At 61.9% G+C, this 114,349-nt stretch carries 98 protein-coding genes and 3 pseudogenes (1 of these 101 running past the window's edge); 32 read left to right on the top strand and 69 right to left on the bottom strand.

Annotated elements, in window-relative coordinates:
• Positions 1 to 84, top strand: partial view of an agmatinase gene (gene speB, locus ACXAED_RS21560; protein ID WP_475053444.1) — the 3' portion only. The gene continues 882 nt to the left of window position 1, outside the view; 84 of the gene's 966 nt are visible here — the last part of the coding sequence; its start codon lies off the left edge, out of view; it ends in the stop codon at positions 82 to 84.
• A 126-nt stretch (positions 85 to 210) separates the two neighbouring features.
• Here speB and ACXAED_RS21555 read toward each other — a convergent pair whose 3' ends face one another.
• The 5 genes from ACXAED_RS21555 to ACXAED_RS21535 all read right to left on the bottom strand — a co-directional run bounded on the left by ACXAED_RS21555 (position 211) and on the right by ACXAED_RS21535 (position 7,748).
• Positions 211 to 882: a TetR/AcrR family transcriptional regulator gene (locus ACXAED_RS21555; RefSeq protein WP_475053443.1), complete on the bottom strand. Its 672-nt coding sequence runs from the start codon at positions 880 to 882 to the stop codon at positions 211 to 213.
• Between the two features lies 1 nt (position 883).
• The gene (locus ACXAED_RS21550) at positions 884 to 2,446 is read right to left on the bottom strand and encodes a trimethylamine methyltransferase family protein (protein ID WP_475053442.1); all 1,563 of its coding nucleotides are present in this window, start codon (positions 2,444 to 2,446) and stop codon (positions 884 to 886) included.
• Between the two features lie 4 nt (positions 2,447 to 2,450).
• Positions 2,451 to 4,856: a GcvT family protein gene (locus tag ACXAED_RS21545; RefSeq protein ID WP_475053439.1), complete on the bottom strand. Its 2,406-nt coding sequence runs from the start codon at positions 4,854 to 4,856 to the stop codon at positions 2,451 to 2,453.
• Positions 4,857 to 5,000: 144 nt separating this feature from the next.
• Complete coding sequence (locus tag ACXAED_RS21540; RefSeq protein WP_475053438.1) at positions 5,001 to 7,052, bottom strand: 2Fe-2S iron-sulfur cluster-binding protein; 2,052 nt, start codon at positions 7,050 to 7,052, stop codon at positions 5,001 to 5,003.
• A gap of 75 nt (positions 7,053 to 7,127) precedes the next feature.
• On the bottom strand, positions 7,128 to 7,748 hold the full coding sequence (locus ACXAED_RS21535) for a glutathione S-transferase family protein (protein WP_475053435.1): 621 nt from the start codon (positions 7,746 to 7,748) through the stop codon (positions 7,128 to 7,130).
• Positions 7,749 to 7,892: 144 nt separating this feature from the next.
• Between ACXAED_RS21535 and ACXAED_RS21530 the strand changes: the two genes are divergently transcribed.
• From ACXAED_RS21530 to ACXAED_RS21500, 7 genes are all read left to right on the top strand, one after another.
• Complete coding sequence (locus ACXAED_RS21530) at positions 7,893 to 8,780, top strand: LysR family transcriptional regulator (RefSeq protein ID WP_475053432.1); 888 nt, start codon at positions 7,893 to 7,895, stop codon at positions 8,778 to 8,780.
• Between the two features lie 326 nt (positions 8,781 to 9,106).
• Positions 9,107 to 10,243, top strand: a complete 1,137-nt coding sequence (locus ACXAED_RS21525) for an ABC transporter substrate-binding protein (protein WP_475053430.1) — start codon at positions 9,107 to 9,109, stop codon at positions 10,241 to 10,243.
• 72 nt (positions 10,244 to 10,315) lie between these two features.
• Positions 10,316 to 11,236, top strand: coding sequence for a branched-chain amino acid ABC transporter permease (locus ACXAED_RS21520; protein WP_475053428.1), 921 nt, complete (start codon positions 10,316 to 10,318; stop codon positions 11,234 to 11,236).
• Positions 11,233 to 12,222 (top strand): branched-chain amino acid ABC transporter permease, encoded by a 990-nt coding sequence (locus tag ACXAED_RS21515; protein ID WP_475053425.1) that lies wholly within the window; start codon positions 11,233 to 11,235, stop codon positions 12,220 to 12,222. Before ACXAED_RS21520 ends, ACXAED_RS21515 begins: the two co-directional genes overlap by 4 nt.
• Positions 12,215 to 12,970: an ABC transporter ATP-binding protein gene (locus ACXAED_RS21510; RefSeq protein WP_475053424.1), complete on the top strand. Its 756-nt coding sequence runs from the start codon at positions 12,215 to 12,217 to the stop codon at positions 12,968 to 12,970. Before ACXAED_RS21515 ends, ACXAED_RS21510 begins: the two co-directional genes overlap by 8 nt.
• Entirely contained in the window at positions 12,967 to 13,656 is a 690-nt protein-coding gene (locus ACXAED_RS21505) for an ABC transporter ATP-binding protein (RefSeq protein WP_475053421.1), read from the top strand. Before ACXAED_RS21510 ends, ACXAED_RS21505 begins: the two co-directional genes overlap by 4 nt.
• Before the next feature lie 213 nt (positions 13,657 to 13,869).
• Entirely contained in the window at positions 13,870 to 15,969 is a 2,100-nt protein-coding gene (locus ACXAED_RS21500; protein ID WP_475053418.1) for a TonB-dependent siderophore receptor, read from the top strand.
• An 82-nt stretch (positions 15,970 to 16,051) separates the two neighbouring features.
• Here ACXAED_RS21500 and ACXAED_RS21495 read toward each other — a convergent pair whose 3' ends face one another.
• The 13 genes from ACXAED_RS21495 to ACXAED_RS21435 all read right to left on the bottom strand — a co-directional run bounded on the left by ACXAED_RS21495 (position 16,052) and on the right by ACXAED_RS21435 (position 28,668).
• Positions 16,052 to 16,894, bottom strand: a complete 843-nt coding sequence (locus ACXAED_RS21495; RefSeq protein WP_475053416.1) for an energy transducer TonB — start codon at positions 16,892 to 16,894, stop codon at positions 16,052 to 16,054.
• Positions 16,891 to 17,274 (bottom strand): ExbD/TolR family protein, encoded by a 384-nt coding sequence (locus ACXAED_RS21490; RefSeq protein WP_475053414.1) that lies wholly within the window; start codon positions 17,272 to 17,274, stop codon positions 16,891 to 16,893. The genes ACXAED_RS21495 and ACXAED_RS21490 overlap by 4 nt, the downstream gene beginning before the upstream one ends.
• A gap of 10 nt (positions 17,275 to 17,284) precedes the next feature.
• On the bottom strand, positions 17,285 to 17,662 hold the full coding sequence (locus tag ACXAED_RS21485; protein WP_475053411.1) for an ExbD/TolR family protein: 378 nt from the start codon (positions 17,660 to 17,662) through the stop codon (positions 17,285 to 17,287).
• A 4-nt stretch (positions 17,663 to 17,666) separates the two neighbouring features.
• Positions 17,667 to 18,635: a MotA/TolQ/ExbB proton channel family protein gene (locus ACXAED_RS21480; RefSeq protein ID WP_475053409.1), complete on the bottom strand. Its 969-nt coding sequence runs from the start codon at positions 18,633 to 18,635 to the stop codon at positions 17,667 to 17,669.
• Positions 18,632 to 19,684 (bottom strand): siderophore-interacting protein, encoded by a 1,053-nt coding sequence (locus ACXAED_RS21475; protein ID WP_475053407.1) that lies wholly within the window; start codon positions 19,682 to 19,684, stop codon positions 18,632 to 18,634. Before ACXAED_RS21475 ends, ACXAED_RS21480 begins: the two co-directional genes overlap by 4 nt.
• An 11-nt stretch (positions 19,685 to 19,695) precedes the next feature.
• The gene (locus ACXAED_RS21470; protein ID WP_475053404.1) at positions 19,696 to 20,478 is read right to left on the bottom strand and encodes an ABC transporter ATP-binding protein; all 783 of its coding nucleotides are present in this window, start codon (positions 20,476 to 20,478) and stop codon (positions 19,696 to 19,698) included.
• Positions 20,478 to 21,494: a FecCD family ABC transporter permease gene (locus ACXAED_RS21465; protein WP_475053401.1), complete on the bottom strand. Its 1,017-nt coding sequence runs from the start codon at positions 21,492 to 21,494 to the stop codon at positions 20,478 to 20,480. The genes ACXAED_RS21470 and ACXAED_RS21465 overlap by 1 nt, the downstream gene beginning before the upstream one ends.
• Positions 21,491 to 22,522: a FecCD family ABC transporter permease gene (locus tag ACXAED_RS21460; RefSeq protein ID WP_475053398.1), complete on the bottom strand. Its 1,032-nt coding sequence runs from the start codon at positions 22,520 to 22,522 to the stop codon at positions 21,491 to 21,493. Before ACXAED_RS21460 ends, ACXAED_RS21465 begins: the two co-directional genes overlap by 4 nt.
• A 1-nt stretch (position 22,523) precedes the next feature.
• Positions 22,524 to 23,546: an ABC transporter substrate-binding protein gene (locus ACXAED_RS21455; protein WP_475053396.1), complete on the bottom strand. Its 1,023-nt coding sequence runs from the start codon at positions 23,544 to 23,546 to the stop codon at positions 22,524 to 22,526.
• A 203-nt stretch (positions 23,547 to 23,749) separates the two neighbouring features.
• Positions 23,750 to 25,108: a dihydrolipoyl dehydrogenase gene (lpdA, locus tag ACXAED_RS21450; RefSeq protein ID WP_475053394.1), complete on the bottom strand. Its 1,359-nt coding sequence runs from the start codon at positions 25,106 to 25,108 to the stop codon at positions 23,750 to 23,752.
• Complete coding sequence (locus ACXAED_RS21445; RefSeq protein WP_475053393.1) at positions 25,109 to 26,413, bottom strand: dihydrolipoamide acetyltransferase family protein; 1,305 nt, start codon at positions 26,411 to 26,413, stop codon at positions 25,109 to 25,111. It abuts the gene before it with no gap.
• 4 nt (positions 26,414 to 26,417) lie between these two features.
• Complete coding sequence (locus ACXAED_RS21440; protein ID WP_475053391.1) at positions 26,418 to 27,431, bottom strand: alpha-ketoacid dehydrogenase subunit beta; 1,014 nt, start codon at positions 27,429 to 27,431, stop codon at positions 26,418 to 26,420.
• A gap of 1 nt (position 27,432) precedes the next feature.
• Positions 27,433 to 28,668, bottom strand: coding sequence for a thiamine pyrophosphate-dependent enzyme (locus tag ACXAED_RS21435; RefSeq protein ID WP_475053389.1), 1,236 nt, complete (start codon positions 28,666 to 28,668; stop codon positions 27,433 to 27,435).
• A gap of 161 nt (positions 28,669 to 28,829) precedes the next feature.
• Here ACXAED_RS21435 and ACXAED_RS21430 point away from each other — a divergent pair, with 161 nt between their 5' ends.
• Positions 28,830 to 29,294 (top strand): Lrp/AsnC family transcriptional regulator, encoded by a 465-nt coding sequence (locus tag ACXAED_RS21430; protein WP_475053386.1) that lies wholly within the window; start codon positions 28,830 to 28,832, stop codon positions 29,292 to 29,294.
• 22 nt (positions 29,295 to 29,316) lie between these two features.
• Here the strand turns inward: ACXAED_RS21430 and ACXAED_RS21425 are convergent, their stop codons facing one another.
• The 8 genes from ACXAED_RS21425 to cofG all read right to left on the bottom strand — a co-directional run bounded on the left by ACXAED_RS21425 (position 29,317) and on the right by cofG (position 36,671).
• Positions 29,317 to 29,949, bottom strand: coding sequence for a TetR family transcriptional regulator C-terminal domain-containing protein (locus tag ACXAED_RS21425; protein ID WP_475053383.1), 633 nt, complete (start codon positions 29,947 to 29,949; stop codon positions 29,317 to 29,319).
• 226 nt (positions 29,950 to 30,175) lie between these two features.
• A complete protein-coding gene (locus ACXAED_RS21420; protein ID WP_421055019.1) occupies positions 30,176 to 31,177 on the bottom strand; it encodes a TIGR03842 family LLM class F420-dependent oxidoreductase in 1,002 nt (333 codons plus the stop codon).
• 24 nt (positions 31,178 to 31,201) lie between these two features.
• Positions 31,202 to 31,870, bottom strand: a complete 669-nt coding sequence (gene npdG, locus ACXAED_RS21415; protein ID WP_141889125.1) for an NADPH-dependent F420 reductase — start codon at positions 31,868 to 31,870, stop codon at positions 31,202 to 31,204.
• Positions 31,867 to 32,640, bottom strand: a complete 774-nt coding sequence (cofE, locus tag ACXAED_RS21410) for a coenzyme F420-0:L-glutamate ligase (protein WP_475053381.1) — start codon at positions 32,638 to 32,640, stop codon at positions 31,867 to 31,869. Before cofE ends, npdG begins: the two co-directional genes overlap by 4 nt.
• Positions 32,637 to 33,296, bottom strand: a complete 660-nt coding sequence (gene cofC / locus ACXAED_RS21405) for a 2-phospho-L-lactate guanylyltransferase (RefSeq protein WP_475053380.1) — start codon at positions 33,294 to 33,296, stop codon at positions 32,637 to 32,639. The genes cofE and cofC overlap by 4 nt, the downstream gene beginning before the upstream one ends.
• Positions 33,293 to 34,261, bottom strand: a complete 969-nt coding sequence (cofD, locus tag ACXAED_RS21400; protein WP_475053377.1) for a 2-phospho-L-lactate transferase — start codon at positions 34,259 to 34,261, stop codon at positions 33,293 to 33,295. Before cofD ends, cofC begins: the two co-directional genes overlap by 4 nt.
• Positions 34,258 to 35,532, bottom strand: a complete 1,275-nt coding sequence (gene cofH, locus ACXAED_RS21395) for a 5-amino-6-(D-ribitylamino)uracil--L-tyrosine 4-hydroxyphenyl transferase CofH (RefSeq protein ID WP_475053374.1) — start codon at positions 35,530 to 35,532, stop codon at positions 34,258 to 34,260. Before cofH ends, cofD begins: the two co-directional genes overlap by 4 nt.
• Entirely contained in the window at positions 35,529 to 36,671 is a 1,143-nt protein-coding gene (gene cofG / locus ACXAED_RS21390; RefSeq protein ID WP_475053371.1) for a 7,8-didemethyl-8-hydroxy-5-deazariboflavin synthase CofG, read from the bottom strand. Before cofG ends, cofH begins: the two co-directional genes overlap by 4 nt.
• A gap of 240 nt (positions 36,672 to 36,911) precedes the next feature.
• Here cofG and ACXAED_RS21385 point away from each other — a divergent pair, with 240 nt between their 5' ends.
• From ACXAED_RS21385 to ACXAED_RS21355, 7 genes are all read left to right on the top strand, one after another.
• On the top strand, positions 36,912 to 38,483 hold the full coding sequence (locus tag ACXAED_RS21385) for a Re/Si-specific NAD(P)(+) transhydrogenase subunit alpha (protein WP_475053369.1): 1,572 nt from the start codon (positions 36,912 to 36,914) through the stop codon (positions 38,481 to 38,483).
• A 13-nt stretch (positions 38,484 to 38,496) separates the two neighbouring features.
• Complete coding sequence (locus ACXAED_RS21380; RefSeq protein ID WP_475053367.1) at positions 38,497 to 39,936, top strand: NAD(P)(+) transhydrogenase (Re/Si-specific) subunit beta; 1,440 nt, start codon at positions 38,497 to 38,499, stop codon at positions 39,934 to 39,936.
• A gap of 25 nt (positions 39,937 to 39,961) precedes the next feature.
• Positions 39,962 to 41,281 (top strand): omega-aminotransferase AptA, encoded by a 1,320-nt coding sequence (aptA, locus tag ACXAED_RS21375; protein WP_475053364.1) that lies wholly within the window; start codon positions 39,962 to 39,964, stop codon positions 41,279 to 41,281.
• A 60-nt stretch (positions 41,282 to 41,341) separates the two neighbouring features.
• Entirely contained in the window at positions 41,342 to 42,592 is a 1,251-nt protein-coding gene (locus tag ACXAED_RS21370) for a Zn-dependent hydrolase (protein WP_475053361.1), read from the top strand.
• Positions 42,593 to 42,597: 5 nt separating this feature from the next.
• Entirely contained in the window at positions 42,598 to 44,058 is a 1,461-nt protein-coding gene (gene hydA / locus ACXAED_RS21365; RefSeq protein ID WP_475053358.1) for a dihydropyrimidinase, read from the top strand.
• 95 nt (positions 44,059 to 44,153) lie between these two features.
• Positions 44,154 to 45,644 (top strand): NCS1 family nucleobase:cation symporter-1, encoded by a 1,491-nt coding sequence (locus ACXAED_RS21360; protein WP_475053355.1) that lies wholly within the window; start codon positions 44,154 to 44,156, stop codon positions 45,642 to 45,644.
• A gap of 58 nt (positions 45,645 to 45,702) precedes the next feature.
• Positions 45,703 to 45,996, top strand: a complete 294-nt coding sequence (locus ACXAED_RS21355; RefSeq protein WP_475053352.1) for a DUF1330 domain-containing protein — start codon at positions 45,703 to 45,705, stop codon at positions 45,994 to 45,996.
• Positions 45,997 to 46,106: 110 nt separating this feature from the next.
• Here ACXAED_RS21355 and ACXAED_RS21350 read toward each other — a convergent pair whose 3' ends face one another.
• The 11 genes from ACXAED_RS21350 to ACXAED_RS21300 all read right to left on the bottom strand — a co-directional run bounded on the left by ACXAED_RS21350 (position 46,107) and on the right by ACXAED_RS21300 (position 55,125).
• Positions 46,107 to 47,219: an alpha-hydroxy acid oxidase gene (locus ACXAED_RS21350; protein WP_475053350.1), complete on the bottom strand. Its 1,113-nt coding sequence runs from the start codon at positions 47,217 to 47,219 to the stop codon at positions 46,107 to 46,109.
• Entirely contained in the window at positions 47,219 to 47,773 is a 555-nt protein-coding gene (comE, locus tag ACXAED_RS21345; protein WP_475053347.1) for a sulfopyruvate decarboxylase subunit beta, read from the bottom strand. Before comE ends, ACXAED_RS21350 begins: the two co-directional genes overlap by 1 nt.
• A complete protein-coding gene (gene comD, locus ACXAED_RS21340; RefSeq protein WP_475053345.1) occupies positions 47,770 to 48,276 on the bottom strand; it encodes a sulfopyruvate decarboxylase subunit alpha in 507 nt (168 codons plus the stop codon). The genes comE and comD overlap by 4 nt, the downstream gene beginning before the upstream one ends.
• 37 nt (positions 48,277 to 48,313) lie before the next feature.
• Complete coding sequence (locus ACXAED_RS21335; RefSeq protein WP_475053731.1) at positions 48,314 to 48,667, bottom strand: universal stress protein; 354 nt, start codon at positions 48,665 to 48,667, stop codon at positions 48,314 to 48,316.
• 87 nt (positions 48,668 to 48,754) lie between these two features.
• Entirely contained in the window at positions 48,755 to 49,735 is a 981-nt protein-coding gene (locus ACXAED_RS21330; protein WP_475053343.1) for an alcohol dehydrogenase catalytic domain-containing protein, read from the bottom strand.
• The gene (locus tag ACXAED_RS21325; protein WP_475053340.1) at positions 49,732 to 50,493 is read right to left on the bottom strand and encodes an SDR family NAD(P)-dependent oxidoreductase; all 762 of its coding nucleotides are present in this window, start codon (positions 50,491 to 50,493) and stop codon (positions 49,732 to 49,734) included. The genes ACXAED_RS21330 and ACXAED_RS21325 overlap by 4 nt, the downstream gene beginning before the upstream one ends.
• The gene (gene hisD, locus ACXAED_RS21320) at positions 50,486 to 51,793 is read right to left on the bottom strand and encodes a histidinol dehydrogenase (RefSeq protein ID WP_475053337.1); all 1,308 of its coding nucleotides are present in this window, start codon (positions 51,791 to 51,793) and stop codon (positions 50,486 to 50,488) included. Before hisD ends, ACXAED_RS21325 begins: the two co-directional genes overlap by 8 nt.
• Before the next feature lie 12 nt (positions 51,794 to 51,805).
• The gene (locus tag ACXAED_RS21315; protein ID WP_475053335.1) at positions 51,806 to 53,134 is read right to left on the bottom strand and encodes a TRAP transporter large permease; all 1,329 of its coding nucleotides are present in this window, start codon (positions 53,132 to 53,134) and stop codon (positions 51,806 to 51,808) included.
• A gap of 11 nt (positions 53,135 to 53,145) precedes the next feature.
• A complete protein-coding gene (locus tag ACXAED_RS21310) occupies positions 53,146 to 53,658 on the bottom strand; it encodes a TRAP transporter small permease (RefSeq protein WP_475053333.1) in 513 nt (170 codons plus the stop codon).
• Between the two features lie 112 nt (positions 53,659 to 53,770).
• The gene (locus ACXAED_RS21305; protein ID WP_475053331.1) at positions 53,771 to 54,916 is read right to left on the bottom strand and encodes a TRAP transporter substrate-binding protein; all 1,146 of its coding nucleotides are present in this window, start codon (positions 54,914 to 54,916) and stop codon (positions 53,771 to 53,773) included.
• Between the two features lie 23 nt (positions 54,917 to 54,939).
• Positions 54,940 to 55,125 (bottom strand): hypothetical protein, encoded by a 186-nt coding sequence (locus ACXAED_RS21300; RefSeq protein WP_475053329.1) that lies wholly within the window; start codon positions 55,123 to 55,125, stop codon positions 54,940 to 54,942.
• Positions 55,126 to 55,255: 130 nt separating this feature from the next.
• On the opposite strand from ACXAED_RS21300, the gene ACXAED_RS21295 reads away from it, so the two are divergent.
• A complete protein-coding gene (locus ACXAED_RS21295) occupies positions 55,256 to 56,284 on the top strand; it encodes a LacI family DNA-binding transcriptional regulator (RefSeq protein ID WP_475053328.1) in 1,029 nt (342 codons plus the stop codon).
• Positions 56,285 to 56,406: 122 nt separating this feature from the next.
• Here the strand turns inward: ACXAED_RS21295 and ACXAED_RS21290 are convergent, their stop codons facing one another.
• Entirely contained in the window at positions 56,407 to 58,815 is a 2,409-nt protein-coding gene (locus ACXAED_RS21290) for a YbcC family protein (RefSeq protein ID WP_475053326.1), read from the bottom strand.
• A 13-nt stretch (positions 58,816 to 58,828) separates the two neighbouring features.
• Positions 58,829 to 60,378, bottom strand: a pseudogene (locus ACXAED_RS21285) (proton-conducting transporter transmembrane domain-containing protein).
• 115 nt (positions 60,379 to 60,493) lie between these two features.
• On the opposite strand from ACXAED_RS21285, the gene ACXAED_RS21280 reads away from it, so the two are divergent.
• From ACXAED_RS21280 to ACXAED_RS21270, 3 genes and pseudogenes are all read left to right on the top strand, one after another.
• Complete coding sequence (locus tag ACXAED_RS21280; protein WP_475053324.1) at positions 60,494 to 61,384, top strand: LysR family transcriptional regulator; 891 nt, start codon at positions 60,494 to 60,496, stop codon at positions 61,382 to 61,384.
• 261 nt (positions 61,385 to 61,645) lie between these two features.
• A complete protein-coding gene (locus ACXAED_RS21275) occupies positions 61,646 to 64,438 on the top strand; it encodes a bifunctional aconitate hydratase 2/2-methylisocitrate dehydratase (protein WP_475053323.1) in 2,793 nt (930 codons plus the stop codon).
• 375 nt (positions 64,439 to 64,813) lie between these two features.
• Positions 64,814 to 65,607, top strand: a pseudogene (locus ACXAED_RS21270) (IS5 family transposase).
• Between the two features lie 73 nt (positions 65,608 to 65,680).
• On the opposite strand, the gene ACXAED_RS21265 reads toward ACXAED_RS21270, so the two are convergent.
• The 3 genes from ACXAED_RS21265 to ACXAED_RS21255 form a co-directional block, all read right to left on the bottom strand.
• Positions 65,681 to 66,004, bottom strand: a complete 324-nt coding sequence (locus ACXAED_RS21265; RefSeq protein WP_475053321.1) for an H-NS histone family protein — start codon at positions 66,002 to 66,004, stop codon at positions 65,681 to 65,683.
• Between the two features lie 183 nt (positions 66,005 to 66,187).
• A complete protein-coding gene (locus tag ACXAED_RS21260; protein ID WP_475053320.1) occupies positions 66,188 to 67,120 on the bottom strand; it encodes a nucleotidyl transferase AbiEii/AbiGii toxin family protein in 933 nt (310 codons plus the stop codon).
• 4 nt (positions 67,121 to 67,124) lie between these two features.
• On the bottom strand, positions 67,125 to 67,721 hold the full coding sequence (locus tag ACXAED_RS21255; RefSeq protein ID WP_475053318.1) for a DUF6088 family protein: 597 nt from the start codon (positions 67,719 to 67,721) through the stop codon (positions 67,125 to 67,127).
• 408 nt (positions 67,722 to 68,129) lie between these two features.
• Between ACXAED_RS21255 and ACXAED_RS21250 the strand changes: the two genes are divergently transcribed.
• Positions 68,130 to 68,492, top strand: a complete 363-nt coding sequence (locus tag ACXAED_RS21250) for a DUF2958 domain-containing protein (RefSeq protein WP_475053317.1) — start codon at positions 68,130 to 68,132, stop codon at positions 68,490 to 68,492.
• A gap of 189 nt (positions 68,493 to 68,681) precedes the next feature.
• On the top strand, positions 68,682 to 69,557 hold the full coding sequence (locus ACXAED_RS21245) for a hypothetical protein (RefSeq protein ID WP_475053315.1): 876 nt from the start codon (positions 68,682 to 68,684) through the stop codon (positions 69,555 to 69,557).
• Positions 69,558 to 69,786: 229 nt separating this feature from the next.
• Here the strand turns inward: ACXAED_RS21245 and ACXAED_RS21240 are convergent, their stop codons facing one another.
• The 18 genes from ACXAED_RS21240 to ACXAED_RS21155 all read right to left on the bottom strand — a co-directional run bounded on the left by ACXAED_RS21240 (position 69,787) and on the right by ACXAED_RS21155 (position 95,676).
• Positions 69,787 to 70,230 (bottom strand): lysozyme family protein, encoded by a 444-nt coding sequence (locus tag ACXAED_RS21240; RefSeq protein ID WP_475053313.1) that lies wholly within the window; start codon positions 70,228 to 70,230, stop codon positions 69,787 to 69,789.
• Between the two features lie 1,366 nt (positions 70,231 to 71,596).
• Positions 71,597 to 72,637: an IS110 family RNA-guided transposase gene (locus ACXAED_RS21235; protein WP_475053311.1), complete on the bottom strand. Its 1,041-nt coding sequence runs from the start codon at positions 72,635 to 72,637 to the stop codon at positions 71,597 to 71,599.
• A gap of 212 nt (positions 72,638 to 72,849) precedes the next feature.
• Entirely contained in the window at positions 72,850 to 74,919 is a 2,070-nt protein-coding gene (locus tag ACXAED_RS21230) for a UvrD-helicase domain-containing protein (RefSeq protein WP_475053309.1), read from the bottom strand.
• Entirely contained in the window at positions 74,901 to 76,937 is a 2,037-nt protein-coding gene (locus tag ACXAED_RS21225; RefSeq protein ID WP_475053308.1) for an ATP-dependent nuclease, read from the bottom strand. The genes ACXAED_RS21230 and ACXAED_RS21225 overlap by 19 nt, the downstream gene beginning before the upstream one ends.
• Positions 76,938 to 77,469: 532 nt before the next feature.
• Positions 77,470 to 77,931: a hypothetical protein gene (locus tag ACXAED_RS21220; RefSeq protein ID WP_475053306.1), complete on the bottom strand. Its 462-nt coding sequence runs from the start codon at positions 77,929 to 77,931 to the stop codon at positions 77,470 to 77,472.
• 376 nt (positions 77,932 to 78,307) lie between these two features.
• Positions 78,308 to 81,409, bottom strand: a complete 3,102-nt coding sequence (locus tag ACXAED_RS21215) for an Eco57I restriction-modification methylase domain-containing protein (protein ID WP_475053304.1) — start codon at positions 81,407 to 81,409, stop codon at positions 78,308 to 78,310.
• A 485-nt stretch (positions 81,410 to 81,894) separates the two neighbouring features.
• Positions 81,895 to 83,040, bottom strand: a complete 1,146-nt coding sequence (locus ACXAED_RS21210; RefSeq protein WP_475053301.1) for a tyrosine-type recombinase/integrase — start codon at positions 83,038 to 83,040, stop codon at positions 81,895 to 81,897.
• Positions 83,037 to 84,311 carry a tyrosine-type recombinase/integrase gene (locus ACXAED_RS21205; RefSeq protein WP_475053299.1) on the bottom strand — a complete coding sequence of 425 codons (1,275 nt, stop codon included), beginning with the start codon at positions 84,309 to 84,311 and terminating at the stop codon, positions 83,037 to 83,039. Before ACXAED_RS21205 ends, ACXAED_RS21210 begins: the two co-directional genes overlap by 4 nt.
• A gap of 432 nt (positions 84,312 to 84,743) precedes the next feature.
• Positions 84,744 to 85,235, bottom strand: coding sequence for a hypothetical protein (locus tag ACXAED_RS21200; protein ID WP_475053296.1), 492 nt, complete (start codon positions 85,233 to 85,235; stop codon positions 84,744 to 84,746).
• Positions 85,232 to 88,216 (bottom strand): MobF family relaxase, encoded by a 2,985-nt coding sequence (gene mobF, locus ACXAED_RS21195; RefSeq protein ID WP_475053293.1) that lies wholly within the window; start codon positions 88,214 to 88,216, stop codon positions 85,232 to 85,234. Before mobF ends, ACXAED_RS21200 begins: the two co-directional genes overlap by 4 nt.
• Before the next feature lies 1 nt (position 88,217).
• On the bottom strand, positions 88,218 to 90,566 hold the full coding sequence (locus tag ACXAED_RS21190) for a type IV secretion system DNA-binding domain-containing protein (RefSeq protein WP_475053290.1): 2,349 nt from the start codon (positions 90,564 to 90,566) through the stop codon (positions 88,218 to 88,220).
• 162 nt (positions 90,567 to 90,728) lie between these two features.
• Positions 90,729 to 90,911 carry a hypothetical protein gene (locus ACXAED_RS21185; RefSeq protein WP_475053289.1) on the bottom strand — a complete coding sequence of 61 codons (183 nt, stop codon included), beginning with the start codon at positions 90,909 to 90,911 and terminating at the stop codon, positions 90,729 to 90,731.
• Between the two features lie 426 nt (positions 90,912 to 91,337).
• Positions 91,338 to 91,718 carry a hypothetical protein gene (locus ACXAED_RS21180; protein WP_475053286.1) on the bottom strand — a complete coding sequence of 127 codons (381 nt, stop codon included), beginning with the start codon at positions 91,716 to 91,718 and terminating at the stop codon, positions 91,338 to 91,340.
• A 411-nt stretch (positions 91,719 to 92,129) separates the two neighbouring features.
• A complete protein-coding gene (locus tag ACXAED_RS21175) occupies positions 92,130 to 93,116 on the bottom strand; it encodes a calcium/sodium antiporter (protein ID WP_475053284.1) in 987 nt (328 codons plus the stop codon).
• Positions 93,117 to 93,227: 111 nt separating this feature from the next.
• Positions 93,228 to 93,401, bottom strand: coding sequence for a hypothetical protein (locus ACXAED_RS21170; RefSeq protein ID WP_475053282.1), 174 nt, complete (start codon positions 93,399 to 93,401; stop codon positions 93,228 to 93,230).
• A gap of 40 nt (positions 93,402 to 93,441) precedes the next feature.
• Positions 93,442 to 93,687 (bottom strand): hypothetical protein, encoded by a 246-nt coding sequence (locus tag ACXAED_RS21165; RefSeq protein WP_475053281.1) that lies wholly within the window; start codon positions 93,685 to 93,687, stop codon positions 93,442 to 93,444.
• Positions 93,688 to 94,070: 383 nt separating this feature from the next.
• The gene (locus ACXAED_RS21160; protein WP_475053279.1) at positions 94,071 to 94,307 is read right to left on the bottom strand and encodes an exopolysaccharide biosynthesis protein; all 237 of its coding nucleotides are present in this window, start codon (positions 94,305 to 94,307) and stop codon (positions 94,071 to 94,073) included.
• Positions 94,308 to 94,395: 88 nt separating this feature from the next.
• Positions 94,396 to 95,676: a hemolysin family protein gene (locus tag ACXAED_RS21155; protein WP_475053278.1), complete on the bottom strand. Its 1,281-nt coding sequence runs from the start codon at positions 95,674 to 95,676 to the stop codon at positions 94,396 to 94,398.
• A gap of 1,675 nt (positions 95,677 to 97,351) precedes the next feature.
• Here ACXAED_RS21155 and ACXAED_RS21150 point away from each other — a divergent pair.
• From ACXAED_RS21150 to ACXAED_RS21130, 5 genes are all read left to right on the top strand, one after another.
• A complete protein-coding gene (locus ACXAED_RS21150; RefSeq protein ID WP_475053277.1) occupies positions 97,352 to 98,773 on the top strand; it encodes a trypsin-like peptidase domain-containing protein in 1,422 nt (473 codons plus the stop codon).
• Positions 98,774 to 99,437: 664 nt separating this feature from the next.
• A complete protein-coding gene (locus tag ACXAED_RS21145; protein WP_475053275.1) occupies positions 99,438 to 99,686 on the top strand; it encodes an EF-hand domain-containing protein in 249 nt (82 codons plus the stop codon).
• Between the two features lie 23 nt (positions 99,687 to 99,709).
• A complete protein-coding gene (locus ACXAED_RS21140) occupies positions 99,710 to 100,072 on the top strand; it encodes a hypothetical protein (protein ID WP_475053273.1) in 363 nt (120 codons plus the stop codon).
• Positions 100,073 to 100,136: 64 nt separating this feature from the next.
• Positions 100,137 to 100,571 carry a CBS domain-containing protein gene (locus tag ACXAED_RS21135; RefSeq protein ID WP_475053272.1) on the top strand — a complete coding sequence of 145 codons (435 nt, stop codon included), beginning with the start codon at positions 100,137 to 100,139 and terminating at the stop codon, positions 100,569 to 100,571.
• Positions 100,572 to 100,656: 85 nt separating this feature from the next.
• On the top strand, positions 100,657 to 100,794 hold the full coding sequence (locus ACXAED_RS21130; RefSeq protein WP_475053269.1) for a hypothetical protein: 138 nt from the start codon (positions 100,657 to 100,659) through the stop codon (positions 100,792 to 100,794).
• An 80-nt stretch (positions 100,795 to 100,874) separates the two neighbouring features.
• On the opposite strand, the pseudogene ACXAED_RS21125 reads toward ACXAED_RS21130, so the two are convergent.
• Positions 100,875 to 100,995, bottom strand: a pseudogene (locus ACXAED_RS21125) (integrase); the annotation flags it as partial.
• Between the two features lie 148 nt (positions 100,996 to 101,143).
• Entirely contained in the window at positions 101,144 to 101,926 is a 783-nt protein-coding gene (locus ACXAED_RS21120) for a TerC family protein (RefSeq protein ID WP_475053267.1), read from the bottom strand.
• A gap of 95 nt (positions 101,927 to 102,021) precedes the next feature.
• Between ACXAED_RS21120 and ACXAED_RS21115 the strand changes: the two genes are divergently transcribed.
• The gene (locus ACXAED_RS21115; RefSeq protein ID WP_475053266.1) at positions 102,022 to 102,954 is read left to right on the top strand and encodes a zinc transporter ZntB; all 933 of its coding nucleotides are present in this window, start codon (positions 102,022 to 102,024) and stop codon (positions 102,952 to 102,954) included.
• Positions 102,955 to 103,081: 127 nt separating this feature from the next.
• Here the strand turns inward: ACXAED_RS21115 and ACXAED_RS21110 are convergent, their stop codons facing one another.
• The 4 genes from ACXAED_RS21110 to secD all read right to left on the bottom strand — a co-directional run bounded on the left by ACXAED_RS21110 (position 103,082) and on the right by secD (position 108,688).
• Positions 103,082 to 103,330, bottom strand: coding sequence for an EF-hand domain-containing protein (locus tag ACXAED_RS21110; RefSeq protein ID WP_475053265.1), 249 nt, complete (start codon positions 103,328 to 103,330; stop codon positions 103,082 to 103,084).
• A gap of 159 nt (positions 103,331 to 103,489) precedes the next feature.
• Positions 103,490 to 104,131, bottom strand: a complete 642-nt coding sequence (locus tag ACXAED_RS21105; protein WP_475053264.1) for an exopolysaccharide biosynthesis protein — start codon at positions 104,129 to 104,131, stop codon at positions 103,490 to 103,492.
• A 132-nt stretch (positions 104,132 to 104,263) separates the two neighbouring features.
• Positions 104,264 to 106,051 carry an SLC13 family permease gene (locus ACXAED_RS21100; RefSeq protein ID WP_475053263.1) on the bottom strand — a complete coding sequence of 596 codons (1,788 nt, stop codon included), beginning with the start codon at positions 106,049 to 106,051 and terminating at the stop codon, positions 104,264 to 104,266.
• Between the two features lie 93 nt (positions 106,052 to 106,144).
• Positions 106,145 to 108,688, bottom strand: coding sequence for a protein translocase subunit SecD (secD, locus tag ACXAED_RS21095; RefSeq protein ID WP_475053261.1), 2,544 nt, complete (start codon positions 108,686 to 108,688; stop codon positions 106,145 to 106,147).
• A gap of 313 nt (positions 108,689 to 109,001) precedes the next feature.
• Here secD and ACXAED_RS21090 point away from each other — a divergent pair, with 313 nt between their 5' ends.
• A complete protein-coding gene (locus ACXAED_RS21090) occupies positions 109,002 to 109,772 on the top strand; it encodes a bestrophin-like domain (RefSeq protein ID WP_475053259.1) in 771 nt (256 codons plus the stop codon).
• A 273-nt stretch (positions 109,773 to 110,045) separates the two neighbouring features.
• Here the strand turns inward: ACXAED_RS21090 and ACXAED_RS21085 are convergent, their stop codons facing one another.
• Positions 110,046 to 110,249, bottom strand: coding sequence for a hypothetical protein (locus tag ACXAED_RS21085; RefSeq protein WP_475053258.1), 204 nt, complete (start codon positions 110,247 to 110,249; stop codon positions 110,046 to 110,048).
• A 206-nt stretch (positions 110,250 to 110,455) separates the two neighbouring features.
• Here ACXAED_RS21085 and ACXAED_RS21080 point away from each other — a divergent pair, with 206 nt between their 5' ends.
• The 3 genes from ACXAED_RS21080 to ACXAED_RS21070 all read left to right on the top strand — a co-directional run bounded on the left by ACXAED_RS21080 (position 110,456) and on the right by ACXAED_RS21070 (position 112,851).
• The gene (locus ACXAED_RS21080) at positions 110,456 to 111,391 is read left to right on the top strand and encodes a LysR family transcriptional regulator (protein WP_475053256.1); all 936 of its coding nucleotides are present in this window, start codon (positions 110,456 to 110,458) and stop codon (positions 111,389 to 111,391) included.
• Positions 111,392 to 111,522: 131 nt separating this feature from the next.
• A complete protein-coding gene (locus tag ACXAED_RS21075; protein WP_475053255.1) occupies positions 111,523 to 112,347 on the top strand; it encodes a DUF481 domain-containing protein in 825 nt (274 codons plus the stop codon).
• Between the two features lie 81 nt (positions 112,348 to 112,428).
• Entirely contained in the window at positions 112,429 to 112,851 is a 423-nt protein-coding gene (locus tag ACXAED_RS21070; protein WP_475053254.1) for a hypothetical protein, read from the top strand.
• Positions 112,852 to 113,112: 261 nt separating this feature from the next.
• Here the strand turns inward: ACXAED_RS21070 and ACXAED_RS21065 are convergent, their stop codons facing one another.
• Both ACXAED_RS21065 and ACXAED_RS21060 read right to left on the bottom strand, forming a co-directional pair.
• Entirely contained in the window at positions 113,113 to 113,466 is a 354-nt protein-coding gene (locus ACXAED_RS21065) for a TFIIB-type zinc ribbon-containing protein (RefSeq protein WP_475053252.1), read from the bottom strand.
• Between the two features lie 6 nt (positions 113,467 to 113,472).
• Complete coding sequence (locus ACXAED_RS21060; protein WP_475053251.1) at positions 113,473 to 114,207, bottom strand: Bax inhibitor-1/YccA family protein; 735 nt, start codon at positions 114,205 to 114,207, stop codon at positions 113,473 to 113,475.
• Positions 114,208 to 114,349: the final 142 nt, after the last annotated feature.

Genomic DNA, 114,349 nt, shown 5'->3' with positions numbered 1-114,349 from the left:
TATGACCCGTCCGAGAGCACGCAAATCCTGGCCGCACAGCTGTTGCTGAACTTCATCGGCTTCATCTTCCACAATCAGCAATGAGCATGTTCCCATTGCCCCGGGAACTGCAGGGCGGCAGCAGGCTCGCAGCCGTTTTGCCTGTTTCATCTTTCCAAAAAAACTCCGGGGAGCGCGAGGGGCCGGCCCCTCGCTCCCGCCGCTGCCGCGTCAGCGGTCCATCTTGCCTTCCGCAAACGCCCGCGCTGCCGCCACGGCTTCGGGATCAGGCGCCACCCCGGTGAACCCCAGCAGGTAGCCTTCCAGCCGCGCGGTGCGGGCCTGCATCGGCTCGCGAACCTCCAGCGCGTGGTAGCCGCATTGCATGAAATAGAGGATCCGGGCGCGGGCGTCGGCCTCATAAGGGCTATAGCCGTGGCGCTCGAACATGGCGGTCACCGCCTTGAGCCGCAGCGCATCCGCCGCGTCGATGCGGTTGCGGACCTTGCCGTCGCGACGCGACCATTCGCGGACCGCAAAATCCAGGGACGCGTCGAACAGGTCCGGATCGACGAAACAGCGGAAGAAATTGCAGACCGCCCAGGTGATATTGTCAGCTGGCAATTTGCAATGGGTCAGGATGGGCGCGGTGTTGCGGGCCTCCCAATCGTCCAGCAGCGCCTCCAGCAGGTGTTTGCGGCTCTTGAAGTACCAGTAGAAGCTGGAGCGCGAGACCCCCAGCCGCTCGCCGATGGCCAGCACCTTGACCCCGGCCACGCCTTCGCTGACCAGCAGGTCGCGGGCCACGTTCAGCCAGTCTTCCGGCGTCACCTTCACATGGCCGCTGAGCGGCTCCTTGTCCGGGTTGTCCCGGTGCAGCACCGGGGCCGCGCGTTTGCCCATGTCAGCTCTCCGGCGGGGCGCCGCCTTCGGCGGTGCGTTTGGCGATGAAGCTCTTGAGGGCGTCAACGCGGGTTTCATCGGTTTGAGGCCGGGTATCACGGGCCAGGATGTCCTTCCAGACCCGGGTGGCCCGCTGATTGGCGTCCAGGCTGCCGCGTTCGGTCCAGGTGCCGAAATTGGCGTAGTCATGCACCACCGGCTCATAGAACTCGGTGCTGTAGCGGTCCATGGTCTGGGGGGCGGCAAAGAAATGCCCCTGCGGCTCCACCTGCGACAGCGCGCTGGCGTAGCCGATCTCATCCGCCCCCGCCTGGGCGCCCGCGCAGAGTTCGGCAATCATGTTGAGGACCTCGGCGTCGGTGATCAGTTTTTCATAGGACACGGTCAGCCCGCCCTCCAGCCAGCCGGCCGAGTGGATGATCACCGTGGCGCCGGCCATCAGGCAGCCCCAGAGGCCCATCTGGTTTTCATTGGCTGCCTGCACGTCGTTGCAGTTCGAGGCCGACCCGGCCGCCGACCGCCAGGGCAGGCCGAGGAAGCGTGCCAGCTGGCCCGCCGCCAGCGAGGCCTGGAAATGCGCAGGGGTGCCAAAGGCCGGCGCGCCGGATTTCATGTCCACGTTGGAGGTGAAGGTGCCATAACACACCGGCGCGCCGGGGTTTGTCAGCTGAGTCAGCGTCAGCGCCGCCAGCACCTCCGCGTGGCTGAGGGTAATGGATCCAGCGACGGTGATCGGCGCCATTGCCCCCATCAGGGTGAACGGCGTGATGATCGAAACCTGGCCGTGACGGGCAAAGTCGATCAGCCCCTGCGCCATCGGAATGTCCAGCGTGCGCGGGCTGTTGGTGTTGATGATGGTGTAGCAGCGCGGCTCATACCGGAATTCGGCGTCCGACAGGCCGCGGAAATCGCGGATCATCTCGAAACAGTCCATCACCTGCGGCGTGCCGCGGGAATAGATGAAGGGGAACTTGTCCGTCAGCGTCATCTGCGCCTCGGTGGTGAAGTAGTGGCGCAGGTGCACGGGCACGTCCTGCGGCTCCACTTGGGGCGAGATCATGTGGAAGACGTCGAAGTGATGGGTGAGCTTGAGGTATTCCAGATAGTCCCGGGCGGAGCCGGGACGGCGGCCGCGTTCAAGATCGGTGGCATTGGGCGCGCCAGCGCCGGCCTGAAACACCAGGCTGCCGAGCTCCAGCGTGATGTCGCGCTCACGGCTTCCTGCCCGGCAGGTGATCGAGCGAGGGGCTGTGGCCAGCGCCGCCTCCACCATGTCGCGGCCGATAAAGACCATTTCGCTGTCTTCATCGACGCGGGCGCCGCCCCTGGCGTAGATCCGGCGGGCCTCGGGCAGCAGTACCTTTATGCCCAGTTCTTCCAGCATTTTCAGCGCGGTTTCATGCATGTCCGCGATCTGATGCGCCAGGAAGACCTCCATCAGCGGGAAGGGGTTCTTGAGCTGGCGGTAGTTCACCTGGCGCTGCGGGGCCGGGGCGGCCTCCGCCCCGCGGCTTCGGCCCCGGCGGCGGCGTCCGCGGGCGGCGCTGTCGTTTTCGATGGTCATCGTGTCAGCCTCTCATCGCTTTGCCGGAGGGGTCGTAGGGGGAGGGCGCAATCACGCGGGCGGCGCGTTCCTGGCCGACGATATGGACGGCCAGTCCGGTGCCCTCTGCGGCGGCGTCGCGGTCCACCATTGCCATGGCGAGCGATTTGCCCAAGGTATGGCCATAGCCGCCGGAGGTGACAAAGCCGACGCGGGTTTCGCCCTGCCAGACCGGCTCAAAGCCGCTGGCGTCGGCATCCGTGGCGTCCACTTCCAAGGCCACAACAACCTGCGCCGGGCCGCCTGCCGCGCGTTCCTTCAGTGCGGCCTCGCGGCCGATGAAGTCCTTGTCCCAGCCGATCCAGCGGTCCATGCCGGTCTGCGCCGCGGTGTAGCCTTGGGTGAATTCGGCGCTCCAGATGCCGAAGCTTTTCTCCAGCCGCAGGCTGAGCAGCGCGTTGAAACCGTATTCGCGGATGCCAAGGTCTGCGCCTGCCTCCAGAAGGGTCTCGCGCAGGGTGATGTGCTCGGCGGCGGAGCAGTGGAGCTCATAGCCCAGTTCACCGGCGACCGAGAGGCGGCCCACCTTGAGGCGCAGCATCCCGATGTCGAAGGTGCCGCAGCCCATGAAGGGGAGGTCCGCGAGGGGGCCGTCTGTCAGCTTTTCCAGCACCTTGCGGCTGTTCGGGCCGGAGAGGCTGAAGCCGGTGATGGCGTCGCTCACGTCGCGCACCGCGACGCCGTCGCCCATGTGGTCCTGGAACCAGCGCATGTGCCATTCGCGCAGGTAATAGCTGCCCATGATCCACCAAGTGCCGTCCCCCCAGTTGAACACGGTCAGGTCGCCCTTGAGTCGGCCTTCGGGCGATAGCATCGGCGCCAGTTTGGCGCGGCCCGGGGCGGGGAGTTTCGAGGCCATGACGCGGTTGAGCCAGGCCTCGGCGCCATCGCCTGAGACCTCGAACCGGGAGAAGGCGGAAATGTCCAGGAGGCCCACGGACTCGCGCACCGCCTTGCATTCGTCTGCGACGATCTCAAAGGCGTTGGAGCGTTTCAGGGTCGGGGTTTCGGTGAAGTCTTCCGACGGGGCAAAATAGAGCGGGATTTCAAGCCCGTAGCTTGCGCCCCAGCGGCAGCCCGCGCGGGTCATGTCCGAGTAGGCGGGGGCCTTCTTCAGCGGGCGGCCTGCGGGCAGCTGCTCGTTCGGGTAGGTCATCACAAAGCGGCGGGTGTAGAACTGGCCGGTGGTTTCCTTGATGAAGCGCTTGTTCTGGGCGTAGTCGCCGAAGCGCGCCACATCCATGCCAAAGACATCCGCCTCCGGCTCGCCGTGGATCATCCACTCGGCCAGCGATTTGCCGACGCCGCCGCCCTGCAGGAAGCCCGCCATCACGCCGCAGGCGCACCAGTAGCCGGGCTTGCCGCGCACCGGGCCGACCAGCGGGTTTCCGTCGGGGGCAAAGGTGAAGGCGCCGTTGACCCAGGTTTTCACACCGGTGGTTTGCAGCGCCGGGTAGCGTTCGAAGCCCAGCGTCAGTTCGCGTTCGATCCGGTCGGGGTCTTCCTGCTGCAGCTCGAACCCGTATTCCCAGGGCGCGCCGTCCATCATCCAGTGCTCGTGGTCGATCTCGTAGATGCCCAGCAGGATGCCCTTCTGGTCCTGGCGCATATAGGTGAAGCCTTCCAGGTCCACGGTCATCGGCACCTCGAAGTCGAGCTGTTCCAGCTCCGGGATGGTGTCGGAGATCAGGTAATGGTGGTTGAGCGGCGAGACCGGCAGTTCGATGCCCGCCATACGGCCCACCTGCTTGGCCCAGAGGCCTGCGGCGTTGACCACATGTTCGGCGTGGATGGTGCCCTTTTCGGTCACCACCTGCCAGCCGTCCGCGACCTGATGCAGTTCCAGCACGCGGTTGTGCTCGATGACTTCCGCGCCGCGTTTCTTGGCCGCCCCGGCGTATGCGTGCACGCTGCCGGTGGTGTCGACATAGCCCTCGCGGTCGGCCCACATGCCGCCAATGATGCCCTCGGTGGACATGATCGGACACAGCTCGCCGGCCTCCTGCGGGGTGATCAGGCGGCAGTCGTCGATGCCGATGGACTGGAAGGTGCGGTAGGCCGATTGCAGCCATTCCCAGCGGTCCGGTGTGCCGGCCAGCGTCATGCCGCCGGTCATGTGCATGCCGACGGACTGGCCGGATTCCTGTTCGATCTCGGACAGGAGGTCGATGGTATAGGCCTGAAGCGAGGCGATGTTCGGGTCGGCGTTCAGCGCGTGAAAGCCGCCCGCGGCGTGCCAGCTGGAGCCGGCGGTCAGCACCGAACGCTCGATCAGGCAGACGTCGGTCCAGCCGAACTTGGCCAGGTGATAGAGGACGGAGGCGCCGACAACGCCGCCCCCGATGACAACGGCGCGATAGTGCGACTTCATGGCTTTGCTCCCTGTCTGACACCGCCGGGCCAGCGGGGAGCGTCCCCGAATCCGCCCTTTGGACAATTCTGTCCAATTCATCGGCGATCCTGGACACTCTTGTCCAGAGAAATCTTGCACGGCGGTTTCAGGCGCGGGGGAGGGTCAGAGATCCAATTCGATCGTGTCCGTTGCCGGAACCGCGCAGCAGATCAGGGCGTCGCCGTCCTCGGGCGCGGCAGCGGGCGGGGTGCGGTAGGCGAGTTTGCCCGCCAGAAGCCGGGTGGCGCAGCTGCCGCAATTGCCCTCTCGGCAGCTGAACTCCGGCGTCAGCCCGTGGCTTTCGGCCAGCTCCAGAAGCGTACCGTCCGCCGGGGTCCAGGGCTGTTCAAAGCCTGATTTCCTGAAGCGGACGATGGCGGAGTCCACTTCGGGAACAGCGTCCCGGAGGTTTGGGGCGTCTGTGGCGCGCGTCAGCGCGGACGGCCCGAAAGCCTCGGCATGGATGTCTGCATCCTGGACCCCAAGATCCAGCAGGCCGTTGTAGGCCGCCTGCATGAAACCGCCCGGGCCGCAGAGGTAGACATCGGCGCCTGTCTTCGGCAGCACGTGCTGCAGGACCCCGGCGCTGAGCCGTCCGCCATGATCGAAGTCCCGGCCCGCCGTTTCCTTCGCGGCTGGCGCGCTGATCAGCGAGACATAGCGGATCTGTCCGCCGGCGGCTTGCTCCAGATTGCGGAACTCGCGGGCAAAGGCGCGTTCCTGAGTGGTGCGTGCCGCGTGCAGGATGGTCAGGGAACGCATATGGCGGGTGCGGACCCCCTCGCGCAGCGCGTGGCGTGCCATGGCGATCATCGGGGTGACGCCCACGCCGCCGGCGATCAGAACCGCAGGGCGGTCCGCTGTGGTGTCCAGGAAGAACCCGCCGCGCGGCGCCTTGGCCTCGATCACCGCGCCGGTTTGCAGGTGGGCGTGCAAGTGGCGGGACACGGTGCCGGCCTCCTCGCGCTTGACCGAGATGCGGTAGTGGCCCTCGCCGGGGGCGGAGGACACGGTGTAGGTCCGCACCAGCGGCGTCTCCGCGCCGGGCGGTGTGATACGGATGGTCAGGAACTGGCCGGCCTCGGAGGGCAGCAACGGGCCGCCGTCCTCCGGCTCCAGATAAAAGGAGCGGATCACGGTGCTTTCCATCTCTGTCCTTGCCACCCGGTAGCGGCGCCAGGTGCTGCGCTGCTGTTCCAGCTTGGCGCGGGCCTCTGCCTCTGCCCAGGTATCGGTCATCAGCGTATTGGGCGAAAAGGCACCGCGTTCGGCGCGCAGGGGCAGGATGCCTTCCAGCCAGGTGCCCTTGTGCAGGGTAAACCGCCAGCCGCGCTCAGCACCGTGGAAGGCGGTAACCTCAGGATGCGTTTCGTCCAGCAACTCTACGGTGCCGGTCAGCAGAAGCAGGCTGCCGGTGGTGAAGTCCGGGAAAACCAGGCCCGCGCGCGGGTTCAGCAGGAAATTCCCCAGCGTGTTGAAGTGGTTGTTGCCCGGGAAGTCGGGGATCGTCAGGCGGTTGCCGTCGATCCGGACAAAGCCGGGCCGCCCGCCGCGGTGCGAGACATCGACGCCTTCGCGTTCCGGGCGGCTGGCGGCGGGGATGTGGCTGGCGACAAAGAACATGTCGGCATCTGCGATCAGCGCGGTGTGGCTGCTGTCGAAATCTGTGAAGTGCTGCGGATGTGCGGGGGAGTGCTGTTCGACGGCTTCCAGCCCGCGCAGCTGGATGTACTGCGGGCAATTGCCGAAGGACTGGTCGACGCGCAGGGTCAAGCCTTCGGGGCCGGCCGCGGACACCCGCCCGTTGACCCGGTTGCGGCGGCGGCTGTGCAGCTCGATTCCAAGCATGCCAAGCGCGGCGCCCTCGCGGATCGCGGCCTGCACCGGATCGCGGGTGTCCGGCTGCAGCGCGATATCCAGGTGCTGGGGGTCCGGGGAGGCGGCAAAACCGGGCGGGCCGCTCAGCAGGCTCGCCCAGGGCCAGCCTTCGCTGTCCACGGCGCCAACCGCCAGAAACGGCAGCTGGGCATAGAACAGCCGGTGCTGGTCCGGCATGAAGCTGCGTATCACCCGGCGGCCGAAGGTCTCCATCATCTCGCGCTTGCCGGTGCGGGCCTGCATTTCCTGTTCGCCTTCGTGGAAGGGGGAGGGGGTATTTGCATCGAGGGGTGTCATGGAAACCTCCTGTTTTGCGAGAGGGTTGCGCGGCGGCCCCTGAACGGGCCGCCGCGCGCTGAGGTTAGGGCGCGATCAGGCTGCCAGGCCAACCTTGGTGGCGGGCATCGGCTTGAAACCTTTCAGCCCTTCGATGTTGGCCAGCAGGCCGCGCACGTTGGGGTAGGGCTCCAGCGAGATGCCGCCTTCGGGCGCGTGGGCAACATAGGAATAGACCGCCACGTCGGCGATTGTGGGGGTGTCGCCGACCAGGAAGCTGCGGCCCGCCATATGGGCGTCGATCTTGCCCAGCACGCGGGCCGCCACGGTGGCGCAGAACTCTGCATCCAGCGGGGCGTTGAAGACGTTGATCAGCCGCGCTGCTGCCGGGCCAAATGCGATTTCACCCGCGGCCAGGGTCAGGAACTTCTGCACCTCTGCCTCTTTCACTGGATCGGCGGGCAGCCAGGCCGGGGCAAATTTGCGGGCGAGGTAGACCAGGATGGCGTTGGAATCGCTGATGACGGTGTCGCCGTCCTCGATCACCGGCACCTGGCCTGCGGGGTTCAGCGCCAGGAAGGGCGGCTGTTTGTGCTCGCCCGCGGCCAGGTCGACGGTGACTGCCTCATGGGCGATCCCGGCGAGGCTGGCGAACAGCTCCACCCGGTGGGAGTGGCCGGAGAGGGGGAAGCCGTGGATGCGGATAGAATGGGGCATGTCTGGGGTCCTTTTGCTTGGCATCTGCCGTGGGTTTTTGAAGACACCCGGAAGATACGCCGCCTAAGGTTTGGCGATAATATTCCTTGTTGTGGAATAATTATGTACGTTGCATTCATAAAGAGGGCGACGGGAGCACCCCCGATGGACAAGCTGGACTGTATGCGGACCTTTGCCGCGGTGGCGGCGCAGAGCTCCTTTACCGGCGGGGCCCGGCAGATGGGGATCAGCACCAAGCTGGCCAGCAAATACGTCGCCCGGCTGGAGGAGCAGCTGGGCGCGCAGCTCTTGAACCGGACCACCCGCAAGGTGACGCTGACCGACACCGGGCGGGCCTATCTGGAGCGCTGCCTGCCGCTGCTCGATCAGTTCGACGAGCTGGAGGACGTGGTGCAGCTGCGCCAGCAGGAGCTGGCAGGCTCTATCCGCATCACCGCGCCCACCGGCTTAGGCAGCCGTGAGCTGGTGGAGGCCTTGCAGCCGTTCCAGCAGGCGCACCCAAAGGTGGCGGTGGAGCTGGTGCTGTCCGACCGCCACTTGCCGATGCTGGAGGAGGGGGTGGATCTGGCGGTGCGCTTTGGCGCGTTGAAGGATTCGGGGCTGGTGGCGCGCAAGCTTTGCACCATGCGGCGGGTGGTGGTGGCGTCGCCGGAATACCTGGAGGCCCACGGAGAGCCGGCCGAGCCGGAGGCGCTGGCCACCCACAATTGCCTGCTGCTCACGACCGGGCCGCAGCCGGAGGCCTGGGCGTTCGGGCGGGGCAGCGGGGCGAGAACCATCACCGTCGGCGGCAGCTTTCGGGCCAACTCGCCGCGGGCCGTGGCGCATATGGCAGTCAATGGCCTGGGCATTGCCCGCTGCCCCCACTACACCGCGCTGCCGTTCCTTCTGGACGGCAGGCTGCAAGTGCTTTTCGAACAACAGGAAACCGATCCGGTCACGCTCTATGCCGTGTATCCGCCCAGCCGCCATCTGACCGCACGGATCCGCGCCTTGATCAACCATCTGGCGGGCTGTTTCGGACCCGGTTGACCGGTGGGTCCGGCACCGCATTTGCAGCTTTGTCTCATCTTTCTAAAAATACTCCGGGGAGCGCGAGGGGCTGGCCCCTCGCATCTGCCGCTGCCGCATCTGAACGGTTCGCAGGTAAATAGGGCAACAATATTGCCATATTTATTTTATGCTTGAAATAATAATCCAAGACTGCGTAGGCTCACCTTTAGGGCTGGCGCAAGATCAGCCGGGGAGATGCGGGCTTTCGCCGGGCTTGGCTTCTGCTGCCGCCGCGGTAAAGTCGCAAGCATTTGATCAAGAACCCTGGTTTTGGGCCGGGGCACATTCTGGGAGGATTGAACGATATGAAAACAATTCGGATGCTGGCGATGGCGGCTGCAATTCCGGCGCTGGCAACGGCCGCGCACGCGGAGACAAAGATCGGCATGATCACCACCCTGTCCGGCGGCGGTGCCGGGTTGGGCGTGGATGTGCGCGACGGGTTCATGCTGGCGATCGAACAGGACGGCCGCGAGGGCGTCGAGGTGGTGATCGAGGACGATCAGCGCAAGCCCGACGTGGCGGTGCAGATTGCCGACCGGATGATCCAGTCCGAGAAGGTGGACATCATGACCGGCATCATCTGGTCCAACCTGGCGATGGCGGTGGTGCCTGCTGCAACCGCGCAGAACGTTTTCTACCTGTCGCCGAACGCAGGCCCCTCGGCCCTGGCGGGCAAGCGCTGCCACCCCAATTACTTCAACGTTGCCTGGCAGAACGACAACCTGCACGAGGCCGCGGGCGCCTATGCCAACGAGGCGGGGCTGAAGAACAGCTTTATCCTGGCGCCGAATTACCCGGCGGGCAAGGACGCGCTGACCGGCTACAAGCGAATGTACGAGGGCGAGCTGGCCGGTGAGATCTACACCAAGCTGGGGCAGACCGACTATGCCGCCGAGATCGCGCAGATCCGTGCCTCCGGCGCCGACTCTGTCTATTTCTTCCTGCCCGGCGGCATGGGGATTTCCTTCCTCAAGCAGTACGCAGGCAGCGGTGTTGATCTGCCGGTGGTCGGCCCGGCGTTCTCGTTCGATCAGGGCATCCTGCAGGCGGTGGGTGATGCTGCGCTGGGGGTGAAGAACACCTCGCAGTGGAACAAGGATATCGACAATGAGGCCAACGCTGAATTTGTCGCGTCCTTCCAGGAGAAGTACGGCCGCCTGCCGTCGCTCTATGCCAGCCAGGGGTTCGATACCGCCAACCTGATCCTGAGTGCGCTGGACAAGGCGGAAGTGTCTGACCAGGACGCTTTCCGCGCGGCGCTGAAAGCGGCGGAGTTCGCATCGGTCCGCGGCGACTTCAAGTTTGGCGACAACCACCACCCGATCCAGGACATCTATGTCCGTGAAGTGATCAAGGAAGGCGATGTCTATACCAACAAGATCATCGCCACCGGCCTGAAAGACCACGCCGACGCTTATGGCGGCGAGTGCAAGATGTAAACTAAGCGCTTGAGCGGAGACGCCTTTCGCGGCGTCTCCGCAAGCGGTCAAGCTTCCCCTTCGGAAAATCAAATGACGTATATTCTAGTTCTGGAGCAGATCCTGAATGGGCTCCAGCTCGGGGTGATGCTGTTTCTGATGGCAGCCGGGCTGACGCTGGTGTTCGGGGTGATGGGGCTGATCAACCTCGCCCACGGCTCGCTATATATGGTGGGTGCCTTTGCCGCCGCCGCAGTGGCGGGCTGGACCGGCTCGTTTCTGCTGGCGCTGACCGCGAGCCTCGCCGCCGCGGCCGCCGCCGGGGCGCTGATGGAGCTGGTGGTGATCCGGCGCCTGTACCGGCGCGACCATCTGGATCAGGTGCTGGCGACCTTTGCGCTGATCCTGATTTTCTCTGAGGGCACCCGCTGGCTGTTCGGCTCCTTTCCGTTGTTCCTGGATGTGCCGGCCTATCTGTCGGGGCCTGTCAGCCTGCCGGGAGGCATTGAATATCCGCTCTACCGGCTGACCATCATCCTGATCGGATTGGGCATTGCCGCCGGGCTGTTCCTGCTGATCGCCCGCACCCGCATCGGTATCCAGATCCGCGCAGGTGAGGCGGACCGGGAGATGATTGCCGCCCTCGGCGTCGATATTTCCAAGCTCTACACGCTGGTTTTTGCCCTTGGCGCGGCGCTGGCCGGGCTGGCGGGCGCGCTGGTGGGCGCGATCCAGTCGGTGCAGGTCGGCATGGGTGAGCCGGTGTTGATCCTGGCCTTTGTGGTGATTGTGATCGGCGGCATCGGCTCCATCAAGGGGGCATTGGCCGGGGCGCTGCTGGTGGGGATGACCGACACCTTGGGCGGCGTGTTCCTGCCGCAGCTGTTCGGCCTGTTCCTGGATCCGGCCAGCGCGGCCTCTGCCGGGGCGTCGCTGGCGTCGATGCTGATCTATATCCTGATGGCGGCAATCCTGCTGGTGCGCCCCTCGGGTCTGTACGGGGGGAGCGCATGATGCTGACGCGTGAGAGCCTGCTAAATTGGGCAATGATTGCGGCGCTGCTGATCGTGCCGCTAGCGGCGTGGTCGCTGGATGAGCCCTTTATCATCACCTTGGCGACCAAGGCTGCGATCCTGGCGCTGGCAGGGGTGGGGCTGAACATTGCCCTCGGCCTTGGCGGGCTGATCAGCCTGGGCCATGCGGCGTTTTTCGGGATCGGCGGCTATGCCATGGGCATCCTTGCGGCCCATGCCCAGAATTATGAGCCGCTGTTTGAATGGCCGTTCCTGTTCGAGGGCAGCAACCAGATGCCGCTGATCTGGCTGGTGGCAGTGGTCTTCAGCGCGCTGGCCGCGTTGGTGATCGGGGCGCTGTCCCTGCGCACCTCGGGTGTCTATTTCATCATGATCACCCTCGCCTTCGGCCAGATGCTCTATTACTTCGCGATCAGCTGGAGCGCCTATGGCGGCGAGGACGGGCTGTCGATCTGGGTGCGGAATGATTTTCCGGGCCTCAACACGCTGGACCCGATCCAGTTCTTTGCCATTGCCTATGTGATCCTCTGCCTGGCGCTGGTGTTTGCAGCGCGGTTGGCGCGCTCACCCTTTGGTCTGGCGCTGGCGGCGGCGCGGCAGAACGAGGACCGGGTGCAGGCGGTGGGTCTTACGCCCTTTACCCTGCGGCTGACCGCATTCGTGATTTCCGGTGCCATCACCGGTCTGGCAGGCGCCTTGTTTGCCGATCTGAACCGGTTCGTCAGCCCCACCATGCTCAGCTGGCACACCAGCGGCGAGATCATGATTTTTGTGATCCTGGGCGGTGTCGGGCGGCTGTATGGGCCGGTGGCCGGTGCCGCGCTTTACATCATACTGGAGCATCTGCTGGGCGGGATCAGCGATTACTGGCAGATCTTCCTGGGCGTGCTGCTGCTGCTGATCGTGCTGTTTGCCCGCGGCGGGCTGATCGGGGCGCTGGCAGGACGGGAGAAGGCGCATGGCTGATGCGGTTTTGAGAACCAAGGGCCTGAGCAAGAGTTTCGGCGCGCTGCAGGCGAGCAAAGATGTCTCGCTGGACCTGCGGCCCGGTGAAATCCACGCGCTGATCGGGCCGAACGGGGCGGGCAAATCCACCCTGATCAAGCAGATCGCGGGCAATATCGCGCCGGACAGCGGCAAGGTGGAGCTGCTGGGCCGGGATGTCACTGCGCTGGACACCGTGGCGCGGGCGCGGATGGGGCTGGGGCGGACGTTCCAGATCTCGGCGCTGGCGATGGATTACACCGTGTTGCAGAACGCGGTGCTGGGGGCGCTGGGGGGGCGTGGCCGGCCGTTCCATTTCTTCCGCAACGTGATGAAGGACCCGGAGCTGCTGGAGCAGGCGCGCGACGCGCTGGAACGGGTGGGGCTGACACAGGACGCCAGCCGCCGCACCGCCGACCTGTCGCACGGCCAGCGCCGCCAGCTGGAGGTGGCGGTGGCGCTGACCTTGAAGCCGAGGCTGTTCCTGATGGATGAGCCGATGGCTGGCCTGGGTGCTGCCGGGTCCAGGGCGCTGACTGGCTTCCTGGATGGCTTGCGGCAGGAGGCGCCGATCCTCTTGGTGGAGCATGACATGGACGCGGTCTTTGCCCTGGCGGACCGGATCAGCGTGCTTGTCTATGGTCAGATAATCGCCACCGGCACCGCCGACGACATCCGCGCCAATGCCGAGGTGCGCCGCGCCTATCTGGGAGAGGAGGACGCCGCATGAGCCTGCTGACCTTACACGGCGTCGAGGCCTCATACGGCCCGGCGCAGGCCTTGTTCGGCGTCGATCTGGAGATCGGCGAGGGCGAGGTGGTGGCGCTGATGGGCCGCAACGGGATGGGCAAATCCACCACCATCAAGACCATCTGCGGCATGCTGGGAACCTCCAAGGGGGAGCTGCGGTTTGACGGCCATGACCTGCGCCAGCTGCCGTCCTACAAGATCGCGCGGCTGGGCGTCGGGCTGGTGCCCGAGGGGCGGCGCTGCTTTGCGCCGCTCACGGTGGAGGAGAACCTGATTGCCGCCGCCCGGCCCGGGCCCTGGGACATGAAGAAGGTCGCAGAGCTGTTCCCGCGGCTGGAGGAGCGGCGCAGCCAGACTGCGGGGTCGCTGTCGGGCGGCGAGCAGCAGATGCTGACCATCGGCCGCGCACTGATGACCAATCCGCGGCTGTTGATCCTGGATGAGGCAACCGAAGGCTTGGCGCCGGTGGTGCGGCAGGAGATCTGGGCCGCGATCGGCCGTCTCAAGCGCGAGGCGGGGCTGGCCATTCTTGTGGTGGACAAGTCGCTGAAGGAGCTGTCGGCCATCGCCGACCGCGCGGTGATCCTCAACAAGGGCAGCAACGCCTGGGGCGGCGGCATCAGTGAGTTGCCGCCAGAGGTGGCAGACCGGTACCTGGGAGTGTGACCCTATACCCGGCCAAACGCGCCGCAGGGGCGCAAAAGGTGATGCATTTTTGCAAGTTTTGAGAACGACGGGCTGCCGTTTCCGGCAGCCCGCGGGCGTTTCGCCCGGCGGGGGCTGATTGGCCCTTGACCCTTCGCGGGAACCTTACTAGCCCGCAGTCACCCAGCAATACGTCAGGCAGAAATTTCAACCGCAAAATAGCGGAGATGGGACATGATTCTGCGACGTACTGCTGCGTCAGCTTGCGCCCTGCTGGCAGCCATGCCGGCATTGGCCGAAGTTGTCGAGCTTGAACAAATCAACGTAAACCAGCAAAGCGGCGAGGGCTTCTTCGGCGAAAGTGTTTCGCTGGAGACCGGCACCATTGCCAAGACTGGCGACCCGATTGCGGAGACGCCGCGGTCGGTGACGGTTGTGACCGCCCAGGAGATCGCCGCGCGCGGCGCCCGGAATGTGGAGGAGGCACTGCAATATTCCGCAGGCATCGTCGGCGGCCAGTGGGGGCTGGACAACCGCGCCGACTGGTATCTGGTGCGCGGCTTCAGGGCCAGCACGCTGCATGACGGGCTGCCTGCCCGCTATGGCTTCTATAATGACACCAAGCCTGAGCCCTTCCTGCTGAACAGCGTCGAAGTGCTGAAAGGGCCGGCCTCCGGCCTTTACGGCAGCGGCTCGGTTGGCGGGGTGGTGAACACCGCCTCGAAAACTGCGGCGCAGGAGTCCGAGAGCCTGCTGCAACTGCAGGCGGGGTCGCATGACCGCAAGCAGGTTGCAGCGGATGTGAGCGGTGATCTGAACGCAAGCGGCACCCTGCGCTATCGCTTCGTCGGCGTGCTGCGGGACTCCGAAACCCAGGTCGATCATTCGCAGGACGATGTGCTGGCGCTGGCACCGTCCATCACCTGGCGGCCGAATGAGGATACCGAGCTGACGGTGCTGGCCAACTACCAGGATAACGAGGGCAGCCCGCTGATCCAGTTCGCCTCGATCTATGGCACGCTGCTGCCCGCGACGGGGTTCGGCAATGGCGATTTCCTTCCCAGCAGCGTCTTTGTCGGCGAGCCGGGGTTTGACCGGTTCGACAGCGAGCAGCGCGCCATCACCGCGATGTTCAAGCACCGCTTCAACCCGGTCTGGAGCCTCAACGCCAACGCGCGCTATCTGGAAGCCGAGGCCCTGTACCAACACGCCTGGTGGGCTTTCGACAACACCGGCACGGGCCGGTACAATCCAGACGGCACCATCAACCGCACGTTCTACCGCGCGGAAAACAAGCTGAAGACCTGGGCTATCGATGCCTATGCCACCGCGGAATATGCGTTTGGCGGCTTTGACATGCGGACCTTTGCCGGGGTGAGCTACACCCGCGGGCATTATGACAGCGATACCGGTTACGGCGCCCAGGTCGGCCCCATCGACCCGTTCAACCCCGATTATGCCGGCTACCCGTCGATCACTGTCGCTGACACGCCCGGCACTTCGATCACTGAGGCGGGTGCCTATGTGCAGCATCGCGCCACCTATGACGATCGGCTCTTCATCGATCTTGGCCTGAGGTATGGCGACATCGAAACCGGGGCGAGCAATGGCAGCTTTGGTGCGACGAGCATTGCCGCCAAGGACAGCGAGTGGACCGGCAATGCCGCGGTAATGTACCGGTTTGGCAATGGTGTGGCTCCCTACATCAGCTATGCCGAGAGCTTCCGCCAGGATGCGATCGGCACCGATGTGAATGGCACTCCGTTTGAGCCGACCCGGGGTGAGCAGGTTGAAATTGGTGTGAAATACCAGCCGCTGGGCACCGATACGCTGCTGACGGCGGCGGTGTTCGACCTGACCAAGTCTAACCTGACGGTGGCCGATCCGGGCAATCCGGGCTTCCAGATGCAAACGGGGGAAGCCTCCGCCAAGGGGCTGGAGCTGGAGGCATACCACCGGTTCGGCGACCTGACGGTCGACGCCGCCTATACCTATCTCGACACCGAGGATGCCGAGGGCGACTACATTGCCCAGGTGCCCAAGAACGCGGCGTCGCTGTGGCTGAATTACGAGCCGCAGGACGGCAGGCTGCAGGGTTGGACGTTCGGCGCCGGGGTCCGCTACAACGGCGAGGCCTGGGGCGGGGCCAGTACCTATCTGACGCCGTCCTACACGCTGTATGATGCCGCGGTGTCTTATGGGCAGGACAACTGGCTGGTCTCGCTGAACGTGCGCAACCTGAGCGACGAGCGCTATGTCACCACCTGTTCGGGCGGCGCCTGCTACTTTGGCGACGGACGTAATGTGGCGTTGACGCTCACCACGAAGTTCTGAGCCGTTCTGCAGCGGTTCAGGAACAGGAAAAGGCCCGCGCAGTCAGCGCGGGCCTTTTTGCGGGCCGGACCCGCATCCGGGCCTATTTGGAGAAGCTCATTGGCAGGGTGAAGGTGAGCTGGCTGAGACCGAGTTTCTTGGGGGCGGAGGGGAATTTTCCGGCCCGGGCGACCGCCTGCAGCGCCGCCTGGTCAAATACGGCGCTGCCGGAGGATTTTGCAATCCGATAGTTGAGCAGCTGCCCGGTGCGGGAGACGGTGATCCGCACAACCGCCCGTCCGCTGCCACTGGCGCCGGAGGGGAAGCGTTTGCGGTGCTCGATGCGGCTGCGGATTTTGGCTCCCCAGACCGCTTGCAGCTTGGCCTGCTGCCCGGTCTGGGCGGTGGCCGCGGCAGAGCTGCCCGTCTGCCCGGCCTGTGCGCCGCCGCCAGACCCGGCGGCGCGCTGCCCGGCCCGGCTGGCCGTGGTCTGCTCGGCCTTGCGTGCCTGCTGCGGTTCGCGCGCGCGCTTGGGCCTTGGGCGCGGCTGGAGCTCAGGTCTTTCTACGGTTTCCGGCTTTTCTTCCGGCGGCGGCGGGGGCGGCGTGGTGTCTACCTCCAGCGTTTCGGCAGGGGCAGGGCGGGCCAGCGCAATTTGCGCTGCCGCTCGCGGCGCCTGGGCCAGTTCGAACCGCGGCACCGCGGGGGCCGCAGGGATGGTGAGGGGTTGGGGCAGGGGTGTCTCCAGCTGTGGCACGGTTTGTGGCGGGCGCTGCCAGGCTTCCACCATTTCGGCAATGGTGGCATCAGCGGCCTGGACCGAGACCAGCGCATCGCCGCCCGCACCGCTCGACTGGGCGCCGGAGCCGGGCGCCGTGGCAAACAGCGCGACATGGATCAGCGTGGCGATCCCGGCAAATACGGTGAGTTCGGCGGTGCGTTTCATTGCGGGCGCACCACAAGTTCGGCCCGGCTGAGCCCGGCGGCTGTCAGCTGCCGCAGGATCCGCGCCAGCGCCGCGGCCTCCAGCCGGGCGTCGGCCCGCAGCTGCACCACGGGGCTGCCCGTACTGGCGGCGGCCAGCCGGGCGATTGCGGCCTCGCCAACGGCGCCGTCAAAGTGCATTTGGCCTTCCGCATCGATGTACAGCACGGCCTGCGCCTTGGCCTCGGTGTCCAGCGCGGCCTCGGGCGGGGTAACCTCGAAGGGCTCGGGCTGGGCCAGGCGGGAGGTCATCAGGAAGAAGATCAGCAGCAGAAACACCACGTTTATCATGGGTACGATGGATTCGGCCCGCGGGCGGCGGGGGGGATCGGTCAGGTCCATGCGCGTCTCCTCATTCCACCAACACGAAATTGGTGAAGCCCGCCTGCCGCAGCAGCGCGGTCACATCAGTGATGCGCTGCAGATCGGCCTTGTCCCGTCCGCGCAGCACCAGCATGTCGCCGGGCGTCTGCATCAGCGGCGCCAGCGCCTGGGCCAGGTTGCTGTCGGCCACCGGCACGCCGTTGATGTCGAGGTTGTTCGGCCCGATGCCGATCAGCCGCGGCGGGCCGGTGTAAGGGCCGCCCTGGCCGGCCAGCGGCAGGTCCAGCACCGCATCCATGCCAAAGCGCGAGGCCAGCATGAAGAACACCAAGAGCAGGAACACTACGTCGATCATCGGCGTCAGGCTCGGCTTGCGCCGGGGTTTCGAGGGTGGAGCCAGCAGCATCGCGTCACTCGGCCGCCAGTTTCAGTTCAGCAGGAGCCGCCGCCACGAACAGCCGGGTGGCGCTGTCTTCGATGTCGCGGCGGATGCGGGTGATCACCGCCTCGAACCAGGTGAGCGCGGCGGAGGCCGGGATCGCCACAGCCATGCCTGCGGCAGTGGTCAGCAGCGCCTCCCAGATGCCGCCCGCCAGCAGCGCCGGATCGGCGCGCGAGCCTGCCGCCTGCAGCGCCTGAAAGGCGGCGATCATGCCCAGAACCGTGCCCAGCAGGCCCAGCAACGGCGCGATGGTGGCAATCAGCTCCAGCGCGCCGAGGCCGGTGGCGGCGCTGCCAAGGTGCAGCTTGGCCACCCGGGCAGCCTCTTCGCGGGCGCGGTCCTCGGGCAGGGTGGACAGGGCGGTCAGGGCCGTGGCCACCACCTTGGAGCGGATTCCGATACGGCCTTTAACAATTGCCAGCGCGGCGCCGGAGTCGCCGCGTTCATAGGCCTCTACCGCGCGGCCTGCCTTGCCGCGCGACCAGGCACCGATCAGCGCCAGGCGCCAGATTTTCCACAGGATCAGCGCCAGGGTGATCACCGACAGCGCCGCAATCGCCCAGATTGACGGACCGCCGTCGCGCAGGAAATCCAACGCCTTGGCAGAGGCTTCGCGGGCGGTTTGCGCCAGTTCCTGCTGCCGGGTGAGCGGTTCAGAGGTCGGCAGCGGCTCAGCCGCGGGCGCAGCTTCGGCGGGTTCTGATAGGGCTGTAGCAGCGCCGGTCGGGGTCGCAGGTGCGGCGTCGGGGCTGGGCGCTGCTGACTCTGGAGCTTCAAGTTCGGGTACCGCAGGGGCTTCCGGCTGCGCTGGGGCCGGGGCCTCGGCGGCAATCTGCGGTACCGGTGCGGCGGTCGGGTCCTGTGCGGCAGCCGGGGCTGCAAGCAGCGGGGCGGTCAGAAACACTGCGGCAAGGGCCGCCTGGGCGCGTTTGGTCATGATTGGCTCCAATAAGCGGCGATATAGCTTGTTCCGGGGGCGGGTTTGTTCTGCTGGAGGGCCGCGCGCAGGCGCTGCACTTCGGCCTTTTCGCACGCAAACCACAGGTAGTGGCCGGGCGCGTGTTTGCGCGCGGCCAGCGCGCGGTCCGCCAGGCTATGCCCGCCATCGCGGCGCAGCCAGGTCAGCGCAACACCCGTGGGCGCGGTCACCGGATAGCCGCAGTCCTTGCCTTCGGTGCTGAGCAGAACGGCTTCGCCCTTGGTGTCCCGCGGCAGGTTCTCGAGGATGCGGGCTGCGGCGGGCAGAGCGGTTTCGTCGGCATATAGCAGGATTTTCGAGGTTGCCGGAATGCCGCCGCCGCCAGGCCCGGCGATGGCCAGCCGGTCCCCCGGGGCCGCTTGGCGCGCCCAGTCGGTGGCGCGGCCGCCGTCGTGCAGGAAGATATCGAATTCCATCAGCCCGGCCTCATGGCAGATCCGGCGGGTGGTGTAGACCGGGCGGTGCAGCGCTGTCTCCCCTTTCGGCCAGACGGTCGCACCGGTCTCCGAGAGCCGGGGCCATTCCGGCGCGGTACAGCCTGCGGGCGGAAGCAGCAGGCGGAAGTGGATGGCATCGTCCTGGAAACCGGCGAGATCCGGGGATTTGACCTGCACCCGCAGGAAGGCGCGGCCGACCGGGGTGACCGACTGGACCATGGTGAAATGGACGTTGGGCGGCAGGGCGCCAGCGGTGGTGGCGTCCGGCCAGCGGAGGGCGTCGGAGGTGCCAGGCTGGATTTCGTCCAGATGCGCGGCGATGCCGTCCTTCAGCATGTGCAGCCGGTCCGGCATGGCCGCCGAGACACTGATTGCGGTGCTGCCGTTCCGGGCGGCAAAGCGGTAGTGGCCGAAGCCTGCGATCTCCACCGTGACGGCGGCGGCGCCGTCCTCGATCACCGGCAGCTCATGTTCCTGCGCCATGGCAATGACGGCCTGGCGGACGGCCGCAAATGGCAGCTCAGGCAGTTCGGCGTTCGCCTGCAGCGGGAAGACGGGGTTGATGGTCATCGCGGCCTCGTTCATTCGGGAATGACATGCGGGGTGCCATGGACCGGATCGGCGATGATCCGGCAGGGCAGCGCAAAGACTGAGCGCAGGACCGCTTCGGTGACCACCTCGGACGGAGTGCCCTGGCAAAACACCCGCCCGTCCTTGAGCGCGATCATGTGGCTGGCAAAGCGGGCAGCCAGATTGATGTCATGCAGCACCATGGCCACGGTGCGCCCGGTTTCGCGGTTGAGCTGCTGCACCAGCTTCAACAGTTCAATCTGATGCGGCAGGTCCAGGTAGGTTGTCGGCTCGTCCAGCAGCAGAATGCCGGTTTCCTGCGCCAGCGCCATGGCGATCCAGGCCCGCTGGCGCTGCCCGCCTGACAGCGCCTCCAGCGGCTTGTTAGCATTGCCGGTCATATTGGTGAGGTCCAGCGCCCGGGCAACCGCCTCTGCGTCCTGCTGCGACCATTGCCGCAGCGCCGACTGGTAGGGGGTGCGGCCGCGGGCCACCAGGTCGTGCACGGTCAGCCCATCGGGTGCGGAGGGGGTTTGCGGCAGGATCGCAAGGCGTTGCGCGACAGAGCGGCTGCCCTGCCGGTGGATCGCCTTGCCGTCCAGCACGGCCTGGCCGCTGCCAGCCGGCTGCAGCCGGGCCAGGGTTCGCAGCAGGGTGGATTTGCCGCAGGCATTGGGGCCGACAATTGCGGTCAGTTCGCCATCGGGAATGGCGGCCGTGAGGCTGTCCAGAACGGGCGTGCCGGCATAACCGGCCGAGAGATCCTCGGCCCGCAGGCGGGCGGTTTTGGGCATCAGAGGGTTCCTTTCCGGAAGTGCGCCAGCAGCAGCCACAGCAGTACGGGGGCGCCAATGAGTGCGGTAAACGCGCCGGCGGGCAGCTGCACCCCCGGCACCAGGCGGGCGGCGGTGTCGGCCAGCAGGGTAATCAGAGCGCCGGCCGCGGCGGCGGCCAGCAGCGCGGGCTTGCCGCCGGGGATCAGGCGGCGGGCAATCGGGCCGGCCGCAAAGGCGACAAAGGGTAGGGGACCAGCGGCGGTCACAGCAAGCGCGGTCAGGAGGATTCCGGCAGCGGTCACCGCCAGCCGCAGGCGGGAGACAGGCAGACCCAGACCGGTTGCGATGCCGTCATCCATTGCCAGCCGGGCCAGCGGGAAATGCAGCCACCACAGCACAGGCGCCAGCAGCGCCAGCCCGGCCCAGACTCTCGCAGCGTCCTCCCAGCTGCGGCTGTGCAGCGAACCGGTAAGCCAGCTGAGCAGGTCGGCGGCGGTTTGCGGGTCGATGCGGCTGATCAGCAGATCGGCGGCTGCAGTCAGTGCCAGGCTGGCGCCGATGCCGGTCAGGATCAGGCGGCCCGGCACCAGCCCGTCCTTCCATGCCAGCAGGATCACCAGCGCCGCGGCCAGTGTTGCCCCGGCGAGGGCGCCCGGCAGCATCATGCCGCCGGTCAGGATCACCGCCGCCAGCGCGCCGCAGCTTGCGCCGGCGTTGAAGCCGATCACATCCGGCGAGGCGAGCGGGTTGCGCATCATCGTCTGGAACATGGCTCCGGCCAGGCCGAATGCGGCGCCGGCGCCAAGCGATGCGGCGATGCGGGGCAGCCTGTGATCCAGCAGGATCATCTGCTCGATGTTGGTGCCCTGGCCGAGCAGCAACGAGGCCATCTGGCTGCTGCTAATAGGGTAGCTGCCGGTCTGTACTGCCAGCAGGGCGGCGGCCAGCAGCAACGCTAGAAGGCAGAGCCCGGCCAGCAGCGACCGGCGTGATATCTGTACCGACAACGAAGCAATGCGGAGTGTCCAGGTCATAGGCTGCGCACTCCGTTTCGGCGGACCATCCAGATCAGCACCGGCCCGCCGATCAGCGCGGTCATCACCCCTGCCTGCATGTTGCCGCCGAACAGCGGCAGACGCCCGGTCAGATCGGCCGCAACCAGCAGCAGCGGCCCGAACACCGCGGAGAAGGCCAGCGTCCAGCGCATGTCCGGCCCCGCGGCCCAGCGGGCCAGATGGGGCACGATCAGCCCGGCAAAGGCGATCGGTCCGGCCATCGCCACAGTGGCGCCGCACAGAAGCACAATGGCAGTCCCGGCCGTGGCCCGTGCGAGCCCGGTGCGCACACCCAGACCGCGGGCAGTGTCCTCGCCCAGCAGCAGCGCGTTCAGCCCGGCGGCCGCTACAGCGGCAAGCCCTGCGCCCAGGGTCAGGAAGGGCAGCAGCATATAGAGGGTGGACGGCAGAATGCCGTCAAACCCGCCCAGAACCCAGAACCGGTAAACATCCAGGGTTTGCGAGCTGACCAGCAGCAGCGACCGGGTGAGAGCGAGGATCAGGGCGCTGAGAGCCGCGCCCGCCAGCACCAGCCGCAACGGATTGGAACGGCTGCCGCCGCCGAGCAGGAACACCAGCACTGAGGCCGCCAGCGCGCCGCCAAGCGCCACCCAGACAAAGGCCGCCGGATCGGTGATGCCGAAGCCCAGGATACAGATCACCACGCCGAGCGCGGCACCGCCGTTGATGCCCAGCAGGCCCGGATCGGCGAGGGGGTTGCGGGTCATGCCCTGGATCAGCGCGCCGGACAAGCCGAGCGCCGCGCCTGCAAGCAGCGCTCCGGCCAGCCGCGGCAGGCGCATTTCGCGGATCACGATTTGGCTGGCATCGTTCGGATCAAAAGCTGTCAGTGCCCGCCAGACTATGTCCCAGCTGGCGGGCCGGAAGCCAAAGCGCAGCGCGGCGGCTGACAGAACCGCCAGCCCAAGCAGGGACCCGCCGAGCCGCAGGCCGCGCAGGCTGGCGGCGGGGCGGATCGGGGAAACGTCGATTGATGAAACGGACATGTCAGAAGCCCTCCGGCAGCAGACCGGCCTCGGCCATACTGGACACGGGTGTGGACGGGTCGCCATCCAGTGCAGCCTCCAGCAGCGGCACCAGCTGGTCGAGCGCCGCGTCCAGGCTCAAGGGGCTGGAGTGAGACAGCGCCGAAGACAGCAACCGCCCGGCATAGATCTCCCGCCCCTCGCGGTAGGCGCGCAGGGTGTGGCGCAGCGGCAGGCGCTTGAGCCGCGCAGCGGAGCCGCCGGCGTCGATCCAGATCAGGGCATCCGTGTCGATGGGAGAGAGATCCTCATCGGGGAGCAGGGCATAGTAGCCGTTCGCAGGGGCAAACGGGTTGGCCACCTCCGGCACGGTGAACCCCAGGGCGGCCAGGAACTGACCGCGGATGTCATTTGCGGAATAGGCGCCGGTGCGGGTGGCCGAGACCATGACGGCGCTTGCGCCCTGCCACTCGGGGTGCGCCACGCGGATGGCGGCAAAACGGCCCTCGATCCGGGAGATGATCCGGTCGGCCTTGACAGCGTTTCCGGTTGCCGTGCCCAGGGTTCGCAGCATGACCTGCCAGGGCGAGCCGTAGCTGCCGTGGGCGGCCTTCGGCGGGATGGTGGGCGCGATCTGCGACAGCAGCGCATATTCGCGCTCGGTCATGCCGGACCATTGGCCGGTGATCAGGTCCGGCTCCAGTGCGGCAATCTGCTCGATGTCGATCTGCCCCTGCAGCACGATGGGTTCGGCATCGCCCAGGGCTTCCTGCGCCCAAGGCCAGACACCGTAGGGGTGGTCGCCGAACCACTTGCGCAGCGCATGGGGCTTTTCCCCCAGCGCCAGCAGGAAATCATGGCCGATGTAGCTGAGCGAAACGATGCGCTGCGGCTTGGCCGGCACAACCGTGGTGCCATAGCGGTGTTCGATAACCGCCGGGAACGGTTCTGCCGCACTGGCTGGGGGGGCGAAGACTGTTGCGGCCAGCAGCAGGTAAACACCCAGCCGGGCGCACGCATTTGGAAAAAACAGAGCCAGCTTCACAATTCACTCCAGCCTGCGGCGCGTGCACGAGCGGCGCCGGGATGTTGATCCGTTGATGGCTGGACTGTGTGCCGCGCAAATGGCGCGGAGTGTCTCGCTGAAAGGCGCCCGTCAGGGTGCGCCCGGACGCTTAAATAACCTTAGTTCTTTTGTCAAGTTATGTGGCCGCCCGAGCCGCATTAGAAACGGGCGGCCTGCTGGTCTCAGATGTGCAGCGCGTGACCCAGCGCGCGCAGGCAGGCTTCCTGCAGTCCCTCCGACTGGGTCGGGTGGGCGTGGATGGTCGCCGCGATGTCCTCAAGGCAGGCGCCCATCTCGATGGCGAGCGAAAACGCCGCCGACAGTTCGGAGACACCGGCCCCCACCGCCTGCAGCCCCAGCACCGCCTGATCCGCATCGCGCCAGACAACGCGGATAAAGCCGTCCTCGCGTTCGGTCGTCATGGCGCGGCCATTGGCGGCAAAGGGGAACTCCGTGCTGCTGCTGCCCTCGATCTCGCCGGGCAGGGCACCGCAGGTGACAATCTCGGGATCGGTAAAGCAGACCGCCGGAATCGCGCGCTTATCCCATTCGACCGCGTGGCCCGCGACGTGTTCCGCCACCATCTCGCCCTGCGCCATGGCGCGGTGCGCCAGCATCGGTTCGCCGGTGATGTCGCCGATGGCGTAGATGCCGCGCATCGAGGTCTGGCAGGTCTTGTCGATCCGGATGTAGGGGCCGTTCAGGGTCAGCGCCAATTCGTCAACGCCGATGCCTTCGGTCCGCGGGCGGCGGCCGACGGTGACCAAGACTTTCTCTGCCTGGATCTCGCCCTGGCTGGTGGTCAGAACGCCATCTGCGTAAGCCTCGGCCCTGGCGCCGGTCATCACTTCAATGCCCAGCTTTTCCAGTCGCTTGGCAACCGGCCGGGTGAGGGCCTGGTCATACAGCGGCAGGATGCGGTCTTCGGCCTCGACCACGGTGACCTTGGTGCCCAGCTTGGCAAAGGCCGTGCCCAGCTCCAGCCCGATATAGCCCGCGCCGACCACGGCAAGGGTTTCCGGCACCTGTTGCAGCGCCAGCGCCTCGGTCGAGGACAGGATATCGCCGCCGAAGGGCAGGGAGGGCAGCTCGACCGGGGCGGAGCCGGAGGCGATCACGATGCGTTCGGCGCGGATCTGGGTGGTCTCGTCACCGCGTTTGACCGCCACGGTCTTGCCGTCGAGGAACCGCGCGCGGCCCTCGACCACACGCACGCCCGCCTTGCGCATCAGGCCGCTGACGCCGCCGGTCAACCGCTTTACGATGCCGTCCTTCCAGGCGACCGTCTGGCGCAGGTCGATTTCCGGCTTGCCCGCGGTGATGCCAAGCGGACCTTCGGCCGCGTGGGACATCTTGTGGAACTCATCCGCGGCGTGGATCAGCGCCTTGGAAGGGATACAGCCCACGTTCAGGCAGGTGCCGCCGGGATTGGCCTCGTCCACCACGATGGTGTCGACCCCCAGCTGGCCTGCACGGATGGCGCAGACATAGCCGCCGGGGCCCGCGCCGATGATCAGCAATTTGCACTTCAGATCAGTCATTCAGCCCTCGACAAACAGCATGGCTGGGGTTTCCAGCAGGGATTTCAGTTTCTGGACAAAGACCGCCGCGTCCCAGCCGTCGATCACCCGGTGATCGAAGGAGCAGGAGATGTTCATCATCTTGCGCGGCCGGAATTGCTGGCCGTCCCAGACCGGGCGGATCTGCATCTTATTGACGCCTACAATCGCCACCTCCGGGTGGTTGATGATCGGCGTGGTGGCAATGGCGCCAAGCGGCCCCAGCGAGGTGATGGTGATGGTGCCGCCGGTCAGCTCCTCGCGCTTGATCGAGCCATCGCGGGCGGCGTCGGCCAGTCGGGCCAACTCGCCTGCGTTGTCCCACAGGCTGTTGGCCTCGGCGTGGTGCAGCACCGGCACGTTCAGCCCTTGCGGGGTTTGCGTGGCGACCCCGATATGGACGCCGCCGTGGCGGTAGATCACGCCTTCCTCGTCATCGTAACGTGCGTTCAGCCCGGGCTGTTCGCGCACCGCCTCGACGATGGCGCGCATCAGGAAGGGCAGGAGGGTCAGCTTGGGGCGGCTGCCCTCATGCTTCTTGTTGAGCGCGGCACGCAAGTCCTCCAGCGCGCCCATCTCCACCTCTTCGACGATGGTGATATGCGGGATGTGGCGTTTGGACAGGGCCATCTTCTCGGCGATCTTGCGGCGCATGCCGATGACGCGCTGTTCCTCGACGCCGGTGTTGCGGCCGCGGGTGACGCTGCCCTGACGGATGCCGCCGGATTCGATCCAGCTGTCCAGATCCTCGTGGCTGATGCGCCCGCCGGGACCGGTGCCCGGCACATGGCGGAGGTCGACGCCTTCGGAGCGCGCTCGCGCCCGCACGGACGGCGCGGCCAGCGGTTTGCTGCCTTCGGGCCGCGGCAGGCGGTGGCCGGGTTTCTTGGCGGCCGGAGCGGGTGCTGGTGCGGGAGCCGGTTGCGGCGCTTCCTCCGCCTCCGCGCCCGCATCACCGGCCGCGTCTTTACCCGGCGCAGGCTGCGGTGCCGTGGCTGCGGGTTTGGTTGTCTCTTGGGCCGTGCCGGGGGCTTCGTTGCCCTCGCCCTCGACCTCGATCCGGACCAGCACGGAGCCGATCGCCATCATCTGGCCGATCTCGCCGCCCAGCTCCAGCACTTTGCCGGACACGGCTGAGGGCACCTCGACTGCGGCCTTGTCAGTCATTACCGCCGCCAGAATATCATCCTCGCGCACGATATCGCCGGGCTTGACGTGCCATTCGGTCAGTTCGGCCTCGGCGATGCCTTCCCCCACATCGGGAAGACGCATGGCAAACACACCCATGTGCTCAGCCCTCCATCACTTTTTTCAATGCCTCGCCGACACGGGCGGGGCCGGGGAAATACTCCCATTCCTGCGCATGCGGATAGGGCGTGTCCCAGCCGGTGACGCGGATGATCGGCGCCTCCAGGTGGTAGAAGCAGTTCTCCTGCACCAGGCTCATCAGTTCGGCACCGAAGCCGGAAGTGCGCGTCGCCTCATGCACGATCACGCAGCGGCCGGTCTTTTCCACCGAAGCCTGGATTGTCTCGAGATCCAGCGGCAGCAGCGTGCGCAGGTCGATCACCTCGGCGTCGACGCCGGTCGCCTCAGCCGCGGCCTCGGCCACATAGACCATGGTGCCATAGGCCAGAACGGTGACATCCGCGCCCTCGCGGGTGATGCTGGCCTTGCCCAGCGGCACGATCTCCGCGCCCTCCGGAACCTCGCCCTTGGGGTGGTTTTTCCAGCTGGTGACCGGGCGGTCGTGGTAGCCGTCGAAGGGGCCGTTATAAAGCCGCTTGGGCTCCAGGAAGATCACCGGATCCGGGTCCTCGATGGCGGCCAGCAGCAGCCCCTTGGCGTCGCGCGGGTTGGAGGGCACCACCACCTTCAACCCGGACACATGCGTGAACAGCGCCTCCGGGCTCTGGCTGTGGGTCTGGCCGCCGAAGATGCCGCCGCCGGTGGGCATGCGGATCACCAGCGGGCAGGTGAAGTCGGCGTTGGAGCGGTGCCGCAGCCGCGCTGCTTCCGAGACGATCTGGTCATAGGCCGGGTAGACGTAATCGGCGAACTGGATCTCGATCACCGGCTTCAGCCCGTAAGCCGCCATACCGATGGCGGTGCCGGCGATGCCGGATTCATTGATCGGCGCGTCAAAGCAGCGGGACTTGCCGTACTTCTCCTGCAATCCCGCGGTGCAGCGGAAGACCCCGCCGAAAAATCCCACATCCTCGCCGAAGACGACGACGCGGTCATCTGCCGCCATTGCGATATCATGGGCCTCGCGGATGGCCTCGATCATGGTCATGCTGGCCATCTCAGTACCCCGCCTCCTGGCGCTGCCGGATCAGATGCGGCGGCATCGTTTCATAAACGCCTTCAAACATGTCGCGCGGGCTGGGGGTTTTGCCGCCGCCCAATGTGCCGATCGCCTCGGCCTGCTTTTGGGTGGCGATGACCTCATCCAGAATTTCTGCTTCGGCCTGTTTGTGGCGCGCGTCGCTCCATTCGCCGATGGTGATGAGATGCTTCTTAAGCCGCTCGATCGGGTCGCCCAGGGGCCAGGCGGCGGCCTCGCTCTTGGAACGGTAGGCGGAGGGGTCGTCACTGGTGGAATGGCCACCCGCGCGGTAGGTGACGTGTTCGATCAAGGTCGGACCATGTCCCAGACGCGCCCGTTCGCAGGCCCATTTCGCCACCGCGTGCACGGCAAGGTAATCGTTGCCGTCCACCCGAATCGAGGCGATGCCAAAGCCGTGGCCGCGCGCCGCAAAGGTGCCGACTTCGCCGCGGGCGATGCCCTGGAAGGTGGAGATGGCCCACTGGTTGTTGACGATATTCAAGACCACCGGCGCGTCATAGGTCGAGGCAAAGACCATGGCGGAGTGAAAATCGCTCTCCGCCGTGGAGCCGTCGCCGATCCAGCCCGTGGCGATCTTGGTGTCGCCCGAAATCGCCGACGCCATCGCCCAGCCGACCGACTGCACGAACTGGGTGCCGAGGTTGCCGGAAATCGAGAAGAACCCGTGTTCCTTGGAGGAATACATGATCGGCAGCTGACGCCCGTGCAGCGGGTCGTCGGCGTTGGAATAGATCTGGTTCATCATGGTCAGCATCGGATAGCCGCCCGCGATCAGCAGCCCGGCCTGACGGTAGGTTGGAAAGTTCATGTCGCCCGGCCGCAGCGCGCGGGAAAAGGCGCAGGACACTGCCTCCTCGCCCAAGTGCTGCATGTAGAAACTGGTCTTGCCCTGGCGCTGCGCATTCAGCATCCGCGCGTCAAACGTGCGTAGGGTCAGCATGTGCCGCAGGCCCTCGCGCAGCTCCTCCGGGCTGAGCTCGCCAGCCCAGTCGCCCACCGCCTCGCCTTCCTTGTTCAGCACCCGGACGATGGAAAACGCCATGTCGCGGATTGAATCCGGATCCACATCAACCGGCGGGCGTTTGACGGCCCCGGCGCGCGGGATCTCGAAGTCCGAGAAATCAGGCGTGTCGCCCGGACGGCAGCCCGGTTCCGGCACGTTCAGCGATAGCGGCGGAAAATCATCACTCATGCAGTACCTCTTTGTTCTGAGCGCCTTCGGGCGCGCGCGGAAAAACGCGCGCGGCGCAACGCCTGTCTCCCCAGCTTAGCAAAACCGCATGGTTGAAAAATAACGAATATGGGGGTAGTGGTGCGAAAATCAGAGGAAATACACTCGGAAACGCAAAATTTATGGTGGTTTTCGCTACAGATTCGGTTGATCGGGAGATACTTCGCGTGCTGCGTGACGACGGGCGGATTCCCTTGGTGCAGCTGGCGGCTCGAGTTGGTCTTTCCCAGACGCCCTGCAAACGGCGCCTGCAGCGGCTGGAGGAAAGCGGCCTGATTTCCGGCTACAACGCCCGTATCGACCGCAAGGTCGCGGGGTTTGGCATCACTGCCTTTGTCTCGGTGGAGCTGGAACGCCAGGACGCGGACGAGATCGCCAGCTTCCAGAAGAAGATTGCACGGTTCGAGGAAGTGGTGACCGGAACGCTGATGACCGGCGCGCAGGATTTCCTGCTGGAAATCGTGGTCGAAAGCCTGGAGGAATTCGAGGCCTTCCTGCAAACCAAGCTGCTGCGCATTTCAGGAATCCGGGTGGTGCGGTCCCGCTTTGCGCTGCGCAAATTCATCGACCGGGCGCGGATCCCGTGACCGCCGGGGCGGCCAGCGGCCGTCAGTCCGCCTCGACCGCCAGCAGCTTCTGGTACATTTCCAGCAGGAACACCTCAGCCTCGGCATAGCGGTCCTGTGCCTTGGCGGGCGCGATTTCCTCAATCTGCACGTCGAAATCGGCGTAATGCTGGGTAGTGGCCCAGATCGAATACAGCAGATGATGCGGATCGACGGTCGCAATCCGGCCGTCGCGCATCCAGTCCTCCAGCACCGTGATCTTGGTGTTGTAGAGCTCTTTCAGCGGGCCGAAGATCTCGCTGCGCGACTGCGGCAGGCCGCTCAGGACCTCGTTGGCGAAGAACTTGCTTTCCTTGGGGAAATTCCGCGAGATTTCCAGCTTACGGCGGATGTACTGGCAGATTTCGTCAATCGGGTCGCCATGCGGGCTCAGCATGTTCAGGGGCGCCATCCACAGCTGCAGGGTGCGGGCCAGCAGCTCCTGCCGGATCGCATCCTTGCTTTCGAAGTAATAGAGCAGGTTGGGCGTGGTCAGCCCTGCGTTCTTGGCAATCAGGTTGATCGACGCGCCGGAGGATCCGTGCTGGGCAAAGACCTCAAGCGCGGATGCCAGGATCTGTTCGGTCTTCTTCCGCTGAATCCGGGTCTTCGGCTTTTCAGCTGCCATGCGCGCCATGTAAATTCCGCCACTTATAACAATGTCTATCTGGCGTCCTATTGGCACAAGTCAAAGCCTGTTGCCAGCGGTCGCGCGCAGTTGGCCGGTTCAAATCAATGTGCTGGTGCGGCAGAACCGCGCCGGGAGCAAAAGGAGCGGGCAGCAAGAGCCGCCCGCCAATAGGTACCGTCCGCGGGGAGATTTGTCCGGACGGTGCCGTTTCCGGGCCGGGGCCCGGTGCAGTTCAGCGGAACGCCGGGATGATCTTCTCGGCGTAGTCGGCGATGATCTTCTCTTCGTCGCCGCTGTCGAGGTAGATGTTGAACTGGGTGGTGCCGGCCGCTTCGAGATCGCGGATCTTGGCGATATGCTCGTCCGGGGTGCCCAGCACGCAGAAGCTCTTGACGATGTCTTCGGTGATGAAGTCCAAGTACGGGTTATCGCTCTGGCCGTGCTTGGAGTAGTCGTAGCCCTTGCGGTTCTTGATGTAGTCGGTCAGGCTGGTGGGGACGTGATCGCCGTCGGTGCCGTATTTCTCCACGATATCAGCGACGTGGTTGCCGACCATGGCGGGGAACCACTTGGTCTTCTCGATGCCTTCCTCGATCGGGCCGGTATGCGCCGGAGCGGCGGCCATCACGCGGTAGTTCGACATGTCGCGGCCTTCGGCTTCACCGCCGGCCTTGGCCTGATCCGCCAGCCATTTGATGATCTTGGGTTCGGCAATCTGAAGGACGACACCATCGCCGACCTTGCCGGCCGAGGCCAGGGCCTTGGGACCGTAGGCGCCGATCCAGACCGGCAGTTCGTAGCCCTGCGCCCAGGGGAACTTAACCGGCTCGGGGCACTCGCCGTATTGCACTTCCTCGCCGCGGATCAGCGACTTCACCACATGGGTGAATTCTTCCATCCGCTTGATGGTCGAGGGCTTCTTGCCCATCACGCGCACGGCGCTGTCGCCGCGGCCGAGGCCGATGTCGAAGCGGCCGCCGGACTGTTTTGCCAGCGAGCCGAACAGCGAGGCCGCAACCGACCACTCGCGCGAGTTCGGGTTGGTCACCAACGGGCCAAAGCGCATTTTCTTGGTGTGCTCCATGCACATCGCCATGGCGACGAAGCTTTCGCGCCACAGGATGTGGCTGTCGTAGAACCAGCAGTAGGTGAAACCTGCGTTTTCCGCCTGGCGGACCAGCGCGCGGGCGCGTTCGGGCTCAACGAAGCCCTTGAAGCAAATACCGAATTCCATGTGTGTTTTCTCCCTGTTGGAATCTTAGTGTTCGGGGGCCCAGATGCGGATGCCCGCATGGGTGAAGGGCACCGCCTTGGAAATGTTTTGGCGGATCAGGATCGGGGTGATCGCCTCGATGCAGCGGGCGGCCTCGGCGTCGCCGGCGTTGTAGGCCTGGACATCCAGCGCTCCGACCAGCTCGATCACCTTCTTGCGGGCGGGCAGGCTGTTGCCGCAGACCAGGATGTCGCAGTTGATCGGCCAGTCGAGGTTGTTGAGCGTGGTGGCCGACACGTTGTGCAGCGCGCCGATCACCGGAATGTCGTCACCCAGAAGCGCCTGCGCGGCCTCGGTGGCGGAGCCTTCGGGCGGCATCTCCACCTTCTTGGGATCGCCTTCCTTCAGCGGCACCACGATGTCGACCAGGATCTTGCCCGCCAGGCCCGGCTTCAGCGCCTCCAGCGTGGCGTTATGGGCCGAAAACGGCACCGCGAGGATGACCATTTCGTCCGCCGCCGCGGTGGCGCCTGCATTGTCCAGCCCTTCGATCGGCGCAGCGCCCTCCGGCAGCTTTGCCATCAGTTCCGCCGCGATGCCGGCGCTGCGCTCGCCATCGCGCGAGCCCAGTGCCACGGCGATCCCTGCGCGGGCAAAGCGCAGCGCCAGCCCCTGGCCCTGCGGCCCGGTGCCGCCAATGATTGCGATCTTCATCTGAACATATCCTCCTGTTTTTTCCTGAGTATGTCGGCGCCGCGGCTGTCGGCGGGCTGCCAGTCGAGCCCGCGCAGCAGCACCGCCGGTGTTTTTCCGTTCTTGCGCACCACCAGCCCGGTGGCGGCAGAGATTTCATCGGCCAGCGCCGGTTCGGTCACCTGCAGCGGCCGTCCCCAGGCGTCCAGGTTGCCCTGCTCCTGGATGGTGGCCGGGACCTTGCTGAGGCCGATGGCTACGTTGATCTGGCCCAGCCGCCAGGGGCGGCCGAAGGTGTCGGTCATCACCACGCCGATCTGCGCGCCGAAGCGGGCGACCAGAGCCGCGCGCAAACGCTCGCAGCTGGCGTCGGGATCGCGCGGTAGCACCATTGCCGCGTCTTCTTCGCCGAAGTTCGATTCATCCACCGCGGCGTTGGCGGAGATGAAGCCGAGCCGGTGCTCGCAAATCATCGTGCCGGTGTTCTGGTCCGGGCGCCGGAACGCGCGGACAACGCGGGTGCTTTCGCGCAGGACGATCTCCACCTTGCGCGGGTCCTTGTTCAGCTCTTCGCCGTATTTGATGGCCTCTGCCGAAGGCGTGACTGAGGCTAGCGGAATGATGCAGTCCTCGGCTTTGGAGAACACCTTCTGCGCAATGCACAGAATATCGCCGTCCTGCAGGCCGAGCCCGGCCTGCTCCAGGCAATCGCCGAGGATCGCCCCCAGATCGTCGCCGTTCCTGATATCCGGCACGCCGGGCACGGCGGTGAGGGAGACGGACAGGCTCATCGCACGCCCTCCCGCATCAGCGCCTGCGGGTCCTGCGCCAGCAGGCAGCTGAGGTCCTCGGCCGTGTCGACATCGACACGCAGGCTGTCCAGCGGCAGCACCACCGGGCACAGGCCCGCGGTCTCTGCCGCTTGCCGGTGGGCGATCAGCGATTTCTGCCCGTAGGCAAAGGCAAACGGGCAGGGCAGCGGCACCAGAAGCGCGTTGGTGCCGAGGTCGGTGGCCGGGCACAGCACCGTGCTGTTACCGTCCAGCGGAAAGGCCAGGAGCTGCGCCAGGTCGTCCGGGGACGGGTCGGCAAGATCACCCGGCAGAACGCAGAGCGCCTCATACCCTTGGGCAGCGGCCCAATCCGCAGCCGCCTCCACCGCCAGTGACAGCGTGCCGGGGTCCTTGTCGTCGATACAGATCAGACCGGCCTGCCGCGCGATGCGCGCAATCACCGGGCTGTTGGACACCACGGCAATATCGGCGGCCCCTTCGGGCAGCATGGCAACAGCCTCTTGCAGCCGCGCAATGGTGGAGCGGAACAGGCCGCGGGCCAGCGCTTCGCGTTCCTGCGGCGCAAGCGCGGTGGCCAGCCGGGTTTTTGCCCTGGACGGGTCCTTCATCGGGATCACCGCCAGCCGCCTGCCGGAGTTTGCTGCCGCGCTCATGCCGCGCTCTCCCGGCCAGCGGGGGCGGGGGCCAGTTCCACCACCTCGCGCGCCAGCCGTGCCTTGTCGTCCTGGTCTTTCATCAGGATTTCGCTGCAAACCGGCGCCAGACCGATTGCACGGATTTCGCCTGCCAGCCCGGCATCGGCGTGGTCGATCACCAGTGTGTCCGCCAGCCCGCGGTAGCGTGCGGCCACGCCGGCGGCATCGGCTCGTTCCCCCAGCGCCGCCATCATCCGGTCGGCCGGGCCCTTGACCACCTTGCCTGCAATGAAGGGGCTGACAGCAATCTTCCGCGCGCGCGCCGCCCGCAGCGCTGCGGTGATGCCCGGCACGCCCAGAATGGGGGCAATGCTGACCAGCGGGTTGGAGGGCGCAATCACGATCAGATCCGCCTGTCGGATCGCCGCCAGCGCCTCTGGTGCGGGACGGGCCTGTTCCAGCCCGTCGAATTCAAGCGCCCGCACCTCCGGCGCGCAGCGTTCGCGCACGAAATATTCCTGGAAGCTCAGCCAGCCCGCATCGGTGCGCACCCGTGTTTGCACCTTATTATCTGTCGGCAGCAGGATCTCCGCCTGCACCCCGAAGGTGCGCGCCACATCGCGGGCGATCTCGCTGGGCCGGTCGCCGCGCAGGCGGCGCATGGTGCGGTAGATATGCAGGCCAAAGTCGCGGTCGCCCAGCGACATCCAGGTGTCCGCGCCCAGCTTGTTCAGCGTCGCGAGCGCCCGGTGGCCCTCATCCGCCACGCCCCAGCCCTGGTTGCGGTCGATCACGTCGGCGAGGCTGTAGGTCAGCGTGTCGATATCGGGCGACACCCAAAGCCCGTGGAAGTCATCGTCATCCGCCACGTTGCCGATGATCGACAGTTCCACGTCCGTCAATGCCGCCAGGCCCTCGGCCATCTTGGCCCCGCCGACGCCGCCGGCCAGCAGGGTGACCTTATGCTTTTGCGCGCTGCTCATTCCGCTGCCTCCAGCTTGGGTCCGCGTTCGGGGAACATTTCCAGAAACGCCAGCGGGTCGCGGCCCTTGCGGTCGACCAGCGGTGCCAGTTCCTCCGGGTCGTGGCGGTCATAGACCTCGCGGATCTCGTAGATGGTGTTGCGCCGCACCGGCACCCGGCCCGCGGCGCGGATGATCTGCGCCAGCTCGCGCGCAGTGATCTCCTGCCCGTGGGCGGAGCCTGCCGCGCGCGATATGCTTTCGTTCATCAGCGTGCCGCCGAGGTCATTCACCCCGCGCGACAGCATCTGCTGTGCCCGGGCCGCGCCCAGCTTGGTCCAGCTCACCTGGATGTTGTCGATCCAGCCGTGCAGCATAATGCGCGACACCGCGTGCATCAGGTCCACCTCCAGCGCGGTGGGACCGGGGCGCACCTTGTCCGGGTTCTGCGCCCACAGGGGCGATTCCGTATGCACAAAGGACAGCGGCACCAGCTCGGTAAAGCCGCCGGTGTCCTTCTGGATGTCGCGCAGCAGGCGGATATGCGCAGCCCAATGCTCGGGCCCGTCGATATGGCCGTACATGATGGTGGCGGTCGTCGGGATGCCAACCTCATGCGCGGCGCGGATGATCTCCACCCATTTCTCGGCGCTCAGCTTGTTCTTGGTCAGCTGCATCCGCACTTCGGTATCCAGGATCTCCGCCGCGGTGCCGGGCATCGAGCCGAGGCCCGCCTCCTTCAGATCCGCCAGAAAGTCGTGGTAGGACATCTTGGTCTTGGAGGCGCCATACCAGATCTCGAAGGGCGAGAAGGCGTGGATGTGCATGTCCGGCAGCGCCGCCTTGATAGCGCGCACGATGTCCCGGTAATAGGTGCCTTCCATCTTGGGGTGCAGCCCGCCTTGGATGCAGACCTCGGTCGCGCCGCGGTCCCAGGCCTGCTGCGCGCGCTCGACGATCTGTTCAGGCTCCAGCCACTCGGCGTCCTTGTCCTCGCTGCGCTTGGCAAAACCGCAGAACCGGCAGCCCATATAGCAGATGTTGGTGAAGTTGATGTTGCGGTTCACCACGAAGGAAACCCGGTCGCCATTGGCGCGGCGGCGAAGCTCGTCGGCCACGGCATAGACCGCTTCGGCATCCGTGCCGGTTGCGCGGAACAGCTCGACGCCCTCGGCCTCGGACACCTCGCCGCCCTCCAGCGCCATCTCCAGGATGGCGCGGACCGGGGCGGAGGCGGCGCCGACGGCAGCCGGGACCGTGGTGAAATTCTCGGCGGGGTGCTGAAGGGTCATGCTGTTTCTCCGATGTGGCGCTGGTCGCGGGCGAGGCCGTTTTCCTGGGCCATGCCGGCCGCACGGGCCAGCACGCCGGGGTTGATGAAGCCGCTGTCCCCGGTCAGGTAGCGGGGATAGACGGTGAGCCGCTCGCGCAGGTTAAAACCGGCCCCGTTGCAGGAGCTTGCCAGCGCCCGGATCTCCGGCCATTCGTGCTGCGGGTTGATGAAGTCGATGGTCACGGGCGAGATGCCGCCCCAGTCGTTGATGCCCGCCTCCAGATAGGCGATGTGGCGGGCGCTGAGGTTCGGCGGCGCCTGCAAGCTGATCTCCGGCGCCAGGATGATGCGGGCGGCGGCGATGGTGCGCAGCATATCCTCCAGCGCCGGTTCCGGGTGGTTTGCCATCTCAATGTCGGGCTTGCGCTGGAAGTTCTGGATGATGACTTCCTGGATATGGCCGTGGCGGGCGTGGGCGTCGTTGATCGCGTGCAGCGCCTCGATGCGCTCGGCAAATGTTTCGCCGATGCCGATCAGCAGTCCGGTGGTAAAGGGCACCTGTTTCTGGCCCGCGCGTTCCAGCGTGCGCAGCCGCTGCACCGGCACCTTGTCGGGGCAGGCATAATGCGGCTGGCCATTGCGGGTCAGGCGGCGGCTGACGGTTTCCAGCATCATCCCCATCGACGCGGAAACCGGCCGCAGCACGTCGATCTCGTCATCGGTAAGGGTGCCCGCGTTCACATGCGGCAGCAGGCTGGTCTCTCTCAGCACCAGCTCGCACATGTCGCGCAGATAATCTGTCAGGCGGGAATAGCCGAGCCGTTCCAGACCCTTGCGGGCTTTCTCGTAACGCAGTTCCGGCTTCTCGCCGAGGCTGAAAAGCAGCTCCTTGCAGCCCTCGCGCTCGCCCTTCTGTGCCGTGGCCAGCACCTGCTCCGGCGTCATGATATTGGCTTCCGGCGAATCCGGATGCTTGACGAAGGTGCAGTAGCCGCAGGTGTCGCGGCACATGTTGGTCAAGGGCACGAAGGCCTTGCGCGAATAGGTGACCGTGCGGCCCCAGTGGGCGTCGCGGATCCCGGCGGCGCGCTGCATCAGAGCGCGCAGATCACCGGCCTCCGCCCAGGCAGTGCCTGTGCTGAGCAATTGGGTGTTCATGGATTCCTCCCTGTCCTCCTCAGACTGTGAAGGAGGGCCGCGGCTGTCAAATATTTTTTTATCTGTAAGTCAAAAAAAATTCTGCATAGACTGAAATCGCCTATCTAAAAGGCTGTTTTTAAACTGCTAAAAATATAGCCTGATAAAAATATTGACTACTAAGTAAAACACTCGAATACTTTCTCTCAATCGACGCGGCCCGTCTCTTAGGCGGTGCCAGCGCAAAGGGAGGACATCAGAGTGCTTATTGGAACGCCAAGGGAATTGGCGGCTGGAGAGTCGCGCGTAGCGATGACGCCGGACTCTGCGCGTCAGCTGCAGAAGTTGGGGTATGAGTGCGCGATCGAGGCCGGGGCCGGGGCGGCGGCGGGGTTTTCCGATGCCGCCTATGAAGCGGCCGGGGTCGAGATCATCAAGACACCGGCGGCGCTGTGGAAGGCGTCCGATATCGTCGCCAAGGTGCGCCAGCCCGACGCCACCGAGCTGAAGCGGCTGACCAAGGGCAAGACGCTGATTTCCTTCTTCAATCCGGCCGCAAACGAAGAGGGCATGGAGCTCGCCAAGGCCAAGGGCGCCAATGTGATCGCCATGGAAATGGTGCCGCGGATCTCCCGCGCCCAGAAGATGGACGCGCTCAGCTCCATGGCCAATATCGCGGGCTACCGCGCGGTCATTGAGGCGGGCAACAACTTCGGCCGCTTCTTCACCGGCCAGATCACCGCCGCGGGCAAGGTGCCCCCGGCCAAGGTGCTGGTGGTCGGCGCCGGTGTTGCGGGGCTTGCCGCCATCGGCACCTCGACCAGCCTGGGCGCCGTCACCTATGCCTTCGACGTGCGCCCGGAAGTGGCCGAGCAGGTTGAATTGATGGGCGCCGAGTTCGTCTATCTCGACTTCGAGGAGGAGCAGCAGGACGGTGCCGCCACCGGCGGCTATGCGGCTGTCTCCAGCCCCGAGTTCCGCGAAGCGCAGCTCGCCAAGTTCCGCGAGCTGGCGCCGGAGGTGGACATCGTCATCACCACCGCGCTGATCCCCAACCGCGAGGCGCCCAAGCTGTGGCTGGCCGACATGGTGGCGGCGATGAAGCCGGGTTCGGTGATCGTCGACCTGGCGGCAGAGCGCGGCGGCAACGTGGAAGGCACCGTAAAGGACGAGAAAGTCGTCACGGACAACGGCGTCACCATTATCGGCTACACCGATTTCCCCAGCCGGATGGCGGCGCAGTCGTCCAGCCTCTACGCCACCAACATCCGCCACATGATGGCTGACCTGACGCCGGAAAAGGATGGCCAGGTCAACCACAACATGGAGGACGACGTGATCCGCGGCGCCACCGTGGCGTTTGAGGGCGAGATCACCTTTCCGCCGCCGCCGCCCAAGGTGCAGGCGATTGCGGCCAAGCCCAAGGAAACCGTGCCGGAGCTGACGCCGGAGGAAAAACGCGCCAAGGAAATCGAGGCCTTCAAGGCGCAGACCAAGAGCCAGGTCACGATGCTGGCGGGCGGCGGTGCGCTCTTGCTGCTGGTCGGGCTGTTTGCGCCGGTCAGCTTCATGCAGCATTTCATCGTCTTTGCGCTGGCCTGTTTCGTGGGCTTCCAGGTGATCTGGGGCGTCGCGCACAGCTTGCACACGCCGCTGATGGCGGTCACCAACGCGATCTCCTCGATCATCATCCTCGGCGCCTTGATGCAGATCGGATCGGGCAGCTTCCTGGTGATCCTGCTGGCGGCGCTTTCGGTGTTCATGGCCGGGATCAACATCTTCGGCGGCTTCCTCGTCACCCGGCGCATGCTCGCCATGTTCCAGAAATCTTAAGGAGGCCGGGCACATGGATTACGGTTTCACCACCGCCGCCTATGTCGTTGCGGCTGTTCTTTTCATCCTGTCGCTGGGCGGGCTTTCCAACCAGGAAAGCGCCAAGCGCGCGGTCTGGTACGGCATTGCCGGCATGGGGCTGGCGGTGTTTGCCACCCTGATCGGCCCTGGTTCGGGCCTGTGGCTCTTGTCGATCCTGCTGATCGCGGGCGGCGGCATCATCGGCACCTATGTCGCCAAGCGGGTGCAGATGACCGAGATGCCGCAGCTGGTGGCCGCGATGCACTCGCTGGTCGGCCTGGCCGCGGTGTTTGTCGGCTTCATCGCCCATTTCGAGATCGGAAATGTGGCAGCGGCCGTGGCTGCGGGCAGCACCGAGGACCTCGGCACCTTCGCCAAGCTGATTGCCAAGAAAACCCCGGCAGAGATCGCTTTCCTGCGCGTGGAACTCTTCCTCGGCATCTTCATCGGCGCGATCACCTTCACCGGCTCGGTGATTGCCTTCGGCAAGCTGGCGGGCAAGGTCACCTCGGCCGCCACCAAGCTGCCGGGCGGCCACATGCTGAACGCCAGCGCCGCGGGGCTCTCCTTCCTCTGCCTGATCTGGTACTTCAACTCCGGCGGCTTCCTGCCCTTGCTGCTGATGACCCTGGCCGCACTCTTCATCGGCTACCACCTGATCATGGGCATCGGCGGCGCCGACATGCCGGTGGTGGTCTCGATGCTGAACAGCTACTCGGGCTGGGCCGCGGCGGCGATCGGCTTCAGCTTGGGCAATGACCTCCTGATCGTGGTCGGCGCCCTCGTGGGCTCTTCGGGTGCGATCCTCAGCTACATCATGTGCAAGGCGATGAACCGCTCCTTCATCTCGGTGATCCTGGGCGGCTTCGGCGGCACCTCCGGTCCTGCGATGGAGATCGACGGCGAGCAGATCGCCATCGACGCCGACGGCGTGGCAGCGGCGCTGGAGGAGGCCGACAGCGTGGTGATCATCCCCGGCTACGGCATGGCGGTGGCGCAGGCGCAGCAGAACGTCGCCGAACTGACCCGCCGCCTGCGGGCCAAGGGCAAGGAGGTGCGCTTCGCGATCCACCCGGTCGCAGGCCGCCTGCCGGGCCACATGAACGTGCTCTTGGCGGAGGCCAAGGTGCCCTACGACATCGTGCTGGAGATGGACGAGATCAACGACGATTTCCCGTCCACCGACGTGGCGATCGTGATCGGCTCCAACGACATCGTGAACCCTGCCGCCCAGGAGGACCCCAACTCGCCGATCGCCGGCATGCCGGTCCTGGAGTGCTGGAAGGCGAAACAGGTCTTCGTCTCCAAACGCGGCCAGGGCACGGGATACTCCGGCATCGAGAACCCCCTGTTCTTCAAGGAAAACACCCGCATGTTCTACGGCGATGCGAAGCAGAGCCTCGATACGCTGCTGAACCAGATTGCGGCCTGAACACTCTCAAGAAAAGGATTTGGATATGACCACTGATCCAAAACGCGCAAACGCCATGGACGCCTATTGGATGCCGTTCACGGCCAACCGGCAATTCAAGCAGTCGCCGCGCATGGTCGCCTCGGCCGAGGGCATGTATTACACCACCACGGACGGGCGGAAGGTGATGGATGGCACCGCGGGCCTGTGGTGCGTCAATGCAGGCCACGCCGCGCCGCGTATCACCGAGGCGGTGCAGAAGCAGGTCACCGAACTGGACTACGCGCCGGCCTTCCAGATGGGCCACCCCAAGGCGTTCGAGCTGGCCGCGCGGCTGGCGGATCTGGCGCCGGGCGATTTGAGCCATGTGTTCTTCACCAACTCCGGTTCGGAATTGGTGGAAACCGCGCTGAAGATCGCGCTGGCCTACCACAAGGCCAAGGGCGAGCCGGGCCGCACCCGGCTGATCGGCCGCGAGAAGGGCTACCACGGGGTCAATTTCGGCGGCATATCGGTCGGCGGCATCGTCAACAACCGCCGCCATTTCGGCAGCCTGCTGACCGGGGTTGACCACCTGCGCCACACCCATGATCCGGAGCGCAACGCCTTTACCAAGGGCCAGCCGGAGCATGGCGCGGAGCTGGCGGAGGATCTGGTGCGGCTGATCGAGCTGCACGGGGGTGAGACCATCGCCGCGGTGATCGTTGAGCCGATGGCGGGTTCCGCCGGGGTGATCCTGCCTCCGAAAGGGTACTTGCAGCGCCTGCGCGAGATCACCCGGGAGCACGGCATCCTGTTGATTTTCGACGAAGTGATCACCGCCTATGGCCGTCTGGGCCGCGCGTTTGGCGCCGACTACTATGGCGTCGAGCCGGACATGATCACCACCGCCAAGGGGCTTACCAACGGGGTGATCCCGATGGGCGCGGTGATGATCAGCAGCGAAATCCACGATGCCTTCATGACCGGCCCCGAGCATATGATCGAGCTGTTTCACGGCTATACCTACTCGGGCAACCCGGTGGCTTGCGCGGCGGCGCTGGCGGCGCTGGACACTTACCGCGAGGAGGAACTGTTCGAGCGTGCGGCGTCGCTGGAGGACTATTGGGCTGATGCGCTGTTCAGCCTCAAGGGGCTGCCGCATGTGAAGGACATCCGCTGCGCGGGCCTGGTCGGTGCGGTGGAGCTGGAGCCGGTGGCGGGCGTGCCGACCAAGCGGGCCTTCGACACCTACCTTCGCGCCTGGGACAAGGGCGCGCATGTGCGCACCACTGGCGATATCATCGCCATGTCGCCGCCGCTGATCATCGAAAAGAAAGAAATCGACGAGCTGATCGGCATTCTGGCCGAGTTGCTCATCGCGTAAGGGCCTGCCCCTGGCTTGCGCCCCAATGGCGCGGGGCAGGGGCGGAACAGGGAGAAAGACATGAAAGACGTGCAAAGCAACGCCCGCATCAACGGCAGCCGCCTGTGGGACACGCTGATGGAGATGGCGCAGAAAGGCCCCGGCCTGCGCGGCGGCTGCAACCGCCAGACGCTGACCGATGCCGACAAGGAAGGCCGTGACCTGTTCAAGCGCTGGTGCGAAGAGTCCGGCATGACGGTTGGCGTCGACAGCATGGGCAACATGTTTGCCCGGCTTGAAGGCGCGGAGCCGGATCTGGATCCGGTGATGATGGGCAGCCATCTGGACACCCAGCCCACGGGCGGCAAATACGATGGTGTCCTTGGCGTGCTGGCGGGGCTTGAGGTGGTGCGCTCGATCCGCGATCAGGGGCTGCGAACCCGCCGCCCGATCGTGGTGGTGAACTGGACTAACGAGGAGGGCACCCGCTTTGCCCCCGCGATGCTGTCCTCGGGTGTTTTTGCGGGCGTTCATACGCAGGACTGGGCCTATGCGCGCGAAGATGCGGAAGGCAAGAAATTCGGCGAGGAGCTGGCCCGCATCGGCTATGTCGGCGACGAGCCGGTGGGAAGCCGCAAGATGCACGCGATGTTCGAGCTGCATATCGAACAGGGTCCGATCCTCGAAGCCGAGGGCAAGGACATCGGCGTCGTCACTCATGGCCAGGGCCTGAACTGGCTTCAGGTGACGCTGTCAGGGCAGGAGGCGCACACCGGCTCCACCCCGATGCCGATGCGCCGTAACGCGGGCCTGGGCGCTGCGCGGATCACCGATCTGGTGCATGAGATCGCGATGAGCCACCAGCCCGACGCGGTCGGCGCCGTGGGTCACTGCGACTACTACCCTAACAGCCGCAACATCGTGCCGGGCAAGGTAGTCTTCACCATCGACTTCCGCTCGCCCAGCTTCGACACGCAAGCGGACATGGAGAAGCGCCTCCGCGAAGGTGCGGCGAAAATCGCCGAGGAGCTGGAACTTGGCCTGGAGATCGAGCAGGTTGGCCATTTCGATCCTGTCACCTTTGACGAGACCTGCGTCTCTGCCGTGCGCAGCGCCGCCGAAAAGCTGGGCTATTCGCACCGCAACATCATCTCCGGCGCCGGTCACGATGCCTGCTGGATCAACAAGGTTGCGCCTACCGCCATGGTGATGTGCCCCTGTGTCGATGGCCTCAGCCATAACGAGGATGAGGAAATCAGCCGTGAGTGGGCAGCGGCAGGGACGGATGTGCTGCTGCACGCCGTGCTGGAAACCGCAGAAGTCGTGGAGTGAAGACTATGACTGCAAGAACCGTGATCAAGGGCGGCACCATTGTGGCCGCCGACCGCAGCTATGCCGCCGATGTCGCCATCGAGGATGGCAAGATCGTGCAGATCGGCACCGGCCTGAACGGCGACAAGGTGCTGGACGCCGAGGGCTGCTATGTCATGCCCGGCGGCATCGACCCGCATGTGCATCTGGAGATGCCTTTCATGGGCACCCATTCGGCGGATGATTTCGAGTCCGGCACCCGCGCGGGCCTGGCCGGCGGCACCACCATGGTGGTGGACTTCTGCCTGCCCAGCCCCGGCCAGTCGATGCTGGAGGCGCTGGAGGCCTGGCGCGCCAAGTCGAAACGCGCCTGCGCCGATTATTCCTTCCACATGGCGGTGACCTGGTGGAGCGAGCAGGTGTTTGAGGAGATGCAGCAGGTCGTTGATCTGGGCATCAACTCCTTCAAGCACTTCATGGCCTACAAGGGCGCGCTGATGGTGGACGATGACGAGCTGTTTGACAGCTTCCGCCGCTGCGCCGCGCTCGGGGCGCTGCCGATGGTTCATGCGGAAAACGGCGATGTGGTGGCCACCATGCAGCAGAAACTGCTGGCCGACGGCATTCGCGGCCCCGAGGGCCACGGCCTGTCGCGCCCGCCCGAGGTCGAGGGCGAAGCCACCAACCGCGCCATCATGATCGCCGACATGGCGGGCGTGCCGCTCTACGTGGTGCACACCTCCTGCGAGCAGGCGCATGAGGCGATCCGCCGGGCGCGCCAGAAGGGCATGCGTGTCTTTGGCGAGCCGCTGATCCAGCATCTGGTGCTGGATGAGAGCGAATACCGCCATCCCAACTGGGACCACGCCGCGCAGCGGGTGATGTCGCCGCCGTTCCGCGACAAGGCGCATCAGGACAGCCTCTGGGCCGGCCTTCAGGCGGGTTCGCTGCAGGTGGTCGCCACCGACCACTGCGCTTTCACCGTGGATCAGAAACGCACCGGCATCGACGATTTCACCAAGATCCCGAACGGCACCGGCGGTCTGGAAGACCGGATGCCGGTCCTGTGGAGCGAGGGTGTCAACACCGGGCGGCTGACCCCGAACGAGTTTGTCGCCGTGACCTCCACCAACATCGCCAAGATCCTCAACATTTACCCGCGCAAGGGAGCGATCGTGGAAGGCTCCGACGCCGACCTGGTGGTGTGGGATCCGAAGAAAACCAAGACGATTTCGCCCGAGACCCAGCAGTCGGTGGTGGAATACAACGTCTTCGCGGGCCGTGAGGTGACCGGCCTGCCGCGCTATACCCTCAGCCGCGGCGAGGTGGCGGTGGACGACGGCACTGTCTGCGCCACCCCGGGGCACGGGCGGTTTGTCGAACGGCCCGCCTACCCTGAGGTCAACAAGGCGCTGTCCAAGTGGAAAGAGGTCACCGCGCCGCGCCAGGTTGTGCGCTCGGCTGAAAACATGCCGGCCTGCGTCTGATCATGGTCCCCGGCGCAGGCCGGGGACTTTTGCATGTGTTGCCTGCCGCAGAAGCAGGCAGCGAAAGAAGCCACATAACAGGGAGAAAACTCAAAATGGCTGAAATAACAAGCGGGTATTCCGCGCCCGGCGCCGAGGCGCCGCCGCGGGTGGATCTCACCGGGATCGACCCCGAACTATATAACGAGGACCAGCTGCCGACGACGGCGGCGGAACGCACCTGGGACTGGCTGGCAATTGCCGCGCTTTGGGTCGGCATGGTGGTCTGTATCCCGACCTACCTGCTGGCGTCCTACCTGATCGGTTCCGGCATGAGCTGGGATCAGGCGGTGCTGACCATTCTGGCGGCCAACGCCATCGTGCTGATCCCGATGGTGCTGGTGGGCCATGCCGGCACCAAATACGGGATTCCCTTCCCGGTGCTGCTGCGCTCCTCCTTCGGGCCGACCGGCGCCAAGATCCCGGCGGTGGCCCGCGGCGTCGTCGCCTGCGGCTGGTTCGGCATTCAGACCTGGGTCGGCGGCTCGGCGATCTTTGTGATCCTGAACACGCTGACTGGCGGCGCGCTGGCCGGTGAAGCACTGCCGGTGCTGGGCATCAGCGCGGGTGAGTTCATCTGCTTCCTCGCCTTCTGGGCGCTGCATCTCTACTTCATCGCCAACGGCACCGAGTCGATCCGCTGGCTGGAGACCTACGCAGCCCCGTTCCTGCTGGCGATGGGTCTGGCGCTGCTGGCTTGGGCCTATGTGAACGCAGGCGGCTTTGGCGAGATGCTGTCGACCCCCAGCGCCTTTGACCCGGGCCAGCCGCAGGAAGGCCAGTTCTGGGTTGTCTTCTGGCCGAGCCTGACCGGCATGATCGGTTTCTGGGCGACGCTGGCGCTGAACATCCCCGACTTCACCCGCCACGCCAAAAGCCAGAAGGACCAGCTGCTGGGCCAGATGGTCGGCCTGCCGATCCCGATGGCGCTGTTTGCCTTTATCGCCTCCGCCGTGACCTCGGCCACCGTGGTGATCTATGGCGAGGCGATCTGGGATCCGATCCAGCTGTCTGAGAAGATGGGCGGGTTCTCGGTGATCATCGCGCTGTTTGCGCTGATCGTGGCGACGCTGACCACCAACCTGGCGGCCAATGTGGTTGCGCCGGCGCACGGGTTCTCGAACCTGGCGCCGAGCAAGATCAACCTCAAGCGCGGCGGCTACATCACCGCGGGCATCGGCATCGCCATGTTCCCCTGGGTCCTGGTGAACCACATCATCGGCTGGCTGATCGCCTATTCGGCGCTGCTGGGTCCGATCGCCGGCGTGATGCTGGCGGATTACTACCTCTTGCGCAAGACCAAGCTGGAAGTGGCCGACCTGTTCAAGATGAACGGCATCTACTCCGGCAGCAACGGCACCAACTGGGCCGGTGTCTGGGCGCTGGTGATCGGCATCCTGCCGAACCTGCCGGGCTTCCTGGCCGGTGTCGGCATCACTGCGGGCACTTCGGACTTCTTTGCCACGATCTACACTTACGCTTGGTTCGTTGGCCTGTTCGTGGCCGGTGCCGCCTATCTGGTACTGTCGAAGATCCTGAACAAGTAACCTTTGGCCGGGGCGGTGCCTGCCGCCCCGGTTTCCCCTTCAGACAAGCGGAGCCCGCATGCCCAAAGCCTATTGGATTGCCCACGTCACCGTGACCAACCCCGACCCCTACAAGAACTACGCCGAAGGCGCGACGGAGGCGTTCAAGAAATTCGGCGCCCGCGTGCTTGCCCGCGGCGGCGCTTGCGAACAGATGGAGGGCGATGGCCATCCGCGCAACGTGGTGATCGAGTTCGACTCGATGGAAGCCGCGCTCAGCTGCTACAACTCGCCGGAATACCAGGCCGCCAAAGCGCACCGTGAGGGCGCCGGCATCGCCAATATCGTCATTGTCGAAGGCGCGCCCGGCTGAGCGGGCCTGCATTTGCACCGGTTGCTTGCCGCCCTGCGTTATGCGGGGGGGCGAGTTGCCGGTCAAAACTTTGTTTTTCTGAGGAAATCCTGCAGCCCGGCTGTATGCGGCTATGCTCGTGCCTTAAAATTGTCAGCTGACAATGACGTCAATCCGGTTTGCGCCATGGCGATGCTCAGCTCTTCGCTCAGCGCCTCCCACAGCTGTTCCAGCCCTGCCTCGCCCCTTGCGGCTATGGCAAATTGCAGGATCCGCCCAAGGAAGGTGAAGTCCGCCCCGGTTGACAGCGCCTTTAGCACGTCCTCGCCAGAGCGGATGCCGCTGTCGTAGAAAACCGGCACGTCCGGCCCTACCGCCGAACGGATTTTACTGAGCATCTCAATCGGGGCAGGCGCTGCTTCCAGCTGCCGGGCGCCGTGGCTGGAGACCTGGATCGCGTCCACGCCCGCAGCAACCAGCGTCTGCGCATCCGCGACGTCCAGCACGCCCTTTACCACCAGCTTGCCGGGCCAGAGATCACGCAGCCTTGCCAGCGTGTCCCAGGTGGCGCGCGCCCGGCTTTCGGTGCGGTCGAAGGCATAGCCCTCCATCTCGAAATTCGCCATTACCGGCTTGCCCTTCAGCAGGGTGGTCAGCGACCAGCGCGGGTGCAGGGCAAAATCGAGGAACTGCCACGGGCCAATGCGGAACGGCATTTTGAAGCCATGACGCAATTCGCGCGGGCGGCGGCCTACCTCCGGCACATCAACCGTCAGCACCAGCGTCTGATAGCCCGCCGCGCGGGCGCGCTCGGCCAACTTGAAGGTGCCAGAGCCGTCGCCGCTGAAATACAGCTGGAACCAGGCGTAACCCTCTGCCGCCTCCATGATGGTTTCCAAGGGGGTCGACGCAACGGTGGAAACTCCATGCGGCACCCGGTAGCGCGCCGCCAGCCGGGCCAGCATCAGATCGGCGCCCGGGGCCGACAGGTTGCACATGCCCATAGGGGCGATGCCAAAGGGCCGGTTTGCCTCGGCACCAAAAACCCGGACCGCCAGCGAGCGGCGGCTGACATCGCGCAGGATACGGGGCCGCAGGGTTATGGCATCCAGCGCGGCGCGGTTGCGCGCCGCCCCGGTTTCCTGCCCGGCGGCCCCGTCGATATAGTCAAACACCATCCAGGGCAGCCGCCGCCGGGCCAGGCGGCGGGCGTCCTCGGCCGAATGGATGGCGCCTGCGGCCATCAGCCGGCCACGGCCTTCATGAAGCGGTCGCGGATCACCACCGGGTCCATCGTGATCACCGGCATCTTGGCGTTGCCGCTGTCGCATTTGACCACCAGCACAGTGGCTTCACCGCTGGCCAGGGCCTCTTCCAGGGCAGGGCCGGTGTCCTTGTCCTGCACCTCCACCACCCGGGCGCAGCCGGCGGCGCGGGCCATGGCGGCGAGATCGGTGCGCTGGCTGGTGTAGGTCGGCTGGTCGCCGGTGGAGCCATAGGACCCGTTGTCGACGATCATCAGGATGTAGTTGGAGGGCGCGTTGTTGCCGATGGTGGGCAAGGTGCCGAGGTTGGTGAGGATCGAGCCGTCACCGTCGATCACGATCACCGGTTTCGGCTGCGCCAGCGCCAGCCCAAGCCCGATGGAGGAGGCAAGCCCCATGGTGCCCAGCATGTAGAAATTGGTGGGCTGGTCGTCGATTGCGTGCAGCTCCTGTGACGGAATGCCGATGTTGCAGACCACCAGTTCATTGCGCAGGATGGGCGCGATCTCTTTCAGGATTTCGGAACGGATCATTGGTCGCCATAGCCTCCCCAGAAGTTGGCGTCAGTTAGGATGGCAACGGGCTTGTTGCACATGAAGGTGTATTTCAGGATGTTGTCGAATTCCTCCACATCCTTCTGCCAATGGAAGTGGTAGGTCGGGATGTTGAGCTGGGCCAGGAGCGCCTTGGTATGCACCGCCATTTCCACTTGGCAGGCCACCGGCTCGCGCAGTTCGCCGCGATAGGAGATCAGCATCGGAAGCGGCATCCGGTAGTACTGGATCAGCGTCGCCAGCGTGTTGATGGTGACGCCTATGGCGGTGTTCTGCATGATGATGGCCGGGCGCTTGCCGCCCATCCAGGCGCCGGCGCACAGGCCCATGCCCTCGTCCTCTTTGTTGGAGGGGATATGGAAAATGTCGTCGCGCTGATCGATCTCCTCGATCACGCCGGCCAGCTGCTTGCAGGGCACGGTCGTGACGAAGGAGACGCCGTTGGCCGCCAGATCGTCAGCGATCCTCTTGTCGATATTCATGGTCGGTTGCCTTTGCTTCGGGGGTCTTGTTTCGGGGTCAGGAGGTGCGGCAGACATGCACCGCGCAAGGCGCGTGGCGGACCACGCGGGCGGCTGTCGAACCGAGGAAAAAGTCGCTGAGCCCCGGTTTGTGGGAGCCGACGATGATGCAGTCCATGCCGTGCTGTTCGGCGTATTCGACAATGGCGCGGTAGGACCGGCCCTTGACGATCTCTGCCGTGACATTGCCGTGGCCTGCGGTTTTTTCGGCCAGCGCCTCGCGGGCTTTGTCGTAGCCTTCGCGCACGGTGTCTTCGTCAAGGTAGGCGGTGACAGAGCTGTGCGGCGGCTCGTAGACATGCAGCGCGGTGATGTGTCCGCCGGGGTTGCACAGGGTGGCGGCGGCCTTCAGCGTTGTTCAGGACACCCCGTGATCCAGGGCCATGGGAACCAGGATATTGTCATACATGGTTGCTCTCCGTTTGTTTGGGGCGCGGGCTCAGGCCCAGGGGTCGAGGATGATCTTGGGCGCCGCCACCGCACCGCTGCGCAGGTCGCGGAAGGCGGCGGCGCCGTCCGACAGCGGCCGTGTTTCCGGCCAGTCCAGCGGGCCGAGGCGGCCGTCAAAAATGGCCTGCGCGGTGTCGCGGAAGTCCTGCGCGGTATAGGTGTAGGTGCCGATGAAGGTGATCTCCTGCAGGGTCATGCGGCGGATATCCAAACCGCCGGTGTCCTCGCCCAGACCGACATGGGCAATCACCCCGCCCGGCGCAGCGGTTGCTGAGGCGGCGGCGCGGGTGGCGGCATAGCCCACGGCGTCGATCACCAGCGGCACCATGCCCTGGAACTCGGGAACGGCTTTCTGGCCGCAGCGGTCTGCCAGAAAGGCCCGGCGCGCGGTGTTGGGTTCCTGGATCGTGACGTCCTCCACCCCCATCGCGCGCAGAGCCAGCGCGGCCGCCAGCCCGATGGCACCGCCGCCGATCACCAGCGCGCGGCGCTCCATCGCCGGATGCAGCGCCTCCAGCGCCAGCCGGGCGGCGTGCCAGCTGACCGCCAGCGGCTCGGCCAGGGCGGCCTTTGCCAGCGGCACATCTTCGGGCACCGTCACCAGGTTGCGCTCCGGCATCGCCACGAACTGGGCAAAGGCGCCCTCGCGCGGGGGCATGGAGATGATTTGGCGGCTGGCGCAGAGGTTTTCGCGCCCTGATGTGCAGGCGGCGCAGCTGCCGCAGGTGACAAGCGGGTTGATGGTGACCCGGCGGCCCGCCTGCGGTCCGTCCTCGATCACCCCCGCGGCCTCGTGCCCCAGGATCAGCGGTGCGGGCCGGCGGCTGTCGTGGCCCAGGTAGGCGTGCATGTCCGAGCCGCAGATGCCGGAGGCCTGGATACGGATCAGATGCTCGCCGTCGCGGCCCGCCGCCATCGGCACGTCGCGGAACGCCAGCGTCTCAACCCCTTCATAAACCAAGGCTTTCATTTCGCCGTGAACCCTCCATCAACCATCAGGATTTGCCCGGTGACATAGGCCGACGCCTCGGAGCACAGGAACAGAAGCGGCCCGTCGATATCCTCCAGCCGGCCGTTGCGGCCGATGCAGGTCTGCGCGGCATTGCGGGCGGCGCGGGCCTCATCCCCGAACACCGCCTGGGTCAGCTCGGTCGGGAAGAAGCCCGGTCCGATGGCATTGGCGGTGATGCCAAAGGGCGACCAGGCCTCTGCCATGGCGCGGGTCAGCTGGCCTATGCCGCCCTTGCTGGCGCCATAGGCGATGCCGCCGGGGAAGGCGCGGGTGGTCTGGAGGGAGGCGAAATTGACGATCCGCCCCCAGCCCCGCTCCTTCATCGCAGGCACCAGAGCCTGGCTGAGGAAGAAGGGCGCCGAGAGGTTTAGCGCCAGGGTCTGGTCCCAGCCCTCGGCGGTGACCTCATCGGCGGGTTGCCGGGTGTTGACGCCGGCCGCGTGGATCACGATGTCCGGCGCCCCGAAGGGAGCCGCGACAGCCGCCCGCAGCGCATCCAGCGCGCTGCGGTCCGCCACATCTGCCGCAACGGAGGCCGCATTCGATCCGATCTCCGCGCAGAGGCTTTCCAAGGCTTCTGCCCGGCGGGCCACCGCCACCACTTGCGCCCCGGCAGCGGCCAGCGCGATGGCCGCCCGCCGCCCCAGGCCAGAACTGGCGCCGGTGATGCAGGCGGTCCGGCCTGTCAGATCGAACAGGGTGCGCGGGTCAGCCATTGGCGGTCAGGTCAAAGGTTTCATCCGGGAAATACTTGGCCAGCCGCACGTCCGCGGCGCGGGCGTGGCCCTCCATCCCCTCCAGCCGGGCAATGCGGGCCGTGGCCTCCGCCACCGGCTTGGAGCCTTCACGGGTGGCGCGCTGCCAAGTGACGATTTTCATGTACTTGTGGACACTGAGCCCGCCGGTATAGCTGGCCGCGCGCGAGGTCGGCAGCACGTGGTTGGTGCCCGCCGCCTTGTCGCCGTAGGAAACCGTGGTCTCCTCGCCCAGGAACAGTGAGCCGTAGCAGGTGAGCCGCTCCAGCCACCAGTCCAGATCCTCTGCCTGCACGGTCAGATGCTCGGGCGCGTATTCGTCGGAACAGGCCGCCATATCCTCGCGGTCCGGACACAGGATCACCTCGGCATAGTCGCGCCAGGCGGCGGTGGCGTTCTCGCGGTTCACTTCGGGCAGGTCGTTGATGTAATCCGGCACCCGCCGCATCACCTCTTCGGCCAGGGCGCGGTCGTTGGTCACCAGCCAGACCGGCGAGTTGTAGCCATGCTCTGCCTGGCTCACCAGATCGGTGGCGACGATATGGGCATCCGCCGTGCTGTCGGCCAGGATCAGGCTGTCGGTGGGGCCTGCGATCATGTCGATGCCGACGCGGCCGAACAGGATGCGCTTGGCCTCCGCCACGAACTGGTTGCCGGGGCCGACCAGGATGTTGGCCTTGGGCAGGCCAAAGAGGCCAAAGGTCATCGCCGCGACCCCCTGCACGCCGCCCATCGCCATGATCTTGTCAGCGCCGCAGATATGGGCGGCATAGACGATGGCAGGGGCCACGCCGGTATCCGGGCGCGGCGGCGAGCAGGCGGTGATGTGTTTGCAGCCTGCCACCTTGGCGGTGGTCACGGTCATGATGGCGCTGGCGATATGGCTGTAGCGCCCGCCCGGCACGTAGCAGCCCGCCGCATCCACGGGGATTACCTTTTGCCCGGTGATGAAGCCGGGGGAGATTTCGGTTTCCACGTTCTGCATCGTGCTCTTCTGCAATTCGGCAAAGCGGCGCACATTGTCATGGGAAAACCGGATATCGGCCTTGAGCTTCTCCGGCACCAGGGCGCAGGCGGCTTCGATCTCCTCCGCCGTCAGCAGCACGTTGCCTTCGTAACGGTCGAACTTGGCGGCATATTCCAGTGCCTTGGCATCGCCGCCGGCCTCGATGTCGTCCAGGATGCCCTGCACGATCTTGTGGGTCTCAGAGGCATCCGACTTGGGGGTCAGGGCAGCCTTTTTCAGGTATTCTCGGGTCATTTTCAGGGGGTCCTACTTGTAGATATCAGGAAGCAGCGTGGTCGAGATCGGCGGGAAGTAGGCGATCAGCAGCACCACGATCAGCATGGTCAGCACGAAGGGCACGGCACGGGCGGCGATCTTGAGAATGGACTCGCCGGTGATGCCGGAGACGACGAACAGGTTCAGGCCCAGCGGCGGGGTGATGAAGCCCACGCCCAAAGCGGTGATCATCATGATGCAGAACTGGATTTCGTTCATGCCGATGTTGTCCGCGAGCGGCTTCAGGATCGGCGCCAGGATCACGATGTTGGGCGTCGTTTCCATCACGCAGCCCGCGGCGATCAGGATGCAGATCATCAACAGGATCAGCATCGCCGGATCATCGGTCAGCCCGGTCACCGCGGTCACAAACCCCTGCGGCACACCCATGATGGCCAGCGCCTCTGCCAGCGGGGCGGAGAAGGCGATGATCGGCAGGATCACCCCGTTCACCTTGGCAGAACTGACCAGCATCGCCGGGAAATCCGACAGTTTCAGCGTGCCGAGCAAGAAGCCCATCAGGATGGTGACGACCACGGCAGTGGCGCCGGCTTCGGTCGGGGTCAAGCGGCCGGAGAAAATACCGTAGAAGATGATGCCCGGCACGATGAAGGCATACCAGCCGGATTTCAGCGAGTGGCCCAGGTTGCCCAGCCATTCGCCCAGACCCATGTTGCCGCCGGTCTCATAGGTATAAAGGCGGTTCATGATGATGTTGGTGATCAGGATCGACACCAGGATCGCAAGGCCCGGGATCAGCGCCGCCAGAAACAGGGTGGAGGCGGAGATGCCCAGCACCAGGCCGATGATGATATAGGCGATGGAGGGCGGGATCAGGATGCCGGTGCAGGCGCCCGCCGCCACCAGTGCGCAGGCATAGGGGCGGGGATAGCCGCTTTCGACGAGCCGGTTGATGGTCATCCGGCCCACAGCGGCGGCACCGGCGGCGTCAGAGCCGGAGATTGCCGCGAACATGCCGCAGACCAGCACCGTGGCGGAGCCGAAGCCGCCGCGCGTCCAGCACGTCAGTGCCTCGGCCACATCCAGGAATTTCTTGCTGAGCCCGGTGCGCACCAGCACGTCGCCGGTCAGGATGAAAAGCGGCACCGCAGTCAGCGCAAAGGCGTCGATACCGGTAAACAGGCTTTCGCCGATAGCGCTGAGCGGCAGGTCGCCCGACATCACCAGCATGGTGATGGCTGCTGCGCCGATGGCGGCCCAGACCGGCACCGCCAGCGCGATCAGCGCCACGAACATGATCACTGGCAGGTAGAAGTCCCAGCCCAGCTCGACCGTCTGATTGAGTGAATTCCACAGCATCCCTCAGCCCCTCAATCAAACAGCTTGTCGCCTTCAAAGACGGGTGTGCCGTCGCGAAGGCTGCGGTAATCGCGCAGGAAGGATTGCAGCAGGCGCCAGATCATCAGGGCAAAGCCCGCGGGCACCGCCATCAGGAACCACACCATCGAAATCCGCAGCCCGTGGCTGACCGATCCGAACTTGGCGGAGACCAGCACCGTCTCGAACGACCAGTAAAGCGCCACCAGCGCGACGATGAACATCACCAGGTCGCCGAAGATGTAGAGCAGCGCCTTGGGCCGGGGGCCGAGGTAGTGCATCAGCACATCAATGCGGATATGCGCGCGTTCCTTGACCGCAGCTGCGGCGCCGATCCAGGCCAGGTAGATGAAGGAATAGCGGACGATCTCCTCGCCCCAGATCGAGGAGAAAGCAAACAGCTCCCGCCGGATCACCTCGATCGCCATGGTGATGACCAGCATCACGTAGAAGGTCAACAGCAGCCAGCGCTCCGCGTTCTTGTCTATCGTTCGCAGGATTTCCATCGCTGTTCCCGGTGTTCAGGCACACCCCCGCAGTCAGCCCGGCGGGCTGCTGCAGAAGCGGCGGTTTCGGTAGCGGGCGGCCGCCGGTGTCCGGCGCGCGCCCCTGCGGCGGTCAGGCGTCGTGGACGAAGTATTTGCCTTGGGTGCCTGCGGCCTCCTCCAGCTTGGCGAAATTGTCCATCGACCCGGCCAGCTCAGTCTTGAAGGAATCCCATTCGCTGCGCTGGTAGCCGCCTGCGTCTTTCCACTCTGCCAGCTGGTCATCGCTCAGCGAGTGGAATTCGACGCCTGCCTTGGTCAGTTCCGCCATTGCATAGGCGCGGGCGGAGGGCACCTTGGACAGGTTCTGATGCGCGGTCATTTCCGAGCCCCACATCACGCCGTCCTGCACATCGGCGGGCAGCGCGTTGAACCATTCCAGGTTGCAGGAATAGACTTGGCTGTCCGGCACCGCCTGAGTGAAGGTCACATGGCTGAGGATGTCTTTGAACCCAAAGACATAAAGCGCGCCGACCGACGGGTCGAGAGCATCTGCCACCCCTTGTTTGATCGCCGAGGGAGTCTCGCCCCAGGCGACCGGCGTGGGGTTGGCGCCGACCATGCGGTAATACTGCTGCAGCATTTTCGATCCCGGTACCCGGAATTTCACACCCGCCATATCGCCCGGCGCCATTACCGCGTTGCCGCCCTTGCGCACGGCCACAACACGGGGGTCGATGTTCACATAAAACAGCGCCTTGAAACCGGCAGCCTCGACCTTGGGGTGGACCTCGGCCTTCCAGAAGTCAGAAGTCACCAGATTGGTGAAACGCTGGTTGGAGCCGCAGAGGTAGGGCATGTTGATCAGATCAACGGTGGAGGCGAAGGGCGCGAAATTCGACAGCGAATGCTGCGCCGCCTGAATGGTCCCGCCTTGAACTTTCTGCACCAGCGCGCCGCCCGCGCCCAGCTGGCCGCCGGGGGCCAGCTTGACGTAGATCTTGCCGTTGGTGGCGTTCTGGATGTTTTCCTTCAGGTCCAGCTGCATGATCGGATAGCTGCGCGACGCGCCCAGCACGTAGGCGGTGGCAACGGTCATGATATGCTCCGCCGCACGCTCGCGCTCTTTCTCCTCCTTGGCGGTCTGCGCGGCGGCCTCCGACGACCACAGGACACCGCCTGCACCCGCCACCAGCGCCGCGGTGAAGGAGCCGGTCGAAGCCAGTTTCAGAAAATTGCGGCGCTCAGCAGATTTGAGGCCATCCTTGTCAGTCGTCATCGTCTTCCTCCCTTGGAAATCCGTCAGCTGCCGCTCTTTTTCTTGTGGTCAGCCTCCCGCTTGAGGATCGCGGCCACGAACAGGACCGACGCCGCAAACAGAACCAGCATCTCTCCCACATCGCTCAGAAAGCCGCCGCCGCCGAATGCGCCCAGGGCAACATTGGCAAAAAACACGGCAAAGACGGCAACGGCAGCGAAGAGAAACATCGTTAGATCCCGTTTTCTGATCCCAACACTATTTGTAAGCGCTTACATCGATAATGCAAGCGCTTACATTGATGGATGGCAACTGCTGGATTTTGTGCTAAGACAGGGGCGATGGAACGACAGGCGTGACATGGGAAAAACCCGCTCAGCTCCGACACTTAACGATGTTGCACGGGAGGCAGGCGTCTCGACCGCGACTGTTTCGCGCTGCCTGAATTCACCGGAACGGGTGATCGAGGCGACCCGCCAGCGGGTTATGCAGGCGGTCGAATCACTGGGCTACACCCCGAATTTCGCCGCCCGGGTGATGGCGGCCAAGCGCAGCTTCACCATCGGCGCGATCATTCCAACCATGGATAATGCAATTTTTGCGCGCGGGCTGCAGGCCTTTCAGGATGAGCTGCGGGAGCGCGGCTATACGCTGCTGGTGTCCAGCTCGGCCTATGATCCAGAGGCCGAACGCGAGCAGATCCGCACCCTGGTGGCGCGCGGCGCCGACGGGCTGCTGCTGATCGGGCATGAACGCGACCCGGAGATTTACGACTACCTCGACCGGCATCAGGTCCCTTCGCTGGTCGCATGGTCCTATGAGCCGGAGGCGATGCGGCCCTCTGTCGGGTTCAGCAATGCCAGCGCCATGCGCGCGCTGGCGGACAGCGTACTCGCGGCGGGCCACCGCCGGATTGCGATGATTTCAGGCGTGACAGAGGGCAACGACCGGGCGCTGAGCCGGGTGCTGGGTGTCAGGCAGGCGTTGCGGTCGGCCGGCTTGGGGGAGAGTGCGCTTACTCTGATCGAAACCCCGTATGAAATCGACAAAGGGGCAGAGGCGTTCCGCCAGCTGATGGCGCTGGATCCGCGCCCGACTGTGGTGATGTGCGGCAATGACGTGCTCGCGGCCGGCGCCTTGCGCGAGGCGAAAGGGATGGGCATTGCGGTGCCTGAGCAAGTCTCCGTCACCGGCTTCGACGACATTGAGCTGGCCGGAATTGTCAGCCCGGCGCTGACCACCGTACACGTTCCGCACCGCGAAATGGGCCGCAAGGCCGCGCGGGAACTGGTGGCGATGGTCGAAGGCACATCGGCAGGTCAGCCGGTTTGCATCAGCACGCACGTCGTGACACGGCAGTCTCTGGCTGCGCCGCCTGACGCGTCATAAGCCCTGCATCAGCCTTTTAACGCCATAACTGCGCGCAGCAGCAGCTGTCCCGTCACGTGTGAACCCCGGCAAGCGCGCCTGCCGGGTTTTGTTGCATGCCAGTGGCGTGCCGCCCGCTGTGGTCACTCCGCCGCGATTGCGCGGCCGCCTTGTTCTTCAGGCTCGAACGGCGACCATTCAAGGCCGCCGTCGTACCGCCAGGCCAGCTTGCCTTCGCTGTCCATCGCAATCAGGGACAGCCAGCGGTTGTCGAACAGCTCCCGGACACCGGAGTGGCGCTTCAGGATATCGGTCATCGCCTCCCGCGGGGCTTCGATGATGACGGACAGGCGCAGCGGATCATGCTGGAAACCGTCCCCGTCATGCACCGACTGCCAGGGCAGGCCAGGGCGCAGCGATCCGCCGTTGCCTTCGAGCACACCGATGCCGCCCGCAACATTGTGGAGCAGCTTGTTGCCGCCGCCGAACAGCTCCGGTGCCACGGTGGAGCCGTAGTACTGCAGGCTGATCCAGCTGGCGACCTGCACCGGGGCGGTCATGATCAGCTCCAGCACGCCAAAGCCCTCGTCGGCCTGCCAATCGTAGTTGTGCAGGAAGGTGTTGCCGGACAGGTCCGCGCCCTCTGTCCGCTGGCGCGGGGCGGCGATAAGCGCCTGGCATCCGGCCAGGCCCCATTCGGGGCGCAGCTCGGCCCAGTCGCTGGCCCGGCGGGCAATGTCCGCCTCCCCCTTGGCGCGGGGCAGCCTGGCGGCGCGTTCGGTGCGGGCCAGCCGCCCGGCGCCGTCCAGCCAGCGCTTCAGCCGGGCCACATCCGCCTTCCAGTCCTGGCCGGGCAGATCCTGATCATAAAGCGTGACCGCATCGGTGGTGGTATGGTGCAGGGCCGGAAGGAACAGCGTATCGGCGGGGATGCTGATACCTTCATCTTGCAGGCCGTCGCGCACCTGGGCGTCATTCAGCAGCCCGGCCAGCAGGCGCGCGTTCACATCGCCGGCATGGCCGCCGCAGGCACCGCACTGCAGGGCGCTTTCATGCGGGTTGTTGGTTACGTCGGCGCCGTGGCCCGTCAGCATCACGATCCGGGCGAAATTCTGCGTCGGGGACATCGCGGACAGCACGGATTTCGCCATGCCGATGCGGGTCTCCAGGCCGATTGAAGGGTCAAGCTGCGGCGCGGGGTCCGGCTTGGCGCCAGCCGGGCGGCCAAGCGAGTCCCGCAGCAGCTTGCTGACGTAAAGCGGGCCGGTCGCCTCGACAAAGGCAAAGGATGAGACCGCCGCCAGCTTGAAGCGCCCCCAGGCGCGTTTGGCCCGCGCAGCATAGCGCCGCGTCTGATCGGCGGTGTCCGGTTCGGCGGCCTTGGAGGCCACTCCGGCCTGCAGCAGGACCGGGCCGCGGGTTTCGATCACGTCCGAACCGGCGGCCTGGTGTGCGCTGGCGAGGCCGAAGAAACCTGCGAAACCGATGGTCTCGATACCGGCGTCCTGCGCTTCCAGCATCCGGCGGAACACTTCGGAGCGCACGTCAATGCAGAAGGCGGCCTGCACGGCAGGACGCCCCGTGGTCAGACGCGGCTGGCGGGAGGCCAGGACGCCGGAAAGCTTGCGCTGCTGCGCCCGCTCGGCGGCGTCCTGAAGCACCGCATCGATGACCAGATCCTGGCTGGGGGTGACAGGCATTTCATGCTGCGCGGCAACCTCCGACCACCGGCTGGCAATTTCGTCCTGGTAGAGGTGGAACAGCGCCTCGTCGAACACCATCCGGATGGCCAGCAGCTCAGCCGCTGTGTTGTCCGCCTGGCCGTCCAGTTCCGCCTGCCACAGCAGATAGCGGGCATACTGCGCCCAGCCGCCGAGTGTGATCAGCCACCTGTGGTAGGCGGTCTCAGCGGCCTCGGCCGACACGCCGAGAGTTTCGGAGGCACGCCCGATTGCCCGCCAGTGGGACCGGTTGGAGGCGGCAACAAAGGCGCCAAAGCCCTTGAGGCCGTGGATTTCCGGGGTCAGATCGCGGGAGGCGAATTCGCGCCAGGCGCTGAACGCGCCGCCGGTGCGGTTGGGCTGCCACAGGGCCTGTCCCTGATCGAAATGGCTGGACGCCCAGGCGCCGATCCGCTCCTCGATCAGCCCGGGCCAGTCGACGCCGGACACATCTGCCGCCAGCTCTGCCACTGTCGGCAGGGCGCTCAGCGGAGCGCTTTCGGTCCGGAGAGCTGCCTTGACCTCTTCCAGATCCGGCTGGCCAAAGCGGGTTTCGGCACTGGCAAGCGCATCGCGCAGGTCCTCCACGCCGATCTCTTCGGCGTCGAATTTGGCCGCCCAATGCGCGCGCTCCGGTGTGATCCGGGTGCCGGCGACCCGCGCCAGGCGTGCCGCCGCCACCGCCAGGGGTTCACCGGTCTGGCCAAGGAAGGGGTTGACCGCAACGCTGGAGGAGAGCGGGAACAGCGGCGGGATCGCTTTCACCGCCTTGTTCGCCTCGGCGACAAATTCCAGCAGGGCAGCAGGGTAGGTTTCGTGCTTGGTAAACATGTCTCGCTCCGTTTCAGGCGGTTGTCCGCTTCGACCAGCCGTCCAGCAGCCTGTCGAAGATCGCATTTGCGTAAAGCCCGCTGGACAAATGCACGCGCATGCCTGCGGCGGCCGGGTGCGTGGCCCAGAGCGGGAAGGTGGCCTGAGCCACGGCAACCGCGCCAAAGCTGATCAGCGCCAGCACGATCAGCGCCCATTCCAGCGGGCCCGGGGCGGGGCCGGCGGCAGCGTGCCGGCGGTCATGTGCTGGGCCAGCGATTGCAGCAGGAAGTAGCTGACCGATGTTGCAGAGGCATAGATCACGGTGCGGCGGGTCAGCGCGCCGGGGGCCGCATCGGCGAATCCCTGCGCCAGAATATAGGCGACACCGAAGATCAGGATCACACCCAGGGCTATCGCCTGGACCGACTTGCCGTCAAACCCGAACACCGCGCCGATCAGCCCGTACATCACGATGCCAATGGCAAAGGCCTGCAGCACGTTGCGGGCGCTTGGCACCGCGACGGGGCCGGGGCGGCGGATGGCCGCGACATTGCGGACCGCCTCGCCCGCGCTGAGGAAGGCGTGCGCCTTGTACAGCGAATGCGCCACGATATGCAGCAGGGCCAGAGGGAACAGCGCCAGGCCGCATTGCATGACCATGAAGCCCATCTGCGCAATGGTGGACCAGGCCAGCGAGGTCTTAACTGCGGCCTGGGTCAGCATCACCAGCCCGCCAAACAGAGCTGTGAACCCGCCCAGCATCACCAGCAGCGCCATCACGCCCGGCGCGGCCAGCATTACATCGGCGAAGCGGATCAGGAGGAAGCCGCCGGCATTGATGACACCCGCATGCAGCAGGGCCGAAACCGGGGTAGGGGCCTCCATGACTTCGGTCAGCCAGCCGTGGACCGGAAACTGCGCTGAGGCCAGCACTGCCGCCAGGGCGATCAGCAGCACTGCGGCGGCGGTTGCCGGACCGGGCTGCGCGGCGGCCAGGATCGTGGAGATGTCAGATGTGCCATAGGTCAGCACCAACAGCAGCACTGCGCCTGCCAGCGCAATTTCGCTTGCACGGGCAACAACAGCCTTTTTGCGCGCGGCGCGGCGGGCGGTTGTGCGCTCCGGGTAGAACAGGAGCAAGCGGTTCAGCAGCAGGCTGGTTGCCACCCAGGCTGCCAGCAGCTGGATGAGGTTGCCCGACATCACCAGCAGCAGGACCGCGGCCAGGGTGGCGGACATCCAGCCGGTAAACGCCCCCTGGCGCGCTTCGCCGTCCATGTAGGTGGCCGCGTAGCGCATGACGATCCAGCCGATGAAGCTTACCAGCACCAGCATCGTGGCGCTGACCGCGTCCAGCCGTACTGAAAGCCCGGCCCCCCACAGGCCAATTAGCGCGGACGTCCCTGGGCCTTCAAGAATAAGCAGTCCGGCTGCAGCCGCTGAGATGGCAAAGGCGGCAAGCGTTGCCCATTCCGCCAGCTTGGGCAGCAGGCCCGGGCGGCGGCCCGGGTGCTGGCGCGCATAGACTGCTGTCGCCAGCAGGATGAGCGGGCTTAGAAAAGGCAGTAACAGGTAGCTCATGGTTCAAATTCCTCGGTCTCAGCAGGTGGAATCGCTCTGCAAACCGAGATAGGGCAGGCTTCATGTTTTAAAAAATTCATTGTTTGATAGGTATAGTTCTAATAATTAGAACGGCATGCCGCTGAACTATCATCATTTGCGCTATTTCTGGGCCGTTGCACACGACGGGAATCTGACCCGGACCGCGCAGCAGCTGAACCTGTCGCAATCTGCCCTGTCCGTTCAGATCAAACAGCTGGAAGAGCGTCTTGGCCATGCGCTGTTCGAACGCCGTGGCCGGCAGTTGCACCTCACCGAAGCAGGCCGGATCGCCTTGGACCACGCAGACGCGATTTTTGCTGCCGGGCAGGAGCTTGTCGCCACATTGCAAGAGGCAGGCCGCACCCGTCAGGCCTTGCGCGTTGGCGCGCTTGCCACTTTGTCACGCAATTTCCAGATCGGTTTTCTGCGCCCAATTCTTGCGCGCACGGACGTTGAGGTGATCCTGCGGTCCGGAAGTCCTACCGAACTGCTGGAGGGGCTCGGGACGCTCAATCTGGATCTGGTGCTGATGAACCGGGAGCCTCCGGACGACAGTCTGGCGCCCTATGAAACCCATCAGATTGCTGAACAGGCCGTCAGCATTGTCGGCTCTCCGGAACGGTTCGATCCGGAATGCCCGATCCGCGAGCTGCTTGCTGCGCACCCGTTCATTCTGCCCACTACTGACAATGCCCTGCGCACCGCGTTTGATGCCATGGCCAGCCGGCTGTCGGTGCGTCCGCAGGTTGCGGCAGAGGTGGATGATATGGCGATGATGCGTCTGCTGGCGCGGGAAAACATCGGCTTGGCCCTGGTGGCGCCGATTGTGGTGCAGGATGAATTGACGTCCGGCCGACTGGTGGAAGCCAAGGAGCATCCGAAGATCAGAGAGACATTTTACGCCATCACCCTGCGGCGCCGGTTTCCGAACCCGGTCGTGCAGGAGCTTTTGGCGAGCAGCTTTGATCCGGCACCGCTGCCTTAGGGAGTTCACCGTTCCGGCCGCTGCGTGGATTTGTCACGTTTGAAAAAATACTTCACTCTGGCAATTCACTGCCGGATGCCCGGCTTTGTGCCCGCTGCGCTGCGCCGGGGCAGGGCACCTGGGGCAACTTGACACTCACCGCCATATTGCAAACCCGGATCTTTTCGTATACCGCGGCATACAAATAGCATCCAGGGTGGCGGCGGCGGTTGCCGGAACCAGGGTGCTAGCTCCTTTTAACGCTTACTCGCCGGGACAGCCATGAGCCTTTACACAGACTACTTGAATGAGATCGAAACCCGCAAAGAGCAGGGTTTGAACCCCAAGCCCATCGACGATGGCGCGCTGGTTGAAGAGTTGATCGCGCAAATCAGGGACACCGGGAATGCGCACCGCGACGATTCCCTGAACTATCTGATTTACAACACCCTGCCCGGCACCACGAGCGCGGCAGGGGTCAAGGCGAAGTTTCTGAAAGAGATCATCCTGGGTCAGGCCGAGGTTCCGGAAATCTCCACCGCTTTCGCATTTGAGCTGCTGTCCCACATGAAAGGCGGCCCGTCGGTCGAGGTGCTGCTGGACCTGGCGCTTGGCGAGGACGCCGCGGTGGCCGGGCAAGCGGCCGACGTGCTGAAGACGCAAGTCTTCCTGTATGAGGCGGACACCCACCGTCTGAAGCAGGCGTATGCAGCCGGGAACGGCATCGCTAAGGACATTCTGGAAAGCTATGCGAAGGCAGAGTTTTTCACCAAGCTGCCGGACATCGACGAAAACATTGAAGTCGTCACCTATGTCGCTGCTGAGGGCGATATCTCCACCGACCTGCTGTCGCCGGGCAATCAGGCGCACAGCCGTTCGGATCGGGAACTGCACGGTAAATGCCTGATCTCCGAGAAGGCACAGCAGGAGATCGAAGCGCTGAAGCTGCAGCACCCGGGCAAGCGCGTGATGCTGGTTGCCGAGAAGGGCACGATGGGGGTCGGATCCTCCCGCATGTCCGGTGTCAACAACGTCGCGCTGTGGACCGGCAAGCAGGCCAGCCCCTATGTGCCGTTCGTGAACATCGCGCCGGTTGTGGCAGGCACCAACGGCATCTCCCCCATCTTCCTGACCACCGTTGGCGTCACCGGCGGCATCGGGCTCGACCTGAAGAACTGGGTCAAGAAAACGGATTCCGACGGCAATCCGATCCTGAACAACGACGGCAACCCGATCCTGGAGCAGAAATACTCTGTCGAAACGGGCACCGTGCTTTCGATCAACACCAAGACCAAAAAGCTGTGCAGCGCTGAGACCGGCGTAGAGCTGGCGGACGTTTCCTCTGCCTTCACCCCGCAGAAGGTCGAATTCATGAAGGCCGGCGGCTCCTATGCCATCGTGTTCGGTAAGAAGCTGCAGAGCTTTGCTGCCGAGACCCTGGGCGTCGAGCCGGCACCGGTCTTTGCGCCGTCCAAAGTGGTTTCGCATGAAGGCCAGGGCCTGACTGCGGTGGAGAAGATCTTTAACAGGAACGCCGTGGGCGTGACTGGGGACACTGTCCTTCACGCAGGGTCTGACGCCCGCGTTAAGGTCAACATCGTCGGCTCGCAGGACACCACCGGCCTGATGACCGCGCAGGAACTGGAGTCGATGGCCGCGACCGTCATCTCGCCGACCGTGGATGGCGCCTATCAATCCGGCTGCCACACCGCGTCCGTATGGGATCTGAAAGCGCAGGCCAACATCCCCAAGCTCATGAAATTCATGAACAAGTTCGGCCTGATCACTGCGCGGGACCCGAAAGGCGTCTACCATTCCATGACCGACGTGATCCACAAGGTGCTGAACGACATCACTGTGGATGACTGGGACATCACCATCGGCGGCGACAGCCACACCCGCATGTCCAAGGGCGTGGCCTTCGGCGCCGACTCCGGCACCGTGGCGCTGGCGCTGGCAACCGGTGAGGCGACCATGCCGATCCCCGAGTTCGTCAAGGTGACGTTCAAGGGCCGCATGAAGGACCACATGGACTTCCGCGACGTGGTGCATGCCACCCAGGCGCAGATGCTGCAGCAGCACGGCGACAACGTGTTCCAGGGCCGCGTGATCGAAGTGCACATCGGTACCCTGCTGGCCGACCAGGCCTTCACCTTCACGGACTGGACTGCGGAGATGAAGGCGAAGGCCTCGATCTGTATTTCCAACGACGAAACCTTGGTGGGCTCGCTGGAACTGGCAAAGTCGCGCATCCAGGTGATGATCGACAAGGGCATGGACAATGAGGCTGGCACCCTGCAGGGGCTGATCGACAAGGCGGACAAGCGCATCGCCGAGATCACGTCCGGCGAAAAACCCGCCCTGACACCGGATGACAGTGCCAAGTACTACGCCGAAGTTGTTGTTGATCTCGACGCAATCGACGAACCGATGATCGCGGACCCGGACGTAAACAACGCCGATGTGTCCAAGCGCTACACCCACGACACCATCCGCCCCGTGTCCTATTACGGCGGGGACAAGAAGGTCGACCTGGGCTTTGTCGGCTCCTGCATGGTGCATAAGGGCGACATGAAAATCGTCGCGCAAATGCTGAAAAACCTGGAGAAGAAATCCGGCAAGGTGGCGTTCAACGCGCCCCTGGTTGTGGCGGCGCCGACCTACAACATCATCGACGAGCTGAAAGAAGAGGGCGACTGGGAAATCCTGCAGCGCTACTCGGGCTTTGAGTTCGATGACCTGATGCCGAAAAGCAAGGCGCGCACCGAATACGAGAACATCCTGTATCTGGAGCGTCCGGGCTGCAACCTCTGCATGGGCAACCAGGAGAAGGCTGCCAAGGGCGATACGGTTCTGGCCACGTCGACGCGCCTGTTCCAGGGCCGCGTCGTGGAGGACAGCGCAGACAAGAAGGGCGAGTCCCTGCTGGCCTCGACGCCGGTTGTCGTCCTGTCGGCGATCCTGGGCAGAACCCCCAGCATGGAAGAGTACAAGTCTGCCGTGGAAGGGATTGACCTGACCAAATTCGCGCCGCCGCTGGAAAAACCTGCAGGCGCGCGCTCGGTCCACTTCTGACGCCAGCTGAAACCTCTGGACCGCCGGGCGGGCGCAAAACCTAGCCCGGCGGTCAGCCTCACTTGGAGCCGGGCGGATGTGCCTCCGTACGGTGCGCCCTTCTGAGCTGGTAATCCTGATTATGCTTAATAATTTTAAAGGGATAGCCAGTGCGGCTTATCCTTTATGGCGGCATTTGCACGGCCTCCCGGCGGCTCCTTTCTGCGTAGCCTCAGTACTCCTTCCAGGGTGCGTTTTGCATTTTCTCCGGTCTCAGACCGCTGTTGCGGGGCCTTAGCGGCGACCATGCCGGACGCGAGGCCGCGTGCCTAGGCTCAGGACCCATTGATTTCCGTTTGGCCGCGTGATTCACGGTGCTCAAGGCGAGCGGTGAACATGTCTGACCTTTTCTGGCTGAGCGACGCGCAGATGGCCCGTCTGAAACCCTTCTTCCCAAAGTCCCACGGGAAGCCACGCGTTGACGACCGTCGGGTCTTGAGTGGGATTATCTTCATCAACCGCAACGGGTTGCGCTGGCGTGATGCGCCCAAGGAATACGGCCCGCACAAGTCGCTCTACAATCGCTGGAAGCGGTGGAGCGACAAGGGCATCTTCGCCGAGATGCTGATTGGTTTGGCTGCTGATAATGGTTAAGAGAAGACGGTCATGATCGACGCAACATATCTCAAAGCTCATCGCACGGCGTCCAGCCTTGCGGTGAAAAAGGGGGACGTTGCCGTTTGATTGGCCGGACCAAGGGCGGCATGAACGCAAAGCTGCACGCCATCTGTGACAGCCAAGGGCGTCCTCTGGAGCTCTTTGTGACTGCCGGACAAGTCAGCGATTACACCGGCGCACGTGCTCTCGTTGGCAGCCTACCAAAGGTAGATTGGCTGCTCGGGGATCGTGGCTATGATGCCAACTGGTTTCGAGATGCGCTGAAAGACAAAGGGATACGCGCCTGCATCCCAGGTCGAAAGCAACGAAAGACGACAGTTCGATACGACAAGCGCCGCTACAAACGACGTAACCGCATTGAGATCACGTTCGGAAGACTGAAGGATTGGCGGCGCGTGGCTACCCGCTACGATAGGTGCCCCAAGGTCTTTCTGTCGGCAATCGCGTTGGCAGCCCTCGTCATATTCTGGCTTTGTGTCCTGAGCCTAGCCAAGACGTTGCACGGCGGCTGAACGCCGCCGGTGCGCTATCTTTCTTGAGGCAGTGTATTGTCGCGTCGGATTGCGCAACCAAGGCTCTGAGCCTTCAGATCTCAAGATCCTCAATGGACTTGCCAGCTTTCAATGCTTCGTGAACCCAAGCTGGTTTGCGCCCGCGGCCGCTCCATGTCTGGGATGCGTCTTCTGGATTGGCGTATTTGGCTGGTGCCTTTGCGCCGGACTTTCGGCCCTTAGCGCCATGAAGCGCAATCACCTCTTCGAAGGGCACACCGTGTTTGTCGGCGATGGCCAGCATTTCAGAATAGGCGTTTTGCTTCGCTTCTTTTTCCACTTCAACTCTGCGGGCTTCGATTTCTTTGGCCAAGGCATTGAGTTCAGCCGCATTCAGTCCGCTCAGATCTATCGTCATGTCTCACCTGTGTTTTCGGTTTGACGTCGTCAAAGCATATAATGTTATTTGTTACAAGTTGCAGGCTTTAGACCTGGATACTAATTCAATCAGAATCTAGTCGTTGTACTCAGCTATTGATTTCAGCCTCGAAACCTTCAAGTGCGTGCAGGATGTCGTCAAAGTCAGGGGCTCGTCCGATGATCATTTCCTGCATTCCAGCGTAGTCCTTGCGCAATGCGGTTGTGAGTTTTTTTGGGGCATCAATCGCAGCGTGCCCGGTTTTGCATCTTGGTAATTGGCCCAGGCTGCCTTGAAGAAGACCGACTTGTGATGCGCAACTTGATCCAGGAGATCAAGGCTGCTGAGCGCCCGGGATCTGGCTTCATGGCTGATAAGCTGAGCCATATCATAGTAATGGCGAGACATGCGGTCAGCGAGTGGCATGGCAGTATCCTTATGGTAGAGCATGTGCAGGATTGTTGCCTTTTCCCAGAAGGTGCGCTCGACACCTAAAACCTTCACTTCAATCTCGCCAGTGTCCAGCAGATCCGGAAAGGCCTGGTGCAGGTATGGGGAAATCTTCCGGTCTTCGGCAGGCAGGTGGACACCCCGTGCACCAAATTCGAAGCGAACCGCAGGTTTAATGTAACTATCTGACGATGCAGCGATTGATGGGTAACTGAAGAGCAGTGTTTGCGCATCACTGCGGTCAACCTGCAGTGAAAACTCTTGCTCCAAACCAGCATCAAATGCAGTTTTGATTTCATCAAGAAGATGCCCGGTGACTATTTTTCCGGCCGCATCCTGCAGTTCCTGGAGAAGCTGTTTTTGTTTTTTGCCGGATAGGTCAGGGTTTTCAGGATCCCGATCGCCGTCAAAGCCAAACTGTGTCCGGTCGAGGGACAGATCCACATCTTCGGAAAAGCGGTGGATTACGTCATAAGCTTTGGAAAGGGATGTTCCGCCATTGAAGGTCATATGATCTCCAAAGGTGGGCAGGGCGAACAATTGTTTGAGAGACCAGCAGACCCAGAAATCCTTCTCGACAATCGCCTTAGATAATCCAAGCTGCGCGGCGGTTTCCTGAAAGGCTTCGTCCCGGTTTTCAGGAGTGTCGTTGGCAAACTTCTCCATATTCTCAGGCCTGCGTGACGATCTGCTGAACGATAGGGTGCATCCAGGCGGGTACGTGCTTGCTTTGTTTGGAGAGCAGGGCCCGGTCACGGTTATCCAGCGTCTGAGCCAGTTTATCGATTACGTGGTTATCGATCCGGTCTTTCCCGACATAGCGCAGTGCCTGGAATACCGCGCCGGTCTTCTGGCCCGCTCCAACAAGGGTTTTGGAGCAAGCGTTCCGAAACTGGATCACTTGCCGCCCGATTGTCTTGGTGCGTGTTGGGCCATCGGTCAGATAAGTCGGCTTGGACGGCACCTGCGTGGAAAGGCCCAGCTGGTTGGCGGCCATGGCAGGGGAGGGCTGAAGGATCTGATTGTCCTTGCGTGCGATTGCCTTTGCAATGTCATCAGCAGATGGCGACAGCAAACCGAAGCGCTGGCTTTTCTTGGGGTAGTCGTAGAGTCCCCGGGTCAGGCGGCGGATTACACCCTGGCCGGCCAGCCGCGACAAAGCCTGGTCCACGCTCGCGCGGGATCCGATATCCAGAAAATCCGTCGGCGTGAAAATTGACCCGCGGCCTTTCCCGATGATGCGTTGTTTTATCTTGGACATGATCATGGCGTTTCTCCTTGTCAGAAAATAGTATATAAATTACTGACTATCAAGCTTTGCGGTGATCACGCTGGCAAGGCGCCAAGTTGCTGCAAGAAAACGGAAGGGCCAGTTTGCCCGGCTTCTGCGAAATCTGCTTTCCTTGTTTGTCTTGGGGTTCGGGCAAGCCGAACGCCGCTGCGACGGATTGCTAGGGGGCTTTGCCCCCACGCGCCCGCAACCGGAAACCGCCGGGACCGTGTCCTCGGCTGCGCCTGCGGGCCGCACCACTCCCATCGGTTTCCGGTTGCAGTTGCTACCCCCCACGCTTCGCCAGCGGGTCAGGTTTTAGAGACGGCGCCCTTGCAGGGCTCTGCTCAAAACCAGAGCCAAAGGGGACCTCCCGATGGCCATGACACAAAGGAGACGTTGGGTATGAACCTGTTTACGAAAAGCCAATTAGAGAAACTGCTGCAGAACGGCGCAATTGCGGCACGGGAGAGGGCAGGAGAGATTGCTGAGGACATGTCGCGGCAGCCAGTGGTCAAGCTATTCACGCCGTGGGGCGCTGCAACCTGGCTTATCAGCGAGATTGATCCTGAAGACAAAAATATCGCCTTCGGTCTATGTGATCTGGGTATGGGCTGCCCTGAGCTGGGCAGCGTGTACATCCCGGAACTGGTGGCAGTCCGCGGTCCCTTTGACTTAAGGATCGAACGCGACCTTTACTGGACACCGTCGAAGCCGCTTGTGGATTACGCACGGGAGGCGCGTCATCACGGTGCCATCCAGGCGTAAGCTGAACCTTGTCTTGCATGGGGTAAGGGCCTGTCCTAACCGTGCTGCCAATACCCTATGAACTTTTGGGCTGCTGACTGGCCGAGGCCAGTCGGCACGCCTGCAACAATGAATTTGAGCAAAACTAGCAGCGCTTGGAGGACCCCGATTTGGTCCGGTGCGCGCACATTCTGTTGAGGATTAAGACCAATGTCTGAACTTGTGAATTCCTTGCGCCAAACCTGGCGCTCCGCCCAGCTGTATATTGGTTTCCACCGGGACCAGAAAGGCGCGCGGCGCGCAGCCCCGAAGGTGTGGCCGCCGAAGAATGCCAATGCAAGTTTTCACAATGATCCAAGCGAACAGGAAGCCTTTGTTGTGGTCAGAAGCGCAGCAGGGGACACGGACCAGGACGTGCAAATCAAGCTGCGCCAGGACAAGATTGTCCTGCGCCGCGATTTCCCGGATGCCTGGAACGGGGTTCTTGTGACGGAAGATTCAGTATCGGTTGCGGTGGCGGGCATTTCGATCCGGATCAGCCATGATGGTTCCATCACCCGCGAAAGCAGCAGCGAGACCACCTGGGTGGAGGCAGACGGATCTGTGCTGAAGAAGACAGAGTTCGCTGAAGCCAGCATCTCCGCCGACGGGGTGGACCTGACACGCCGCACTTCCGATAGCATCGCAGCTGTTGGCAAAGATGGCATCATCGCCAAAGCGCGGTACGGCGGGGAGTATCCCCGCTGCTTTGATATCTTCGCCAAAATGCGGGCACCTGGAATCAGCAGTTCCCAGTTCCAGAGCCTCAAACAAGAGGAACGCAGGCAGCAGAAGTCCCGGCCGGATTTGTTAACCGGGAGCCTGTTACAGTCAGAGCCGCCCCGGCATGTGTCCAGGGCATCCCGAGGTTTGGAGGGGCATTTGACTGTACACAGCGCACTCTTTTTTCTGACCGTATCCTGGGCCTCGATCTTCGGAGTCTGGTCAGGGCTTTTCGCGGCCGTGTATTTCCTCTTTTTATGCGGCGTAAGATCGGGCGGGTTTTTCCGAAGCCTTGACCAGTTCTCAGTCTGGCGACGCGGCTAACAAGTTCAGATACTGCCACTCAAATTATTCATCAACAGGGCGGCCAAGGCACTTAACCGGCCGACTGCATGTCGCATTTAGCGCCATCTTTCAGAAGCTCGGAAAGCTGCCTTTTGCGTTATGAAGGCTTCCCATTTGCCTGTCTCAAGCCCGCACAAAACTGGAAGAGTTGAACCCCGCTCCTGTAATGCCAGTACGATAATCAAGGGTGTTTTGGTGATGATCCGGATCATTGCCCCAGCCGTGTCCAGCCTGCATTCATTGGTTTTGCTTGGGCCACCGGAGAAGCTGCAGTGATCCGCGCTGTTCCGGAGCCAAAGATCCTTTCCATCTGTTCGACGTAGAAAACCCGCGTGATGGTTGCGCGGTTTCCGGCATACCCATGATAGGCGGACTTGCCGGACGCCAGCGGAAGGCCAGCCCAGATGCGCGCCAGGTTGTCCATGAAAGCAGAGCGTGAAATCCTGCCAGACGCAAACTTCTGATACCCGGCGTCAGAGATCAGGAGAGCTGCCATCCGGTTCTGTGTCGCGCGGGTGAAGCGGGCTCCGTCAGGCAAGCCGAGACGCTTCTGCAGATTAAGCAAGGTTGAAGGTATGATCTGGAAGTTTCCGATGGCATGGGGTTGGCCCGGCGTGCGGTCGATCCAGGTGTAGATTTCCGCAAGGGTCATCTGCGAGGGTTTCTTGCCTGGTCTCACCTTGGCGCCGAGGTGGATTGCGTCATAGCGGCCGCTGGGAGCTTCAGCAAAGGCGATGAGGGCAAACAGCTTTTCGACACTGGAGCCGGAAGGCAACCGGAAGGAGGCCGGGGCAGGGGGCTGCTTTCCTGGCCGCGAGCGCTCAAATGCATTGAGGGCAACCCACTCGCTTTCCCGCGTAGCGAAGTCCCAGCCGTCTTTCGGGGAGGCCGGAGCTGAGGCGAGGTTTTCCCGGATCTCGGCGGTCTCTTTCAGGCTGAAGCTGCTTGAGCTGGACCAACCGTCAGCAGAGGCCGTCACAGGAGCCAGGATCGCGATCAGAAAGACCGGAAGGGCAGTCCTCGCCCTCCCGCCCCGGCGGGAAATTGAGGCGCTAAGCGCCGCTCCACAGCCGGGCTTTTGGCTCAGCCCTCTCGAAGGGATCGGGCCAGCAACGCCCAATTCGGCCCTTTGGGCCTCATGGAAGGTCCACACATAACGCAGCAAGCTGCCGGAGCGCGTTTTCATATGTCCGGTCACATGACCCAGTATAACTATGAAAACAGCTCCGAAATGTGGATGGCCGAGTGGCTGGTTTCTCCTGAAGTCGCTGACCTCAGGAAATTTTCTAGCGCAATTAGGGTCAACATGCCAGCCCCGACAACGGCCCACACTTTCTCATGTTAGATCCTGTGCCCCTAGCTTTCCGGGTTGATACAGACCGTTGAAAGCGAGCTCCTTGCAGAGCAGCAAATGGGATTCAGAAAGGAAAGGGAACCGCCGTTCGCAGTGTGTGTAGTCCAAGTCGCCCCTTGCGGCAGCGAAGTGTAAGAAGCGCCCATTGCAAACTTGGTCGTTTGACGCAACTGAACGAGGTTTTATGCTGCGGCGTAGTAGGCAGATCCTGCCGTTCGCTGCGACTGCGAAGCATTGAAACTGGTGAACTCACAAATTGCGGGAGCAAGCCGACTTTCGCTATGCGCGCAGCCTGGGCAAGACCGAGTGACCCCCATGTGCAGATAGTGCCATTTGAAAACTCGGGCGCCCTTTGTGCTCCGCATTGTGCTTGCAGTCCTTTGCGGACCTTCGTCGACGTTGTCGACTTCACACCTGCGAGGCACCAGACCAGCTCTCTGTTTGCGGGATCGTCAAGTGCGGGTTCTATTGCTGTTCGGGGTCCTGGTTCTCTACGAAGTCGGTGTTTCCGCTTCCTGATGGCGTCCGGGAGCTGACCAGCCAGAATGTCATTCGCGAAGTGAGCGTCACGCTCCTTCAGCCGCTTTTGACTGGCTTGATCCGCCGCCGTCCCGAAGGACGCTGAACCCGCCCTGTCTCTTGTGGGCGGGATCTCAGTTGGTTGTCAGGTGATAAGTTCCTTTTCCGGTTCAAAGACTGTCTGGTCGCGCCAGATGCACATCATGACGACGGCAAGCTTTCGGGATGCCGCCACTGCGGCTTTCTTGAAGCCCTTCCGATCTTGCAGCCTCTTGGCCCAAGCGCGCAGCTGTGATGGCTTTCTGACCTGGGTGATTAAGGTGGTGGCCGCGGAGTAGAGCAGTCTTCGCAGATCACGATCTCCGCATTTTGATATCCGGCCGGACCAGTCCATGTCTCCGGATTGGTGCCGCCGCGGCGTGAGGCCGAGAAAGGCGCCGACGTCCCTCGATCTCCGGAAACGTTCCGCATTGTCGAGGGTAGCGATAAAGGACAGCGCGACGACAGGCCCAACCCCCGGGACGGTCATGAGGCGGCGGGCAAGGCCGCTTTGGCTTGCGATGAGCCTGAGATCGGCGTCCATCGCTTCCGCGGCCGCGCACAGGGTTCTGTGGATCGGAATGAACATGTCTGCCATCACGCCGAGCGCCGGGTCGGTCTGGCCTGCCCCGGCGAGTTGGTCGCGGAAGCCCTGCCGCAGGTTTGCACGGCCTACTGAACCCATGCAGACCCCGAAAACCTTCAGCACGCCTCGAACATGCGCTTCAAGGTCCTTGCGCATCCTGATCAGGCGCTCCCGTGCGCCAATGAGCACGCGAACCCGCTCCGACGCCTCGCTTCTGATGTGAACCCGGCTGAACCAACCGGTGCGGGCCAGATGCGCCAGCCCTTCGGCATCACCGGTATCGGACTTGTTGATCCGCCCAGACAGCGCCTTGTGCGCCAGGCGGGCATCAATGCAGATGATCGGAAGGCCGCGTTTCTCCAGCTCGCGGGTGAGCCAGATGGCCAGGATGCCACTCTCATGCACCACCCGCTCGGGCTTGGCGGAATGTTCGGAAATAAACGATGCAATTTCGTCCGGATCCGAACTGGTTTCGCCGCGCGCCAGCACCTCGCCATCTTCATCGACAACACAGATCGACACGGATTTGACGGACACGTCCAGACCAACATAATGCAACATGGTCGTTCTCCTTCACGGCTGGTTTTTGCTGAGGCCGATCTTATCGGACCTCGTTCGCCCTGGGAGAGCGGCCGCCGCAAACACACCATGTCATTCGCCGCAATCGCGAAGAAGACAGCCGCGAAGGCTAAGCTCGCGTGAGGGTTTGACGATACGCCCAAACAAATCTTTATGCCTTCCCCAAAAATATAGCGGAAACTATTATTCAACCACTAGATCTTGATCGCCTCGGGAAAAAAGGATGCGATCTGATCCGCCTCTTCCTGGCTTTTCATTAGACGAACACACACGAGGTTCTTCTTTGTTCGTGAGCACGCAACATAAAGAAGCTTTTTCGATGCGATTTCCCGCCTTGAACCTGGAATGCCTTTCTGAAAGCAGCTCAAAAAGTCATATTCTGTCGTCCAGCCATACTCGTCTATAACGAGAAGCACATTTTCGATACCCGTTCCTTTCGTTTTGTGCATCGTAGAAAACTCGCCTACACTGTCCTCATACTCATAGAATGCTAATATCTCGCCAAGCGTGAGTCCTGTGGAAAACAAGGAATCAAGAAAAACCTTCTGCTTCAGATCATTTAATCTGTCGTCGTATTCCTGCTCCAGATTCTCAACGCTGATGTGCTTCATACTAGTGGCGGTTACCTCTTTTAACATTTGGAGTTTGGTGCGGTGGCCGTTCCGGTGTAGTTCTTCAAACTCGACAAAGACAGGATCACCTGCAAGCTTCTCCAAAAGCTCATTGCGCCGATCGACAAATGCCTTGTGGCCGTCTGAAACTCTTATCAAGCCACATTCGGCGGCATACTCTATGGCCTCATAGGCGGCGCGATCCTTCGACCCGAACGAGTGAAGCATTTTATCGAGCTTGGCCTTATCTGCCACTGACGTAATAGAAAATCCGCGCTTCCGTAATTTCGCGATCAAACGGTTATATGAGCGCCTGTCGCCCGGCAAACTCCTGTACAGAGAAACCAGATCAATCAGTTCGCCAAACTGCAACCTGTCAAGCGTCTTGCGCATGCGGTCCCGCGGCTCAGAATATCGGTCATCGAAGATTTGATATAGTCCTCCAAATCCGACATCGTTCGCTATAGACTTATTCGTCAGTTTCAACTGAACGTAGCCTGGATAATCAGAGGAGACTTTTTCAACCAACGCATCAAGTGCACTTCTGAACAAAGCCGTATTTGTCTTCCGGTCTTCCGCCTTATCACCCGTATCAACCTCCGCAGGAGCCAAGTCGTAAACCAGCTTCACGCTGCCCTGGCGGCTCTCAAGGGTTTCAAGACTTCCGTCATCAAGCGATTTCAGAGCTACATCCTGCTTTAGGCCGTCCGTCCTAAATTTGTTGCTAAAATCAATGACCTGGGGAGAGCACCGATAATTGTCCTCCTTCACGACAAGAATGAGCTCTTTGGCATCGATATGTGACTGAGCGCTTCCTATGCCATCCGAATAGATGGCCTGTTCAGAGTCGCCGAACAACCCGATGACGGTCTTCGCGTCTTCTGGCAAACAGCGCAGAAGGACTCGAACGACATCTGCACTTGTGTCCTGATACTCATCAATAAAGATGCAGTCATGCCGATCTGATACGATCCTGCCCAGCAACGGAAAGCCTTCAAGAATATGGCAGGCCAACGCGATCAGGCCATCATGGCCGTATGAAGGATCGTTGAAGTTGTCAAAGGCAGTATCATTGTAAAAAAACTCGTTCGGCTGTCTCGACGCCAGCTTGTCGCGGATTTCCTTGTTGACCTCGCGAATCAACCCATTGAGCTGCACATTGTATGTGTCGGGTTCCTTGTCGTATTCCCGTTTTCCGGTGACCTTCGCTGTATCTTCACCTAGCACTGTCCTGCGGCGGTTCTCGAGCTGGCCGTGCAGCTTCTTGAACCGGTCGTGCTCCCCCTTCTTCTTCAATTTTTCGTCGCCGTTATAGTGATCATCTCCAAGGGCAACAAACTCGGGTAATTCGAAGAGCTTCGGGAAAACCTGTTGGATGTTCTTCTTGAACGGCGAAATTATCTCGCCCAAGAACGAGTGGATCGTGGAAACCTTGATATCGCCAGATACACGATCAGCAATCTCGTCTGCCGCTTTGTTCGTATGGGTGATGCACGCAATACGAAGGCTCGAATCGACTTTCAGAACTTTTTGAACAACCCTTTTTAGGCTCTCTGTTTTTCCACTTCCGGCCCCGCCTTGAAGAACGAAGTTCTCACCGCCGGAAACAAGCCCTGCGATCCGATCCACCGAATTCAGTTTTTGTGAATCCATTTTAAACCATCCATGATATATTTCGGCACACGCCAGCTTTCCCCTTCTACAAGCGCCAAGTATAATACCGATCCGGCAAAATCGGATTTCTTTCCGAGTATCTTAGCTGTAAGAGAATAAAAACCATCGCCGCTGAATTTATCCAGCGCATCTCTGTTTTTCAAACCCGCCAACGAACCCTTGCGGGCCTTGACTTTATCCAGGTTGATCGAAATGAAAGCGTCTTCAAAACTTCTTGCGTGGTAGCCGTCCTCCGCTAGCTGGTAGGCAAGCTCAATATGCCCCTCGCCCGAAGAGACATTTCCATCTACCAGACGCTTATGCCAGTCCGAGAAGTCCTTCTTTTCCTTAGGATCAGGGGCTGCGAGGAAGTGCTTCAGGGTTTCATTTGAGGTGTGGCTCGCCTCTACAACAGGACAGGCCTGATAGCTGGTCTGTCCGGTCTTCTCGCTGACAACAGCTTTGGTTGTGTCGATATCGGTGATGATCAAAGTGCGAATGCCAATGAATTCAAGGAACGGAGCAAACGCGCGCGCATTAGCGCCGACTTCAAGAACGGATATGTTCTGCGAAGACAGTCCGCTCTCCGCTGTTTCATCGACATTTTCCTTGTCGTGTATCTCTATGAATAGAGGAAGCAGGATGCGTTCCGTGGTTCCCTCAATGAAGATCGCTTTGCTTGCGAAGAACAGCTCAGCAGAGTTGATTGTGAGATATTGCTTGAGAAACTGAAAAAGCGCCGCTCCGTCCGCTCCAAGCTCCTCGTACCTGGCGCTCAGATCAGTGTGAAAATTCTTGATCGTGACAGGCTCCGCAGCAGACGGCCGTGAGAGATACCTGATGTCCTCAAAATTAGATTTCGAAACGATGTGGGACGAATGGGTTGTCAATAAAGTCTGCAAATTAGTAATTTGCGAGATCAATCCATGGATTTTATCAGCGAAGACATATTGCATCTGCGGATGCGTGTGCGCTTCAGGTTCTTCGATAAGCAGAAGGTTTAGTGGGGCATTTCGTCTGGCAAAGTCGTCTCGGCACAACTCGATCTGCAACAGTAGATAAAGGATGTTCAGGTATCCGAGCCCGTTGTAGTGCTCAGGAAGAAAATCGTCGGCTTTGCCGTATATGACTTGGGACGAGGTTTCGATGAGAGATTGCGATTGGATGTTGGAGACAACCTTCAAATCGCCCAACTCCAGAAAGTCGCGTGAGCTTTCCAGAAACCCCCCGAAAACCTGCGCATACTGTTCTTCTAGCTGGTCATCGATGCTAGCAAGCATTGATCTCAGCTTTTCAATGCTTTCGCCGTCTGCCCCTGTTGTCTCGTCATCGTCATCGGTACCTGCCTCGACGTCGCGCTTTCGAAAAAACTTGGTAGACATCGCCGAGAGCGGCTTCGCACCAGGTCTGCCATCTTCCGAACTCGCAACATTTCTACGGGCATGAATAACCTGAAAATTTAAAAGCGACCGAACTTCGGATTTCTCTTTCTCTTCCAGTTGATCGCGACGTGTCAAGTAGTATGGAGTTTCCTCGGTGTATCCGAAATCATCAAATGCATAAACCTTAACATTCAGGAACTTCCCGCTGAGGTTGTTTTCAATGAATTTCTTTCGCTCTTTCGAGTCTTCCGGCAGCACGCGAAGAAGCTTTTTCTTATCAATGCAGCATTCAAAAAGGATGTTGGTATGTCGCCGTGTTGGATCAAGGTCCAACATGAATTCGGACAGTATCGCAAGGTTGTCGGTCTCGTCATAAGCTATGCGAAGCACCAACCTAATCGCGAGTTCCTCGATATTCGTTTCATCGTCAATACAGTGTATCTTCTGCCTAAACTGGATCGGAAAGTCCGCGTAGGTGAAATTTTCAGGGCGATCCAGAAACTTCTCCAGCAAAACAACAAAAGATGTTTTTCCCGTATTGTTTTTTCCGACAAGAAGCGTCGTCTCTTCTCGCATGTCAAGGTTGCAATTTTGCAAAAGTCGAAAGTTTTCAATTTTGATTTTTTCAATATACATGTCGAAATGTGCCTGATTGCCTGGCTCGCTTCTGAAGCCGCGATTTACTCATGCAACTATCACGTGGAACGCCTGCGCGCAAAGTGTAGTTGCGGGCTCGAAGTGGAATTGCGGCGCCGCAGGTTAATGCCCGGCATCGAGGTCGCCTGAATGTCGGCTTATACTGTCACTACATAACGGGTTTGCATCCCGCAGCGAAGGCACGGATTCGCCCACCTGCATGCGAACCCGTCGCGGCCAACAGCACACACCCGTCATCGAAATCCGGGAAGCAAATCCCGGTTCAGCCCAACACCTGCCACACAGAGCCCTATCGCGGAGCGATTTAGTGCTTGAGCGCTTCTCCGACGCCAGGCAATGCCGCGCATCATTCAAACGTCACGCGTGGCGTCCGAGTAAGCTGCAACAAACGCGACATTCGCAGCAGGCGTGGTGATTGCTCCGCTGCGAGTGCGAAGTATTGGACCGATTTTTTCAAAAAGTTGTCATTGGTTGGGGGAACATAGCCCCCCAACCCAAAAGTACGTCTAAATTAAGTTTCCGACTTACGATCTGCTTGAACGGCGAGATCGACTACGTAATGTACCAGAGTCGCCTCAATCAAAGAAAGCGCGTACTCGCTATCAATTGGAAGCATATCAGGCCTTAGATGGTGATGATCGACGTACTCTGCCGCATTCCAGAGCTGCCGCGTTTCAACTGGGTTATCAGGCACAATCCGACGCATCACCATTTCGAACGTACTGTTGGCCAGCTCAATCGCTTCTTTGCGGTAGGCATCATCAACCGGCAGAGAGGTGATCTGATAGCCTGTCCGAGGTTGCACATTCGGCTTTGGCTTCTGTGCTTCATAGTCTCGGATCAAGAGACCCCAGCTCGCATAACCTTCTTCTTTGGCGATGTGCGCTTGCGCTTGATTGAGCGGTATGCCTTCGGAACGGCGCAACAGCTTTGCTTTGCGTTTCAGTTCATTGATCGGTGCAGATAGGTTCATTTGAGTTTCTCCTATTGCGAGCAAAAATACACAATCCCTCCTTATGTGTGCGCTCGAACAGAAAAAGCTCTATTTCAAACCCTGCATGCTGAATACTTTCCCGTCGGAGGGGGGAGGCTGGGGCGTCAGCTCGACCTAGGAATACGTTTTCACAAGACGAGTTTCAAGAGCCGTCGGCCCGAAGCCGCCGTAGAAGTTTCCTGCAATGTTGCGGCGTAGCCATGCCTAAGCAGACGCTTGGAGAGCAATCATCATGAATTCCAGCGTCTGTTCAACTCCACCAATCTCGGATCAACTCGAAGCGACGGACTTGCTTCGGCAAACGGCTATTCGCGCGCCTCGCTCGATTGGCAGCGAGGTGTAGAAGCGGGGACCTTTAAGATATGGCTGCCTCAAGAAGGGTGACTTCCTCTTCGGTCAGTTCGAACAGGTCGTAAACAATCGCGTTGATCCCAGCTTCGGCCTGAGCGATTTCGGCGGTGAGGCGGTTGATCTCGGCGCGGTCGCGGGTCAGCCAGTCTTCCCAGTCCGAGCGCTCGGACAGGGGAATGTCTGCCTTGAAGACCTTTTTTACCTCAGCGCGGAACTCGGCGAAGGCGGGGAAGGTCCACCATTCCTTGAGCTTGGTGTTCAGCTTGGCTTCGCGTTCGGGCGGGCAAAGGTCCGGGATGCGGCGGGTGAAGTTGGTTTGAAGGCTCAGACGGGCTCTGGCAGCGGTTTGACAGGTCTCTGCCAGTGAGGTCAGGCCTGTCTTGGCTGCATCGGACATTGCCGGAATGACGGCCTGTTCTACGAATTGCGAGTGCATTTGGTGGAAGCCACCACGCACAGGAACGCTGTTGCCGGTGATGGTGAACCACGCGGCCTTGGAGTTCAGGAAGGCGGCCAGCCAAGCTTCGTCGGAACCGACGAAATAACATTTATTGTTCGTGAAATGCCCGCTCTCTAGCTGGAATTGCGGGACGTTGCAGAACTCGGGGTAAAGGACCTTCGTCCCTTCAAAATGCGGTGCGTAGGCTTCCTGCGCCTGCTGCAACTCGAACCATTCCTGTTTCGTCGCGCGCTTTTCCAACTTGTCCTTGAAGGGCAGCAACCAATCGCGAATGGCCGGGTAGTCGTCGATCTTCACCCGATTCTTCGGGATGTAGATCAACCACAGCCCGCGCGGCTCTGCCCGCCACCGTTTCAGGTCCTTCCCTTCGAGGAAGGGCTTCAACAGGTCAGCCGAACGCGGGTCCTGCGCGCAAAGCGCCTCCCTGGTCGGCGTGTCGATCACGAAGGCCCCGTTGAGGCCTGTCTTGATGCCGTAGAGCGGCGCTCCAAAAACTTCCTTAAGGGTGGCCCGCCCCGTCCTGATCTTGTCCCTCAGCGCGCGCAGAGCGGGGTTCTCAAGCTCCCAAGAGCCTGCGCTCAGCGCGGCCTGCGGGTAAGGCCCTGCAGCGGCCTCCCAAGTAGCCTGAAAGTTGTTGTCCGGCAGGCTGTCGACCTTCCAGAACTGCACCTCGTGGTCCTTTGCGGGTGCTTCCTTGCGCATGGTCAGGATGACCGGGTAGGTCGTCACTCCTTCGAAGACTTGCAAATCGCCAAAGTCCACGACCTTTTCCAGAGTGGCGTCGCGCAGCAGGTATTTCCGCAATGGCTTACCCGAGCCGGTCTTGAAAAAGGTGTTGGACGAGATGTAGCCCAGACGGCCACCGGGCTTCAGAAGGCGCAGCCCGCGTTCGTAGAAATAGCAATAGAGGTCCGCCCTGTCGGAGGCGACCTCGTAGCGGCTTTCCAGATAGGGCTTGAGGGTCTTGAGAAACTCCATCCGCACGTAAGGCGGGTTGCCCAGCACTACGTCAAAGCCGCCTTCGGCAAATACCTCGGGGAAGGCGGTTTCCCAGGTGAATGCATGGTCGAGATAGGCGAAGTTGCTGTCCTCGATCAGGCTGTCTCCCACGCGGATGCTGCCGGACAGGCTGTCGAGCACCTTGCCGCGCTGCGCGGTCTTGATCCAGAGCGAGAGCTTGGTGATCTCGATGCTCTCTTCGTTCACGTCCACGCCGAAGAGGTTGTTGGTCAGGATTTCACTGTCGGGGACGTAGGTGAGCAGGTCGCCAAAGTACTCCTGTTTTGGCGAGAGGTCCTTGATCTTCTCGTTCACGCGGGTGAGTTCGGCGCGCATGAAGTCCAGCGCCATGATGAGGAAGACGCCAGAGCCACAGGCGGGGTCAACGATGCGCAGAGTGCGCAGGCGGTCGCGGTAGGCTTGCCACGCTTTGAGTTCGCCGGACTTCTTGGCGCGCCATTTAATGTTTTCGTAGTCAGTGAGGTCGGAGCCTTTGACCGCACGGTCGCGCAGGATTCCGGTGAAGATTTCCTTAAGGTGAACGCCCAGCGTTTCGGCCACGATGAAGCGCGCGATGTAATCGGGGGTGTAGACCACGCCGTCGCGCTTACGCCGCCCGGTCGTGCCGGTAGCCTTCTCGAGTTCTTCCTCTTCGCCGCGGGCCACGGCTTGCAGCCGTTCGACGTCTGCAATGGACTGTTCGAAGATGTGGCCTAACACGGTCACGGAGACTTCGGAGGCGAAGTCATAGCCGCCGAGGACCTTGAAGCCCTCGCAAATCTCATCCGATAGGATGAGTTCGTCGATCACGGCGTCCTCGCGGAAGAGACCCCCGTTGTAGCGCGGGATTTTAAGCGCCTCGTTGCCCTTATCGATGGCGCCGAACAGACCCTTGAAGTTCTGCCATACTGGTTGCGGGTTATAAGCATTCTGGGCTTCATAAGCGCTTGCCAGAGTGTTCTTGGGCAACAGGCCGGTGTCCTCGGCGAAGGCGATGAAAAGCACCCTGTCGAGAATTTTCTGGGCCAGAGCGATGGCCTCGAGACCGGGGAGGGTCGGTGCGGCTGTTTGAATGCCTGCGAGAAGCTTCAGGCGCAGCGCTTTGTAATCCCGATACAGGCTGTCCGTGATGTCCCTGTCTTCCTTGCGGCTTTCCTTGAGCAAGTCCAGGGTCTTTCCGGACAGCAGGTTTTCCGCTGAGAGAAGTAGCATGAAGCGCGCGTATTCGTCGGGATCGGTGAGTTCGTCCATCCGGAACACGTCATAGGCTGACGTGCCTTCTCCGAAGCCGTAAAGACGCAACTCAACGTAGTTGGAGACCAGAACCCATTTCACTCCCCGGGCATGGGTTGCGTATTCCCACGCCTGCTGGACGGGGCTTTTGTTGCGCCCTGGCATAATGGCGTCAAGGTCGTGTGTCTTGGCCCCCTTGAGTTCGAATGGGGCAATGATGTCATTCGTTTTTCCGCCGAAATGGCCGAGGGCTAAGTCTACGCTACCGCTAAGAATTTTCTTTTCGGTCTCAACGGTGTAGCTCGAACCGGATGCGGCCCCAGTGTAGCCAAGGACGCCCTCAACAATCTTGTTAGCGAATTGGCCGTGTAGGGCCGTTTCTTTGAGGCCGTAGATGCGCTTGTCGGTAATCATGTCGCGCCACTCCTGAAGGTGCTTCAGGTGTGCTTCCGGAATTTTCACCAACTTCGCATGGCGCGCTATTGTCTTCGGATTAAACAGAGGCATTAAACGGAACTTCCAAATTTCTGGTAATTTGTCGCTATTTACATCAGAAATGACCAGAAGTTTCCAAGAGGAAAACGGGCGGCTCGAAGCTTTTGTCGTGCGGTAGGCTTTCGGTAGTAGGTTGAGGTCGTGCCACGCTTGTAGCGCATACTAGACGGGCCGGACCTTTCAAAGGTCGCTTCCTGCGCTTTGCTGCCGCCGGTGTGACCCGCAGCAGCATTTGAGGCAGCTTGGCCTGCTGAGGGTCCGCTTCCGGGAATTTGACCAAGGGCTGTCGCACCGACAGCCCTTGTCTACGGCCGCTTTGGGTTGGGCTTGCATGCTGCAAGTGCGAAGCAGCAAGCCCAAGGCTCTCTTTTCTCAACACGCCTGTGCGACGCCGTTTTAGACTGCTAACCAATTAACAATTCGTCGACTTTCCTGGCCACTTTGTCTGCAGCCTTGGCCAGGTAATTTGCATCGAGATGCGCGTATCGTTCGGTGCTATCCGGCGATCTGTGGCCAAGCAGCTTGCCGGTCATGTGGAGGGTTTCACCCGACATAATGGCGTGGGAGGCGTAGGTGTGGCGGAGATCGTGCAACCGGATTCCGTCGGGCAAACCTGCCAGGTGTTTAAAGGTTTGCCAGGTGTGGTCGATGGATGTGCGATGCGGCTTCTTGGTACGCTGCGCGGGGAACACGTAACTGGACCGGCGCTGTTTACGCAACCGGTCGAGGTACTGTATAGCAGCATCGCTCAAGTTGACTTCGCGGGGGCCCGTCTTGGTGCGCCGGAGGACAAGCTTGTCTTTCTGGACCTCACCCCACCTCAACCGCAGGATTTCGCCGGAGCGGCAGCCCGTCAGCAGCATTAGCCAAATCGCGTCCGCAGCGTCCCGCTGTCTGGCCGTTGCGGAGTCCAGCACGGCCGCCAGCCGCCGGAGCTGGTCGCTGCTCAGCATGCGCCCGCGCGCCAGGCGCCGGTTGAAACGCAGAGGCGCTGCCGGATTGGGCAAGTCCGCCGGAAGATGGCCTGCTTCCTGGCCCCAATTCAGAATTGTCGTAAAATGACCAAGCGCTTGGTTGGCCCCGCCCGGCCGCAAACGGGAATAGGCATAGAACCATTCGGCGATGTCAGGTGTTGTGATCCGCGCAATTTTACTCCGGCCAAAAGCGGGCAGAAGCTGCGTATCCAGATAGTACCCCAGCGAGGAAAGCGTGGAGGCGGCATAGACCCCGCGCTTCGCATCCAGGAAGGACGTGCAGAGTACCGAGAAGGTGAGGGTGTTGCGCTGCTCCGGGGCAGGGGGCCGTTGTCCTGTGCCTTTGTGTGCATGGAAGGCTTCGCGTGCCGCATTGAGATCCATGTCCTCAAAACGGCCCAGGGTGATGCGCCGGGTCTTGCCGGCGTCCCGCTGCCAGCAGACCCAGGACTTGGCGCCGCCGGGCTGGACACGCAGGGCCAGGCCTTCGCATTGCGCGTCATGCAGCACGTATTCCTTCTTGCGCGGCTTAAGGGACGACAGGATCAGCGGGGTGAGAAGGGTGACGGTCTTCATGCGCCTGCCCCCCGGTTCTGGCTCGTGCGCCTCCATGCGACCAGCCCGTTCCGGAAGGTGGCAGGGTCGATCCCGTTTTCAGCACAGAAGGCGTCGATGGAGAGGGACGATCTGCAGAAGCGCTGGTAAAGGGAACGGCCCGCCCCGCGCCGCGAGGCCGGAGCCTTGACGATCTTTTCCAGATGGGTGCCAACGCGCTGGCTCGCGGCCTTGATGGTGCGGTCTTCGAGATGGGCGTAACCTTCGGTGGTTGCGAGATCGGAATGGCCCAGCAGCCCGCCGATCACGCGAAGATCCAGCCCGGCGTTGACGCCAACGGATGCAAAGCTGTGGCGCAGATCATGCAGGCGGATCCCATCGAGTTTTGCGCTTTGCCGCAGCTTGCGCCAGATCCTGTCAATCCGGTGGTCCGGCATTGGATCCTTGCCCTCACCGAACACGTACAGGTTGCTGCGCGGAAAGGAGGCCAGGACCCGTTTTGCGGGACGCCCGAGCCAGATCGCGCGCGGTCCGGACTTGGCATCTGGCAGAGCGCAGCGCGGACCATCGATCATGTCCCACCGCAACGCAAGCGCTTCCCCCTTGCGGCAGCCGGTGAGGGCGAGAAAGCGGAAGAAGCCTGCCTCACGCGGGTGGGCTTCCTCCAGCCGCCGCAGAGCAGTTCCCAGCCGCGCCCACTGTGCCTCGGAGAGGTAAGAGGCCGTGAAGCTTGTCTTGCGGCGCCTCAGCCCCTTGCAAGGGTTGCTGCCGGGCGGCTGGAGGCCAAACAGCTCCGCGTGGCGCATCATGCCGGACAAAACGGCCAATGCCCGGTTGCCGCTGGCAGCACTGCCGGGCAGACCGTCTTTCCAGGAAACCAAATCTGCCCGGGTCACCTGATTGAGCCGCTTGCTGCCCAGATAGGGGATGATGAGGTGCTCGACGTCGTGTGCATGGGCGCGATGCGTGGCCGGTTTCCAGCTCGGGGCGAGATCCTTGAGATAGCGGCGGCTGAAGGCGGCCACCGTCGGGGCGGCGTCCGGAGCTGCCCTTGCTTCCACGCCGTCGAGCAGAGCGCGGGCCAGCTCTCGGGCCTGGGGCAGGGGGATCGCATCGGCCCGCCCGAGTGTCTGCTTCCGGGTCCTGCCATCGGCACGCCACTGCACGATCCAGGAGCTTGTAGCGCCGCGCTGCCGGAGGCCCAGTTTGGGAACCTCGGTGTCCCATTGAACGGTCTCTGACCGTTGGGAAACAGGGCGCGTATTGGCGGTGTTCAGAGCGGATTTACGCATGGCTGTCTTCCTTCTCTGCTTCAGGAAAAATTCCACGCAGTTTCCCGGGAAGCGGCCAGGAAAAGCGGGGAAGCAGCATAATTCAGGAAGGAAAACCGCCGCCGCGGCCCGTTCCGCAGGCGGGAAAGCCAGTCTGTTGAATGGCTTACCGGGTGCCTTGGAACGCCGGTTTCGGCCCGGGGGCCTCAGATTTGTACCACACATGACGCAGCAAGCTGCAAATCAGCGCAAGGCGCTGATTTAATTGCCAAAATTGGCGTTTTAGCAATTCAAGTGTGTCGGAACCTTGTGAAGCCATATTTTTAAGGGATCCAGAGGCCCCAAAATGGCCCGTGGCAGGGGTTGTGGCACGGCTGTGCCATACCATGCCACGCGAATGGCACGGCATGGCAGTGCGGTACTGGCCGGTTTCGGCCCGCTTCAGGAAGCTCATCATCGCTCAATCTCCGCCTCTGCTGTCGGTTCGTTTTCCATGCCGCCACGCTCTAAATCGCGCAGGATCGCCGTTTGAACCGATGCCTCGTTTTCCCGCAGTTTCTCAATCTCGGAATCTCCAAGCAACTGCAGTTTTGATTGAACCTCTTCGGTGGCCTGGGAGGCCAAAGCAAGGAGAGTTTGCTGATCCTCATTGCCCTCACTCATCAGGGAGGCAATCAGGATGCGGGTCATTTTCAGCTCCAGTGACGCGGTATAGGAGAGGTTCCGGAGCGCTTCGGTCTGGCGCTCCATCGCAGCCTCCAGGGACGCCAAACGTGTGTCCAGCGAGGCCTGTTCAGGGGCTTCTGTCTGCCCGCATTTCTGCCCTTCCAGAAGGGCAGAAATCGCATCGTCCAATGCCTTGGGGCGGTTCTCTCCTGCGCCGTCGATAAGCTGCCGGGCCACAGGGCCGAGCACGATACGGACGTTCTGGGGTGTCTCGCTCATCGTTCAATGTCCTTGTCTCGCTGCAGGACAATTTCAGCCTGCTTTTCAACTTCTTTAAGTTTCTCATCGAAGAGGCCGGGCAGGGCAGGGGTGTCCGGCTCCTTCTCCCTGGCCTCTTTTTCCTTCAACACCTCAGGCTTCTCCTGTGGTTCCTCTCGGGTTTGTTCCTCTTCCGGTTGGCGGGCGCGGGCGCCAGCGAGGCGGCCGTCCAGCCAGGCATCGAGCGCGGTCTGGCGGATCCCGGTTTCATTCTCGATGGTCTTGGACAGCCGATCCGGGTCTTCGGTCAGCAGCATCGCCTCATCCCGTGCCCGGCTGATTTCAACGTAAAAACTCTTCTGGGTCGCCAGCCGTTCGGTGGAGCGCATCGCTACAATTACCCTGTCAACGGACTCGCCCTGAACCGCGTGCGCGGTGGCTGCGTAGTCGTGTTCCAGGCCACGGGCGGCGAGGCTGTCAGCGGGAATAGCGATGCGCGATCCTTCCTGCGTCTCGGCCTCAATTACTCCACCCTTAGTTGATTTGATCTCTGCCCTCAAACCGTTCCTGATGCCGCTTTCAGGGTCCGTGATCCGGAACCGCACCTGGTCGCCTTCAGCCATGCCACGGGCCTCGCGCTCATAGGCCACGAGTGCTTTTCCAAGCTCCCGCTGATTGAACTTCGCAGCCAGGGGCAGGGTGGTCCGGGCACCGCTTTCCTCATGCTCAACGGTCAGCTTATTGCCCTTGTGATCGGCTTCCCGGACCACATAGAGACCGTTCTTCTTGAGGCCGTATTCCTTGCTTGTCGCCACTGACATGACGACATCTCCTGGGGCGTAGCTGCGGGCGTCGGCAAGCATTGCCTCGGTGAGCTGGCGGTTCAGCAGACCGTTCACCTTGACCTCATCGGAGGCGATGCCGCCTTCCTGCCGGAGACCATCGCGCACTGCCTCATTGATTTCCGCGCGGGCCGCGTTGGTGAGGGCGAGGATCCGGGTTCCCTTCCGCTCCGCCGGGTTGAGAGCAAGGAACCTTTCTGCGGCCTCTTGCCGGGGATCATCGACCTTCAGAACGTTGTCTTCCATTCGGTTGAAGGCTGCCGTGATTTCGCCCCGGATGGAGTGATAGACCGCTGCCTTTAAATCATCGTCGCGCTGGCGGCGGATCTCATCCATGACCGCCGTTCGCATCCCGGCTTTCTGCATTTGGGCGAATGGCTGACCGGCGGCAACCGCATCGAGCTGCTGCGTGTCGCCCACGAAGACGACCCTCGGTGCGCCAGTGCGCTCCGCGTAATCCATGAAGCTGCGCATGTCCTGGGCGGACACCATTGAGGCTTCATCGACCACAAGGATGGTTCTCCTGTTGTCCACGTCCTGAGGATGATGCCGCTCAGCGGTAGTGACCTTGGCAAGTGTTTCCGCACCGCCAAGGACGCTGGCTAGTTCCTGCACGGCCTGGTGGCTTGGAGCAAAGCCTTTGACCTCGTAACCGCTTTGTCCGGCGTAGTGAGCCATTCGCTCCATCATGAAGGTTTTTCCTGAACCTGCGTAGCCCTGGATCCCGACATACCTGCCTGAACCGGTCAGTGAGGTTTCAATGGAAGCGCGCTGACCGGCGGTCAGAGAATTAGTTTCAGTCAGCTTTTTGGTGAGTGTGCTTTCCCCAGTCCTGCGTGAAGTGCCTTGCAGCTCCAACCCCTCAGATTTCTCTGATTTGCGCCAGGAAGCCAGGATGGAGCGTTCCAGTTCCACAGACGCCTTGTCTGTCAGGATCTGTCCATCCTCGCCGCTTTCGAAGAGCCGGCCAGCCTTGATCTGCCGGTTGATTTCCGCGTCTACCGCCTTGAAGTCTGAACGGTAAGCGAAGTGCATTGCCGCCACCGTGAGATCTGCCCTGCTATAGGCGGATTCCCGTTCGCTGATGTGCTCAACGGCGCGGTTTACGGCCTGCCTGGGGTCAGTCTCCACGCGTGCCACGGCTGCGGCACTGGACAGCATGGCCTTTGCCTTTTCGAACACTCCGGACGGTTGGCCAGGTTCCGCGAGGGGTTCGATCGGGCGCTGCTGATCGAGTGGCACTACCGGCTGCGGGGCGGCGTGCCCCACCCGGCCAAGGTCCAGCTGATCCCGGCCAAGACCGGCCGCAAGGGCGTCTTCGCGCCAGGTTACCCGCAACGCATCCCGGTCGATTTCCTTGTGTTTGGCTGCTCGGGTGGCGAGTGCTGCCTTGCTGGCGTTATCGGCTGTATATTCGACACCTTTCTGTTCAAGTGCCTGCAATATTTCCTGGCGCCGCTTTGAAAAGGCTTCTGTCACTTCCGGGGAAATACCGGATATATTCACCTCTCCGTATTTTCCCCGCTCCGTGGCAATACCAAGATCCGCCATCCGGTTCTCGAAATCGGATCGGTAAATCTCGGTGATGAGTTTCCTGTTGTTGTAAACAGCTTCATTCCGAATTGCGGAGTATCCGCCGTTTTCGTTTTTCACAATATTTGCAATGACGGCATGGCTGTGCAAATTCGGATCCAGCGCACGGGACGTATCGTGCCGGTAAATTCCGGCAATGATGCCTTCCCCGTTCTTTGTGACGATTTCCCCGTCCTGCTGGAAGCGCGTCTTAATGAACCGCTCTTCCACCACAGCCATAGCCGCGCGCACCGCGGCATCATGGGCGTCTATGATGCGCGTATCACCGATCACCAGGGCTGCCACTGAAGCTGACTTGGACGCGGAAAAGGTGAGGTCGAGCCCGGGCCGGTGCTGCCGTTCGCCCTCCACAAAGCGGCCCATCAGCTTTCCGTCTGGAGCCTGTCCATCGAGCAGCTGCGCAAACTGCTTGTCATCGGCATAGCCGGTCAGGCCGTTTTCCTCTGCGGCCTTGCCGAACCAGGTGGCCGCGCGTTCGCCCTCCTCTGTACCCGCTTTGTAGTAGCCTTCTTCCTTGTAATAGCCGCTGGCTGCCGCCCCGGCCGAGACGTTTGAGATCGACATCATGTCACTTCACTCCCCGGATGGTGGTTTCCACTGCAAGCAAGGCGCGGGCGGCGGATTTTTTGGCTGGAGGCTCCTGCGGGTGTTCCGGCCGGTTGGGTGTTTTCCTGTCCGGCTGGGCGCGGCCGACGGCGGGATGAGCGCGCACTGAGAGGGGCAGGGAAGGGCTGACGGTTTCGGCCGCAGGCTTTTCTGTTACTTGCGCCGGATCCTCTGGCGCAGCCTCTTTCGCTGGCGCGGCGGCTGCAGTCTCCTGGTCAGCCTGTGCCGGCGCGGTGCCGGGGTAGGGGAGTGCGGCAGTTTCGCGGGCCTTGGCAGTGCCGTTGCCTGCGAAGCCTGCATAAGGGTCTGGCGGAGCAATCTCTTTCACATCGTGGCCGCGTACCCGGGCTGTGGCAAAATGCTGCCAGTACCAGTCCCGTTCCGAGATCTTGGCGGGTTCCTCAATTCCCACCGCGCCTTCGGGGCGCACGCGGTCCAAGAACCGAAAAAACTCAGCTTTCTGTTCTTCGGGTTTCAGGGCCGCGAACCCCTCTTCAGCAGTTTCGCCCTCCTCGATTTCCACATTCAAGGCGGCAACCTGCATTCCTCCCGCATCGAAGCCATTACCCTTGTATGGGACGAACTTCTCTGCAGTGGCCGTGGTCGGCACAGGTTCAAAACGCACTCTGGCGGTCGGGGCGTCATAGGCCGGGCGAAAGTAGGCCACGAACTGCGGCAATGACTGGATTTCCGCCGGGGTGACGATGGCGCGCTGAGTACGGCGGCCGACAATGCCCACGCCGTCGCGGGTGTCATGCGCGCCGAGGGTGATGTTTTCCTGCTGCTCGATCACATCCTCCTCACCAAGAGAGCGGGAGGAGCGCTGCGCGGTGTTGTAATCCGGAGTGTTGAACACAACCCGGTTGTTCAGAACGCCGGAAATCGTCTCTGCCGCCTTGTCGCCGTAGATGTCTTCCAGCTGGGAAAACACCTGATAGGCGACGACGAAGGCTCCGCCGAACTGACGGATCTCCGCAAGGCTCTTGGGAAGGAAGGGCATCTTGTTGAGGGTCGGCACCTCATCCAGGAAGAACCAGACCTTGGGGTCGCGGCTTTCCTCGGTTGTCATAAGCGCGTTGGCCGCCACCTCAAAGACAGTCGAGATGATGTTGCGCGTCGCGGCCGACTTTTCCGCGTCCCCGGTCAGGAACACGAAGCCGGGCCGGTCATTCACAACCCAATCGCGGATCGAGAAGGGTTCGGCATCATCGCGCAGGTATTCCAGGAACCGCAGCTCAGTGATCATGTTGGCGCGGATCGAGCCGGAGGTTTTCGCAACATGCTCCCCGAAGAAATGAGCACCCGGTGTCGAGGCCACCAGCTTGCCCAGCTCCTCGGAAGGGATGTTCATGATAGCCTTGCGCAGATCTGCGTTGGTGGTCTTTCCGGCCTTTGCGAGCTCGCGGGCGGTGTACTGGAAGACCAGCCGGGCGGATTGGGTCCAGAAACTGTCCATGGAGCCTTGCTGATCCGGGATCATCACCTCCGCGATCTGCGCGAAGCCTTCCAGTGAAGCCACCTCATTGAAAGGCGACCAGCCCACGGAGCGTTCATCGAAGGGGTTGAGGATGATGTCCTGTTCCGGGTCGTAGTGGTCGCGCAGCAGGCCGCCCATCTTGTCATAGATGATGGCCCTGCCGTCAGCGGCCCGGATGGTGTTCAGCAGCTCGTGCATGAGGTTCGACTTACCGGTGCCGACGGTGCCGGTGATGCCGATCTGCGCCTCTACGGCATTGGGCGGAAACTCGATCCCGGCCAGCGTGTAGCGGGGGCCTTTCTTGGTGCCCTTTCCAAAGCGCTTCTCGTATTCGCGCCACTTCCGCTTGGACCAGGCTTTCAGTTCCTTGGCTGTGACCAGGCGTGCACCCCGGATATGTTCTTCCTCTTTCAGCGACCGGCCGACCATGGCGAAGACCGCGAAGGTGAAGGCGAACGCCGCGGCGGCGGGCAGCAGGGAGAAATAGAGGTAGCGCCAGGCATTGGCAGTGTAGAGGTTGTAGGTCGCGCGCATGCCGCGGTCTGCATAGATCTGTCCAGCAGTACGCTTCACGCGCCTGCCGCCGAGATCCACATAGTTGAGTTCGCGGAGTTCGGTGCCCCGCTGTTCAACGTTGAATTCCGCGATCCAGTAGATGCCGGTGAGGCGCACCTTATCCATTTCGTAGTTCTGAGCGACCAGGACCAGAAACGTGATGGTGAACGCTGCAGCAGCTACCGAGGTGCTGTACTTGAACACCTGAGTTGCCATGCGGGTCCAGTGTTGTGTCGTCTGGCCGCCTCTGACAAGCTGGGTATGTCCTTTGTTGCGCATGACGAATCCCTCGTTCCTTTTGCAACGCGAGCAGTCCGACAACAGCTCGGGACACCCGCGGCACTTCGCTAGTTGTTGTTTCCAAACGGCAATAGCCGGGGTGCCGCGGCCCGGATGTCTCCTGGGTCGCGCTATTTTCATTCACTGAGAAAATCGCTGTGGTCAGCTGGGCGGATAGTAGGGGCTGGCTGGACTGAACCTCACGCCGTCTTCCTCGAAGAAACCAAGACTGCCGGCCACCCACGCCCGATGAAACTCAGAACGCGCAGTCAGCCTGCGCAGGCAGCGAGGCATGATCCATCCGCCATATCCAGCCAGGTAGAACCATTGGCAGATGGTGTTCATGCCGTCTTCCTTTTTGTTCTTTTGAGTGTTTCGTCGTTTTCAAAAAGCCCGATTGCGCTAAAAAAGTCTGCCTGCCTGACCTGAATTCGCCCTGCTATGCGTGCGGCTGGCTGATGCAGTATTACCGGCCGACAGCGGTCTCCACGCCTTTGGCCAGCGCCGGTTCCCAGCTTTGCGCAGGGGCGAATCCCTTGTTCCTTTCATTGTCTCAGATGCGCGAAAAACACCCGCGGGTCCGGCACCGCGGGATCTTGCCCGTTGCAGGCGAAATTCAGAATGTTCGTGATACCTGGGAAACTCGGCGCATGCCTGGACATGCACACGCCCATGCGCCGCGCAGACTTTTCCGGCGGGGAGGTTGCGGCACCAATTTGGTGCTTATTTTCAGCGTCAGTTGCAGGAATCCGCGGCCGCGCCGCGCCGTGGCTAGCTTTCCGCCTCTGTTCTGTTTTCGCCGGTTGTACTGAGTTCAGCCTTGCCGTCAGGGCCGACCATCCAGGTAGAGATGGTTTGATCCTCCGGGTTGAAGACCAGCATTGAACCGTCACCGTATTCCAAGTGATGCTTTTTGAGGATACCGGGCCAGAGGTTGATCTGGCGTTCCTCAACAAAGCCGCTCGGTCTGGCATTGGACGGGACCAGAACGTGCTCCTGGCCGTCCACAATGTAGATACAATTGTACGCCGGAGCACCGCTGTTCACCCCTGGTTTTACCAGGTCATACCGAACTTGAAAAACCTGTCCCGCTTTCTTCCAGCTGCAAACGCCAGCGATCGTGACCAAGGATTTGTAACGTTCTATCGGCATGTGTCGTCCCCTGTTGGCGACGACTTCCTAGCAAGATGATTGTTTGACGAGAAGCCATGGCATCCCGTATTCGATGTGTGACACGAATATCAAATTCGTGTCAATGGCGGATATTGATGCGGTGTTGTTATTCGAGCGAAGCGGAGTCCGCGTTGGTCGTTGTCCTTGTTCAACTTAGGTCCGGCTCCATTTGGTTGGGGTGGATTCCGGCAGGGGCAGGATCGTATCAAAAGGGATTGCGACCTTCGCTGCATCCAGCACGAACTGGAAAAGAGCCGGACAAAGCCGCCTCGAGCAATTGCCGCTATTGCTGACGCAGAATGCTTTCGCTCGCCCGGTGAGACAGCAATGGCGACGCAGAGAACGTCACCGAAACCGTCATTCGTAAGGTTTGATCGCGACCTCTAGCCATCACGGCCAGATCAAGTAGACGTAAGCAACATAACCCGCCAGAAGGGTCGCCCCTTCCCATCGGGCGATACGCAAACCAGTCCATGCAAACCCGACTAGCAGAACCGAAACTCCGATCATCACTAGGTTGTCGAGGTTCACGATTTCCGCCGGGACTGTCCCTGGCGCCATCATTGCGGTAAAGCCGCCGATGCCCAGAATGTTGTAGATGTTCGAGCCCACGATATTGCCAAAGGCGACGTCGCCCTGCCGCCTGATCGCCGCCAAAACTGAGGTGACGAACTCCGGCAGCGACGTTCCCACGGCAACGACTGTCAGACCGATGACCGTTTCTGAGATGCCGAAGGATTGTGCGAGCGTGACTGCGCCGTCCACGAGGAAGGTACCACCCAGAACGACGAGGATCAGACCTCCTATCGTGCTGAGCAACGGAACGAGGATCGAACCAGTTGCTTCTGCCATGGGTGCGGTGCCTGGGTCCGCGGTTTGAAGAGCTTGGCTCTTGTCATAGACCGCGCCGTGATCTGCGGCCACCCGGGCCTGGCGTTCCTGACGAAACGCGATATAGATGTAGACAGCAAGCGCTGCAACGAAGACCGCACCGAGCCAACGCTCCATTGGCATGATGGCTGCGAGGGATGCAAAGGCGACGACGACCGCTATCATGACCATGCCATCGCGCTTCAACGCTGCGGAAGTCACCACGATTGGAAAAAGGATGGCCGAGGCACCAACGATCAGCAGGATGTTGGCGATGTTGGACCCGACGATGTTACCATAAGCGATACCGGGGGCGTCGTTCAGCGCCGCCTGAACGGATGTCACGAGTTCCGGTGTCGACGTCCCGAACCCCACAAGCGTCAACCCGATCACCAGGGGTGAGACACCTAGCTTTGAGGCCACCTGAACAGCCCCGCGCACAAGCAGGTCGCCGCCCACGACAAGCAGTACGAGGCCGCCAAGGAGCGGAAGCCAGATATCGAACATGCAGAAAGCCCTTCCGAATTATAGCGCGTCCTCAATACCCCGGACGGTCTATCTCAATTTAATTTCCGGCGACAGGACGTCGCCGGAAATCAATTTTGTATGAACTGAGTATCAATCAGTTGCAGGTGCTGCCTGTTCGGCAACAGGAGGTGCCGTCTCGACCTCGCCCATGCCGATCCAGTCAAACCCATAGCCGATGGCTGCAATCACCAGTATCGTGGCCACTGCGGCTCCACCCCAGACCCACCAGTTGGTCTGTTTGGGCGCGTGCGTGTTTATCGCCATTTTTTAGGCCTTCCGGACTTTTAAGGAGGGGCTGAGCAGGTTACTCAGCCGGCTCCTCGATCATCCCGGCCTCAAGAGCCGCGGCAAGTTCGGTTTCATCGACGAGACTGTCATCGCTCGTGTCGATCTCGCCAAACGCAACTTCAGTCAGGTCGGGATATTTCACCGTCATTTCGGCAAACGAAACGAGGCTGTCACCATCGGAATCGACATCCGCAACCGTGATTGCAAATGCCGGAGCCGCGAACATTGCCACCAGAATGGCACCAATTGCTGCACGACGCATGTTTGATTTCTCCTATCAAAAGACCCAGGGAGATGATCCTCCCAGGCACAACTGAAATCAGCACGCACATCCTGGCTTTCAAGTCCTGACATAACCAGACCGATAAATTTTATTTTCCAACTCAAGCATTTGTTTTTAAATATTTTACTGCAGAATTCGGCGCTTCCGCTCTTCTGTTCTCGCTTGCATGCGCGTCAAGCCGCCCATGGGCTTCGCACAGTTTCCGGTCAGGAAATTCTCGGACCGCACCCGAACGCCCTACGTCATTTGGTTTTGAAATCCAGGGTGCGTCTCAACCATTTTGGAAGAAGCTGGCAACCGTGTCTGCACACCTCGAACCAATCTCCCAGTCCCCTGTCGGCGTTGTTGCTCGTGATCTCGCTTCAAAGGGTTTCATTTGCCAATGACGGCCATACGCCAGCCCCGCATCTTGAGAATACTTCGATGACAGCAAAACCGCCCAGAAGGACGATGCCGGTGACGAAAGCCGTTGAAAAGAGCGTCAGGGTGACGCTGGCGGCGAACCAGTAACCGTCCCGCTCACTCAGACCGAGGGCAAGCATGACAATCGACAGGGTGGACATGCCGTTGGCAAAGGGGATTGAAAGCAACAGGAACAAAGCGAGGATACGTACCGATCTTTTCCAGAAACACAAACAGAAGCAGAAAATTGGATGACACCCGAAGCCCAACAGGAGGCACAGAGCCTTACGTCGTCGTGGCTGTCTTTTGGACAAGGAGTTTGTCAACGCGGCGACCGTCCATGTCGACAACCTCTAGGCTCCAGCTGCCCAACCGAATGCTCTGTCCAACTTGCGGCAACTCGGCCATCTGGTTTACCACGAGCCCGGCGACAGTCGCAATGTCCAGATCGTCATCCAGTTCGATCCCAATTCGCGCGGCGAATTCATCGACTGGCATCCAACCTGCAACTAGAAGCGATCCGTCCTCACGCTCAACCACTTTTGGTTCGTCGGTCTCGGTTTCGTCAAAACCACCAGCAATAGCGCCGAGAATGTCCATTGGCGTGATGATCCCTTCGAAGTGACCATACTCGTCAAACACCAGCAGCATATGAGCCGGTGCCGACTTGAGCCGTTCGATGACTTCGGTCGCGCGCAGGGTGTCCTGGACGATTGGGGCTAGCCGCACCAATGCCCGAGAATTGAAGTTTGGCCCGGGTGTTTGCAGCATGTCCCGGCTGTGAAGAATGCCAACGATGTCGTCCGGCCCGCCATCGCGAAGCGGGAGGCGCGACCGGCCCGACTCAAGAAAGCGCGCAAGGATCAGGTCCCGACCCTCTGATGCTTCGGCTACCTTGACTTCATGACGTGGTGTCATCAGACCCCGCGCAGTACGATCTGCGATGCGCATCACACCCGCGATCATAACTGTCTCCGCCTTTTCGATGACACCAGCCCCCTCGGCTTCGGCGATAAGCAAGTGGATTTCTTCGTCGCTCACACCCGTTTCGCGGCGCCCGGTCTGGCCTAGCAAAGAGAGGACTGATTTTCCGGACCGGTCGAGCAGCCAGACGAGCGGCAGTGCCACGCGTGACAGGAGCCGCAAGGCAGGGGCAATGCGCGATGCCACCGCCTCGGGATTGGCAAGCGCGATCTGTTTCGGAACGAGTTCACCCACGATCAGGGACAGGTAAGTGATCACCACGACAACGGTTCCCACGCCAATCGCGTCGGCAAAGCGTATTGGTACGCCGAGGTCCGGCAGCATACCGGCGAGGCGCACCCCCAGCGTGGCCCCCGAAAAGGCGCCCGACAGAACGCCAACCGTGGTGATGCCGATCTGAACAGTTGAAAGAAAACGTCCCGGTTCTTCGGCCAGCGATAGCGCCGCACGGGCACCGCCATCGCCGCGCTCGGCACGCGTGCGCAGCCGCGCTGGTCGGGACGAGACCACTGCAAGTTCTGACATCGCGAGCATGCCGTTCAGCACGATCAGGGACAACACGATGGCAAGTTCAATCAACATCAGGAGTTCCCAATCCGACCGGGCTGCGAGCAACGCAGCCAGCAGAAACAAAACCGCCAGCCAGATATCTTCAAGATCGACCCTCAATAGCCCCGAATGGCCAGGAGCGTGACGGCCGACTGTCGAAAAGTATAAGATGCCGAAGCTAAGCGGCGGCCCAGGATAGCATGCAGCGGGTACGAGAAAATCAGGTCGTGTTCGCCGATAATCAAGTGGTGGAATAAATTCGCACTGCGTCGAACGAGAGCCAGCCGGGACAAGCAAAACCAGATTTAAGAATTCAGACGGCGCGCTTCATTGAACCGCGCCGTCGCGTCGTTTACTGTTTCTGGTCAACCGGACTGCAGAATACGCGTTATCCGGCAGTTAAACAGAGAATTGCTTGGCTTGTTCGCGTCAGCTGCTTCGGGGGCAACAGCTCGCTTTTCGCAGCGGCGTCCAAGTCGTCGTAAGACATGCCATTCTCGTGTTCGATATTCGTCTTGCGCTAGTGCTTGATGCTGCCAGCTGTCACCTGACTGTCTTTTTGGCCGGGCTTGGAGCCCGCCATTGGCTTCGGCTTCGGTTTTGATTTGGGATCAGCCATCGCTGTTCACTCCATATACGGAACGATAAGTCGCTCCGTAGCTACAATCTCGCTCTGATCCAGTGGCGTGTAAATGGTGCTTCGATCTATTGGGGCACTTCGACTGCCAGTCATGGGCGCGATCTTGCCTAATCCGTCGACATCGCCAGATGCCTATTCCATGGGGCTTTCGCGGCAGCAACGGTCGCTGAGTTCCAGAGCCGCAAAGAAAGCCAATCCGCCCTTCCTTGGAGCCATGATCATTGCCTCGCAATTGACCACTGCTCGGGTTCCGATCTGGAACGATCTCCGACAAGGACCGCCTCTGCGGTCGGGCAATATCCAGAGAGAAGTTTTTTTCTCACGTCCCTATGCCTGGGACAGCTGACCAGGAGCCGGGTTCGGATATTTGTTACGTTCGCCGAGTGTTCGCTGACCGGTCAGCGCTAGCCCGGATGGCTGGTGCTGTCCGCTAGGAACACTCTCCTGCCGAAGTAGTCGCTATGGGTGCATCCTGTTCATCCGCTTTGCCGCGGGTGTCACCATTGCGGCGCTCGAAGATCCGTTCGGCCCCGCCGCCAGAGAGGGCACGATGCCCAACTTGCCGACCCTTCTGAATATTCGGGCGACTTGTTTAGCCTCCATGTTCTAGGCAGCAGGTCACTCCTTCAATTGGGCGGCAAATTCTCTCGGTCTCAAGTTTGCGAGCTAAAAGAATTCGACTCGTTTTAGTTCTGGTCGTCCTTCCACGCGTTGATCCGGGTAAATCCGGATCGGGTATGGGTCCTTGCAGCAGCATTGCCATTGGTTTGCAGATGTTTAAGGCGCCCAGACTATCAAAATGATTGTATGTCAGATAACCTCAAGTCAAAGCAGTTTCCTGCTGCATGACTACCTGCCAGAGCGATGCTTCCAACGAGCGTCAGCATCCTCACATTCCTAAAACAGGTTTTTCTTTTTTAAGCTCTTTTCTTTCTCGAAGTCTTGCCCCATTTGAGCTCTGTCCAACATGCGCTTCAGCGGGCGAGAACGCGGCATGCGCATTCGGATCACTGGACAGACGGAATACCTTCACGCCGCAGTGTTTCAACTGTCTCGCGTGGTTGTTTCATGACACACGATACCCTGCCAGCCTTCCGCAAGGCTGTTTTTCTAACCACAACTGCCTGCCTTTTGCTTTCCCCTTTGTCTGTGCTGGCTCAGTCCCGGGGGACCGCCTCCAAGCTGGACGAGAACGGTTCCTTTGCCGTCATTGTAGAGGAGGTGATGCCCGCAACGGTCATGATCAAGGCGGTTGGCACACATCTAGGCGGAAAGAGCAGCTTTGCCGGCCGGGACCAGGAAGATCAACCGCAGTCTTCACTTGGAATAACCAGCTCAACGGCAAGCGGGTTTATCATCGATCCGGCTGGACTGATTGTTACTAACACGCATGTGATTGCTGGTGCTGAAGCCGTTTCGGTAATCCTGCAAGATGGACGTACATTTGGCGGCAGCGTCATCGGCCAAGACGAACATACCGATGTTGCGCTCATAAAAATAGATGCCGGGCAAGACCTGCCGGCGGCCAGTTGGGGCGACCCCCGAACGTTGAAACCTGGGCACAAAATTGTCGTACTAGGTAATCCGTTTGGACTGGGCCTGTCGGCAACGGAAGGGATTATTGCCGGACTGGACAGGGATCTATTGACCAGCCCGTACGACCGGTTCATTCAGATCGACGCCTCGGTAGTCAGTGGCGATTCCGGCGGACCGCTAGTTGATTCCGGCGGCCTGGTGGTTGGTATGAATACCGCCATGCTGTCCTGGTGCGAAGGCTGCACCGGTATGGGTTTTGCCGTGCCGGCCGATTTGGCAGCCAATGTTGTCGAGCAACTTCTGGAACATGGCCGCGTGCCGCGCGGCTTCATCGGCGCGCAAACGCAGCCTCTTACGCCTGAAATCGCATCAGCTTTGGACGCTGCGGGACTGGCAGGCGAAGTCGTAACCAGAATTGAGCGGGGATCGCCTGCGGAGGTGGCCGGCCTGCAGCTTGGAGACATTGTGCTGGCGGTTAATGATACGCCTCTTAAAGCAGGAAAGGAATTGCTGGAGCTTGTGTCCCATTTGCCGGAAGGCGGCGCCGTACTGCTCTCCCTATGGCGGAATGGGACGGCGCTTGATCTCAGTGTAGCGATCACCGAGGCACCAGGCAGCCCGGCAAGACCGGACACCTCCAGCGAAACGGAATTCAGTCTTTTCGGCCTCGGCATTGCAGCTGAACCGCTAAACAATGACGTCCGTAACGAACTTGCTATTCCGCCCGACGAGAACGGGTGGCTTCTGGTCTGGATTGCCAGAGCGGAAGCTCCCTTCCCCCTTACCGCAGGGGACGTAATAACCCATTTGGACGGGATGCCGGTGTCTGACTTAGCGTCTCTGACCGCTGCAACCGATAACCTGGCAACGAAAGAAAAGGACGCCGCTCTTGCTCGGATCTGGCGGAACGGATCCGCGATGTTTGTGATGTTGCCCGCGTTTCCAGAAACTTGATAAGACGATCCCAGGGCCGCAGTAGAGCGGCCCAAACTTCTGTTTTTTCAAGCGCTTGGTATTAAGGAAGCTGTATCTGGGCAGGCTTGGATCGCCCAAACAGTGCCACGGTAGGTATCCTTACCGGAAAGCGGAGACATTTGCGGAGTTCTCACGGCTTTGCGGAAATAGGTCGGTTTGAACAGCGCGGCTTACTGCAACCCCGATGCATAGCTGCGAAGGCCTGACGCCTCTTTTTCAGCCGTCAGAAGGCGGTAGCGTATGACGTCAAGTATGCTGATGGCGAACACGCCGCTCACGCCTCGCCCAGCAAGCTCTCTACGTGAACCATCCAAAATGCGACTGGCCGCATAGGCCTTGTAATTGGTAGGGAAGCTGGTTCCCAACCCTTCCACAACAGCGGAAAGGCTCGGCTAAATGGCATTGCCAAAGCCAGGTTTATTGTGTGTGCAGTAACCGACGCCAATCTCCTCAGAAAACTGCCAGCGACATCCATTTTCGCCTTCCGCCCAGGGGTCGGAAAATTCTGGCAGCTGTGCAGTTAACTGTATGTATATAGTGAAAAATATTTTTTCAGGCGCCCATCTTGAATTCGAGCTTTCTCGGGAGCATTTCTGGTTCAGGCAGACCAGCGTGGACTGCCATTTCTCTGATGGAGAGAAAGATGAGTAGAGTAGCCATTGGTGCTCTTCTCGCGACCTTTGTAGCCTTCTCGGCTCATGCCATGAGCGTAGAGATCGATACAGACGGGGACGGAAAAGCATCCCTCGCTGAACTTCAAGCGGTCTTCCCCGAACTCGCCGAAGATCTGTTTCTGGAAATCGACACAAACGCTGACGGTTTTGTGGACGGTGAGGAAATGCTGATTGCGGTTGAGACCGAGATGATCCCTGACACCGAAACGGATCTGTAGCGTCTTTCTGTGGAGATCGTGAGATGCAGACGCATATCGAGTTTCGTTGGATTTACGCTTCTCTTGGCCTCTGGCTGATCGTCTCACCTTTCCTGCTCTTTGGCGGACAAGCGTCGCTCATGAACGCGAGGGTAGTTGAAACTGGTCTCATGATGCTGAGCGGCTTGGCGGCGCTCTGGGTGGCGTGTTTACGCCTTCCGAAAGTGCGCCTGTTTCAGGCCATGGCGGGATTGATCCTGGGTATTTTGATGATTCTGGCACCAGAGGTGATCCGTATCGCCGAAAGCGCTGTGACCGTGTGGAGCGTACGCTTGATCGGTTCGATCTTCGTGCTGTGCGCATTGGTCGAAGTTTATGATCATTGGACGGCCCACAGGTTCCTCTGACACAACATGGCAGAGCGGTTGCTGCCCTGCTCCCTTCATCCCTCATACCTCGATAGGTACCGCTATGACGATCAAGCAACTTTTGAAGCAACCGCAGGTAAGGCTGCGGTCCATTCCGCCAGGCGCGACGGTTGCGGATGCCATCACCATGCTGGCCGCCGACGATACGTCCGCCCTTCTCGTGACAGGTGACGGAAAGTTGACCGACGGCATTCTGTCAAGCAGCGATATCGTCAAGTACCTTGATGACAAGAAAACGGTGCCGGCTAGCCTTCTTGTGCTGGATGTGATGACCAAGGACGTCATCAGCTGCGACGTGAAAGAGAACGTCCAGCGCCTGGAACAGCTCATGACCCAGAACAATGTGCGGCACATTCCGATCACAGACAACGGCGTCCCCATCGCTCTGGTTAGCATTATCGACGTAACCCGCCATCGTCTGTCACTGGCCGAGGGTGAGATGTCTCAGATGCGCGAATTTGTCAGCGGGTCCGTCTGACGCATCAGGCCCACCGACAAAAAAGACCGGAATGAACGGGCCATTCATCCCGGAGAGAACCCAAGTAACACCGAAAGGAACGACCATGACCAAAGAGAAACACGGCAGACGCGGCAACAAAGAAGCCAAGAAGCCGAAACAGAACAAGGCAAAAGTGACTGCAACGGCGGGAACACCCGCGAATAAACCCGGCGTGGAGATCGGCGGCAAGAAGTTCAAGTAGCTCGACACGGGCGCGAACCCTAAGTGTGTCACCGGTATCGTACCGGTTTGGCGGGCGGCAACAGCCGCCCGCTTTTGCATTTAGATATCGATACCCTCCTCGATGGAGAGCGCATTTTCCAACTCGACACCGAGGTAGCGCACGGTGCTGTCGATCTTGGTGTGACCGAGCAGCAGCTGTACGGCGCAGATTGCCGGTTTTAACAGGCTCGCTGATACTTCGATGCTGGTCGGTGAGCTTCGACCGGCCGCAGCGGGCGCGGTTTTTGTTCAAAGCCGCGAAATCACTTGGGCTGGGCGGGGGTGCAGACGAGGCTTCGCAAAACGCAGGCTGAAAACAATTGTGCAAGTTATTCAGTCCTGGGAGTGCTTCGGTCGCTCCTGCGCCGGGCCAGCATGTTCAACCCTTCGACAAAGGCTGCAAATGCCATGGCTGCATAGATATAGCCCTTGGGTACATGTCGCCCGAAACCGTCGGCGATCAGAACCATACCGATCATCAACAGGAACGCCAAAGCCAGCATGATGACTGTCGGATTGTCGCAGACAAATCGAGAGACCGGTTCTGCAGCAAGGAACATGACTCCAACGGCTATGATCACTGCCGCGAACATGATCGGAAGATGAGAGGTCATGCCGACGGCCGTCAGAATGCTGTCGATCGAAAAGACAACATCGAGCGCAATGATCTGAACAATAACCGCAGCAAATCCTGCCGTTGCACGTTTGGCCGCAAAGACGGTTGGGGCGGGCTCAGGTTGAACCTTATGCTGAATTTCGGTGGTTGCTTTCCAGACCAGGAAAAGTCCTCCGGCAATCAGAATCAAGTCGCGCCAGGAAAACGCAGTCTCAAACGTTGGCTCGCCATGCACGCCAGGCGGACCCTGCAACCCGAGGTCAAACACGGCATCCGTCAGACCCACGACCCAGGATATTGTCGCTAGCAGAACAAGCCTGAGACCAAGCGCCAAGCCAATCCCGATGCGCCTTGCCATCGGTTGCTGGTTTTCCGGCAATTTGTTTGTGATGATCGAAATGAAGATGAGATTGTCGATCCCCAGAACGATTTCCAGCGTGACAAGCGCCATGAATGCGGCCCAGACCTCCGGCGAAGTGATCAGATCGACAAGCATTGCTTCCTCCGGTAATTGGTAGATGGTCTCATCTTAGTTTAGGTTTCTGAAAACACACATAGAAATGCGGTTCGCGCGAAGGGGTGCTAAGCGTAATGTCTCCCAGCCAAATCTTGCCTTTGAAGCCTGGTCCCAATGGTCGCGCCCAGACGGGTACCAAGGTTTGGCATCGGCTCACATCTGAAATCACGGGCTTTGACATTGAGTTGTTTGATGAAACCGGTCTTGACGCCCTTACAACTGGTGCCATGACAGCGGAAGAGACGCGGCCAAGATGCACTCCTCATGGTGATGGAGCTCTGCTAATCCTTCGTGGCGTTAACTCAGAACACGGCGCAGCGCCTGAAGACATGGTTTCAGCGCGAATCTGGCTGGATGGCTCCAAAGTCGTGACGTTCCAGTACCGCAGTTTGGACGTCATCGATGCCTTGGTGCGCGAGGTTGAAGATGGAAATGGGCCCGACACGCCGGGCAATTTCATCGTGGTGCTTGCTGATCGACTGACCGACCGGATGGAAGAAATCATCGACGGGATAGACACCGAACTGGACAGCCTTGAGGACGCCCAATCTTCGACCGCTGTTCCGGAACTCCGCAAAACAATTGCCGACATGAGGCGCAAGATCGTGCGTTTAAGGCGATTTATAGCGCCTCAACGGGATGCCTTGGACGTGTTGATCGCAGAGACCTTCGACTGGCAATCCGACCTTCAGAACAGGCGATTGAAAGACATTGTCGATCGCATTACTCGTCTCGTGGAGCAACTCGACGCGATGCACCTTAGGGCCTCGATCCTCCAGGACTTTATTGCGGTTCGCGTTGCCGAACGGTTGAATGGCACCATGGTGCTGTTGTCGGTGGTAGCCGGTGTCTTTCTCCCGCTGAGCTTCTTGACCGGACTTTTGGGTATGAATGTTGCGGGAATTCCCGGCGCCTCCAGCCCCACAGCATTTGTGGTGATTTCATTGGCTCTGGTAGCGGTAGGTATCGCAACATTCGCCACCCTTTGGAGATTGCGACGGGTGTAGATGTCGGCCTTCGAGGTTACAGCCCGATAAAGTCGCCAATTTACATCAATCAGCAATTTTATCCCAAGTGACTACGCCTAATTGAACTTGTCGTGGAGTTGCACGCGAAAGATTCCGAAATCAGGTGCTACGAGTTGGTCACTTCGTCAATCAGGTTACCGGCTGCAATCGCCTCGGCCATTTCTTCGTCGTCCACAAAGCCGTCGGCGTTTGCGTCGATCTCCGCGAACAGCTTTTTGGTCAGTCCGGGATAGATTGCCTGAAGTTCTGCAAAGGAGGCTTTTCCGTCTCCATCGCCATCAATTCCGGGACTCATTGCTTGGACCGAAAAGGCTGCGAAGGTCGCGAGAAGAGCGCCAGCTGCTACTCTACTCATTTGAATCTCCATCAGAGAAGCGGCGATTCAATGCGTCTCGCCTAGCGCTGAAACTGGGTGCGAACCGTGGAGCATTCAAGAGGCTGCGGGGAAAAATTAGACAAATTAATTCAATATCTTAAAGCTTCTGTCGAGCTATTGGAACCGAACCCTTAGCCGTCAGCCCAAAAGAAAGAACAGCACCGCTTTGATCAGCGCATAGCTAAGCGATACTGCATAGAGCAGTGCGGCTGCGCCCGCCGCCACGCCGAAGATCGCCCACAGCCCATCCCTTTCGAGCACCCCCAGCGCAATCAGGCAAATGGCAAGGGCCGGCAGCAGGTTCCCGAATGGAATGGGCAGGGCGAGCATTACGGCCATCAGCAGGCAATAGGCTCCAAGCGGCTTTTCAGCAGCGTGGCTGACCATCCAGGACACCCTCGGACGCAGCAGGCGCTCAGCCCGCCTGATAAATGGATCGGAGCGCCGGACCAGACCGGCAAACTTCTCCATCGGCATCCCCCTCCCAGCAATGACCGCGGGAAGCCAGGGGATGCGTCCCAGCAGCATCTGCGACGTCAGATACAAGAGCGGAAGGCCGAGCACCCCGGAAACGCCCGGAGGCGCAGGAAGCACGTTCGGAAAAGCAAACAGGAAGATCATCACTGCCCGGGCCCGGCCTTCCATGAGGTTCATCAGGTCGCCGACCGTGATATAGTCCCGTGTGCGGTCCCCGGCGATTGCGCGGAGAACCTCGGAAAGGCGCTTGTGGGCCGGCGCCTCACTGGCGGGCTGAATTTCCTGTGACTGCAGGCAGGGCATTTTTTTCTCTGACTTCGAACCTTACCGCAAATATGGTGACGGGGGCGGTCCGCCTAGCCCCACCAGAAGCACGGTGCCAAGGCGCAGGCGGCCTTCCGCCCATCCCGGCAATCGCAGACGGGCGGCCAACACTCATTCCAATGGCCAAAAAAGCGGGATCAACAGCACCGTGATCGTGCCAACGATGATGTTCATCGGCACCCCGATCCGCAGAAAATCGGTGAACCGGTAGCCGCCGGCCCCATAAACCAGAGTATTTGTCTGGTAGCCGAGCGGCGTGGCAAAACTGGCAGAGGCGGCAAACATGACAGCCACGACAAAGGCGCGCGGCTCGACACCCATGCTGGCGGCCAGCCCCGCTGCCAGGGGGGTCATGATAACGGCGACAGCGCTGTTGGTCAGCATTTCGGTCAGGATTGAGGTAACGGCATAGACAATGGCCAGAGCAACCCAGGGGCTTACCAGCTGAAAAACCGGGCTGAGAGAACCCACTATCAAATCCGCTGCTCCGGTCTGCTCCAGAGCACTGCCAAGGACCAGCATCGAAACGATCAGGATCAGCAGACGGCCGTCCAACGCCGCAAATGCTTCATCGGGTTCAATGCAACCGGTCAGCAGCACCAGCGCCGCCCCGATCAGAGCCAGGGCGAGAATCGGAGCAACGCCGAGGCCTGCCAGCACCACCACCGCCAGCAGGATTGCCACAGCCACGGGTGCTTTGCGGTGCCGGAAAGCCCGGACCTGGAAAGGCGAAAGAGAAATCAGCTTCTGGTCCCGCGCCAGGCGCTGAACGTCGCCGGGCGCCCCCTCTATCAACAGCGTATCGCCTGTCTTCAGCGCCGTGTGCTCCAGCCTTACTCCAACCGAGGCTCCCTTGCGATGCAACGCCAGGGGATAGACACCAAACCGCCGCCTCCACCTGAGCCGCCCCAGTGTCCGGCCTAGGGCCTTGGAATCCGGCCCCACCAGCAACTCAGCCGTCTGAGCCTGCCGCTTCCGGCCGCTTTTCAAATCGGGAAGTTCCACCCCGCGGGCAATACCTTCACTGATTGCCATGAGGCCCGTGTCCCGGGTCTTGAGTACCGCGATATCGCCTGCTTCCAGCCTGACCGCAGCCAGATCCCTTCGAAGGGAGGCATCCCCGCGCACTACGTCGATCACACGGCCGCCGCCTCTGGTCAGTTCCGGTGCCGCCACTGGCGGCATGCCGATCAAAGGCGACCCAACCGGGATGAACACATCTACCAGCCAGCTCCTTGCCTTCTGATCTGCAGCCGTGTCGGACACTGTTTTTCGGTCAGGCAGCAGGTACTTTGCGGTGAGCGCAAGAAACCCGCCGCCCGCCGCCAGAACCGCAAGGCCCAGCGGCGCGATTTCGAACAATCCGAATGGCGCCATCCCCAGGTCACGTGAAATGCCGTCAACCAGAAGGTTGGTGGAGGTGCCTATCATCGTGACCGTGCCGCCCAGGATTACGGCATAGGACAGCGGGATCAGCAGCCGTGACGGCACTGTCCCGGCCTGTCTGGCCAGTCCGATGGCAACCGGGATCAGCACCATCACGATCGGAGTGTTGTTCAAAATCGCCGAGGCCGCCGCCGCCACGATAAAGAACATAGCCACTGCAAGCCCGGCATTCCGCCGTGACAGCCGGCCCATGAACGCGATCAGCACTTCCAAGGCACCGGTCCGCACCAGTGCCGCGCTGAGAATGAACATCACACCAATTGTCACCGGTGCAGGATTTGCAAGCGCCGCCAGAACGTCGCTCGTTGTCACCAGTCCCAGCGCCAGGGCCGTGCAGGCCCCCGTAAAGGCAATCATGTCTGCTGGCCGGCGCTCAGTTGCAAATGCTGCAAAGACGGCTCCGATCAGCAGCAGCGCCGCGGCGGGGGCATAATTGCCTAGGTCAATGAGCATCGTGAAATCCCGCTGGTGTTCTGCTTTTTTCTGCACTGAGGCTTGCGGCAGCTTTGCGGCGTTGCTGTGAGGCTTCCGGAGTGATCAGCTTGATCACGCCGGAGTGCCTGGAGGGGGAGGCGTTTCCTGTCGCTGGGAGATTTTTCTACTGCGCCAGTCGCCAAGAAAAAGCAGGATCGGCGCGGCAATAAAGACCGATGAGCCCGCGGCAACCACGATGCCGAACACCATCGGGATTGCAAAACTCTGCACCGCTGCACCGCCCCAGATCGCCATCGGCAGCATCGCTGCAAGCGCGGTGGCCGAGGTGTAGAGCGAGCGCGCCAGCGTCTGGTTGATCGACAGGTCGATCAGCTCCCGCAGCGGCATTGCGGGGTAACGGCCGATGTTTTCGCGCATCCTGTCATAGACGACGACCTTGTCGTTGACAGAGTATCCGATCAGCGTCAGCAGCGCCGCGATGGCGGTCAGGCCGAAATCGAGACCGGTAAGCGCAAAGAACCCCACCGTCTTGGTGATGTCGAGAACAAGGGTTGCGATGGCACCGACGGCGAATGGCCAGTCGAACCGCGCCCAGATGTAGATCAGCATGGCGAGGCTGGCTGCGCCAACGGCAAGGATGCCGGCAAACGCCAGCTCGGCGCTGACCCGCGGCCCAATGATCTCGACGCGCTCAAAGCTGGCGTCCGGGGCCGCGTTTGCAACGGCGGCGCGGACCTGATCGGCGGCGCGCGTTTGCGCCGCTTCACCGCCCGGCTGCTCTTCCACCCGGATCAGCAGGCTCCGGCCTTCGTCCGATTGCTGGAGCGAAACGTCGCCGAGCCCCAAAGCCTCCACGCCGGCTCTGAGACCGGCCATATCGGGTGCCGCCTCGAATTGCGCCTCGACCAGCGTGCCGCCGCGGAAATCGACACCGTAGTTCAGGCCGGGTGCGGCGAACAGCACGATTGAGGCGGCCGAAAGCACGACAGACAGGCCAAGCCCGGCAAAGCGCATCCGCATGAACCGGAAGGCAGGTGCGGTTTGCGGCCGCAGGAAGCCGAGCGGCGCGCGGATTTCGAAAGTCTTGGGGCGGCGGGTGCGCAGGTAGATATCCATCGCCGACCGCACGACAGTGACGGCGGTGAAAATCGAGATCAGGATACCGAGGCCCATGGTTATGGCGAAGCCCTTTACCGGCCCCGAGCCGAGCCAGAACAGCAGCGCCGTGGCGATCAAGGCGGTCAGGTTCGAGTCGAGGATGGCACGATAGGCCCGGTCGAACCCCGCCTGAACCGCCGATGCGGCGCGTTTGCCGCGCGCAGTTTCCTCCCGGATGCGCTCGTTGATCAGAACGTTGGCGTCAACTGCCAGCCCCATGCCGAGGATGAGGCCCGCGATCCCTGGCAAAGTGAGCGTAGCGCCGAGCAGGGTCAGGGCTGCAATGGTCAGCACAACGTTCAGCAGAAGCGCGCCTGTCGCCACTATGCCCCAGCCGCCGTAGAGCAGGATCATCACGGCAGCAACCAGGCCAAAGCCGGCGAGACCGGTCCACAGCCCGCCCGCAATGGCATCAGCGCCGAGGTCGGCGCCCACGGTGCGCTCTTCGATCACCTCAAGCGGAACCGGCAAGGCGCCCGCCCGCAGCAGTGCCGAAAGCGTCGCTGTCTCCTCGACGGTGAAACCGCCGCTGATCTCGCCCGACCCGCCCAGGATCGGTTCGCGGATCACCGGCGCGCTCAGCACCTCGCCGTCGAGCACAATGGCAAACGGCTGACCAACCAGCGACTGCGTCAGTTCACCAAAGGTCACCGCGCCCTGGGTGTCAAAGCGGAAATGCACCACCGGCGCGCCGGTCTCGGGGTTGAATGCCGCCGACGCGTCGGCCAGCCGCTCGCCGTCCAGCGCCGGCGCCGCTTCAATGGCGAGGAAACCGGATCCGTCGGCCATCGCCAGACGCAGCGTGTCCGGGCTGAGCGGGCGGCCCGCGCCGGGATCAAGGGTCACGCGGTGGAAGGTCAGCTCCGCGGTACTGCCAAGCAGGGCGCGCAAGGCGGATGGATCAGCGACACCCGGCATCTGCACCAGGATGCGGTCGCTGCCCAGCCGCTGGATCGAGGGTTCGGCAACACCGGCTTCGTCGACGCGCCTGCGCACCACCTCGATGCTTTGCGCCATGGCATCGGCCTGGGCCGTTGCTAGGTATTCCTCGCGCAGAGCCAGTCTCAGGCCGCCGCCCTCTGTTTCAGTTACGGAATAGGCTGGCTCCGTCCGGGCAAGGGCACTGCGCTGGAAAGAGGGCAGGGCCGCGTCAACCGCGGTCCGCAATGCCGCGGCGGGTGCGCCGGCGCCATCCGGCCGGACAATCAGGGCCTGTCCCTCAACTGTGATGCGTGCCTGCACACCCTCATCCGATAGGGCGCCGGTCAAGTCTGCACGGGCTTCGGCCAGCAGATCTTCCGCAAGAGCGGCTTCGCTGGCCCGCAGCGTCAGCGAAGCACCGCCCCGCAGATCTAGACCAAGTGCAACGGGTGTTTCAGGCAGCCAGCCTGGCAGGGCGCGCGCGGCGTCGCGCGGCAGGAAGCTCGGAAGCGCAACGGCTACCCCCAGCAGGATTACGAGCGCATAGGCGGCAAACCGCCAGACAGGTATCTTCAAGATTGACCCTCAAGCGCCCCGCATGGCCGGGGGCGCAGCGACCGCTTGCCGAAGAAGGCAGCACGCAGGCGCAAGGGGGCGCCGGTGGAGGGTCTGCAGCAGGCCACAGTGAAATCAGCACCGGTTGAATGGAGTTCAATGGGGGGGCGAAAATAATTGCTCTGCCGGCCGAGACCAATTGCGTACCTTGTCTGGCTGCTCAGGAAAGGCCGGCTGCGAAGAACCCGGTAGCCGGCCTTGCCAAACGGAAACAGCTGGCATTCAATTGGCAAAATTTTGAAAGATCGAGTAGGCAAAGCGGCAGAACGGCCTGATGTACGACGTCCCGTCATATCTAATCGCATTTATTTTGCTTGTCCTGATGCTGGCTGCCATTCAATTGGGCGGTGTTCTCGGCAGGCGTCTCGAAAGCCGCGAGAATGAGGAAAGCAAGGGACAGGCGAACGCGGTCCAGGGCTCTTTGCTTGGTTTGCTGGCATTGTTGCTGGGCTTCACCTTCTCCCTCTCCCTCGGGCGTTTCGATCAGCGTTCACTTGAAGTGGTGACCGAGGCAAATGCAATTGGAACGGCTTGGCTGCGGTCCGACCTGGTCGGAGAAACGCGGCGCGACGAAGCCAAGGAGCTGCTTCGGCGGTACGCTGATTTGAGAGTTGAAGCGGCTGGGGTCTCAGCATCCGACGCGGAGACGCGCAACGAGTTGATCGCAATGGCTGAGGCGGTATTTGCAGATCTTTGGCGTCTGGCCTCCGATGAGGCGCGCGAATTTCCGACCCCCGTGGCGATGGCTTTCTCAGCAAGCCTCAATGAAGTTATTGACACGCTTGCAACCAGAGACGCTGCGATTAACCGGCACGTGCCTGAACTGGTGCTGTATTTGCTCTTCGCCACATTTGTCATGCTGGGCGGTGTAGTCGGGTATTCATCCGCTATTTCAAACGTTCGCCCTAGTGTTCCAGTTTACGCGCTGATGATGTTAATCGTTGTCCTTGTTTTTCTGATAATCGACCTTGACCGGCCGCGCCGAGGACTGATCGAAGTCGATCAAACCAAGCTGATTGCCACGGCAGCTGCAATGACGCCTTAAACTCGCACCTGTTGAGCACAGCAGTATTCTGATTGCCGGCCGGATATCATTCAGCCCGATCGGCCAAAGCCTGCCAGGCTTGCAATGACCAGAAGTAACACAGCATTCTGCGCCGCAGATGAGTTCGGCAACGTCTGCGATCCTTTTCCGGAAGCGTACTGCTGGGGTTGCCAGAGCCGCAACTGAGCGGTTGCAGACGGACAAAAAGGCGCCCGCAAAGGAAACCCCCGCGAGCGCCGTAAAACGGTCTTCCGGCCAGCCTGAGCAGCCTGCTTATTCGCCAGCCCCGACAAGAGCCTTGCCGCCCCTGTAGGCCAGCTTGCCTGCACCGACTGCGCCTTTGGCAACAACTTTGCCCGTGCCAGCGGCAATGCCCACTGTGTTGTCGATTGCCTGATCGGTCGAGCAGGCAGACAAAACGGCAGCCGCGGAGATCAGAGCTGCGATGGTCATCTTGCGAACAACGTCAAATTTCATTTCGGTCTCCTTTTCCCAACAAAGGGGGTTAATGGGCGTGGAGGCAAACCGCGGGGGCGGTGCGTCGGGGATCGTCCCCATCACGCTTCTCAGCGGCACATCAGTTTCTTCGGTCCGCCTCCATGGCTTTTAACTAGAGGGTTTCTTTGGCGCAGAAAAACGAATAAGAAGCATGTTTATCTCAAGTAAGGCTTATGGGTGCTGTGATGGATATCAGCCTGGTCCGAACCTTCCTTGAAGTTGCTGCCACCGGATCTTTCGTAAACGCCAGCGAACGGCTGTTTGTCACACAGTCCGCGGTCAGCCTGCGCGTGCAGCGCCTGGAGGACGCATTGGGCAAGCCTTTGTTCACCCGCTCCAAGGCGGGCGCAGAGCTTACCTCTGCAGGCCGGGAATTTGAGCGGTATGCACTATCTCTGATCAAGATCTGGGAAGAGGCGCGCCAGCAGGTGGGTGTGCCGGAGGGCTATACCAAGTCCCTGACAGTCGGAGCCCAGTATTCGCTGTGGCCCCGGCTGGGGTTCAGCTGGATCGACACCATGCAGCAGGCAATGCCGACACTGAATATCCGGGCAGAGTTGGGCATGCCGGACCGGATCATGCGCTTTCTTATCGAAGGTGTTGTGCAGATCGGGCTGATGTACAATCCGCAGCTGCGTCCCGGCCTTACAGCCCGGAAGGTCATTGAGGAGGAGCTTGTGCTGGCAGCTTCTTGGCCTGCGACGTTTGAAGAGATCGTTCCCCACTATGTCTTTGTCGATTGGGGACCGGAGTTTGTCCACGCCCACGCGCTGGAGCTGCCGGACTTGACAAACCCAGGGCTCACCCTATCGCTTGGCGCAATGGCGGCGGAGTACATCGTCTCGCGGCGGGCAGCGGCCTATCTTCCTGCACGCTACATCAAGAAATACCTGGATGACGGCAGGCTGCATCTGGTTCCGGATGCTCCGGTATTCCCGTACCCGGTGTGGTCGATCTGGCGCGACGACCTTGATCCTGAAGTTCGCGTAACCGCGGAGGCCACCCTTGTTGCGATTCAGTCACAGATTGATGCCGACCAAAACGCAGTCCTCGCCGAGCTTTGCGATATCAGCGCCGGTCACACGGTCGAAGTGCTTGGAAACATTGAAGGTGAGCATTGACGTGAGTAATTCTCGTTTCATCATCAATTATTTCGAATTTCACTAATTTCATCGGGTTTTTTATCTCCATCCTTGGCAGAGATGCCCCCGCTCTTTCGGGACGGGTCACACTGTTGGGAAAGGATAGACCCATGAAAAAACGCAATACTTTGGCCGCGTCGGTCCTGGCTCTTCTGGTGGCTGCTCCTGTTTTCGCACAGGGCGCAATCGTCGGGATCGAGGATCTGGACGACCGCATCGACGATATTCAGGAAGATGTTGGTGATGAACTTGCAGAAGGCAGCGACAAGGACCGCTTTAGCACCAACCAGTACGCTCAGGGCTGGACCGGCAGCGCCTCGCTCGGCTTCTCCGGCACTTCGGGCAACACCGACACCGCCGACCTCGATTTCGCAGGCCGCCTCCGTTATGGCAACGGTCCCTGGAATCACACTTTCGGCTTTGCGGGTGAGTTCTCCGAAGACAATGACGTGCGCAACAAGGAAGAGATCTTCGTCACCTATGACGTGAACCGCTACCTGACCGGGCAGTTCTACCTCTTCGGCCTGGGATCGGTCCGCTACGACGATTTCGACTCCAACCGTCTGGACAGCTTCATTGGCTTCGGCCCCGGCTACCGGGTGATCAACACTCAGGACCAGACCTGGCGGATCCAGGCCGGCCCGGGCGTGCGCTACATCGAGGACCAGCTGGGCAATGACAGCACCGAATTCGCGGGTATTGCAGCGTCGCGGTATTACCTGGCAATCAGCGAAACCGTGAACCTAACCATGGACACCGATGTGCTGTTCTCGGACGAGGACACCGTGGTGACCAATGACCTGGGCGTGAACTTCAAGATGACGGACCGGCTCTCAACCCGCGTCTCCTACCGGACCGAGTGGGACAGCGACCCGCTGCCGGGCCTGAAGAGCACCGACAACAAGCTTGGTGTGTCCCTGGTCTATGGCTTCTGACGAAGCCTGATTTTCCCTCGATAACTCGGGGCGGAGCGATCCGCCCCCCTTTCTAAACATCCAATGCGGAAGGGCTTTCCCATGTCGAATTGGAAGAAGCTGGCGGAAGCAGATTTCGGCTATATTGAGGCCTTGACTGCAACAGCGAACGGCACGGTCATTGGCTACCGCCTTGTTGGCGCTTCAGCGGGCCCTCAACTGGTCGTCGCGGGGATCTGCCCATCCTCTGAGCACATATTTGACCGGCTGCTGTCGATCCCGACGTTGCCCTGGATGCGTGGAAGCCTTGTGCTGATCCGGACCGGCGCCTTGGACAACTTGCTGAGCGATCTGCCTTCAGTCTCGGTCCTGGGGGAAATCGACCGGACGCTGGTGCTGCCGTTCTCAGATACAGACCAAGCTGATGAGACGATCATCAGGCGCAGCTACCACCAAGTGCTTCGCACTTGTGCAAGCCTCGGCATGATCTCCGGGCGCGGCGTACCCCATTACCGGTCCAACTGATCCTCCACCCGCTTGGCCGTCATCAACGCTGTCAGCTCAATCGGACCACTTCATTTGATGACGGACACCCACAAGTGCTGTTGTCAGACATGGTCGCGGTAGGCATCGCAACATTCGTGACGCTGTAGAGATTGCGACGATTGTAATCTGCAAACCACGGAACAGACCATGTTGCCTTCGCCATTGGGTGAACGTCCTATTTTTGAATGTGTTTCAAAAGAGAGGTGCGCCGTTGTTTTTCAAAGACGGCGCACCCTATTTTCAATCGAAGAAGTCCGAAAAGATCGACTTCTCCTTGTGACGCCGGTCAGGATTTTCGCCGTCGTAGCGTCGATCTCTATGTCGGTCTTCGTAGCGGTCGTCATCGCCATCAAGCAGCGACGACGCCAGCCCCATCAAACCGCCTGAACGCCCATCACGGTTTCTCGAAGGCGGCAGTGGTGGTGCGGAATGCTCCTGTGACCGCTCGATGATTTTGTCGAGCTCGCCCCGGTCTAACCAAACACCGCGACAGGACGGGCAATAGTCGATTTCCACCCCGTTCCGGTCTGACATCGCCAGACCGGTTTCGCAAACGGGGCAGAGCATTGCTGCAACTTCTTTTTGAGTGCGCATCTTTGGTTATCCTTCCTGACGCTGGCCGAAGAGGCTCAGAATCATCTGAAACAGGTTTATGAGGTTCAGATAGAGCGAAAGCGCGCCCATGATCTGAAGCTTGCCAAGGTCTTCTGCAGCGGACGTGCCCGCCATATTCCGATGCGTCAGATACTCATTGCGCAAACGCTGCATGTCCCAGGCCGTGAGACCGGTGAAGACAATCACACCCACAACCGAGATCGCCATCGACAACACACCGGAGGCAAGGAACAGGTTGAGGATGGTAGCACCGATCACACCGATCAGGCCCATCATCAGGAAACTGCCCCAGCCAGACAAATCACGTTTTGTCGTGTAGCCCCAGATAGCCATCGCAAGGAACACGATAGAGGCGCTCAGGAAAGCCTGAACGATGCTCGTGCCAGTGAAGACCAGCAAGATGCTCGCAAGCGACACGCCCACCAGAGCAGCAAAGCCCCAGAAAAGGCTGTGCAACGTGGCTAGCGAGAGCTGCTCGAACCGGAACGATACAAACAGCACGACCGCGAGAGGGGCGAAGATCGCGACCCATTTCAAGGGCGTGCCGAAGATCAGAGCTGTCAGCGGTGCGACGTTCGCTACGACAAAGGCTGTGAGTGCAGACAGCACCAGTGCCCCGCCCATGTAGGCGAAGACACCATTCAAGTATCGGAACAAGCCCATATCATACTGGCTGCTTGCGATTGATGCGGAGCCATGACCGCGAACAAGTTTTTCCACCCAAGGACTCCTTTCATTCCTAATGCGGAGAAGGTGGCCATAGGTTCAGTTTTGAGGAAAACCGGTTGGACACCCCCCTCCTGGGGAGCGATCCGACATCACGGCGTTGTCTTTTGGACAAAGCACGTCAGAGGGGCCCGGC

This window comes from Leisingera sp. ABM4_103 (assembly GCF_056158685.1).
The sequence above is the reverse complement of the archived record's forward strand: the minus strand, read 5'-3'. Positions and strand labels throughout refer to the sequence as shown.

Bases quoted from the DNA above. Each gene is read 5' to 3' on its own strand.
- ACXAED_RS21115 (WP_475053266.1), top strand. From the start codon at position 102,022: ATGTCTCCCAGCCAAATCTTGCCTTTGAAGCCTGGTCCCAATGGTCGC.
- ACXAED_RS21135 (WP_475053272.1), top strand. From the start codon at position 100,137: ATGACGATCAAGCAACTTTTGAAGCAACCGCAGGTAAGGCTGCGGTCC.
- cofG (WP_475053371.1), bottom strand. From the start codon at position 36,671: ATGAACACCCAATTGCTCAGCACAGGCACTGCCTGGGCGGAGGCCGGT.
- ACXAED_RS21245 (WP_475053315.1), top strand. From the start codon at position 68,682: ATGTCTGAACTTGTGAATTCCTTGCGCCAAACCTGGCGCTCCGCCCAG.
- ACXAED_RS21490 (WP_475053414.1), bottom strand. From the start codon at position 17,274: ATGGACCTGACCGATCCCCCCCGCCGCCCGCGGGCCGAATCCATCGTA.
- ACXAED_RS21265 (WP_475053321.1), bottom strand. From the start codon at position 66,004: ATGACGATAGATCTGAGCGGACTGAATGCGGCTGAACTCAATGCCTTG.
- ACXAED_RS21210 (WP_475053301.1), bottom strand. From the start codon at position 83,040: ATGAAGACCGTCACCCTTCTCACCCCGCTGATCCTGTCGTCCCTTAAG.
- ACXAED_RS21185 (WP_475053289.1), bottom strand. From the start codon at position 90,911: ATGAACACCATCTGCCAATGGTTCTACCTGGCTGGATATGGCGGATGG.
- ACXAED_RS21130 (WP_475053269.1), top strand. From the start codon at position 100,657: ATGACCAAAGAGAAACACGGCAGACGCGGCAACAAAGAAGCCAAGAAG.
- ACXAED_RS21280 (WP_475053324.1), top strand. From the start codon at position 60,494: ATGCCGCTGAACTATCATCATTTGCGCTATTTCTGGGCCGTTGCACAC.
- ACXAED_RS21420 (WP_421055019.1), bottom strand. From the start codon at position 31,177: ATGGAATTCGGTATTTGCTTCAAGGGCTTCGTTGAGCCCGAACGCGCC.
- ACXAED_RS21325 (WP_475053340.1), bottom strand. From the start codon at position 50,493: ATGGCTGACCCGCGCACCCTGTTCGATCTGACAGGCCGGACCGCCTGC.
- ACXAED_RS21370 (WP_475053361.1), top strand. From the start codon at position 41,342: ATGAAAGACGTGCAAAGCAACGCCCGCATCAACGGCAGCCGCCTGTGG.
- mobF (WP_475053293.1), bottom strand. From the start codon at position 88,216: ATGATGTCGATCTCAAACGTCTCGGCCGGGGCGGCAGCCAGCGGCTAT.
- ACXAED_RS21535 (WP_475053435.1), bottom strand. From the start codon at position 7,748: ATGCCCCATTCTATCCGCATCCACGGCTTCCCCCTCTCCGGCCACTCC.
- ACXAED_RS21515 (WP_475053425.1), top strand. From the start codon at position 11,233: ATGATGCTGACGCGTGAGAGCCTGCTAAATTGGGCAATGATTGCGGCG.
- ACXAED_RS21070 (WP_475053254.1), top strand. From the start codon at position 112,429: ATGTCGAATTGGAAGAAGCTGGCGGAAGCAGATTTCGGCTATATTGAG.
- ACXAED_RS21200 (WP_475053296.1), bottom strand. From the start codon at position 85,235: ATGAGCGAGACACCCCAGAACGTCCGTATCGTGCTCGGCCCTGTGGCC.
- ACXAED_RS21150 (WP_475053277.1), top strand. From the start codon at position 97,352: ATGACACACGATACCCTGCCAGCCTTCCGCAAGGCTGTTTTTCTAACC.
- ACXAED_RS21260 (WP_475053320.1), bottom strand. From the start codon at position 67,120: ATGGAGAAGTTTGCCAACGACACTCCTGAAAACCGGGACGAAGCCTTT.
- ACXAED_RS21520 (WP_475053428.1), top strand. From the start codon at position 10,316: ATGACGTATATTCTAGTTCTGGAGCAGATCCTGAATGGGCTCCAGCTC.
- ACXAED_RS21460 (WP_475053398.1), bottom strand. From the start codon at position 22,522: ATGTCCGTTTCATCAATCGACGTTTCCCCGATCCGCCCCGCCGCCAGC.
- lpdA (WP_475053394.1), bottom strand. From the start codon at position 25,108: ATGACTGATCTGAAGTGCAAATTGCTGATCATCGGCGCGGGCCCCGGC.
- ACXAED_RS21235 (WP_475053311.1), bottom strand. From the start codon at position 72,637: ATGTTGCATTATGTTGGTCTGGACGTGTCCGTCAAATCCGTGTCGATC.
- ACXAED_RS21300 (WP_475053329.1), bottom strand. From the start codon at position 55,125: ATGTTTCTCTTCGCTGCCGTTGCCGTCTTTGCCGTGTTTTTTGCCAAT.
- ACXAED_RS21310 (WP_475053333.1), bottom strand. From the start codon at position 53,658: ATGGAAATCCTGCGAACGATAGACAAGAACGCGGAGCGCTGGCTGCTG.
- ACXAED_RS21090 (WP_475053259.1), top strand. From the start codon at position 109,002: ATGTACGACGTCCCGTCATATCTAATCGCATTTATTTTGCTTGTCCTG.
- ACXAED_RS21290 (WP_475053326.1), bottom strand. From the start codon at position 58,815: ATGTTTACCAAGCACGAAACCTACCCTGCTGCCCTGCTGGAATTTGTC.
- ACXAED_RS21430 (WP_475053386.1), top strand. From the start codon at position 28,830: ATGGTGGTTTTCGCTACAGATTCGGTTGATCGGGAGATACTTCGCGTG.
- comD (WP_475053345.1), bottom strand. From the start codon at position 48,276: ATGAATATCGACAAGAGGATCGCTGACGATCTGGCGGCCAACGGCGTC.
- ACXAED_RS21525 (WP_475053430.1), top strand. From the start codon at position 9,107: ATGAAAACAATTCGGATGCTGGCGATGGCGGCTGCAATTCCGGCGCTG.
- ACXAED_RS21140 (WP_475053273.1), top strand. From the start codon at position 99,710: ATGCAGACGCATATCGAGTTTCGTTGGATTTACGCTTCTCTTGGCCTC.
- ACXAED_RS21080 (WP_475053256.1), top strand. From the start codon at position 110,456: ATGGATATCAGCCTGGTCCGAACCTTCCTTGAAGTTGCTGCCACCGGA.
- ACXAED_RS21180 (WP_475053286.1), bottom strand. From the start codon at position 91,718: ATGCCGATAGAACGTTACAAATCCTTGGTCACGATCGCTGGCGTTTGC.
- ACXAED_RS21530 (WP_475053432.1), top strand. From the start codon at position 7,893: ATGGACAAGCTGGACTGTATGCGGACCTTTGCCGCGGTGGCGGCGCAG.
- ACXAED_RS21315 (WP_475053335.1), bottom strand. From the start codon at position 53,134: ATGCTGTGGAATTCACTCAATCAGACGGTCGAGCTGGGCTGGGACTTC.
- ACXAED_RS21305 (WP_475053331.1), bottom strand. From the start codon at position 54,916: ATGACGACTGACAAGGATGGCCTCAAATCTGCTGAGCGCCGCAATTTT.
- hisD (WP_475053337.1), bottom strand. From the start codon at position 51,793: ATGACCCGAGAATACCTGAAAAAGGCTGCCCTGACCCCCAAGTCGGAT.
- ACXAED_RS21510 (WP_475053424.1), top strand. From the start codon at position 12,215: ATGGCTGATGCGGTTTTGAGAACCAAGGGCCTGAGCAAGAGTTTCGGC.
- ACXAED_RS21500 (WP_475053418.1), top strand. From the start codon at position 13,870: ATGATTCTGCGACGTACTGCTGCGTCAGCTTGCGCCCTGCTGGCAGCC.
- ACXAED_RS21505 (WP_475053421.1), top strand. From the start codon at position 12,967: ATGAGCCTGCTGACCTTACACGGCGTCGAGGCCTCATACGGCCCGGCG.
- ACXAED_RS21485 (WP_475053411.1), bottom strand. From the start codon at position 17,662: ATGCTGCTGGCTCCACCCTCGAAACCCCGGCGCAAGCCGAGCCTGACG.
- ACXAED_RS21250 (WP_475053317.1), top strand. From the start codon at position 68,130: ATGAACCTGTTTACGAAAAGCCAATTAGAGAAACTGCTGCAGAACGGC.
- ACXAED_RS21350 (WP_475053350.1), bottom strand. From the start codon at position 47,219: ATGGCCGCAGGCGCCATCCATTCGGCCGAGGACGCCCGCCGCCTGGCC.
- cofD (WP_475053377.1), bottom strand. From the start codon at position 34,261: ATGAGCAGCGCGCAAAAGCATAAGGTCACCCTGCTGGCCGGCGGCGTC.
- ACXAED_RS21220 (WP_475053306.1), bottom strand. From the start codon at position 77,931: ATGAACCTATCTGCACCGATCAATGAACTGAAACGCAAAGCAAAGCTG.
- ACXAED_RS21075 (WP_475053255.1), top strand. From the start codon at position 111,523: ATGAAAAAACGCAATACTTTGGCCGCGTCGGTCCTGGCTCTTCTGGTG.
- ACXAED_RS21380 (WP_475053367.1), top strand. From the start codon at position 38,497: ATGGATTACGGTTTCACCACCGCCGCCTATGTCGTTGCGGCTGTTCTT.
- ACXAED_RS21190 (WP_475053290.1), bottom strand. From the start codon at position 90,566: ATGCGCAACAAAGGACATACCCAGCTTGTCAGAGGCGGCCAGACGACA.
- ACXAED_RS21470 (WP_475053404.1), bottom strand. From the start codon at position 20,478: ATGCCCAAAACCGCCCGCCTGCGGGCCGAGGATCTCTCGGCCGGTTAT.
- ACXAED_RS21215 (WP_475053304.1), bottom strand. From the start codon at position 81,409: ATGATTACCGACAAGCGCATCTACGGCCTCAAAGAAACGGCCCTACAC.
- ACXAED_RS21445 (WP_475053393.1), bottom strand. From the start codon at position 26,413: ATGGGTGTGTTTGCCATGCGTCTTCCCGATGTGGGGGAAGGCATCGCC.
- ACXAED_RS21110 (WP_475053265.1), bottom strand. From the start codon at position 103,330: ATGAGTAGAGTAGCAGCTGGCGCTCTTCTCGCGACCTTCGCAGCCTTT.
- ACXAED_RS21475 (WP_475053407.1), bottom strand. From the start codon at position 19,684: ATGACCATCAACCCCGTCTTCCCGCTGCAGGCGAACGCCGAACTGCCT.
- ACXAED_RS21225 (WP_475053308.1), bottom strand. From the start codon at position 76,937: ATGTATATTGAAAAAATCAAAATTGAAAACTTTCGACTTTTGCAAAAT.
- cofC (WP_475053380.1), bottom strand. From the start codon at position 33,296: ATGAGCGCGGCAGCAAACTCCGGCAGGCGGCTGGCGGTGATCCCGATG.
- ACXAED_RS21120 (WP_475053267.1), bottom strand. From the start codon at position 101,926: ATGCTTGTCGATCTGATCACTTCGCCGGAGGTCTGGGCCGCATTCATG.
- ACXAED_RS21465 (WP_475053401.1), bottom strand. From the start codon at position 21,494: ATGACCTGGACACTCCGCATTGCTTCGTTGTCGGTACAGATATCACGC.
- ACXAED_RS21230 (WP_475053309.1), bottom strand. From the start codon at position 74,919: ATGGATTCACAAAAACTGAATTCGGTGGATCGGATCGCAGGGCTTGTT.
- ACXAED_RS21175 (WP_475053284.1), bottom strand. From the start codon at position 93,116: ATGTTCGATATCTGGCTTCCGCTCCTTGGCGGCCTCGTACTGCTTGTC.
- ACXAED_RS21205 (WP_475053299.1), bottom strand. From the start codon at position 84,311: ATGCGTAAATCCGCTCTGAACACCGCCAATACGCGCCCTGTTTCCCAA.
- ACXAED_RS21425 (WP_475053383.1), bottom strand. From the start codon at position 29,949: ATGGCGCGCATGGCAGCTGAAAAGCCGAAGACCCGGATTCAGCGGAAG.
- cofH (WP_475053374.1), bottom strand. From the start codon at position 35,532: ATGACCCTTCAGCACCCCGCCGAGAATTTCACCACGGTCCCGGCTGCC.
- ACXAED_RS21495 (WP_475053416.1), bottom strand. From the start codon at position 16,894: ATGAAACGCACCGCCGAACTCACCGTATTTGCCGGGATCGCCACGCTG.
- ACXAED_RS21065 (WP_475053252.1), bottom strand. From the start codon at position 113,466: ATGCGCACTCAAAAAGAAGTTGCAGCAATGCTCTGCCCCGTTTGCGAA.
- ACXAED_RS21240 (WP_475053313.1), bottom strand. From the start codon at position 70,230: ATGACCCTTGCGGAAATCTACACCTGGATCGACCGCACGCCGGGCCAA.
- ACXAED_RS21170 (WP_475053282.1), bottom strand. From the start codon at position 93,401: ATGGCGATAAACACGCACGCGCCCAAACAGACCAACTGGTGGGTCTGG.
- hydA (WP_475053358.1), top strand. From the start codon at position 42,598: ATGACTGCAAGAACCGTGATCAAGGGCGGCACCATTGTGGCCGCCGAC.
- aptA (WP_475053364.1), top strand. From the start codon at position 39,962: ATGACCACTGATCCAAAACGCGCAAACGCCATGGACGCCTATTGGATG.
- ACXAED_RS21540 (WP_475053438.1), bottom strand. From the start codon at position 7,052: ATGACACCCCTCGATGCAAATACCCCCTCCCCCTTCCACGAAGGCGAA.
- npdG (WP_141889125.1), bottom strand. From the start codon at position 31,870: ATGAAGATCGCAATCATTGGCGGCACCGGGCCGCAGGGCCAGGGGCTG.
- ACXAED_RS21100 (WP_475053263.1), bottom strand. From the start codon at position 106,051: ATGCTCATTGACCTAGGCAATTATGCCCCCGCCGCGGCGCTGCTGCTG.
- ACXAED_RS21085 (WP_475053258.1), bottom strand. From the start codon at position 110,249: ATGAAATTTGACGTTGTTCGCAAGATGACCATCGCAGCTCTGATCTCC.
- ACXAED_RS21275 (WP_475053323.1), top strand. From the start codon at position 61,646: ATGAGCCTTTACACAGACTACTTGAATGAGATCGAAACCCGCAAAGAG.
- ACXAED_RS21550 (WP_475053442.1), bottom strand. From the start codon at position 2,446: ATGACCATCGAAAACGACAGCGCCGCCCGCGGACGCCGCCGCCGGGGC.
- ACXAED_RS21545 (WP_475053439.1), bottom strand. From the start codon at position 4,856: ATGAAGTCGCACTATCGCGCCGTTGTCATCGGGGGCGGCGTTGTCGGC.
- ACXAED_RS21555 (WP_475053443.1), bottom strand. From the start codon at position 882: ATGGGCAAACGCGCGGCCCCGGTGCTGCACCGGGACAACCCGGACAAG.
- ACXAED_RS21360 (WP_475053355.1), top strand. From the start codon at position 44,154: ATGGCTGAAATAACAAGCGGGTATTCCGCGCCCGGCGCCGAGGCGCCG.
- cofE (WP_475053381.1), bottom strand. From the start codon at position 32,640: ATGAGCCTGTCCGTCTCCCTCACCGCCGTGCCCGGCGTGCCGGATATC.
- ACXAED_RS21480 (WP_475053409.1), bottom strand. From the start codon at position 18,635: ATGACCAAACGCGCCCAGGCGGCCCTTGCCGCAGTGTTTCTGACCGCC.
- ACXAED_RS21295 (WP_475053328.1), top strand. From the start codon at position 55,256: ATGGGAAAAACCCGCTCAGCTCCGACACTTAACGATGTTGCACGGGAG.
- ACXAED_RS21165 (WP_475053281.1), bottom strand. From the start codon at position 93,687: ATGCGTCGTGCAGCAATTGGTGCCATTCTGGTGGCAATGTTCGCGGCT.
- ACXAED_RS21145 (WP_475053275.1), top strand. From the start codon at position 99,438: ATGAGTAGAGTAGCCATTGGTGCTCTTCTCGCGACCTTTGTAGCCTTC.
- ACXAED_RS21435 (WP_475053389.1), bottom strand. From the start codon at position 28,668: ATGAGTGATGATTTTCCGCCGCTATCGCTGAACGTGCCGGAACCGGGC.
- ACXAED_RS21255 (WP_475053318.1), bottom strand. From the start codon at position 67,721: ATGATCATGTCCAAGATAAAACAACGCATCATCGGGAAAGGCCGCGGG.
- ACXAED_RS21330 (WP_475053343.1), bottom strand. From the start codon at position 49,735: ATGAAAGCCTTGGTTTATGAAGGGGTTGAGACGCTGGCGTTCCGCGAC.
- ACXAED_RS21355 (WP_475053352.1), top strand. From the start codon at position 45,703: ATGCCCAAAGCCTATTGGATTGCCCACGTCACCGTGACCAACCCCGAC.
- ACXAED_RS21155 (WP_475053278.1), bottom strand. From the start codon at position 95,676: ATGTTGATTGAACTTGCCATCGTGTTGTCCCTGATCGTGCTGAACGGC.
- comE (WP_475053347.1), bottom strand. From the start codon at position 47,773: ATGATCCGTTCCGAAATCCTGAAAGAGATCGCGCCCATCCTGCGCAAT.
- ACXAED_RS21440 (WP_475053391.1), bottom strand. From the start codon at position 27,431: ATGGCCAGCATGACCATGATCGAGGCCATCCGCGAGGCCCATGATATC.
- ACXAED_RS21105 (WP_475053264.1), bottom strand. From the start codon at position 104,131: ATGCCCTGCCTGCAGTCACAGGAAATTCAGCCCGCCAGTGAGGCGCCG.